At 64.9% G+C, this 113598-nt stretch carries 113 protein-coding genes and 3 tRNA genes (2 of these 116 only partly in view); 52 read left to right on the top strand and 64 right to left on the bottom strand.

Annotated features, from left to right (window positions below; translation table 11 throughout):
• A protein-coding gene (locus CVO77_RS03945; RefSeq protein WP_158257991.1) for a TonB-dependent receptor crosses the window boundary here: on the top strand, positions 1–1713 show its 3' portion. It extends 690 nt beyond the left edge of the window; 1713 of the gene's 2403 nt are visible here — the last part of the coding sequence; its start codon lies beyond the left edge, outside the window; its stop codon occupies positions 1711–1713.
• A 308-nt stretch (positions 1714–2021) separates the two neighbouring features.
• Here CVO77_RS03945 and CVO77_RS03940 read toward each other — a convergent pair whose 3' ends face one another.
• Both CVO77_RS03940 and CVO77_RS03935 read right to left on the bottom strand, forming a co-directional pair.
• Positions 2022–2810 carry a thioesterase family protein gene (locus CVO77_RS03940; protein WP_158257990.1) on the bottom strand — a complete coding sequence of 263 codons (789 nt, stop codon included), beginning with the start codon at positions 2808–2810 and terminating at the stop codon, positions 2022–2024.
• 11 nt (positions 2811–2821) lie between these two features.
• Positions 2822–3592: an SDR family NAD(P)-dependent oxidoreductase gene (locus CVO77_RS03935; protein ID WP_105997987.1), complete on the bottom strand. Its 771-nt coding sequence runs from the start codon at positions 3590–3592 to the stop codon at positions 2822–2824.
• 363 nt (positions 3593–3955) lie between these two features.
• Between CVO77_RS03935 and CVO77_RS03930 the strand changes: the two genes are divergently transcribed.
• On the top strand, positions 3956–5071 hold the full coding sequence (locus CVO77_RS03930) for an acyl-CoA dehydrogenase family protein (protein WP_105997986.1): 1116 nt from the start codon (positions 3956–3958) through the stop codon (positions 5069–5071).
• Positions 5072–5100: 29 nt separating this feature from the next.
• Complete coding sequence (locus CVO77_RS03925; RefSeq protein WP_105997985.1) at positions 5101–6315, top strand: acyl-CoA dehydrogenase family protein; 1215 nt, start codon at positions 5101–5103, stop codon at positions 6313–6315.
• Positions 6316–6338: 23 nt separating this feature from the next.
• Here the strand turns inward: CVO77_RS03925 and CVO77_RS03920 are convergent, their stop codons facing one another.
• The 3 genes from CVO77_RS03920 to CVO77_RS03910 form a co-directional block, all read right to left on the bottom strand.
• A complete protein-coding gene (locus tag CVO77_RS03920) occupies positions 6339–6662 on the bottom strand; it encodes a 2Fe-2S iron-sulfur cluster-binding protein (protein ID WP_105997984.1) in 324 nt (107 codons plus the stop codon).
• A gap of 7 nt (positions 6663–6669) precedes the next feature.
• Complete coding sequence (locus CVO77_RS03915; protein ID WP_105997983.1) at positions 6670–6882, bottom strand: ferredoxin; 213 nt, start codon at positions 6880–6882, stop codon at positions 6670–6672.
• 127 nt (positions 6883–7009) lie between these two features.
• Positions 7010–7609, bottom strand: a complete 600-nt coding sequence (locus tag CVO77_RS03910) for a TetR/AcrR family transcriptional regulator (protein WP_158257989.1) — start codon at positions 7607–7609, stop codon at positions 7010–7012.
• Between the two features lie 143 nt (positions 7610–7752).
• Here CVO77_RS03910 and CVO77_RS03905 point away from each other — a divergent pair, with 143 nt between their 5' ends.
• Entirely contained in the window at positions 7753–8982 is a 1230-nt protein-coding gene (locus tag CVO77_RS03905; protein WP_105997981.1) for a cytochrome P450, read from the top strand.
• 146 nt (positions 8983–9128) lie between these two features.
• Here CVO77_RS03905 and CVO77_RS03900 read toward each other — a convergent pair whose 3' ends face one another.
• Both CVO77_RS03900 and CVO77_RS03895 read right to left on the bottom strand, forming a co-directional pair.
• Entirely contained in the window at positions 9129–9617 is a 489-nt protein-coding gene (locus CVO77_RS03900) for a hypothetical protein (protein ID WP_105997980.1), read from the bottom strand.
• Positions 9614–10906 carry a lysozyme inhibitor LprI family protein gene (locus CVO77_RS03895; RefSeq protein WP_105997979.1) on the bottom strand — a complete coding sequence of 431 codons (1293 nt, stop codon included), beginning with the start codon at positions 10904–10906 and terminating at the stop codon, positions 9614–9616. The genes CVO77_RS03900 and CVO77_RS03895 overlap by 4 nt, the downstream gene beginning before the upstream one ends.
• Before the next feature lie 328 nt (positions 10907–11234).
• Between CVO77_RS03895 and CVO77_RS03890 the strand changes: the two genes are divergently transcribed.
• Positions 11235–12191 (top strand): AraC family transcriptional regulator, encoded by a 957-nt coding sequence (locus CVO77_RS03890; RefSeq protein ID WP_105997978.1) that lies wholly within the window; start codon positions 11235–11237, stop codon positions 12189–12191.
• A gap of 114 nt (positions 12192–12305) precedes the next feature.
• Positions 12306–12752 (top strand): hypothetical protein, encoded by a 447-nt coding sequence (locus CVO77_RS03885; RefSeq protein ID WP_146130818.1) that lies wholly within the window; start codon positions 12306–12308, stop codon positions 12750–12752.
• A 2-nt stretch (positions 12753–12754) separates the two neighbouring features.
• Here CVO77_RS03885 and CVO77_RS03880 read toward each other — a convergent pair whose 3' ends face one another.
• The 9 genes from CVO77_RS03880 to CVO77_RS03835 all read right to left on the bottom strand — a co-directional run bounded on the left by CVO77_RS03880 (position 12755) and on the right by CVO77_RS03835 (position 21650).
• The gene (locus tag CVO77_RS03880; protein ID WP_105997976.1) at positions 12755–13648 is read right to left on the bottom strand and encodes a hypothetical protein; all 894 of its coding nucleotides are present in this window, start codon (positions 13646–13648) and stop codon (positions 12755–12757) included.
• A complete protein-coding gene (locus CVO77_RS03875) occupies positions 13645–14610 on the bottom strand; it encodes a TPM domain-containing protein (RefSeq protein ID WP_105997975.1) in 966 nt (321 codons plus the stop codon). Before CVO77_RS03875 ends, CVO77_RS03880 begins: the two co-directional genes overlap by 4 nt.
• Before the next feature lie 28 nt (positions 14611–14638).
• A complete protein-coding gene (locus tag CVO77_RS03870; protein ID WP_105997974.1) occupies positions 14639–15319 on the bottom strand; it encodes a hypothetical protein in 681 nt (226 codons plus the stop codon).
• A 267-nt stretch (positions 15320–15586) separates the two neighbouring features.
• Positions 15587–15662 (bottom strand) — tRNA-Lys (locus CVO77_RS03865).
• 214 nt (positions 15663–15876) lie between these two features.
• Positions 15877–16983 (bottom strand): rod shape-determining protein RodA, encoded by a 1107-nt coding sequence (gene rodA, locus CVO77_RS03860; protein WP_105997973.1) that lies wholly within the window; start codon positions 16981–16983, stop codon positions 15877–15879.
• Positions 16980–18893, bottom strand: coding sequence for a penicillin-binding protein 2 (gene mrdA, locus CVO77_RS03855; RefSeq protein WP_105997972.1), 1914 nt, complete (start codon positions 18891–18893; stop codon positions 16980–16982). The genes rodA and mrdA overlap by 4 nt, the downstream gene beginning before the upstream one ends.
• 272 nt (positions 18894–19165) lie before the next feature.
• Positions 19166–19687: a rod shape-determining protein MreD gene (locus CVO77_RS03845; protein WP_105997971.1), complete on the bottom strand. Its 522-nt coding sequence runs from the start codon at positions 19685–19687 to the stop codon at positions 19166–19168.
• Positions 19684–20586, bottom strand: coding sequence for a rod shape-determining protein MreC (gene mreC / locus CVO77_RS03840; protein ID WP_105997970.1), 903 nt, complete (start codon positions 20584–20586; stop codon positions 19684–19686). The genes CVO77_RS03845 and mreC overlap by 4 nt, the downstream gene beginning before the upstream one ends.
• Positions 20587–20603: 17 nt before the next feature.
• A complete protein-coding gene (locus CVO77_RS03835) occupies positions 20604–21650 on the bottom strand; it encodes a rod shape-determining protein (protein ID WP_105997969.1) in 1047 nt (348 codons plus the stop codon).
• 195 nt (positions 21651–21845) lie between these two features.
• Between CVO77_RS03835 and mutL the strand changes: the two genes are divergently transcribed.
• The 3 genes from mutL (at position 21846) to CVO77_RS03820 (ending at position 24787) form a co-directional block, all read left to right on the top strand.
• Entirely contained in the window at positions 21846–23660 is a 1815-nt protein-coding gene (gene mutL / locus CVO77_RS03830) for a DNA mismatch repair endonuclease MutL (protein ID WP_105997968.1), read from the top strand.
• A 99-nt stretch (positions 23661–23759) separates the two neighbouring features.
• The gene (locus tag CVO77_RS03825) at positions 23760–24137 is read left to right on the top strand and encodes a hypothetical protein (RefSeq protein WP_242446088.1); all 378 of its coding nucleotides are present in this window, start codon (positions 23760–23762) and stop codon (positions 24135–24137) included.
• A gap of 116 nt (positions 24138–24253) precedes the next feature.
• Positions 24254–24787 carry a hypothetical protein gene (locus tag CVO77_RS03820; protein WP_242446087.1) on the top strand — a complete coding sequence of 178 codons (534 nt, stop codon included), beginning with the start codon at positions 24254–24256 and terminating at the stop codon, positions 24785–24787.
• Positions 24788–24950: 163 nt separating this feature from the next.
• Here the strand turns inward: CVO77_RS03820 and CVO77_RS03815 are convergent, their stop codons facing one another.
• Positions 24951–26522, bottom strand: coding sequence for an alkaline phosphatase D family protein (locus CVO77_RS03815; RefSeq protein ID WP_105997967.1), 1572 nt, complete (start codon positions 26520–26522; stop codon positions 24951–24953).
• A gap of 55 nt (positions 26523–26577) precedes the next feature.
• On the bottom strand, positions 26578–27315 hold the full coding sequence (locus tag CVO77_RS03810; protein WP_105997966.1) for a glutaredoxin family protein: 738 nt from the start codon (positions 27313–27315) through the stop codon (positions 26578–26580).
• A gap of 41 nt (positions 27316–27356) precedes the next feature.
• On the opposite strand from CVO77_RS03810, the gene CVO77_RS03805 reads away from it, so the two are divergent.
• A complete protein-coding gene (locus tag CVO77_RS03805) occupies positions 27357–27758 on the top strand; it encodes a MerR family transcriptional regulator (RefSeq protein ID WP_105997965.1) in 402 nt (133 codons plus the stop codon).
• Positions 27759–27884: 126 nt separating this feature from the next.
• Here the strand turns inward: CVO77_RS03805 and ychF are convergent, their stop codons facing one another.
• The 7 genes from ychF to CVO77_RS03770 form a co-directional block, all read right to left on the bottom strand.
• Positions 27885–28982, bottom strand: coding sequence for a redox-regulated ATPase YchF (gene ychF, locus CVO77_RS03800; RefSeq protein ID WP_105997964.1), 1098 nt, complete (start codon positions 28980–28982; stop codon positions 27885–27887).
• A 95-nt stretch (positions 28983–29077) separates the two neighbouring features.
• Positions 29078–29647 (bottom strand): aminoacyl-tRNA hydrolase, encoded by a 570-nt coding sequence (gene pth / locus CVO77_RS03795; protein ID WP_105997963.1) that lies wholly within the window; start codon positions 29645–29647, stop codon positions 29078–29080.
• Positions 29648–29814: 167 nt separating this feature from the next.
• On the bottom strand, positions 29815–30447 hold the full coding sequence (locus tag CVO77_RS03790) for a 50S ribosomal protein L25/general stress protein Ctc (protein ID WP_192878863.1): 633 nt from the start codon (positions 30445–30447) through the stop codon (positions 29815–29817).
• A gap of 231 nt (positions 30448–30678) precedes the next feature.
• Positions 30679–31572: a TraB/GumN family protein gene (locus CVO77_RS03785; RefSeq protein WP_105997961.1), complete on the bottom strand. Its 894-nt coding sequence runs from the start codon at positions 31570–31572 to the stop codon at positions 30679–30681.
• Positions 31572–32504 carry a TraB/GumN family protein gene (locus CVO77_RS03780; RefSeq protein ID WP_105997960.1) on the bottom strand — a complete coding sequence of 311 codons (933 nt, stop codon included), beginning with the start codon at positions 32502–32504 and terminating at the stop codon, positions 31572–31574. Before CVO77_RS03780 ends, CVO77_RS03785 begins: the two co-directional genes overlap by 1 nt.
• A gap of 67 nt (positions 32505–32571) precedes the next feature.
• A complete protein-coding gene (locus CVO77_RS03775) occupies positions 32572–33219 on the bottom strand; it encodes a hypothetical protein (protein ID WP_242446086.1) in 648 nt (215 codons plus the stop codon).
• The gene (locus CVO77_RS03770) at positions 33185–33400 is read right to left on the bottom strand and encodes a helix-turn-helix transcriptional regulator (protein ID WP_105997959.1); all 216 of its coding nucleotides are present in this window, start codon (positions 33398–33400) and stop codon (positions 33185–33187) included. Before CVO77_RS03770 ends, CVO77_RS03775 begins: the two co-directional genes overlap by 35 nt.
• Positions 33401–33658: 258 nt before the next feature.
• On the opposite strand from CVO77_RS03770, the gene CVO77_RS03765 reads away from it, so the two are divergent.
• The 4 genes from CVO77_RS03765 (at position 33659) to CVO77_RS03750 (ending at position 41117) form a co-directional block, all read left to right on the top strand.
• A complete protein-coding gene (locus CVO77_RS03765) occupies positions 33659–34540 on the top strand; it encodes a glycine--tRNA ligase subunit alpha (protein WP_106000615.1) in 882 nt (293 codons plus the stop codon).
• Positions 34537–36900, top strand: coding sequence for a glycine--tRNA ligase subunit beta (gene glyS, locus CVO77_RS03760; protein WP_106000614.1), 2364 nt, complete (start codon positions 34537–34539; stop codon positions 36898–36900). The genes CVO77_RS03765 and glyS overlap by 4 nt, the downstream gene beginning before the upstream one ends.
• 199 nt (positions 36901–37099) lie before the next feature.
• Positions 37100–39760 carry a pyruvate, phosphate dikinase gene (ppdK, locus tag CVO77_RS03755; RefSeq protein ID WP_105997958.1) on the top strand — a complete coding sequence of 887 codons (2661 nt, stop codon included), beginning with the start codon at positions 37100–37102 and terminating at the stop codon, positions 39758–39760.
• Positions 39761–39980: 220 nt separating this feature from the next.
• Positions 39981–41117: a sensor histidine kinase gene (locus CVO77_RS03750; protein WP_158257988.1), complete on the top strand. Its 1137-nt coding sequence runs from the start codon at positions 39981–39983 to the stop codon at positions 41115–41117.
• A 21-nt stretch (positions 41118–41138) separates the two neighbouring features.
• Here the strand turns inward: CVO77_RS03750 and CVO77_RS03745 are convergent, their stop codons facing one another.
• Both CVO77_RS03745 and CVO77_RS21210 read right to left on the bottom strand, forming a co-directional pair.
• Positions 41139–41945, bottom strand: a complete 807-nt coding sequence (locus CVO77_RS03745; protein ID WP_105997956.1) for a LytR/AlgR family response regulator transcription factor — start codon at positions 41943–41945, stop codon at positions 41139–41141.
• 189 nt (positions 41946–42134) lie between these two features.
• Positions 42135–42401: a hypothetical protein gene (locus CVO77_RS21210; RefSeq protein WP_158257987.1), complete on the bottom strand. Its 267-nt coding sequence runs from the start codon at positions 42399–42401 to the stop codon at positions 42135–42137.
• Here CVO77_RS21210 and CVO77_RS03740 point away from each other — a divergent pair.
• From CVO77_RS03740 to CVO77_RS03700, 8 genes are all read left to right on the top strand, one after another.
• Positions 42388–46374 (top strand): autotransporter outer membrane beta-barrel domain-containing protein, encoded by a 3987-nt coding sequence (locus tag CVO77_RS03740; RefSeq protein WP_158257986.1) that lies wholly within the window; start codon positions 42388–42390, stop codon positions 46372–46374. The two genes, CVO77_RS21210 and CVO77_RS03740, sit on opposite strands and share 14 nt — an antisense overlap.
• A 626-nt stretch (positions 46375–47000) precedes the next feature.
• A complete protein-coding gene (locus CVO77_RS03730) occupies positions 47001–47489 on the top strand; it encodes a MarR family winged helix-turn-helix transcriptional regulator (RefSeq protein ID WP_105997953.1) in 489 nt (162 codons plus the stop codon).
• Between the two features lie 79 nt (positions 47490–47568).
• Positions 47569–48843, top strand: coding sequence for an acyl-CoA dehydrogenase family protein (locus tag CVO77_RS03725; RefSeq protein WP_105997952.1), 1275 nt, complete (start codon positions 47569–47571; stop codon positions 48841–48843).
• 103 nt (positions 48844–48946) lie between these two features.
• On the top strand, positions 48947–50671 hold the full coding sequence (locus CVO77_RS03720) for a sulfatase family protein (RefSeq protein ID WP_105997951.1): 1725 nt from the start codon (positions 48947–48949) through the stop codon (positions 50669–50671).
• A 25-nt stretch (positions 50672–50696) separates the two neighbouring features.
• On the top strand, positions 50697–52940 hold the full coding sequence (locus tag CVO77_RS03715) for a TonB-dependent receptor (RefSeq protein ID WP_105997950.1): 2244 nt from the start codon (positions 50697–50699) through the stop codon (positions 52938–52940).
• Between the two features lie 25 nt (positions 52941–52965).
• Positions 52966–53538 carry an NADPH-dependent FMN reductase gene (locus CVO77_RS03710; protein WP_158257985.1) on the top strand — a complete coding sequence of 191 codons (573 nt, stop codon included), beginning with the start codon at positions 52966–52968 and terminating at the stop codon, positions 53536–53538.
• A 50-nt stretch (positions 53539–53588) separates the two neighbouring features.
• Entirely contained in the window at positions 53589–54065 is a 477-nt protein-coding gene (locus tag CVO77_RS03705) for a MarR family winged helix-turn-helix transcriptional regulator (RefSeq protein ID WP_105997948.1), read from the top strand.
• A gap of 31 nt (positions 54066–54096) precedes the next feature.
• Entirely contained in the window at positions 54097–54387 is a 291-nt protein-coding gene (locus CVO77_RS03700) for a putative quinol monooxygenase (protein ID WP_158257984.1), read from the top strand.
• A 7-nt stretch (positions 54388–54394) separates the two neighbouring features.
• Here the strand turns inward: CVO77_RS03700 and CVO77_RS03695 are convergent, their stop codons facing one another.
• Positions 54395–55792 carry a spinster family MFS transporter gene (locus tag CVO77_RS03695; protein ID WP_158257983.1) on the bottom strand — a complete coding sequence of 466 codons (1398 nt, stop codon included), beginning with the start codon at positions 55790–55792 and terminating at the stop codon, positions 54395–54397.
• 156 nt (positions 55793–55948) lie between these two features.
• On the opposite strand from CVO77_RS03695, the gene CVO77_RS03690 reads away from it, so the two are divergent.
• The 5 genes from CVO77_RS03690 to CVO77_RS03670 all read left to right on the top strand — a co-directional run bounded on the left by CVO77_RS03690 (position 55949) and on the right by CVO77_RS03670 (position 60091).
• The gene (locus CVO77_RS03690; RefSeq protein WP_105997945.1) at positions 55949–58135 is read left to right on the top strand and encodes a TonB-dependent receptor; all 2187 of its coding nucleotides are present in this window, start codon (positions 55949–55951) and stop codon (positions 58133–58135) included.
• Positions 58136–58201: 66 nt separating this feature from the next.
• Positions 58202–58672, top strand: coding sequence for a DUF3237 domain-containing protein (locus tag CVO77_RS03685; RefSeq protein WP_105997944.1), 471 nt, complete (start codon positions 58202–58204; stop codon positions 58670–58672).
• A 193-nt stretch (positions 58673–58865) separates the two neighbouring features.
• A complete protein-coding gene (locus CVO77_RS03680; protein ID WP_105997943.1) occupies positions 58866–59441 on the top strand; it encodes a DUF1214 domain-containing protein in 576 nt (191 codons plus the stop codon).
• A gap of 1 nt (position 59442) precedes the next feature.
• On the top strand, positions 59443–59970 hold the full coding sequence (locus CVO77_RS03675; RefSeq protein ID WP_105997942.1) for a DUF1254 domain-containing protein: 528 nt from the start codon (positions 59443–59445) through the stop codon (positions 59968–59970).
• A gap of 44 nt (positions 59971–60014) precedes the next feature.
• Positions 60015–60091 (top strand) — tRNA-Arg (locus CVO77_RS03670).
• 171 nt (positions 60092–60262) lie between these two features.
• On the opposite strand, the gene CVO77_RS20970 is transcribed toward CVO77_RS03670, so the two are convergent.
• On the bottom strand, positions 60263–60763 hold the full coding sequence (locus CVO77_RS20970) for a hypothetical protein (RefSeq protein ID WP_146130817.1): 501 nt from the start codon (positions 60761–60763) through the stop codon (positions 60263–60265).
• 18 nt (positions 60764–60781) lie between these two features.
• Positions 60782–63229 carry a hypothetical protein gene (locus CVO77_RS03655; protein WP_105997939.1) on the bottom strand — a complete coding sequence of 816 codons (2448 nt, stop codon included), beginning with the start codon at positions 63227–63229 and terminating at the stop codon, positions 60782–60784.
• Between the two features lie 56 nt (positions 63230–63285).
• On the opposite strand from CVO77_RS03655, the gene CVO77_RS03650 reads away from it, so the two are divergent.
• Positions 63286–63675 carry a hypothetical protein gene (locus CVO77_RS03650; protein ID WP_146130816.1) on the top strand — a complete coding sequence of 130 codons (390 nt, stop codon included), beginning with the start codon at positions 63286–63288 and terminating at the stop codon, positions 63673–63675.
• Here CVO77_RS03650 and CVO77_RS03645 read toward each other — a convergent pair.
• The 15 genes from CVO77_RS03645 to CVO77_RS03575 form a co-directional block, all read right to left on the bottom strand.
• Entirely contained in the window at positions 63659–66073 is a 2415-nt protein-coding gene (locus CVO77_RS03645; protein WP_105997937.1) for a GNAT family protein, read from the bottom strand. The genes CVO77_RS03650 and CVO77_RS03645 overlap by 17 nt on opposite strands.
• Entirely contained in the window at positions 66073–68112 is a 2040-nt protein-coding gene (locus CVO77_RS03640) for a hypothetical protein (RefSeq protein ID WP_105997936.1), read from the bottom strand. The genes CVO77_RS03645 and CVO77_RS03640 overlap by 1 nt, the downstream gene beginning before the upstream one ends.
• A gap of 3 nt (positions 68113–68115) precedes the next feature.
• Entirely contained in the window at positions 68116–68793 is a 678-nt protein-coding gene (locus CVO77_RS03635) for a hypothetical protein (RefSeq protein ID WP_105997935.1), read from the bottom strand.
• Positions 68790–69050 carry a hypothetical protein gene (locus CVO77_RS03630; protein ID WP_105997934.1) on the bottom strand — a complete coding sequence of 87 codons (261 nt, stop codon included), beginning with the start codon at positions 69048–69050 and terminating at the stop codon, positions 68790–68792. Before CVO77_RS03630 ends, CVO77_RS03635 begins: the two co-directional genes overlap by 4 nt.
• The gene (locus CVO77_RS03625; RefSeq protein ID WP_192878862.1) at positions 69047–69568 is read right to left on the bottom strand and encodes a terminase small subunit-like protein; all 522 of its coding nucleotides are present in this window, start codon (positions 69566–69568) and stop codon (positions 69047–69049) included. The genes CVO77_RS03630 and CVO77_RS03625 overlap by 4 nt, the downstream gene beginning before the upstream one ends.
• Positions 69569–69588: 20 nt before the next feature.
• Entirely contained in the window at positions 69589–69939 is a 351-nt protein-coding gene (locus CVO77_RS03620; RefSeq protein ID WP_105997933.1) for a hypothetical protein, read from the bottom strand.
• The gene (locus tag CVO77_RS21895; protein WP_420822540.1) at positions 69936–70163 is read right to left on the bottom strand and encodes an HNH endonuclease; all 228 of its coding nucleotides are present in this window, start codon (positions 70161–70163) and stop codon (positions 69936–69938) included. The genes CVO77_RS03620 and CVO77_RS21895 overlap by 4 nt, the downstream gene beginning before the upstream one ends.
• Positions 70164–70258: 95 nt before the next feature.
• Positions 70259–70672, bottom strand: coding sequence for a hypothetical protein (locus tag CVO77_RS03610; RefSeq protein ID WP_146130815.1), 414 nt, complete (start codon positions 70670–70672; stop codon positions 70259–70261).
• Positions 70669–70863 (bottom strand): MerR family transcriptional regulator, encoded by a 195-nt coding sequence (locus CVO77_RS03605; protein WP_197709664.1) that lies wholly within the window; start codon positions 70861–70863, stop codon positions 70669–70671. Before CVO77_RS03605 ends, CVO77_RS03610 begins: the two co-directional genes overlap by 4 nt.
• 79 nt (positions 70864–70942) lie before the next feature.
• A complete protein-coding gene (locus CVO77_RS03600) occupies positions 70943–71140 on the bottom strand; it encodes a hypothetical protein (RefSeq protein WP_105997930.1) in 198 nt (65 codons plus the stop codon).
• Positions 71130–71969, bottom strand: a complete 840-nt coding sequence (locus tag CVO77_RS20965) for a hypothetical protein (RefSeq protein ID WP_146130814.1) — start codon at positions 71967–71969, stop codon at positions 71130–71132. Before CVO77_RS20965 ends, CVO77_RS03600 begins: the two co-directional genes overlap by 11 nt.
• 6 nt (positions 71970–71975) lie before the next feature.
• On the bottom strand, positions 71976–72170 hold the full coding sequence (locus CVO77_RS03590) for a hypothetical protein (RefSeq protein WP_105997928.1): 195 nt from the start codon (positions 72168–72170) through the stop codon (positions 71976–71978).
• 5 nt (positions 72171–72175) lie between these two features.
• Positions 72176–72430 carry a hypothetical protein gene (locus CVO77_RS03585; RefSeq protein ID WP_105997927.1) on the bottom strand — a complete coding sequence of 85 codons (255 nt, stop codon included), beginning with the start codon at positions 72428–72430 and terminating at the stop codon, positions 72176–72178.
• Positions 72427–72858 carry a hypothetical protein gene (locus CVO77_RS03580; protein ID WP_146130813.1) on the bottom strand — a complete coding sequence of 144 codons (432 nt, stop codon included), beginning with the start codon at positions 72856–72858 and terminating at the stop codon, positions 72427–72429. The genes CVO77_RS03585 and CVO77_RS03580 overlap by 4 nt, the downstream gene beginning before the upstream one ends.
• A gap of 2 nt (positions 72859–72860) precedes the next feature.
• Positions 72861–73037, bottom strand: coding sequence for a helix-turn-helix domain-containing protein (locus CVO77_RS03575; protein WP_105997925.1), 177 nt, complete (start codon positions 73035–73037; stop codon positions 72861–72863).
• A gap of 131 nt (positions 73038–73168) precedes the next feature.
• Here CVO77_RS03575 and CVO77_RS03570 point away from each other — a divergent pair, with 131 nt between their 5' ends.
• From CVO77_RS03570 to CVO77_RS03560, 4 genes are all read left to right on the top strand, one after another.
• A complete protein-coding gene (locus tag CVO77_RS03570) occupies positions 73169–73942 on the top strand; it encodes a hypothetical protein (protein WP_105997924.1) in 774 nt (257 codons plus the stop codon).
• Positions 73935–75095 (top strand): tyrosine-type recombinase/integrase, encoded by a 1161-nt coding sequence (locus CVO77_RS03565; RefSeq protein ID WP_105997923.1) that lies wholly within the window; start codon positions 73935–73937, stop codon positions 75093–75095. Before CVO77_RS03570 ends, CVO77_RS03565 begins: the two co-directional genes overlap by 8 nt.
• Before the next feature lie 39 nt (positions 75096–75134).
• Positions 75135–75214, top strand: a tRNA-Ser gene (locus CVO77_RS21205).
• Positions 75215–75339: 125 nt separating this feature from the next.
• Positions 75340–76062 carry an RNA polymerase sigma factor gene (locus CVO77_RS03560; protein ID WP_105997922.1) on the top strand — a complete coding sequence of 241 codons (723 nt, stop codon included), beginning with the start codon at positions 75340–75342 and terminating at the stop codon, positions 76060–76062.
• On the opposite strand, the gene folE is transcribed toward CVO77_RS03560, so the two are convergent.
• Positions 76059–76712, bottom strand: coding sequence for a GTP cyclohydrolase I FolE (gene folE, locus CVO77_RS03555; RefSeq protein WP_105997921.1), 654 nt, complete (start codon positions 76710–76712; stop codon positions 76059–76061). The two genes, CVO77_RS03560 and folE, sit on opposite strands and share 4 nt — an antisense overlap.
• 179 nt (positions 76713–76891) lie before the next feature.
• Here folE and CVO77_RS03550 point away from each other — a divergent pair, with 179 nt between their 5' ends.
• The 6 genes from CVO77_RS03550 (at position 76892) to CVO77_RS03525 (ending at position 82322) form a co-directional block, all read left to right on the top strand.
• On the top strand, positions 76892–77467 hold the full coding sequence (locus tag CVO77_RS03550) for a ferritin-like domain-containing protein (RefSeq protein ID WP_106000612.1): 576 nt from the start codon (positions 76892–76894) through the stop codon (positions 77465–77467).
• Between the two features lie 21 nt (positions 77468–77488).
• Positions 77489–77854, top strand: coding sequence for a c-type cytochrome (locus CVO77_RS03545; RefSeq protein WP_105997920.1), 366 nt, complete (start codon positions 77489–77491; stop codon positions 77852–77854).
• A 209-nt stretch (positions 77855–78063) separates the two neighbouring features.
• On the top strand, positions 78064–79035 hold the full coding sequence (locus CVO77_RS03540) for a glucokinase (RefSeq protein WP_105997919.1): 972 nt from the start codon (positions 78064–78066) through the stop codon (positions 79033–79035).
• 43 nt (positions 79036–79078) lie between these two features.
• Positions 79079–79819: a gamma-glutamyl-gamma-aminobutyrate hydrolase family protein gene (locus tag CVO77_RS03535; RefSeq protein WP_105997918.1), complete on the top strand. Its 741-nt coding sequence runs from the start codon at positions 79079–79081 to the stop codon at positions 79817–79819.
• A 171-nt stretch (positions 79820–79990) separates the two neighbouring features.
• Positions 79991–81364 (top strand): aspartate aminotransferase family protein, encoded by a 1374-nt coding sequence (locus CVO77_RS03530; RefSeq protein WP_197709663.1) that lies wholly within the window; start codon positions 79991–79993, stop codon positions 81362–81364.
• 19 nt (positions 81365–81383) lie between these two features.
• Entirely contained in the window at positions 81384–82322 is a 939-nt protein-coding gene (locus CVO77_RS03525) for a DUF808 domain-containing protein (RefSeq protein WP_105997916.1), read from the top strand.
• Between the two features lie 113 nt (positions 82323–82435).
• Here the strand turns inward: CVO77_RS03525 and CVO77_RS03520 are convergent, their stop codons facing one another.
• The 7 genes from CVO77_RS03520 to CVO77_RS03485 form a co-directional block, all read right to left on the bottom strand.
• Positions 82436–83566, bottom strand: coding sequence for an ABC transporter ATP-binding protein (locus CVO77_RS03520; RefSeq protein WP_105997915.1), 1131 nt, complete (start codon positions 83564–83566; stop codon positions 82436–82438).
• Positions 83567–83693: 127 nt separating this feature from the next.
• Complete coding sequence (locus tag CVO77_RS03510; RefSeq protein ID WP_105997914.1) at positions 83694–84536, bottom strand: ABC transporter permease; 843 nt, start codon at positions 84534–84536, stop codon at positions 83694–83696.
• Positions 84536–85441, bottom strand: coding sequence for an ABC transporter permease (locus tag CVO77_RS03505; protein ID WP_105997913.1), 906 nt, complete (start codon positions 85439–85441; stop codon positions 84536–84538). The genes CVO77_RS03510 and CVO77_RS03505 overlap by 1 nt, the downstream gene beginning before the upstream one ends.
• Before the next feature lie 148 nt (positions 85442–85589).
• Positions 85590–86696, bottom strand: coding sequence for an ABC transporter substrate-binding protein (locus tag CVO77_RS03500; RefSeq protein ID WP_105997912.1), 1107 nt, complete (start codon positions 86694–86696; stop codon positions 85590–85592).
• Between the two features lie 93 nt (positions 86697–86789).
• Positions 86790–88196 (bottom strand): glutamine synthetase family protein, encoded by a 1407-nt coding sequence (locus tag CVO77_RS03495; protein WP_105997911.1) that lies wholly within the window; start codon positions 88194–88196, stop codon positions 86790–86792.
• A gap of 13 nt (positions 88197–88209) precedes the next feature.
• Positions 88210–89433, bottom strand: coding sequence for an NAD(P)/FAD-dependent oxidoreductase (locus tag CVO77_RS03490; protein ID WP_105997910.1), 1224 nt, complete (start codon positions 89431–89433; stop codon positions 88210–88212).
• Between the two features lie 13 nt (positions 89434–89446).
• Positions 89447–90793: a glutamine synthetase family protein gene (locus CVO77_RS03485; protein ID WP_105997909.1), complete on the bottom strand. Its 1347-nt coding sequence runs from the start codon at positions 90791–90793 to the stop codon at positions 89447–89449.
• Positions 90794–91038: 245 nt separating this feature from the next.
• Here CVO77_RS03485 and aptA point away from each other — a divergent pair, with 245 nt between their 5' ends.
• A complete protein-coding gene (aptA, locus tag CVO77_RS03480) occupies positions 91039–92352 on the top strand; it encodes an omega-aminotransferase AptA (protein ID WP_105997908.1) in 1314 nt (437 codons plus the stop codon).
• A 55-nt stretch (positions 92353–92407) separates the two neighbouring features.
• Here the strand turns inward: aptA and CVO77_RS03475 are convergent, their stop codons facing one another.
• Positions 92408–93628 (bottom strand): ATP-binding protein, encoded by a 1221-nt coding sequence (locus tag CVO77_RS03475; RefSeq protein ID WP_106000611.1) that lies wholly within the window; start codon positions 93626–93628, stop codon positions 92408–92410.
• 138 nt (positions 93629–93766) lie between these two features.
• Here CVO77_RS03475 and CVO77_RS03470 point away from each other — a divergent pair, with 138 nt between their 5' ends.
• The gene (locus CVO77_RS03470) at positions 93767–94180 is read left to right on the top strand and encodes a hypothetical protein (protein ID WP_105997907.1); all 414 of its coding nucleotides are present in this window, start codon (positions 93767–93769) and stop codon (positions 94178–94180) included.
• 49 nt (positions 94181–94229) lie between these two features.
• Positions 94230–95231, top strand: coding sequence for a fumarylacetoacetate hydrolase family protein (locus CVO77_RS03465; RefSeq protein ID WP_105997906.1), 1002 nt, complete (start codon positions 94230–94232; stop codon positions 95229–95231).
• Between the two features lie 56 nt (positions 95232–95287).
• Here the strand turns inward: CVO77_RS03465 and CVO77_RS03460 are convergent, their stop codons facing one another.
• From CVO77_RS03460 to CVO77_RS03430, 7 genes are all read right to left on the bottom strand, one after another.
• Entirely contained in the window at positions 95288–96328 is a 1041-nt protein-coding gene (locus CVO77_RS03460) for a type II secretion system F family protein (RefSeq protein WP_420822527.1), read from the bottom strand.
• A 10-nt stretch (positions 96329–96338) separates the two neighbouring features.
• A complete protein-coding gene (locus tag CVO77_RS03455) occupies positions 96339–97310 on the bottom strand; it encodes a type II secretion system F family protein (RefSeq protein WP_105997905.1) in 972 nt (323 codons plus the stop codon).
• Positions 97311–97380: 70 nt separating this feature from the next.
• A complete protein-coding gene (locus CVO77_RS03450; RefSeq protein WP_105997904.1) occupies positions 97381–98658 on the bottom strand; it encodes a CpaE/TadZ family protein in 1278 nt (425 codons plus the stop codon).
• The gene (locus CVO77_RS03445; RefSeq protein ID WP_105997903.1) at positions 98655–99302 is read right to left on the bottom strand and encodes a CpaD family pilus assembly protein; all 648 of its coding nucleotides are present in this window, start codon (positions 99300–99302) and stop codon (positions 98655–98657) included. Before CVO77_RS03445 ends, CVO77_RS03450 begins: the two co-directional genes overlap by 4 nt.
• Before the next feature lie 25 nt (positions 99303–99327).
• Positions 99328–100878 (bottom strand): type II and III secretion system protein family protein, encoded by a 1551-nt coding sequence (locus CVO77_RS03440; protein ID WP_105997902.1) that lies wholly within the window; start codon positions 100876–100878, stop codon positions 99328–99330.
• Position 100879: 1 nt separating this feature from the next.
• Positions 100880–101920 carry a Flp pilus assembly protein CpaB gene (gene cpaB, locus CVO77_RS03435; protein ID WP_105997901.1) on the bottom strand — a complete coding sequence of 347 codons (1041 nt, stop codon included), beginning with the start codon at positions 101918–101920 and terminating at the stop codon, positions 100880–100882.
• 44 nt (positions 101921–101964) lie between these two features.
• On the bottom strand, positions 101965–102453 hold the full coding sequence (locus CVO77_RS03430) for an A24 family peptidase (protein WP_105997900.1): 489 nt from the start codon (positions 102451–102453) through the stop codon (positions 101965–101967).
• Positions 102454–102547: 94 nt separating this feature from the next.
• On the opposite strand from CVO77_RS03430, the gene CVO77_RS03425 reads away from it, so the two are divergent.
• A complete protein-coding gene (locus tag CVO77_RS03425; protein WP_105997899.1) occupies positions 102548–103678 on the top strand; it encodes an NAD(P)/FAD-dependent oxidoreductase in 1131 nt (376 codons plus the stop codon).
• A 513-nt stretch (positions 103679–104191) separates the two neighbouring features.
• The gene (locus CVO77_RS03420; RefSeq protein WP_105997898.1) at positions 104192–104368 is read left to right on the top strand and encodes a YegP family protein; all 177 of its coding nucleotides are present in this window, start codon (positions 104192–104194) and stop codon (positions 104366–104368) included.
• An 18-nt stretch (positions 104369–104386) separates the two neighbouring features.
• Here the strand turns inward: CVO77_RS03420 and rnhA are convergent, their stop codons facing one another.
• Genes rnhA through ispH form a run of 3 tightly spaced genes read right to left on the bottom strand, consistent with a single transcriptional unit; the run spans position 104387 to position 106772 of the window.
• On the bottom strand, positions 104387–104839 hold the full coding sequence (rnhA, locus tag CVO77_RS03415) for a ribonuclease HI (RefSeq protein WP_105997897.1): 453 nt from the start codon (positions 104837–104839) through the stop codon (positions 104387–104389).
• A complete protein-coding gene (thrB, locus tag CVO77_RS03410) occupies positions 104836–105798 on the bottom strand; it encodes a homoserine kinase (RefSeq protein ID WP_105997896.1) in 963 nt (320 codons plus the stop codon). The genes rnhA and thrB overlap by 4 nt, the downstream gene beginning before the upstream one ends.
• Positions 105798–106772 carry a 4-hydroxy-3-methylbut-2-enyl diphosphate reductase gene (gene ispH / locus CVO77_RS03405; protein WP_105997895.1) on the bottom strand — a complete coding sequence of 325 codons (975 nt, stop codon included), beginning with the start codon at positions 106770–106772 and terminating at the stop codon, positions 105798–105800. Before ispH ends, thrB begins: the two co-directional genes overlap by 1 nt.
• A gap of 151 nt (positions 106773–106923) precedes the next feature.
• Between ispH and CVO77_RS03400 the strand changes: the two genes are divergently transcribed.
• The 9 genes from CVO77_RS03400 to tatC form a co-directional block, all read left to right on the top strand.
• Positions 106924–107598, top strand: a complete 675-nt coding sequence (locus CVO77_RS03400; protein WP_192878861.1) for a hypothetical protein — start codon at positions 106924–106926, stop codon at positions 107596–107598.
• Between the two features lie 139 nt (positions 107599–107737).
• Positions 107738–109465, top strand: a complete 1728-nt coding sequence (argS, locus tag CVO77_RS03395; protein ID WP_105997894.1) for an arginine--tRNA ligase — start codon at positions 107738–107740, stop codon at positions 109463–109465.
• A complete protein-coding gene (locus CVO77_RS03390; protein WP_105997893.1) occupies positions 109465–110256 on the top strand; it encodes an SPOR domain-containing protein in 792 nt (263 codons plus the stop codon). Before argS ends, CVO77_RS03390 begins: the two co-directional genes overlap by 1 nt.
• A gap of 94 nt (positions 110257–110350) precedes the next feature.
• Complete coding sequence (gene nagZ / locus CVO77_RS03385) at positions 110351–111358, top strand: beta-N-acetylhexosaminidase (RefSeq protein ID WP_105997892.1); 1008 nt, start codon at positions 110351–110353, stop codon at positions 111356–111358.
• A gap of 18 nt (positions 111359–111376) precedes the next feature.
• The gene (locus CVO77_RS03380) at positions 111377–112159 is read left to right on the top strand and encodes a segregation and condensation protein A (protein ID WP_105997891.1); all 783 of its coding nucleotides are present in this window, start codon (positions 111377–111379) and stop codon (positions 112157–112159) included.
• Positions 112156–112749: an SMC-Scp complex subunit ScpB gene (scpB, locus tag CVO77_RS03375; RefSeq protein ID WP_105997890.1), complete on the top strand. Its 594-nt coding sequence runs from the start codon at positions 112156–112158 to the stop codon at positions 112747–112749. Before CVO77_RS03380 ends, scpB begins: the two co-directional genes overlap by 4 nt.
• 25 nt (positions 112750–112774) lie before the next feature.
• The gene (locus CVO77_RS03370) at positions 112775–113002 is read left to right on the top strand and encodes a twin-arginine translocase TatA/TatE family subunit (RefSeq protein WP_105997889.1); all 228 of its coding nucleotides are present in this window, start codon (positions 112775–112777) and stop codon (positions 113000–113002) included.
• Positions 113003–113083: 81 nt separating this feature from the next.
• Complete coding sequence (gene tatB, locus CVO77_RS03365) at positions 113084–113476, top strand: Sec-independent protein translocase protein TatB (protein WP_105997888.1); 393 nt, start codon at positions 113084–113086, stop codon at positions 113474–113476.
• On the top strand, positions 113473–113598 hold the 5' end (the start) of the coding sequence (tatC, locus tag CVO77_RS03360; protein WP_105997887.1) for a twin-arginine translocase subunit TatC. It continues 681 nt past the right edge of the window; only the first 126 of its 807 coding nucleotides appear in the window; the start codon lies at positions 113473–113475; its stop codon lies beyond the right edge, outside the window. Before tatB ends, tatC begins: the two co-directional genes overlap by 4 nt.

Genomic DNA, 113598 nt, shown 5'->3' with positions numbered 1-113598 from the left:
GTGCGCAACCTGTTCGACGGCAAGAAATATGGCGAACGCGACAGCTGGGTCGGCCGGGCGAAACTGCTCGTCCAGCCGACCGATAATTTCCGCCTCCTGTTTTCGGCCGAACTCTACAAAAGCGACGCCCGGCCGGTTCCCTATTCGCTGGCGCAGATATCGACGGTCGGCTTCACCGGCGCGACGCCGTCGAGCGGGCTGGGCTTTCTATCCTATGCGATCCAGAGCGGATTTGTCGGGGCGGGCGGTTTCGATATCGCCGGCGCCCGCGCGCAGCTCGACCAATATATAGCGACGTCGCAGAACAGCGACGAATTGTCGTTCAACAGCCCGTTCCGCAACTATGCCAAGACGCAGACCTATACCGGCACCGCGTCGCTCGACACCGCGTTCGGCACCGTCAAGTTCATCGGCGGCTATCGCAATGTGAAGGCGGCCGCGCCGCTCGATCTCGACGGGACCGCGGTGACGCTGCTCAACACCGGGACGATCGGCACCAACAGCCTCCAGCAGGATCTGACCCAATATTCGGGCGAGTTCCAGATCACCGGCCAGGCGTTCGGCGATGTCGTCGATTTCGCGGCGGGCATCTTCTACTTCCACGAAAAGGGGAATGACGGGTCGCAGTCGACCTCGCTTGGTTTCGTCAATCCGAACGTTCCCAGCATCTTCGACGGAACGGTCAGCAACGACAGCCAAGGCATCTATGGCCAGGCCAGCGTCCATGTGACGGACAAGCTGACCCTGACGGGCGGCTTGCGCTATTCGATCGAGGACAAGGCGCTGACGCTGCGGAATCGTTCGTTCGTGGCCGCCGCCAATGGCTTCCAGTGCACGCTGACCGGGGCCACGCTGCCCGATTGCCGGGCGTTCCGCCGCGATTCGTTCAACGGCATTTCCTATAATGTCGGCGCCGATTATCAGTTCGGCGACGCCATGATTTATATCAAGGCGGGCAGGGGTTTCCGGTCCGGCGGCGAAAATCTTCGCGCGACCGGGGCGGCGGCATCGTCGTTCGTGCCGTTCAAACCCGAAGTCGCGACGAGCCAGGAAGTCGGGTTCAAATCGGAATTTCTGGACCGGCGGGTGCGCCTGAACGTCGCGGCCTATCACTCGGTCGTCAACGACATCCAGCGCTCGGTGCTCGTCGCCGGGCCGGGCGGGACCGCGGCGACGACGGTCGGCAATGCGGGCAAGCTGCGCGTCAACGGCGCCGAGGCCGAATTGACCGCGCGCCTGTTCGACGGCTTTACGCTCGGCGCCACCGGGGCGATCACCAAGCCGAAATATCTCGAATATTTCGACGGGGTAAAGGATCGCCGCACCGATCGGATCGGCGGCGTTCCCCACCACACTTTCTCGGTTTCGGGCACCTACGAGCATGACTTCGGATCGACCGGGCTGCTGCTTCGCGCCGACTATGTGTGGACCGGAAAGGTCGCGCTGCAAAGCTACAACGAGGTCGGTGATCCCAACAATGCGGCGATCATCGCGGCGACGACGGCTCCGTCGGCCGGGATCATCAACGCCCGTGCCGCGCTGACCTTCGCCGATGGCGGCTTCGAGCTTGCGCTCTTCGGGCGCAACCTGACGAACAACCGCGACGTCCAACTCGGCCTGGTGCTGCCGCAGCCGCTGGGGCTGACGATCAACCAGCGGCGCGAACCGCGGACCTTCGGCATTACCGGAACGATCAGGTTCGGAGGCAAATAAGGCAAGAAACAGCGAAGGGCGCGCCCGCGACGGCGCGCCCTTTTTGCTGCGCGGCTCGGGAGTGCAGAGAGATTCGGTTTTCGCGTGATGTGCGCTTAGAGCATCGAGCCTTCAATCTGGCTCACTATCCCGTTAGTGTCGAGCGAAGTCGAGACACCCATCGGTGTAGCGCCAAGCCGATGGGTGTCTCGACTTCGGCCAAAGGCCGAAGTTTATCCTGAGCGCCTGCCAAGGCAGTCGAAGGGCTCGACACGAACGGATAAAGGGCGGTGCAGATTAAACGCACGCCGCTCTAGGGGCGCCTGACCCTAGCTGGCGCCGACGGCGGCCTGGGGTTGCGGCGCGATGAACAGCGTCTGGTGCCCGCGCGCGAAAGCGCCGCGGCGATCGGCGAACAGCGCGTTGGCATGGGCGACTCCGTTGCCGGCGCTCATCGTGTCGGCATGGATCAACAGCCATTCGCCCTCGGGTTCGCGGGTCAGGTGAAGCGCGATGTCGAGATTGGCGAAACTCCATTCGCGGCCGTCGACATGCGCGCCGACGCCGCCGCCGAAATCGCCGAGGGTCGCCGCGCGGACGAGCGGCGTGAGCGGAACATCCCGCACATGCTGATGGCCAAAGCGCACCCAGAGCGCGAGGGGGCCGGGGGTATGGAGATTGCCGCCCGCGGTCCGGCTTTCGACATATTGGCCGAACGCGCGCCGCGACATGAATTTGACCACCGGGCAATCCTCGGGCGGCGGATAGACGGGGGCGCCGTCGATGACCGGGGTGTCGGCGATGCGCGTGCGCAGGGCGCAGGCCCGCGCGACGAGCCGGTCCGCGATCCATAATTCGCTCTCGCTCACCTGAAAACGCTCGCCGTCGCGAACGATGCGCGTCCGGCCTTCGACCGGCGCCATCGGGGCGGTGCCCAGGATGTCGATCGTCAGCCGCGCTACCGTCATCGGCGCGGACGCCGCCACGCCGTCGATCAGATGGGCGAGCAGCCCCCCCAGCCCGGCGCCATTCTGCTTCCCACCTTCCCATGGGCTGCTGGCGAGCGGGGTCGGCGTAAAGCGACCTTCGTCATCGATATCGTAAAAATAAGGCGGCAAGCGCTTCTCCCTCACAATGTGAGCGGGTGACCGCCCGAAACCTTGAGCGTTTCGCCGGTGATGAAGCTCGCCCGATCGGAGCACAGGAACAGCATCGCCTCGGCAATGTCGTCGACGCGGCCGGTTCGTTGGATTTTCTGGAGATCGTCGGCGAAATGGCGGAACAATTGTTCGGGAAAATCGGCCTTGATCCGGTCGGTCGCGATCAACCCCGGGGCGATCGCATTGACGCGGATCGCATCGTCGGCGAATTCATGCGCGAACGCGGTGGTCAGGCCGCGCACCGCCAGTTTCGACACGCCATAGGGGTTGATGCCCGGATAGGCGGCGATCGACGCGATGTTGACGATCGCGCCGCCGCCGCGCCGGGCCATGATCGCGCGCGCGGCGAGCGAGCAATGGATCACGCCCATGATGTTGACGTCGAACAATCGCCGCACGGCGGCGGTCCCGAGTTCGCCGAACGAGCGATTATATTCGGCGCTGTGCAATCCGGCATTGTTGATCAGGATGTCGATGCCGCCCGAGCGCCGGCCGATCGCTTCCAGCGCCTCGGCGACCGCGCCGGGATCGGCGACGTCGCAGGCATGGGCCGCGGCGTCGCCGCCGCTCGCGCGCACCGAGGCCGCGACCGTTTCGGCCGCGGCCGCATCGATGTCGAGTAGCGCCACCACCGCACCCTGCGCCGCGAGCGCGTGCGCAAAGCCGGCGCCGAACCCCGCGCCGCCGCCGGTGATGACGGCGACCTTGTCGGCAAATTCCCTTGCCTCATATAAGGTCATCAGCAACTTCCTGTCTCGGCCGACTGCCCGAAGGACTCCGTTGGCGAATGTCGTCGGATTGGATATCGGGTGCCGGTTTTTTCTTCAATAACAAATATAACTAGGATAACTATCAAAGCTGATTTCGAAGACCCGGAAATGGGCTCGTCCGTCGTCGCGATCGACCCTGTATTCGCCGTTTTTCTCGGCGTTGCCGATCGATCGGAGCGGAAGGGGCGAGATCATATTTTACACCTATATGGAGTAGACATAGAATACTAGGTCATATAGCAATGCGAGCGATAACGGGCAATGTCCAACCGGCGATCGCGTCTTTCGGCGCGGCATTGGCCGGGGCGGCGCCGGTGGAAGAGGTGGCGGTCTATGAATTTCGATTTTTCTGATGAACAGAAATTCCTGCGGTCCGAGGCGCGCAAATTTCTGGAGAGCGCATGGCCCGCGGCGCGCGCGCGGGGCGTTGTCGACGACGCCGCGCAATCGCATGACGCGGATATGTGGCGGGCGCTGGCCGAGCAGGGCTGGCTGGGCATCGCGATTCCGGAGCCATTCGGCGGGCTCGGCCTGAGCCGGATCGACCTGTGCGTGATCGCCGAGGAACTCGGCCGGGTCCTCGCGCCGGTGCCGTTCGCATCGACTCTCTATTTTCTGGCCGAGGCCGTCATGCTGGCGGGCACCGCCGATCAGCAGGCCGATATCCTGCCGCGGATCGTGGCGGGCGAACTGATCGGGGCGTTCGCTTCGTCCGAAGGGCCGGGGGTGCCGACACCCGCGACCCTGCGCACGACGGTGTCGGGCGGCAAGCTCACCGGCGTCAAATTGCCCGTCACCGACGGCGGCATCGCCGACCTCTGCGTCGTTCTCGCCAGCGAGGACGGAAAGCCCGGCCTGTTCCTCGTCGACCTGAATGGTCCCGGCGTGTCGCGCGAAACGCTGAAGACGCTCGACCCGTCGCGCGGCGCGGCGCGGATCGCCTTCACCGACGCCCCCGCAACGCCGCTAGGCGCGCCGGGCGCCGGGTTCGACCTTGCCGAGCAACTGCTCGATCGCGCGGCGGTGCTGCTGGCGTTCGAGCAGGTCGGACTGAGCGATCGCTGCCTGGAAATGGCGCGCGATTTTGCGCTCGAACGCTATGCCTTCGGCCGCGTGATCGGGTCGTATCAGGCGATCAAGCACAAGCTCGCCGACATGTATATCAACAACACGCTGGCGCGCTCCAACGCCTATTATGGCGCGTGGGCGCTGGGGACGGGGGCGGCCGAACTGCCGGTCGCGGCGGCCGCGGCGCGCGTGTCGGCCTGCCATGCCGCCGCCTATGCCGCGCGCGAGAATATCCAGACCCACGGCGGCATCGGCTATACGTGGGAAAGCGATTGCCACCTTTATTACCGCCGCGCGCGCCAGCTTGGGCTCGTCGCCGGGGCATCGATCGCGTGGAAAGAGCGGCTCGTCGGCCGGCTCGAACAGCGCAACGCCGCCTGAACCATCCAATCGACCGAGGACGCACGATCATGGATTTCTCCGACACCTCCGAAGAGGCTGCCTATCGCGCGCAGGTTTGCGCGTGGCTCGACGCCAACGCGCCCGATCGCCTGCCGCGGACCGCGCCGACCAGCGAACAATTGCGCGCCGCCAAGGACTGGCAGGCAAAGAAAGCCGCCGCCGGTTACGCCCAGATCAGCTGGGCCAAGGAATGGGGCGGCCCCGGCGGCACGACGATGCAGAACGTCATCTATAATCAGGAAGAGGGCCGCCGTGGCCTCGCCACCGGCTTTTTCGGCATCGGCCTCGGCATGTGCATCCCGACGGTGATCGCCTTTGCCGACGAGGTGACCAAGAAGCGCTTCGTCGGCCCGGCGCTGCGTGGCGAGGAGATCTGGTGCCAACTCTTTTCGGAACCCGCGGCCGGATCGGACCTTGCCGCGGTGCGCACGAGCGCGGTTCCGGACGGCGACGACTGGGTCGTCAACGGGCAAAAGATTTGGACCTCGGGCGCGCATTACAGCGACTATGGCATCGTCGTGACGCGCACCAATCGCGACGCGCCGAAGCACAAGGGGCTCACCATGTTCTGGGTCGATATGACATCGCCCGGGATCGAGGTCCGGCCGATCAACCAGATGTCGGGCGAATCGGGGTTCAACGAGGTCTTCTTTACCGACGTTCGCATCCCCGACGGCCAGCGGCTCGGCGCCGTCGACAATGGCTGGAAGGTCTCGCTCGTCACGCTGATGAACGAGCGCCTGTCGATCGGCGGCGGTGGCGGCGGCGCGGACTATGCCCGGTTCATGGAATTGGCGCGGGGACAGACCGTCGGCGACGAACCGGCCCTGGCACACAGCGCCTTCCGCGAGAAGATCGCCGACTGGTATGTCCGCACCGAGGGCATGAAGCATACCCGGATGCGCAGCCTGACCGCGCTGTCGCGCGGCGAAACGCCGGGCCCCGAAAGCTCGATCGGCAAAGTGGTCGCGGCGCTTCAGGCGCTCAATGTCGCTGAATGCGCGATCGACATGCTCGACGCCTATGGGATCATCGACGACCCCGAGATCAGCCCGATGCGCGGCGCGTTCCAGTCGCTCTTCCTCGGCATGCCGGGGCTGCGGATCGCCGGGGGAACCGACGAGATATTGCGCAACATCATTGCCGAACGCGTGCTGGGCCTGCCGGGCGAGATCCGCGTCGACAAGGATGTGGCGTTCAAGGATTTGCCGGCGGGGCGTTAAGAAGGCGACCGTTCGCCGCGCCCCTATTGGGTTTCGGGCAGCCGGATGATCAGGCCGTCGAGTGCATCGCTCACCGCGAGCTGGCACGACAGGCGGCTTCCTTCCGGGTCGACTTCGGCCGTCGCGCATTCGAGCATCGATTCTTCCATCTCGGACTTTTCGCCGGTCAGCGCGCGCCACGCCGGATCGACATAAACATGGCAGGTCGCGCACGAACAGGCGCCACCGCAATCGCCCCATATCCCGCCGATACCGGCGTTGACGGCGCCTTCCATCACGGTCTGGCCGGGGTCGAGATCGACCTCGTGCGCGGTGCCGTTGCTTTCGATATAGGTGACTTTGATCATCGGGGGCTCACACCATGTCCGCGGCCGAATCCTCGACCAGCGTCAGCGCGCGTTCGGGGCATGCGCGCACGCCGCGCCGCGCCAGCGCTTCTTCGGCGGGGGTCACGTCGCGCTCCGCAAAGCCGATATAGCCATCGTCGGTGAGGGTGAAAATGTCGGGGCTGACCGCCGCGCAGCGCGCATGGCCGCTGCACAATCCAGCGTTCGCGATGATTTTCAACGGCCATCTCCTTCCAGAGGCGCAAAACGCCCGGTTCGCCTGTCCCTGCCGAGAGGGTGAGTTAACATACAGGCTGTATGTGAATAAGTCAGCCGCAATGGTCAAGCCCCATCGCTACGGCTCCCGGTCAGCGCAGCCCCGCGATCAGGTTTCGCAAGGCGTCGCTGACCTCGATCCGCGTCGCTTCGGGATCGACCGAATGCGCGATCATCATCGACGCCTCGGTCAGCGCGGCGAGAACCAGGTGGGCGAGGGGGAGCACAGGCTGCGGCCGGATCACGCCGTCGCGGATCAGGTCGCGAAACGCGTCGCCGATGTCGCCCAATATCGAATCGGCCCCCATTTCGCGCCAGCGCCGCCAGCCGAACACCGAGGGGGCGTCGATCAGCAGGATCTGCTGGATGTCGGCGCGCATCGCGACCACGCGCAGAAAGGATTGCACCCCTTCCTGAAGCTGCCGAAAGCGGTCGGACGCAAGATCGCTGACCTCGGCGGCGGACAGCTCCCGCAATTCGCGTTCGAGCTGATGAAACACGGTTTCGAACAATGCCTCCTTGTCGCGGAAATGATGATAGAGCGCGCCGCGCGTCACCCCGGCGCGTGCCACCACCTCGGGGGTGCTGGTGTCGTGATAGCCGCGCTCGGCGAACAGCTCGCGCGCGGCCGAAACCAGCTTTGCGTGAGTCGAGGCCGCGCGTTCGCGCCGGGTTCCGCCATCATTCGCCATATCCATCCCTTGACATATCGGGCCGCTCGCAGCATTTCACATACAGCTTGTATGTCAGAATGCGAGTCCGGCTTTAAACCTCATAGTGCGGCGATCGCGTTGCGAAAGGGGCGGGGCCGAAATCCGCCGCCAGGGAGAGTGATATGGACAATGCGACGACCGATGCAGCGCCGATTATCGGCCTGCCCGATCATGTGCCGATGGCGTTGGTGCGGCGCGCTCCCTCACCGGGCTTTGCGCCCGAAACCTGTCCCTATCAGCAATATGCAGCGATGCACGACGAGCCGCGCGTGCAATTCATGCCGCCCGATTTCATGCGCCCGAACGGGTCGTGGACAATCAGCCGCGGCGAGGACGTCCGCTATGTCCTGCAACATCCCGAACTGTTCTCGAGTCAGGGAATTGCCGGTTTTTCGATGTTCCTGGGACAATCCTGGCCGCTGATCCCGCTCGAACTCGACCCGCCCGAACACACCAAATACCGCACCCTGCTGAACGGCATCTTCTCCCCCGCCAAGATCAAGGCGCTCGAAGAGGGCGTCCGCGCCCGCGCGGTGTCGCTGATCGATGCCGTCGTCGCGCAGGGGGGATGCGAATTCGTCGATGCGTTCGCGAAACCCTTCCCGGTCAGCATTTTCATGCAGATCATGGGACTGCCCGACGGCGATTTCAACCTGCTGGTGAAATATGAACAATTATTGCTGCATTCCGAAACGATGGAACAGCGCGTCGAGGGCGCGCGCGGCTTCTATGACTATCTCCTCGACCTGATCGCGAAACGCCGCGCCGATCCCGGCGACGACCTGGCGGGTTTCGTGATCCAGTCGGAGATCGACGGCCGCCCGCTGAACGACGAAGAGGTGATGGGAATCTATTATCTGCTCGTCGTCGCCGGGCTCGATACCGTCGCGGCGTCGCTCGGATTGCATTTCGCGCATCTGGCGACGCATCCCGAGGATCAGGCGCGGCTGCGCGCGAATCCGGACCTGATCCGCGACGCGGTGGAGGAATTCCTGCGCCGCTATGCGATCGTGTCGACGACGCGCTTCGCGACGCAGGATACCGAACTTGCCGGGGTCGCGATCAAGAAGGGCGACCGCCTGACCATCAGCACGATGGCGCCCAGTCTCGACCCCGCCGAATTCGCCAATCCGCTCGACGTCGATATCGAACGCTCGCCCAACCGGCACGTCGCCTTCTCGTTCGGCCCGCATCGCTGCATCGGATCGCATCTGGCGCGCCGCGAGATGATCGTGGCGATCGAGGAATGGCTGAAGCGCGTGCCGCCTTTCCGCGTCGAGGGCGACGTCGAGGTTCCGGTGAAGGCGGGCGGCCTGATGTGTGTCGAACGCCTGCCGCTCGTCTGGGGATGATCCCCAGCGGACCTGGGGAGGGTTTTCGGCTCTCCTTCGGGGACGGTTCCAATGCCCACCGGTCCTAAGCGACAAAGCTGCCGCAGGAGCTTGGCTCGGGCGACGAATGCTCCTCGACGGTCCGCGGTGGCGGCCCGCAAAGCGAGTTATCGAGGCCGCCCCTCGGCGTCGTTGTCGGATTCCTCCGCGGAACGGCGCACGATATCGGCATCGACGCGCAACCGTTCGGCCAGGTAGCGGCGCGTGGTCCGGGCCTCTTGTTCGTCGACGGCGGTCCGTCGCGGCTTCAACAGGCGCACCACGGCCCACAGCAGCAGCGCGGCAGCGAGAAGGATCAGGCCGTGATAGAGGCTGGCCGCCCCCACCGCCCGCAAGGTGATATCGCGTCGGCTGCCGTCCCGTTCGAGGCAAAAGATATTGCGGGCAACGCCTTGTTGCCCCGGCTTGTAGGAATAATTGCGCGATTGGGTCTCGACCGTCCCGTCGCAGACATAGGGCGCGGCCACCGTCACCAGCGGCGGATGGATGGCGCCGCCGGCGCTCGCCACCATGATCCCGCCAAAGGCGCAGACCGGCACCAGCAGCAGCAAGCCGCAGCCGAAGCGCGCGACCGGTCGGGCGCGGCCGCCGGTCATCGCGCCGCGCCGGTCATCGCGGCAAGGCAAAAGCGCTCGGGCGCGTCGGCTTCGGGTTCGGCCAGAAACGCATCGCCGCAGCGATTGTGGGTTGACCACGCCAGCGTGCCGAGATCGGCCGACACGGCATAGGGCTGGTCGCCGCGCGCCGTGCCGGCGATGCGGCGTTCGCGGCGCGTCGCCATGTCGAACAGCGCGATCCCGGTATCGGCGGAATAGACGAGGCGCGACCGGGCGGCATCGAACAGATATTGCGCCAGGTCCCACCCGCCCCAGCCGACGAGATAGGGCGCGGCCCCCGGCGCGCGGGCGCGTATGTGCAGGTCGATCGTGCCGTGGCCGCGATCCGCCGTCCAGACGAGATATTGGGCGTTGCCGCGCATGGATTCGGTGGCGGCATCGTCGTCGGGAAGTTCATCGTCGCGGATCACGAGGCCGCCATTGATCGATTCGAAATGCCCTTTGACGGCGCCCGGCACGGCGCCGAGGCGCTGGCTGCCGTCGGCCGTCGCGGTATAGACCGCGGTCGACCCGTCCACGGGGTCGCCGCCGTCGCCCCACAGCGAGGCGAGCGCGTAAACCCGGTTTCCCTGCCACGTCAGCGCATCGATCGTCGCCACCGCGTCGGCGGAATGGTGGCCCTGCCGGTCGGGGGACGGGGTCACGGGCGTCAGCTTGCGGTCGGCCACCCGATAAAGCCATAATTGGTCGGAAAGATCGTGATCCTGGCTGGGCAACAGGATGGCGACATGACGGCCATCGGGCGATAGCCGCATGGCCGCGACCCGCACCTGCCCATCCTCGACAAGCTCGGGCCGGGCGCGGGCGATGGCGCGAAGGTCGATTTCGCTCGCCGCCTGCGTCGCGATCGGGTCGGCGATGCGGTCCCCCAGTTCGCGGCGGCGGTCGAGATAGAGTGCGATCAGGCAGCCATAGGCCTGTTCATGCACCTCCGGCGCGGGATCGTTCAGTTCGGCGAAGGTCCGATCGCCGACGCAGCGGCGGTCGCGCTCGCCCAGCCAGTCGCGCTGCTGCGCCACCAGCGCCGCGCGGGCCGGGGTGGTCAGCGCGCCCAGCACCGCGCGATAGCTTCGCGACAGCGCCAGATCCTGCCAGCGCAAGGCGGCCGTGGCGCAGATGAACCGATCGATCGGGCGCGTCGCCTTGGCGCAATCGAACCCCGCCGGGACGGCCGTCGCGCTGGTCGGCGGTGCCGCAAAGCTCGCCGGGCAGGCCGCGACGAGCGCCAGCAGCAGCGCCGTCGCACCCCGCATCGTCGATGATCGCATCCCTGCCTCCCGCTTCGTCGGATCAAGGGCCTGTCCACGCCGCGACGGGCATGGACAGGCCGAACGGGGACGGGCGGACAGAGGTGGAGAGAGGCCGAAACGGCCGCGTTTCCTCTGGAGCCGCCCGCCAGGGGCGCCGATGGGTCGCTATCGGCGCACCCGTTCCCGCGTGGGTCGTTGCTGCCGCCAGCGGATGCCACGCGCGTGCCCTCCTGTCTCGGACCAGACGGAACGCGAGGTGGACCAGGCGGCACTCGGCCTATAGGGTCGGCCATTCGGCGTCCGCCCGTCCTCGTCGGCGGCGCGACGCCAGGGGAGGGGGGATGGCGTGAACTCGGCCTATTCGTCGCAAAAACTGTCGACCGCATCGGTTCCGGTTCGCGAGCGCCTGCCGATGTGGCGCGAAGTCTTCGGACAGGCGATGGCGCGGCTCGACATAGAGGCTGCCGGGGACATGCCGTTTCACGCCGAAGGGACGCTGTGCGCGTTGCCGGGCGCAGCCTATGCGTCGGTGTTCGCCTCGCCGGTGCGGGTCTCGCGCACGCGCAGCCTGATCGCCGCCGATCCGGTGGAGATGCTCTATCTGATCACCGCCGACGCGCCCTTGGACGTCAAGCAAGGCGGGCGGGAGCATGTTCTGGCGTCCGGCGACTCGATCTTCGTGCGCGGCAGCGAGGTCAGCGCCATAAGCTGCCAGAGCCGGACCCGCTTCACCAATATCGCGATCGCGCTCGACGACCTGCGCGCCTTCTATTCGGGAGCGGATGATCTGGCGATGCGCGTCGTGCCGCGACAGAGCGACCTGCTCGGCCTGCTCCACGCCTATGTCGATATGCTGCGGCAGCGCGCCGATGCCGCTGCGGGCGCGGCGGGGCCGCTCGTCGCCGGGCATAGCCGCGACCTGATCGGCGCCATCGCCGCGGCCGGCGCCGACGACCCGCCGCCGCCCGGCGTGAAAGCGGCGCGGCTCAGGGCGATCAAGGCCGAGATCGCCCGCCGCCTGTGCGATCCGCAACTCGACGTGGAAGGGGTGGCGCAGCGCTGCGGGATCAGCCCACGCTATGTCCGCCGCCTGTTTCAGGAGGAAGGCAGCAGCTTTTCCGCCGTCGTCCTCGGCCTGCGGCTCGACCGGGCGCACCGCCTGCTGCTGCATCCGGGGCAGACGCCGGGAACGATCGCGGAGGTGGCCTATGGCTGCGGCTTCGGCGACCTCTCTTATTTCAACCGCACTTTCCGCCGCCGCTTCGGGATGACGCCGTCGGATTTGCGGAGCGTCAATCGCTAGGGTCAGGACCCTGGCGAGCGGTTGGTTTGCGAACCACGGCTGGCTGGGGCAGTCTCGCAGGCATCGGAACGATGCGGAGGCGGGCGAATGGCGATACGGTGGGTGATCGGAGCGATGCTGGCGATCGCGGGATGTTCGGCCAGCGACGGCACGACCGCGCAGGACAAGCCGACCGGAACGGCGGAGCGGGCGCCGAGCGCGGATTGCAGCAGGTTCGACTACGCCCGTTGCATCGCCTTGTCGCCAACGGAGCGGATGCGCGGCGTGTGGCTATCGGGCTTCGAGCGGTCGAGCTTTCTTGCCGGGGCAGAGGCCGTGCCGAACGGACCGGATCGATATGGCAATGCCGTATGGGTCGATTTTGCGCCGGATGTCGCCGTGGACCCAACCCTGCGCGCCGAAATGGACCGGATGGGCGGCACGGTCGCGGTCGCCATCGAGTTCGATGGCAGGCGATCGCGCGATGCGGGCCGTTACGGCCATATGGGGGTGGCCGACCATGTGGTGGTGATCGATCGCATTCGCTCTGCGCATATCCTGGGACGCATTGCTTCGGATTAGCATCAGTTTCTGTTGCAGCGCCCCTGCCAGTCGGCGAAAACGCCCTGCCAGCCCCATCCCGACTGGTGAACCAGTTCGGTCAGCAGATGCGCCAGATTGCCGGGCGCCGCCGCGATGTCCTGGCCCGATGCGATCTCGACGCGATCGTCGGTGATGCGCAGCGTCATCTGGCGCCGGATGGCCTCGCTCGGCGGCGTCACCGTCAGGCTGGCGTCATAGATCAGGTCGGCATCCGGGTGGGTGCCGTCGCGCTGTCGCGGGCCGCTTCGCATCTGCGCCTCGCTGGCATTCATCGGCTTGTCGCCGCGGATCAGCGACACCTCGCGCACCAGCACGCAATGCCCCCCCGATACGAAGGTCAGCCGCACCCCGACCGTCCGCTTGTCGTCGCGAAAGTCGCGGGTGACGAGCATCCGGTCGGGCTGGCCCGTCGGCCGCTCGATCCGCAGCTTCAGCCCCGCGTCGGCCAGCGACTGGACGCGACGTTTCAGCCGATGCTCGGCGATCGGCATGGCGCCGGGCGCGGGCGGCACCCATGCGGTCCAACTCGCCAGCCAGAGCATGAAGACGGGCAGGACGACCACAAAGAACAGCCCGTAACCCACCATGAACCGCCATTGCACGAACCAGTTCGCGGGGCCGCTTTGCAGCACATAATAGGCCGGAATCATCGCCGCGAACATCGTGATCGCCCAGGCGGAAATGCCGATCTGCGTGCGGCTGCTCCCGCCCGCCAGCATGCCAGCCAGCAGCAGGGCAATGGGCAGAAACAGGATGATGATAGCGGTGGGCGCGGCCCGGCCGTCGCGCAGCCAGAGCCAGCCGAGCGACGCGGCGCCGGCCAGCAGCAGCAACAGCGCGGCGACGATCACCGGTGGGTTCAGGACCCGGTTCACGGGGTCTCCGGGCCCGCCACCCTGGCGATGATCCTCTCCACGCCCGCCTCGATCCCGCCGGGGACATCGCCGCGCCGGAACCGCGGCAGGACCGCCCTGTCCAATATCGCCTGCGCGGCGGCGTCGGGCAGGCGGGCCGTAAGGTCGCGCCCGACCGCGATCCGCGCCTGCCGCTCGTTCGGCGCGACCAGCAGCAGGATGCCGTTGCCCTTCATGCCACGGCGATCGGCGATTTCGGCCGCGAAGCGCGCAATGTCGGTCCCGCCGAGCGACGGCGTCGTGACGACGACAAGCCGGTGTCCACTATTCTGCTCGAAGGTATAGATCAGGAGGCCGATCGCCATTTTGCGGTCATCGGGCAGCAATTTGGCTTCGTCGGCGATGTGACCTTGCGCGAGCCGGAAAGCGATACCGGCATCATCCTGTTGCACCTCATCGGCCCAGCCGACCGTGCCTAGATCGATGCGCGTGATGCGCGGCGGCTTGCCGGGGCCGTCGATCGGCAGATACCAGATGCGCGCGGGTATGCCGTTCGCCAGGCGAACCGTCGGCTTCTCCTCGGTGCTGCCGCGGTTGGCGAAGCCCGCTTCCAGCGCCCCCCAATTGACATCGAAATCGACGTCGCCGACCGAAAAACGCTCGTAATGACTATAAAAAGTGGCGCCCGTGCTCCGGCGCTTGCCGCGTGCGCGCGCCATGCGCCAATCGTGGATCGGTCCTTCGACCTGCTTCGCCTCGCCCCTCGCCACCGCCTGCGTGACGCGGCGATAGTCCCACCACGGCACCGCGCCCGACGCGAGGATCGTGAAGACGCCGATCACGATGATGGGATAGCTGCTCCAGCCCGATTTTCCGAACCCCCATTTCATCACCGCGCCGATCAGGATCAGTCCCAGACCGATCAGCGGGAACTGCAAGCCCACGCTGTCGTTCGCGATGTCATAGACCGTCGCATAGGTCATGCGGGCATCCCCGCCACGCGCCGCGTCATCAGCGTTTCAGATAGCGATCGCTGCATGCGTTCAACACCGCGATCGGTGGCCCCAGCCGCACCGCCTTTGCCAGCGCGCGCATCGCGATTTCACCGACATGCTCGTCGTCCTCGGCGGGATAGACTTCGCTGTTCACCAATCGTTCGAGTGCGCCGTTGAGTTTGACATAGGTCGCGGCGCGCGGGTCGGGCGCGATCTCGCTCTGGGCGAATATCTGGAGCAGCACGGTCGACAGCGTATAGCACATGATGCGGGTGTCGCGGACGTCGGGGGGCAGCGCCTTGAACGCGCCCGCTTGCGTCTCGGGAAAGGCCTTGGCGCAGGGGGCGGTATAGCTTGCCGCATTCTTGTCGGCCACGAACTTGTGTTGCAGCGTCGCGCCGCGCGAGGCGATCTGCTCGAACTTCGCCGGATCGCCAAGGCCGTCCGGCGACCCGCCGAGCAGGGCGAAATGCAGCGCCTGGCCGGCATCGTCGACCGGAACCGAGCCCGACCCGATACGCTCCTTGGCGAGCGCCATCGTCGCGCCATAGCACAGCGCGGCGCTCTCGCTCCTGTCGGCGGGAAGCGTAGCGTCGGCCGGCGCGCCCCCGCACCCGCCGAGCGTCAGGCTCAGGGCGATCGCGAGGCTCCGCGCTCGCCCTCGACCGGCTGCTTTTCGATACGGGTCGGCGTGCATCTTAATCTCCCAATCTGTCCGGCGCACCGCTTGCTCGCAGCGCCCCCGCACACCATGGTCTGGTGGCTGCGCCGACCATGAACGCCCGATCGGGCGGTGTCGTGGACCATGCGGAACAGACATGGGACTTTGCGGCACTGGCCGCGACCGGGCGGCCGGCCTTCATCCAAAGGGCAGAACAGCATTCGCACCTCCGGCGCCTTGTCGAAATGGGCATCGCCCGGTGTCGGAACGACATCGGATGATTTCACATAAGTCATTGAAAAATGGTGGACGCACTAGGGCTCGAACCTAGGACCCGCTGATTAAGAGTCAGCTGCTCTACCAACTGAGCTATGCGTCCACTGCCGGTTTGCGGCGGTCTTCTCAGCGGTTCCGGGGAACCTTGTGCTGCGAAGAGAGCGGCCCGCTATCATGCTCATTCCGGCATGGCAATGGTCTTTGCCGATATTTTTGCCGCCGCGGCCAAATTGTCGCGAAGCGAGGTGGGTTATGATGGGGGCTCGGGCGCCCGATCGGTCAGCCGGGCGGGCCTTCGCTCCGGCCCGGATGGCGCCTCAATGAAAGCGACGGGTGCCGGTCTTGCTGTCGTTTTCGACCGCCAGGATGATGCCGATACAGGTCATGATCGTCAGCATCGACGATCCGCCATAGGAAAAGAGCGGCAGCGGGATGCCGACGACCGGCGCCAGGCCCATCACCATCGACAGGTTGATCGCGATATAGAAGAAGATCGTCATCGTCAGGCCCGCGGCGACGAGCTGGCCGAACCGTGTGCGGGCGCGCAGCGCGACGCGGGTGCCCCAGCGCAGCAGCAGGAAGAAGGCGAAGAGCAGCCCAAGCCCGCCGATCAGGCCCCATTCCTCGGCCATCGTCGCAAAGATGAAGTCGGTATGCCCCTCGGGCAGATAGTCGAGGTGGCTTTGCGACCCGTTGAGGAATCCCTTGCCGCCGATCCCGCCCGATCCGATGGCGATCTTGGACTGGCTGATATGATAGCCCGCGCCGAGCGGGTCGCTTTCGGGGTCGAGGAAGATCAGCACACGCTTCTGCTGATAATCGTGGAGCATCGAGAAGAGGATGGGCAGCGCCGCGGCGCCCGCGGCGGCCGCGCTGCCGAACCACCAGAGCGGCAGGCCCGCGACGAACATCACCACCACCCCGCCGATGCAGATCGACAGCGCGGTGCCGAGGTCGGGCTGGAGCATCACCAGCGCGGCGGGAAGCCCGATCATCAGCGCCGCCGGCCACAGCGCGGTCCATGTCCGCGTGCTCGCGGGCGGCAGTTGGGCATAGAAACGCGCCAGCGCGAGGACGATGGCGACCTTCATCAATTCGGACGGCTGAAAATTCATGAAGCCGAGGTCGAGCCAGCGCTGGCTGCCCTTGCCGACGAAACCGAGCAATTCGACCGCGAACAGCAGCAACAGCACCGCGAGATAGCCGAAATAGGCGAAATCCTCGAACAATCGCAGCGGGAACCGGCCGATGACGAGCATGGCGCCCAGAAAGACGAGGAAGCGCACCCCCTGTTGCCACGCCCAGGGCGACCAGCTGCCGCCGGCCGCCGAATAGAGGATCAGCAGCCCGAAGCCCGCGATGGCGGACAGCAGCGCGATCAGTTTCCACGGGACGCGCTGGATCGCGGGCGGGACGGGGATCATGCCGCGTCCTCGGGCGCGGGGCGGGCGGCGCCCGCCTTCCAGATGGCAAAGTCGCGCGCCATGCGCTCCTCGATCGTGCCGCCCCAGCCGGTCTCGAACCCGGTGAGCGCTTCCATCGCCTTGTCGCGGTCGAAGAGGAAGGTCATCACGTCGCGCGCGATCGGATAGGCGGCGCCCGACCCGCCGCCATGCTCGATCACGACCGCGGCGGCATAGCGCGGCGCGTCGAACGGCGCGAAGGCGATGAACAGGCCGTGGTCGCGATGCTTCCACAAACCGCCCTTGCCGCCGCCGACGCTCAGGCTAACGACCTGCGCGGTGCCCGTTTTGCCCGCCATCTTGACGTCCTCGATCGGCAGCCGGGCGCGGCCCGCGGTGCCGGCGCCGTTGACGACCTGGTTCATCGCCTCGCGCACGATACCGATATGATCGGCGGAAAAGCCGAGCGACTGCATCGCGGGGCGGTTCGCGGCCATCGTCAGATGCGGCATCACGACATTGCCCGTCGCCAGCCGCGACGCCATCACCGCAAGCTGGGTCGGGTTGGCGAGCATATAGCCCTGGCCGATGGTCGCGTTCACCGTGTCCGAAATCGCCCAGGGGCGATCATATTTCTTCATCTTCCACTCGGGGCTCGGCACGGTGCCAAAGCTCTGGCTGGGGACGGGAAGGGCGAATTTCTCGCCCATGCCCAGCCGCTTCGCCATCGCTGCGATGACGTCCATCCCCATCTGCTGCGCGAAGTGATAGAAATAGACGTCGCAGCTCTGGTAAATGCCTTTCGACATATTGACCTGGCCGTGACCGCGCCGGTTCCAGCAGTGGAAGACGCGGTTGCCGACGCGCAGGCCCCCGCCGCAAAAGGTGGTCGCCTCGGGCGACAGGCCGGCTTCGAGAAAGCTCATCGCGACCATCGGCTTGACGGTCGATCCGGGCGGATAAAGGCCGCTCAGCGTCTTGTTGCGCAGCGGCACATGGTCGTTCTGGCTGAGCCATTTATATTCGGCGACGCCGATCCCGCTCGAAAAGCTGTTCGGGTCGAAGCTCGGCATCGACGCCATCGCCAACAGGTCGCCGGTCAGGCAATCGATCACCACGACCGAACCCGATTCGGGGCCGATGCGCCGCGCGGCATAATGTTGCAGATCGGCGTCGATGGTCAGGTGAACCGTCTTGCCCTGCACGTCGGGCTGGGTCGACAGGTCGCGCACCACCTTGCCGCGCGCGGTGACCTCGACGCGCTTCGCGCCGGGCTTGCCGCGCAGCACCGGCTCGAAATATTTCTCGATCGCCTGCTTGCCGATCTTGAAGCCGGGGGTGATGTAGATCGGGTCTTTCGCCTCCTGATATTCCTCGGCCGACGGCGCCCCGACATAGCCGACGAGGTGGCCGACCGCCGCGCCGGTGGGATAATAGCGGGCAAAGCCGCGCGCCGGCGCGACGCCGGGCAATTCGGGCAGGTGGACGAGCACCGAGGCATAATCCTGTTCGGTGACGTCCTCCGCGATCGCGACCGGCTGAAATCCCGACGCGGCCTTCAGGTCGCGCTCGATCCGCTGCATCGCATCGCCGTCGAGGCGGAGCATCGTCCGGAGCTGACCGAGCACCAGATCCTTGTTGTGGAGGCGGTCGGGAATGATGTCGACGCGCAAGGACACGCGGTTGTTCGCCAGCGCCTTGCCCTGCCGGTCGACGATCCAGCCGCGGCGCGGCGGGATGAGCGTCAGATTGACGCGATTGCTTTCCGATTCCAGGACATAGCGTTCATTGTCGATGATCGAGATATAGCCCATGCGCACCGCGAGCGCGCCGAACAGCGCCGCCTGCGCGCCGCCGACGACGATCGCCCGGCGGGTGAAGGTGATGCCTCTCCAGGCTTCGGTGATGGGCGGGCTTTTCTTGCCGAACATGGGAGGGTCAGGACCAGTTGGTTATGCGTTCGAGGCGTCGAAATGGCGAAGGGATCGGGCTCGTGCGGCCGCCGCGGATGGTGGTTCCATCTGCAAGGCCGCGCGGGCCCGAGATCGAAGCCATTTCGACGTTCCTGCGGGATTTGACCGATTTTGTCCATGGCTGCGTCAGCGCGCCTTGGAATATTTTCATATGCCTGCGTCCCGCTTTCTTGCCCTGAACAAAATCGCTTCAAACCTCGAGCGCATAACCAGCTGGTCCTGGTCCTCGATTATCTTCGCCTGAGACGGAAATTGTCAAATCGGCCGGTCAGCCGCAGGATCAGCGGCATGAGCAGGACCGAAACGATGATTTGCGGCACCACGAGGCCAAGGACGTGGCCGGACGCGGCGTGGGGGTGGGTGATCAGCGCGGCGATTGCCTGGATGGCGGCGACGAGCAAGGCGCCGATCGCCCAATCGTGCAGAAAGCCGCGCCAATAGATGCGCTGCGAGATATAGGCGATGGCGATGCTCGCGATCGTCCACAGCCCGATCGCGGTGCCGATCGGCGCGCCGCTGAACAGATCGTCCCACAATCCCAGCGGCAGGCCGATCCACACCGGCCACATCTCGGTGCGGAGGAGCTGCCAGCTCAGGAAGAACAGCAGCCCGAGCGGCGGCAGCACCGGCGAACTGGCGACGAGCGGCAGCATCAGCGGCAGCGCCGATGCGAACAATACGGTCGCGACCGGAACGATGCGCATCCGCCACAGCGACGCCGGTTCGCCGAGGCGCGGCCCGCGCGGGTTCATGGCGCCTTCGCGGACGGGACGGGGGCGGGGGCGGGCACCGCCTGCGCTTCGATATTGTCGGGCGTATAGGCGCGCAGCACCGCCACCGCATCGACCTTTGCCGGGTCGGCGAGCGGGCGGGCGAGGGCGCCGTCGTCCTGGCGCCGCGCGACGATCGCGACCGGGATGTTCGGCGGATAGAGGCCGCCGGTTCCCGAGGTGACCAGGATGTCGCCGGGCTTGAAAGGATTGTTCGCGATGTTGAGCGTGCGAATGTCGAGGTCGCCGTTGCCGCGGCCATAGGCGAGCGCGGGCAGGCCGTCGCGCGCGCGGCGGACCGGGACGATATTGTCGACATCGGTGAGCAGCAGCACCTGCGACACCGAAGGCCCCGAACTCAGCACGCGGCCGATCAGTCCGTCGGCGCCGCGCACCGGCTGTCCCGCGGCGATGCCGACGTTGCGGCCGATGCTGAGCAGCGCGATGCGCTTGCTGCTCGTCGAGGTCGAGGTGAGGAGATAGCCGTTGGCGATCGCGCTCTTGTCGGTCTGCTGCAATTTGAGCAGCGCCCTGAGCTGGCGATTCTCCTCCTGGAGCGAGCTGGTCGCGACGAGCTGGCGCCGCGTGATGGCAAGCTCCTTGCGCAGCCGCCGGTTCTGCGACCCCGCGCCGACATAGGCCGACACCGCGTCATCGACGCCCGAGATCGATCCGATCGCCGAGCGGCTGGCGCGCGCGATCGGCGCGGCCACTTCCTGGCTCGCGATGCGAAGCTGGGCGAAACCGATGGGATCGACGACCGACAGCAGCGCCAGCAACAGGCCCGCCACCGCCCCCGTCACCGCGATGACATAGGCAGCGAACAGGCTGTACTGGGCCTTGCGGGATTGCCCCGGACGCCGATGTGCCGGGCGGACCATGGTGCGAGCCTAGCCGATCAGGCTTGCTGCAACACGCCGCGGAAGGCCGGATCCTCCATCGCGCGGCCGGTGCCGATCGCAACGCAGGTCAGCGGATCCTCGGCCACCGTGACCGGCAGGCCGGTCGCGTCGCGCAGCAGTTCGTCGAGTTCGGCGATCAGCGCGCCGCCGCCGGTCAGGACGATGCCCTGGTCGACGATGTCGGCCGCGAGTTCGGGCGCGGTGTTCTCGAGCGCGATCCGCACGCCCTCGACGATCGTGCCGATCGGTTCGGACAGCGCCTCGGCGATCTGCGCCTGGTTGATCGAGATTTCCTTGGGCACGCCGTTGACGAGGTCGCGGCCCTTGATGTGGATGGTCAGGCCGACGCCGTCGGCGGGGATGCGCGCGATCCCGAAATCCTTCTTGATCCGCTCGGCGGTCGCTTCGCCGATCAGGAGATTGTGGTGACGGCGGACATAGGAGACGATCGATTCGTCCATCTTGTCGCCGCCCGCGCGGACCGAGGTGGTGTAGGCAAGGCCTCGGAGCGACAGCACCGCGACTTCGGTGGTGCCGCCGCCGATGTCGACGACCATCGACCCGATCGGTTCGGTGACCGGCATGTCGGCGCCGATCGCGGCCGCCATCGGCTCCTCGATCAGCCACACTTCGCTGGCGCCCGCGTTCGACGCGGCGTCGCGGATCGCGCGGCGCTCGACGCTGGTCGAGCCCGAGGGGACGCAGATCACGATTTCGGGGCTGCGGAACGCATTGGGCTTGCCGCCGTGGACCTTGGTGATGAAATGCTTGATCATCTGCTCGGCGACGTCGATGTCGGCGATGACGCCGTCGCGCAGCGGGCGGATCGCCTCGATGCTGTCGGGGGTCTTGCCCATCATCAGCTTGGCGTCGTCGCCGACCGCCTTGACCCGCTTGATGCCGTTGAGCGTCTCGACCGCGACGACCGAAGGCTCGTTGAGCACGATCCCCTTGCCGCGCACATAGACGACCGTGTTCGCGGTGCCGAGGTCGATTGCCATGTCTTGGGAATTGAATTTGAACCAGCGAGAAAAGAAGGACATCGATACTGCTTCCTGCCATCGAAGCCGCGTCCCTGATGGACACGCCCCTGTCGTGATTTCACCCGTGCGCCCCGGGCCGGCGACAGCTACAATCAGGGGGAGATTCCGGCTCGTCCACGGGGGGCTGGCTGGACAAAACGATCAGGCTGTGCGGGTGGGTCGCGATTTGCGTCCGACTGCGCTACGAGAGGCCCCATGTCAATACGTCGCCTGCCGGAAAAGCTCGTAAATCGGATCGCAGCCGGTGAAGTGGTCGAAAGACCCGCCGCAGCGCTGAAAGAACTGGTTGAAAACGCCATCGATGCGGGTTCGACTCGCATTGCGGTGCGAATCGCCGAAGGCGGGATTTCGCGGCTCGAGGTCGAGGATGACGGCTGCGGCATGACCGCCGCCGACATGGCGCTCGCGCTCGAACGCCATGCGACGTCGAAGCTCCAGGGCGACGCGATCGAGGATGTCACGACGCTCGGCTTTCGCGGCGAAGCCTTGCCCTCGATCGCCAGCGTCGCGCGGCTGACGCTCGAAAGCCGGATGCCGGACGGCGACGGCTGGCGGCGCGTCGTCGACAATGGCGCGCTCGCGGCCGAGGGGCCCGCGGCGCTCGCCAAAGGCACCCGCGTCTGCGTCGAGGATCTGTTCGCGCGCGTCCCCGCCCGCCGCAAATTCCTGCGCAGCGCCCGCAGCGAATATGCCGCGTGCCTCGACGTCGTGAAGCGGCTTGCGATGGCGCGCCCCGATGTCGGCTTCACCGTCGAGCATGATGGGCGCCGCGTCCTCGACGTGCAGGGCGGGCAGGACCGGCTGACGCGCGTCGCGGCGCTCACCAGCCGCGATCTCGCCGCGAACAGCATCGGCGTCGATGTCGACCGCGGCGAGGTGCATCTGGGCGGCGTCGTCAGCCTGCCGACCTACAATCGCGGCATTGCCGATCATCAATATCTCTTCGTCAACGGCCGTCCGGTGAAGGACCGGCTGCTCGTCGGGGCCTTGCGCGGCGCCTATGCCGATCTGCTCGCGCGCGATCGTCACCCGGTCGTCGCGCTGTTCCTCGACGTTCCGACGAGCGAAGTCGACGTCAACGTCCACCCCGCCAAGACCGAAGTGCGCTTTCGCGATCCGCAACTCGTTCGCGGGATGATCGTCGGCGGCCTCCGCCGCGCGCTCGACGAACAGGGTTTTCGCAGCGTCCAGCGCCCCGCCGCCGCGGCGCTGGCGGCGTGGCAGCAGGAACCGGCGCCGCCGCCCGAGCCCGCGACCGGCTTCCTCTTCGGCCGCCGCACCGAACCCGCAATCCACCTGTTCGGCACCGACCTGCCGCCGGCCAACGAAGCGGTCGCGCGCGTCTACGACCGGCTCGTCCCCTTCGCCTCAGCCGCGCCGCTCGCGGGCCGCGCCGAGGTCGCCGAAATCGCGCCGCCCCAGGCCGACGAGCATCCGCTCGGCATCGCGCGCGGGCAGATCGCCAAAACCTATATCGTCGCCGAGGCCGAGGACGGGCTCGTCATCGTCGACCAGCACGCCGCCCACGAACGGCTGGTGCTCGAACAACTCCGCCGCGGCATGGGCGGGCAGGCGGTTCCCTCGCAAGGCCTGCTGCTTCCCGAGATCGTCGAACTCGACGAGCCTGCGTGCGACCGGCTCGAAGCCGCGGCGCCGCAGCTTGCCGCGCTCGGCGTCGAACTCGAACGCTTCGGCCCCGCCGCGGTGATGGTGCGCGCGACCCCGGCGATGCTGGGGGCGATCGACTGCCACAAACTCGTCACCGACATCGCCGACGACCTCGCGGGCTACGACGCCGCGCTCGGCCTCAACGAAAAGCTCGAACTGGTCGCCGCGACGATGGCCTGCCACGGCTCGGTGCGCGCCGGGCGCACGCTCAACGTCGCCGAAATGAACGCGCTGCTCCGCCAGATGGAGGTGACGCCGCATTCGGGCCAGTGCAACCATGGGCGGCCGACGTGGGTGAAGCTGGCGATGGACCAAGTTGAGAAACTTTTTGGCAGAAAATGAATGATTTAGCTTGGTATTTTACAAGTGGGGCGACCGTGCTTAGCAAGCTTCTGCTTTCGACCCGTTGTAGACACTCCACGCGCAAGCTAAGTTAAACTTATGAGCAATTCAAAATATTCAGGAATGACACTGAACGAGCGCTTGTTCTCGGCAGGACTTATAGAGCGCTTTGATAAGGCGCTTGAAGAGCGAGACCGAGCAACGCTTGAAGACCTGCTCGTCCGTGTGGAGACCGAGCCGAACCTCGCTAACGCTTTATTGGGTGATAGTTTTGAGTGCTGGTTTTGCGGATTGGGAATAGATCGGACTGACAGTCTCGCGTTGTCTATTGGCGCTCGGAATTTATGGAACGGGGATGCGGAAGCAGAACCTACTCAGATAATCTACGCCCATTGGCATTGTGCTGAAACGCGAATGAAGGGTGCTACAATGAACTTAGAACGCGATACATTCTTGCCCGATGAAGGCGACAGCTAAAGCCCTCAAACGCCAGCAAATCAAGAGGATGCCCCGCAATTAAGCCAAAAACGCTGTTGCAACTTGGGTGAAGCTGGCGATGGGCGATGTCGAGAGGCTGTTCGGGAGGAAATAGGATGAAGCGTCATGTTGCGGCGGTTTTGCTGACCACGTCCCTGATCGGCGTCACGACGATCGCCGCCAAGCCGGCAAAGCCCGCTCCCGCCTGCGCGGCGGGCGCGGTCCTCCCGCCCGACCTTGCCAACTGGTCGCGCGCGGCGTCGAGCAAGACCATCTATGGCTATGGCGAATCGCGTGCCGCCGACTGGCCGTCGCTCGGCGCCGCGCGCACCACCCTGTCGCTGCACAAGGCCGAAAGCCTGCGTTATTGGCTGCCGCCCGAACGCAAAGCCGACGTCTTCAAATATGGCGGCATGGTGCCGATCGAGGTCAAGGCGCCGGGCCGACTGGTCGTCGCGCTCGGCGCGGGCGCATGGATCGACCTCGTCCGCGACGGCAAGCTCGTAAAATCGGCGGCGCACAGCCACGGCCCCGCCTGCTCGGGCATCCGCAAGATGGTCGAATATGACGTCGCCCCCGGCCGCTACCTGCTCCAGATTTCGAGCGCCCCCGCCGCGTCGATCGACGCGATGGCGATCCTGCGCGACTGATCGGCCTCAAGATTCGCCAAAATTCCGTGTGTCCCCGCGAAGGCGGGGACCCATCTCCGGTGGGCGCCATCTGGAACCGGTCGATGATGGCCCCCCCCGCCTTCGCGGGGGAACATGCCTTTTTCAAAACATCGGTCGTTGCCGCTGTCGTCCCGCTCGCCGTTCAGGCCGACATCTTGATCCCCGCGACACCATTCTCGACGACCCCCGTCGCGCGCTTCGACAGCGTGTTCACCGGCGCCGTCACCTTGTCGACGACCATGAAATGCGTCTGCCACGCCTCGCGGCCGACCTCGCAGACCATATAGCCACGCTGGTCGTTGGCGAATTTGAGTTCGGGATTGAGCTTCAGGAAAACGTCGGTGCCCTTGCGCAGGTCGCTGCCGTCGCCGCCGCTGCTGATCGAGGTGCCGACGAATTCGGCGCCGACGACCTTGTCCTTCAAGATCAGGTCGCCGCAGAAATTCTGATGCTCGTCGCCGGTCAGCACGACCGCGTTCTTGAGCCCCGCGAAGCGCGACAATATGCGCTCGCGCGGCGCTTCATAACCCGCCCAGCCGTCGAGGTTGAGGATCTTCTTCGGCTCGTCCTCGTTCCGGCGGCGGTCGAGCGACATCATCGTCACCTGCTGCGCGATGCCGTTCCACGTCGCGCCGCCCTTCGCCAGATTCCTGGCGAGCCAATCCTCCTGCGCCTTGCCGAGAACCTCGGCGTCCTTTGCGAACACCTCGGGGCAGGCGGGCTTGAAACCGTCGCCGCACGGCTGGTTGTCGCGATATTGGCGGGTGTCGAGCACCTGCATCGCCATCAGGTCGCCATAGCGCAGTTCGCGGTTCGCCGCGATGAAGCCCCCCCTGGGGAGCAGCGCCTTGCGCACCGGCATATGCTCGTACCACGCCTGGAACGCCGCCTGTCGGCGCAGCATGAAGATTTCGGGCGGAGCGGCCTCGGGGTCGTTGCCGTCGAGGCCCATCTTCCAATCGTCATGGTCCGACACCCAGTCGTTGCGGATCTCGTGATCGTCGAAGCTGGAGATGAAGGCATGGACCGACCGCGCCGCCTGCATGTCGATGTCGAGCAGAGTCTGCGTATAGGCGGTGCGAAAATCGCTCAGATCCTGCAATCCGCGCAGCGCATATTTGCGCACCGGGCGCACCGGCAGGCCATCGGGAAACAGATAATCCTGCTGATATTCATAGATGAAATCGCCATAATGATAGACGAAGGCAAGCTCCTCGCGGGCGAGGTGGCGATAGGCGCCATAAAAGCCCGATTCATAATGCTGGCAGCCGCAGACCCCGAATTTCAGCGCGTCGGCGCGCGCGCCGACCATGGGCAGGGTGCGCGCGCGACCGCGCAGGCTGCGCTCGCCGCCCGCGGTGAAGCGGTAATAATAGGGGCGGTCGGGCTTCAGCCCCGCGACCTCGACATGGACGCTATGCCCCAGTTCGGGCCGCGCGAGGTCGGTGCCCTTGGCGGCGATGGTGCGAAAGCCGCTATCCTCGGCGACTTCCCATTCGACCGGGACATTGACCAGCGGCATGCCGCCGTGCGGCGTCATCGCGTCGGGCGCGAGGCGGGTCCAGATCACGAAGCCGTCGCTCGCCGGATCGCCCGCCGCGACCCCCAGGCTGAACGGGAAATCGCGAAAGAAGCCTGCCTCGGCGCGCAGGATCGCGGGGGCGGACAGGCCCGCAAGCGTGGCGGTGGCTAGGAAATGGCGGCGGTTCAGCATGGGCGCTCCACGGGCAAGGACGACTCAACGCCAGCGGCATAGCCCAGCTATCCGGTCAGAACCACATCCGCGCCATCCACAGCGCCATCGCGACCATCATGACATTCTCGGTCAGCGAGACGAAGCCGAGCGGCACCTTGCTGCTGCCGCCGACGCAGGCGCATTTGATGTCGCGCTTGTCGATATAGACCGCCTTGAACACCGACACCGCGCCGATGCCGCCGATGAACAGCGCGACCGGGATCGACAGCCAGTTCGCCGCATGCGCGGTCATCAGCACCCCCGCCAGCCCCTCGGCAAAGGGATAGATGCTCGCATAGGGCACCCAGCGCCGCGCGAGCAGGTCGTAATTCAGGAACATCGTCGCGAATTTGTCGACGTCCTGCAATTTCAGCAGCGCCAGCACGATCATGCTGAACGAGATGAACCATTCGGCGGCGCGCAGCGTGAAGGCGTCGCCGTCGACCGCAAAGCTCGCCGCGAGCGCGGTCAGCGCGGTCATCGCGAACAGCGCGATCACCGGGGTGTAGCTGGTGGCGTCGGGGTCAGCGACCTTCAGCCCGAAATGGCGGCGCAAATCGTCGTAACCGCCGATGCGCACCCCGTCGATGAAGGTCTGCGGCGTCGTCTTGACGTCCTGCTCGGCCTTGAAGGCGTCGGTCTGCTCGCGCGTCGTCAGCCAGCGATCGTCGACCGCGAAACCGCGGCGTTCGAGGAGATGCTTTGCCTTGAGGCCATAGGGGCAGGTGTGCCCGGGCATGACCATGCGATGGAGGATTGCCTGTTTCGTCATGCCCCCCATATAGGGTCCGTACCATAGTACGGAGTCAAGCGATGCAGTTCACAATCGGAAAATTGGCGGTCGCGGGCGGCGTCGGGGTCGAAACGATACGCTATTACCAGCGCCGCGGCCTGATGGGCACACCGATGCGCAGCGGCGGCGACGGCTGGGGCGGCGGCGTGCGCCGCTATGACGGCGACGATCTTCGCCGCCTGAAATTCATCCGCGCGGCGCAGGCGTCGGGCTTCACGCTCGACGAAATATCCGAACTGCTCGCGCTCGAGGAAAGCGACGACCGCGTCCGCGTCCGCGCGCTCGCGCATCAGCGGATCGCGGTGCTCGACGCGAAGATCGCCCAAATGACCGAAACCCGCGCCGCCCTCGCCCGCCTCGCCGACCAATGCGCGGCGAGCGACCGGGGACCGTGTCCGATATTGGCGGCGTTCGAGCCATAACACGTCATTGCGAGGAGCGTAGCGACGAAGCAATCTCCAGCCATCGAACTTGCGCGAGGTCGATGGCTGGAGATTGCTTCGTCGCTACGCTCCTCGCAATGACGAAGTTTAAGGGCGCAACGCGGATCAACTATGCAAAAAGTGCATCACGTCGCCGTCCTGCACGCCATAGGCCTTGCCTTCGGCGCGCAGCTTGCCGGCTTCGCGGGCCTTGGTCTCGCCGCCCAGCGCGACATAATCGTCAAAGGCGATCGTCTCGGCGCGGATGAAGCCCTTCTGGAAATCGCTGTGGATCTCGCCCGCGGCTTCGGGGGCCGTGGCGCCGGTATGGACGGTCCACGCCCGCGCTTCCTGCGGCCCGACGGTGAAGAAGGTGATCAGGTGGAGCAACTCATAGCCGGCGCGGATCACCCGCGCGAGGCCGGTTTCGTGCAGCCCCATCTCCTCGAGGAACTCGAGCCGGTCGGCCATGTCCATCGTCACCAGCTCGCTTTCGATCGCCGCCGACACGACGACCGCCTGCGCACCCTCGGCCGCCGCCTTGGCAAAGACTTTTTCCGAAAAAGCATTGCCGTTCGCGGCGCTGCCTTCGTCGACATTGCACACATAAAGGACGGGCTTCGAGGTCAGGAGCTGCGCGGTGCGCAGCACGCGGGCTTCCTCGTCGTCGCGCGGCGCGGTCAGCCGCGCCGGCTTGCCTTCGCGCAAGAGGTCGAGCGCCTGGCCCAGCACCGATGCGGCGATCTTCGCTTCCTTGTCGCCCTGCGCGGCCTTCTTGGCAAAGGCGGGGACGCGCTTCTCGAGGCTTTCGAGATCGGACAGCAGCAGCTCGGTCTCGACCGTCTCGGCATCCGCCACCGGATCGACGCGGTTTTCGACATGCTGGATGTCGTCATCCTCGAAACAGCGCAGGACGTGGACGATCGCGTCGACTTCGCGGATGTTGCCGAGGAACTGGTTGCCCAGCCCTTCGCCCTTCGACGCCCCGCGCACCAGCCCCGCGATATCGACGAAGGCGAGCTGGGTCGCGATGATCTTCTTGCTGCCCGCGATTCCGGCCAGCGTGTCGAGCCGCGCATCGGGCACCGCGACATTGCCGATATTGGGCTCGATCGTGCAGAAGGGATAATTCGCCGCCTGCGCCGCCGCGGTTTCGGTCAGCGCGTTGAACAGGGTGGACTTGCCGACATTCGGCAATCCGACGATCCCGCATTTGAAACCCATAAATTCTCCATACGGCGCGGCATCGCGCCGGTCTTTGCCCGCGCCCCTAGCGCCAAGTCGCGCCCGGCGCCAGTCTTGAAGCCCGCCGCCGCCGCTCAGTCGTTCAGGCGCAGCGCCAGGTCATTCTGGAACCGCACATCGTCGCCGTCGGCGAGCCAGCCCGCTTCTGCGGCGATCGCGCCGAGCAGGTCGGTCAGCGGCTCGACCTCGCTCTTGTGGTAATTGCCGAGGACATGGCCGGTGACGCGGTCCTTGTGCCCCGGATGGCCGATGCCGATCCGCACGCGACGGAAATCGTCGCCGATGTGGGCGATCATGCTGCGGATGCCATTATGCCCCGCCGCGCCGCCGCCCTGCTTTACCTTCACCTTCATCGGGATGAGGTCGAGTTCGTCATAGAAAGCGGTGACGTCCTGCGGCGTCAGCTTGTAGAAATCCATCGCGGCGCGCACGCTGCGGCCGCTTTCGTTCATGAAGGTGCCGGGTTTCAGGATCAGGACGCGCGTCCGGCCGATGCGGCCGTCCTGGATCCAGCCCTGGAATTTCTTCGCGGGAGCGGGAAAGCCATGCGTGGCGGCGATGACGTCGACGGCCATGAAGCCGACATTATGGCGGTGCATCGCATATTGGGGCCCGGGATTACCGAGGCCGACCCAAAGCTGCATGGCAGAGCCTTTCCTCGTCGGGAGAGCGATGGCAACACATCGTCGAATAAAGCAGCCCGTGTCCCCGCGAAGGCGGGGACCCATCACCGGCCGGTGCTATCTTGCACCCTCCGGTGATGGGCACCCGCTTTCGCGGGCGCACACGGCTCTTTTCCCAATAAGGGCGATCAGGCTTCGCCTTCTTCGGCGGCTTCGCCTTCGTCCTTCGACGTGTCGCCGCCGCTCGACTTGAGCGCCGACGGGGCGACGATGGTCGCGATGGTGAAATCGCGGTCGGTGATCGCGCTTTCGACGCCCTTCGGCAGGGTGACGTGGCTGATGTGGATCGAATCGCCGACGTCAAAGCCGGTGAGGTCGATCGTGATGTCGTCGGGAATCTTGTCCGCTTCGCAGACCAGTTCCAGCTCGTGGCGCACGACGTTCAGCACGCCGCCGCGCTTCAGGCCGGGGGCCAATTCCTCGTTCACGAACAGCACGGGGACGCCGACCTGGACCTTGGTGTCCTTCGACACGCGCAGGAAGTCGGCGTGGATCGGACGATCCTTGACCGGGTGGAACGCGACGTCCTTGGGCAGGGTGCGGATGGTCTTGCCGTCAACCTCGATCATCACGACCGAGTTCAGGAAAATGCCGGTCATCAACTGCTTCATCAGCAGCTTTTCCTCGACGTGAATCATCAGGGGTTCTTCCTTGCCGCCATAGACGACGGCGGGGACACGACCGTTGCGACGCAGTTCGCGTGAGGCTCCCTTGCCTCCACGTTCGCGCGTCTCGGCCGTCAGCGTCAGCTGATCGCTCATATATTTTCTCCGAGTTCGGTTACACAGTTCCGCCACGCCTCCAGGGATGACCATGACGGAAGCGCGGGCGCATAGCGGGGACGCGGCGGAAATGCAAGCGGGCAGGGCAATGGGCGGGCCGACCGAAAGCGGACACCTCTTCATCGTCACCCCGGGCTTGACCCGGGATGACGGAGCAGGAGACGGAGCAGGAAAGGCCTTCCTCCCTCCCTATTGCCGAAGCTCATAAGCCTACTGCACTCGCACCACCTCATACCCCTCGGCCGCCAGCATCGCCGGCACGCCATCCTTGCCCACCAGATGCCCCGCGCCGACCGCCATCAGCACGGTGCCCGGCTGGCCCAGACGCTGCTCCACCCACAGGCTCCAACGCCGGTTGCGGTCGGTGATGATCGCCTTGCGCGCCGCAGGGACCTCGTCGATGTCCTCGTTCACGATCGTCGTCAGCGCCCCGACATCGCCGCGCGACCAGGCCGCCGCCATGGCGCGAATCTCTTCTTTCGCATGGTCCGAATTTTCGGCGGCGCGGACGAGCAGCGCGCGCTGGGCCGCGGGATCGAGCGTTTCGAACAGCATCAATTGCGCTTTCGCGCTCTCCAGCCCGCGGATCGGCTTGCCCGCGCCTCGAAAGGCGGCGGTCAGCCCCGCCTCGACCCCGTCGGCGGGCGACAGGTCGGCGCGCTCGGCGACGCGCTGGCCCATCAGGACCAGCACCGCCCAATCGTCGAGGCCGTCGCCGCCCAACGGTTCGCCATCCTCGATCGCGCGATAGCCGGCGAGCGCCTTCGCCGGCAGCCGCGCGTTCATCGCCAGCGGCGCCGCGCGCGGGGCAAGCGTCTGGAAAATCGCGCCCGCCTTCGCAAGCTCGCGGGGCGACAGTTCGAGCATCAGCTCGTCGGCCTTGTTGATTGCATCGGCGACCTTGCCGCCGTCCCAGTCGGTCCCGGCGGGCAGCGCGTGCATCGTGCCGAGCAGATAGATTTGCGTGTCGTCATCGGCGACCAGCCACATCGCCGGCCGCGCCTCGATCGTCGGCGCGGCGTGGCACGCGGTCAGCAGCAACGGCAAAAGGGCCGCCGCAAGGCGGCGACCCCAGAGCAGGCAAGCGATGCCCCCCGCCGTCATTATTGAACGCGCTTCGCCGTCAGCCCGCGTTCCTTCAGATAGTCCTGAACGCTCTTCTGCCCCGCAAGGTGGCCCGCGCCGACCGCGACGAAGACCGTGCCGGGCTTGTCCATCCGCGCCTTGATCTGGTCGGCCCAGCGCGCGTTGCGGTCCCACAACAGCGTCTTGGTCAGTTCGGGGGTCGCCGCCATGCTTTCGTTCATCGTCGCGGCGAGCTGGTCGGTGTCGCCCTTGCCCCACTGTACGACCATCGTGTCGAGCGTCGGGGCGAGCTTGTCGATATCCTTGACCGTGGCGTTGAGGAACGCGATCTGGCCTTCCTCGGGCAAGGAGTCGAAAAAGCCGAGCTGTTCCTCGAGCGTCTCGAAGCCCGAGATCGGCTTGGCCACCGCCTTGGCCGCCGCGGTCAGCTGCATTTCGGCGCCCTGGGTCGGATCATAGCCGAGCTTGGTCAGCGGCAGCACCGACAAAGTGACCGCCGCGAACCACGGCTTGAACATGTCAAAGGCGTTTGCGGGGACGCCAAGACCAGTGAGCGCGGCCTGATAGGCCGTCAGCGCGTCGGGATCGAGCTTCGTCGACAGGGCCTTGCCGTCCTTGGCCATCGCCAGCGGCATCGTGGCTTTCGCGGCCTCGGCCTGATCCTCGGGCATCACCATTTCGAGCACGAGTTCGTCCGATTTGTCGAACGCCTGCCGGACGGCGCCGTCGAACCAGCCGAGACCGGGCTTCAGCACATGCACCGTGCCGAACAGATAGATGGTGGTGTCGGCATCCTTGACCGCCCACATGCCGGGCTTGACCGCGACTGTCGCCGTCGTGGCGGCGGCGGCGGGTTCCTTGGCAAAGGCGACATTGCCGGGCACCAGCGCGCAATGGGCGAACGGAATGACGGCGCAGCTTGCGGCAAGCGTCTTGAACCAGCTTTTCATCGAAAACACCTTTCAGTCATGGCCTTATGGCCCGATGGGGAGGGAGGGAAAAGGGGGGAGAGTTTAGTCAGCGAAACTTGAACCAGAGATAGACGGCGAGGTTGACCGTCAACGCCAGCACGAACAGCGCCATCGCGTCGATCGGCGGCGCGATATCGGCGCGCCACAGCACCCACCAGACGGGGCAGGGAATGACGAAGGCGTAAAAGCCCGCGACCGCGCCAAGCTGATAGGCATAGCGTTCGTGATCGTCGATCGAACGATGATAAAAGACCATCGCGATCCCCAGCCCGCCGACCCAAAGCGCCGCCAGCAATAGGCCCGTCGTCGGGCTCAGCGCCGCGTTGCTGAAGATTTCGGCGGCGCCGTTCATCTGGCCCGCCTGCATCAGCACCGCGATGACGATACCGAGCGCGAAGGAAAAGGCGAGGCTGACCCAGTAAAGCCGCTTGCGCGGCGACCAGCTGCGCCAGGTGTCGACGTGGCGCCGGAAATAGAGGGTCAGCGCCCCGGCGCCGAACAGAAAGGCGACGAGCGGGCCGACCCACGGCGCCAGCGCGGCGTTGCCGGCCTCGACCGCCGCCTGATTATAGCCCGCAAAGCCGCCCGCCAGCATCGCGGCGGCGAACAGGATCGCGATCGGCGCCAGAACGCCGGGGCCGCGGCGGCGCGGTTGCGGTTCATTCGCCATCGCCGGATCCTTCATGACCGTCATCGAAAATCTCCTCGATCGGCATGGCGAACAGCCGGGCCAGCTTGAAGGCGAGCGGCAGCGACGGGTCATATTTGCCCGTTTCGATCGCGTTCACCGCCTGCCGCGACACGTCGAGCCGGTCGGCCAGTTCGGCCTGGCTCCAACTTCGCATCGCGCGCAACACTTTCAGCTTGTTGTCCACCCGCTGTATCCGTCATGCGTCCCTGACCGAATGTCAGGTCTTATTGACTAAATGACAGGAGTCGCTGACCATGTCAACAAGACCTTACATCGGGACGGGGCAGGGCGATGTGGCGCTATGCGGCACTTTCGCCAACTTCCGCGTCCTTCCCTTGACCCTGCGCCGCCGCTGCGCCAAGGGCAGCGAGAATTGTTGCACCTGCGAAAGAGCGGACTCGTGGCCGACGCGGCGGAAAAGAAACCTCCAAGCTTTCAGGACATGATCCTGACGCTGCACGCCTATTGGAGCGCGCGCGGCTGCGCGATCCTCCAGCCCTATGACATGCGGGTGGGCGCCGGAACCTTTCACCCCGCGACGACGCTGCGCAGCCTCGGCCCCGAACCGTGGAACGTCGCCTATGTCCAGCCGAGCCGCCGCCCGACCGACGGCCGCTATGGCGAGAATCCCAACCGGCTCCAGCATTATTACCAGTATCAAGTGATCCTGAAGCCGTCGCCGGCCGATCTTCAGGACCAATATCTGGGCTCGCTGGCGGCGATCGGCATCGACCCGCTGCTCCACGACATCCGCTTTGTCGAGGATGACTGGGAATCGCCGACGCTCGGCGCGTGGGGGCTGGGCTGGGAAGTCTGGTGCGACGGCATGGAGGTCAGCCAGTTCACTTACTTCCAGCAGATGGGCGGCTATGACTGCAAGCCCGTCGCCGGCGAACTGACCTATGGCCTCGAACGCCTCGCCATGTATATCCAGAATGTCGACAATGTGTACGACCTGCGCTTTTCCGACGCGGTCGGCGACGTCGCGGCGGTCAGCTATGGCGACGTCTTCCTCGAAAATGAAAAGCAGTTCTCGAAATGGAATTTCGAGGTCGCCGACACCGACACGCTCTTCGCGGGCTTCAAGGCGGCCGAGGCCGAATGCCAGCGCGCGATTGCCGCGAATGTGCCCTTGGCTGCCTATGACCAGGCGATCGAGGCGAGCCATTTGTTCAACCTGCTCCAGGCGCGCGGCGTGATCAGCGTCCAGGAACGCGCCAACTATATGGCGCGCGTCCGCGACCTCGCGAAGGGAAGCTGCAAGGCGTGGATCGACAGCCAGTCCGAACGCTGGGCCGCGAACCATCCGGGGTGGACGCTGTGACCGATTTCCTTCTTGAACTGCGCAGCGAGGAGATTCCGGCGCGGATGCAGGCCGGCGCGCGCGCCGAACTCGAAAAGCTGTTCCGCGCACAGCTCGGCGCCGCGGGCCTCGAAGCGGGCGAGCTTACCATCTGGTCGACCCCGCGCCGCCTCGCGCTGATCGCCAAGGGTCTTCCCGAAGCGACCGCCGCGGTAAGCGAAGAACTCAAAGGTCCGCGCAGCAGTGCGCCGCCGCAGGCGCTCGAGGGTTTTCTGCGCAAGACCAGCCTGACTCAGGACCAGCTTCAGGATCGCGACGGCACATGGTTCGCGGTGATCGACAAGCCCGGCCGTGCGACCGCAGAGGTGCTGGCCGAGGCGATCCCCGCGATCGTCCGCGCCTTTGCCTGGCCCAAGGCGATGCGCTGGGGCAAGGCGAGTGCGAGCAGCGAAAGCCTGCGCTGGGTCCGCCCGCTGTCGGGCATCGTCGCGATTTTCGGCGAAAAGCTGATTGCGTGTGAAGTCAGCGGGATTGCCGCCGGTTTCGCGACCCGCGGCCACCGCTTCCACTGTCCCGGCGAGATCACCATCGGCTCGGCGGCCGACTATGCCGAAAAGCTGCGGGCGTGCCACGTCATCGTCGACCAGGAAGAACGCCAGTCGATCATCCGCACCGGCGCCGCCAAGGCCGCCGCCGACGCCGGGCTGACGCTCGTCGCGGACGAAGGTCTGGTAATCGAGAACGCCGGCCTCACCGAATGGCCGGTGCCGCTGCTCGGCCGCTTCGACGAAGCATTTCTGGAGGTGCCGCCCGAGGTCATCCAGTTGACGGCGCGCGTGAACCAGAAATATTTCGTCGTGAACGATGCGAACGGCAAGCTCGCCAACGGCTTCGTCTGCACCGCGAATATCGACGCGGTCGATGGCGGCGCGGAGATCGTTGCGGGCAACCGCAAGGTGCTGGCGGCGCGTTTGTCCGATGCGCGTTTCTTCTGGGATCAGGATCGCAAGACCAAGCTGGAAGATCACGCGAAGAAACTCGACCGCATCACGTTCCACGAGAAGCTGGGCACCGTCGCCGACAAGGTTGAGCGGGTGGCGAAGCTGGCACGGTGGTTGGTTGAAGAGGGCATCGTCACTGAATCCCCCTCCCGCTTGCGGGAGGGGTTAGGGGAGGGCCTGTCTGCGTCGCCCACCCCAACAAGCCCTCCCCCGACCCCTCCCGTAAGCGGGAGGGGAGATTTGGCCGACCAGGCCGAACGCGCCGCGCGGCTGGCGAAGGCCGACCTCGTTACCGAAATGGTCGGAGAATTCCCCGAATTGCAGGGCCTGATGGGCGGCTATTACGCCCGCGCCGAAGGCTTGCCCAATGCTGTCGCCGACGCAATCCGCGACCATTACAAGCCGGTCGGGCAGGGCGACGACGTGCCGACCGCGCCGGCGACGGTGGCTGTGGCGCTGGCGGATAAGCTGGATACGCTTGTTGCCTTCTTTGCTATTGGAGAACCTCCGACGGGATCGAAGGACCCGTTTGCACTTAGGCGTGCCGCGATATCCATCATTCGCATCATCATCGAAAACGATCTTCGGACCTATATCAACACGTTGACGAGTCTCGCAGCGATTGAGTTGGTACCACTGATTTCTGGCACTCGCGTCGCAGCGATAGTTGTGCGCGATCTGGAAGCACTTGGCAGGGCAAATCTAATCGATCAGTTTGATCGCAAAGAGTATCTTGAGCATCTGCGTAGTGAGACGGAAGAACCCGATTACATCGCCACTTTGCATCGTGACATTTACAGCGTGCTGCCGTTTGTTGCCGACCGCCTCAAAGTCCAGCAGCGCGAAGCCGGCGTTCGGCACGACCTGATCGATGCGGTGTTCGCCCTCGGTGGCGAGGACGATCTTGTCCGCCTGCTCGCGCGCGTGAACGCGTTGCAGGCGTTCATGGCGACCGAGGACGGCGCGAACCTGCTCGCGGGCTACAAGCGCGCGGCGAATATCCTGAAGCAGGCGGGCGAGACGTCCCCCTCCCGCTTGCGGGAGGGGCTAGGGGAGGGCATGTCTGATGCCGCTTCCGACGAAACAGGCCCTCCCCCGACCCCTCCCGCAAGCGGGAGGGGGGAATACGAACCGGCGGAAAGCGCGCTGCTCGCCGCGCTCGACGCCGCCGAACCCGCCGCCTCCGCCGCGGTCGCCGACGAACGCTTCACCGACGCGATGGCCGCGCTGGCCAGCCTCCGCGCCCCGATCGACGCCTTTTTCGACGGCGTGATGGTCAACGACCCCGACGAAGCGGTCCGCGCCTACCGGCTCGGCCTGCTCGCGAGATTTACCGGCGCGGTGCATGGCGTCGCGGATTTCTCGAAGATCGAAGGATAGGACCGGCATAGGAAATCCCGTTCGTGTCGAACGAAGTCGAGACACCGTGAAGGCACGAGCGACAGATGGGCATCTCGACTTCGCTCGATGCGAACGGATTTGAGAAGCCTTGAGAATGACAAAGTAAAACTGAATCGACCAACTGGTATTGCATACCTATCCAGCCGCGACCTCCTCCCCGGGGCAGCAGGAGTTAGACATGACGACGATGGTGCATTTGTTCGGCGGCGACGTGACGACAAGCGAACGCTCGAAGGATTTGCTGGGCGGCAAGGGATCGAATCTCGCCGAAATGGCCTCGATCGGCCTGCCGGTGCCGCCGGGCTTTACGATCACCACCGACGTCTGCACCGCCTATTATGCCCATGGCGAGCAATTCCCGGCTGGCTTGGTCGAAGAGGTCGAAAGCGGAATCGCGCATATCGAGGGGATCACCGGCCGGCGCTTCGGCGACGCCGCGAACCCGCTGCTCGTCTCGGTCCGTTCGGGCGCGCGCGTGTCGATGCCGGGGATGATGGACACCGTCCTCAACCTCGGGCTCAATGATCGCACCGTCGTCGGCCTGTCCGATGCGTCGGGCGATCCGCGTTTCGCGTGGGACAGCTATCGCCGCTTCGTCCAGATGTACGCCGACGTCGTCATGGGCCTCGACCATGCCGAGTTCGAGGAAGCGCTCGAAATCGCGAAGGAGGACAAGGGCTTTTACCTCGATACCGAGATGTCCGCCGAGGATTGGCAGGCGCTCGTCCGCGACTATCTGGCGATCGTCGAGCGCGAAACCGGCGCGCCCTTCCCGCAGGAGCCGAAGGATCAGCTCTGGGGCGCGATCGGCGCCGTCTTCGCGAGTTGGGAAAGTGACCGCGCAAAAGTCTATCGCCGCCTGAACAGCATCCCCGGCGAATGGGGCACTGCGGTCAATGTCCAGGCGATGGTGTTCGGCAATATGGGCGACACCTCGGCCACCGGCGTCGCCTTCACCCGCGATCCCGCCACCGGCGAGCGCGCCTGGTACGGCGAATGGCTGATCAACGCGCAGGGCGAGGATGTCGTTGCGGGTATCCGCACCCCGCAATATCTCACGAAAATCGCGCGCGAAAAGGCGGGCGCCAAGCCGCTGTCGATGGAAGAGGCGATGCCCGACACCTTCGGCGAGCTGGGCCGCGTCTTCGACACGCTCGAAACCCATTATCGCGACATGCAGGACATCGAGTTCACCGTCGAACGCGGGACGCTGTGGATGCTGCAGACGCGCAGCGGCAAGCGCACCGCCAAGGCGGCGCTGCGCATCGCGTGCGAGATGGTGGCCGAAGGGCTGATTTCCGAAGAGGAAGCCGTCGGCCGCGTCGATCCCGGCGCGCTCGACCAGTTGCTCCACCCGACGCTCGACCCCAAGGCGCCGCGCGACGTGCTGACCAAGGGGCTCCCCGCGAGCCCCGGCGCCGCGTCGGGCAGGATCATGTTCGACGCCGACAGTGCGGAGAAAGCCGCGGGCATGGGCGAGGCGGTGATCCTCGTCCGCACCGAAACCTCGCCCGAAGATATCCACGGCATGCACGCTGCGAAAGGCATATTGACCGCGCGCGGCGGGATGACCAGCCACGCGGCGGTCGTCGCGCGCGGCATGGGGCGTCCCTGCGTTTCGGGCGCGGGCGGGCTGTCGATCGACGGCAATGCGCGCGTGCTGCGCGTCGCGGGCCGCGAACTGCGCGAAGGCGACATCCTCACCCTCGACGGATCGACCGGCGAAGTGATGGCGGGCGAGGTTCCGACCCTGCTCCCCGAACTGGTCGGCGATTTCGGCACGCTGATGGGCTGGGCCGACAAGGTGCGCCGCATGAAGGTCCGCACCAACGCCGAAACCCCGCAGGACGCCCAGGTCGCGCGCGATTTTGGCGCCGAGGGCATCGGGCTGTGCCGCACCGAACATATGTTCTTCGACGCCGCGCGCATCACCGCGGTCCGCGAGATGATCCTCGCGGACAGCGAAGCCGGTCGCCGCGCCGCGCTCGCCAAATTGCTGCCCGAACAGCGCGGCGACTTTGCCGCGATCTTCGGCGTGATGGTGGGGCTGCCCGTGACCATCCGCCTGCTCGATCCGCCGCTCCACGAATTCCTGCCGACGCGCGAGGAAGATTTCGCCGAGGTCGCGGCGGCGGCGGGCGTCGGCATCGAAGCGCTCAAGGCCCGCGCCAACGAACTGCACGAATTCAATCCGATGCTCGGCCATCGCGGCTGCCGCCTCGGCGTCACTTACCCCGAAATCTATGAGATGCAGGCGCGCGCGATTTTCGAGGCGGCGTGCGATGTCGCCGCCGCGACCGGCGCGGCGCCGATCCCCGAGGTGATGATCCCGCTGGTCGCGACGCGCCGCGAATTCGACCTGATGAAGGCGGTCGTCGATGCCCAGGCGAAGGCGGTGTTCGCCGAAAAGGGGCGCGAGATCGCCTATCTCGTCGGCACGATGATCGAACTGCCGCGCGCCGCGCTAATGGCGGGCGAGATTGCCGAAACGGCGGAATTTTTCAGCTTCGGCACCAATGACCTGACGCAGACGACGCTCGGGGTCAGCCGCGACGATGCCGGGCGCTTCCTGACGCAATATGTCGACAAGGGCATTTTCGTCACCGACCCGTTCGTCAGCCTCGATGTCGAGGGCGTCGGCCAGCTGATCGAGATCGCCGCGACGCGCGGCCGCAAGACGCGCCCGAACGTCAAACTCGGCATCTGCGGCGAGCATGGCGGCGACGCGCCGAGCATCCATTTCTGCGAGCAGACCGGCCTCGACTATGTCAGCGCCTCGCCCTACCGTGTGCCGATCGCCCGGCTCGCTGCCGCGCAGGCTGCGCTGAAGGCGAAATAAGAACCGTCATCCCGGCCTTTGCTGGAACACCGATGTTATAGTTATCTGGAAATGATCAGTTGATTTCATGAAGCGTTGGGTGCGGTTACTCATCTCATCATGATAAAATCCTCATCATTTGTTTGGGCTCGATCAGGCAGAGTTGCGATACACAGCCGATTTATGCGAGCAATGGACCGTTGCCGAGCATAGCATGGCGCGGCAAGGCGGGGAACGAACGATGATGCGATGGAATAGGGACCGATCGCCCGAATTGCGGCTGGCGTTCCAACTTTCGATGATCCTGTGGCTTGCGTCGAGTACCGTTGTTACGCTCGGCGCGATCTTCTTTGGCCAAATGCACACGGTGAGCGCCTATCTGATCGTGCCAATCACCGTTTGCACCGCGGCGGCGATCACGACTTTGCTTTTTGGGCCGGTCCGGCTGCTTCAGAAGCGGCGGGCGATCGTTGCCGTGCCGGCGATCATCGTCACCATCGCTTTGGCTGCGACTTTACAGACGGCGGCCGATTACGGAACCCAGGCGTTGTTCGTTCCGATTTTCCCGGGTCATGTCATGCCCGACACCAATCCCAAATTGCTGTTGATCACCTGGACCATCTATTTCGCGCTCTATACCTGCAATGCGGCGCTGCTCTGGCTTTCGTTCGTCGCGCATCTTTCCAAGACGCGGGAGATCGCGCTGACGCAGACGAAATTGGACCTGGCCATAGCCGACGCGCGCAGCGCGCAAGCTGAACTGAAGATGTTGCGCCTGCAACTCGACCCGCATTTCATGGTCAATTCGCTGAGCGCCATTTCGACGCTGGCCATCACCAACGACGAGCGGGCCGCCGCCGAGATGGCGGATAGCCTGGCCGATTTCCTGCGCTTTTCGCTCGAGCAATCTGATGGCACCGAACAGCCGCTGATCGACGAGATCGCCCTGACGACCGCCTATCTGAGCGTGGAGAAAATCCGCTTTGGCGATCGTATCCGCGTCGAATTGGATTGCCCGGAAGAGCTGGGGCAAGCGCTGATACCCAATTTCATCCTCCAGCCGTTGGTGGAGAATGCGATGAAGCATGGCTTTAATAGCGCGATGGGAGAGATGAGTCTGAGGATCGCGGCCCGTGCAGTCGACGGCCATCTGATCCTGACGGTTGACGATCATGCGCAGGAAAGGCGCGCGGTGCCCGCGGCGCAAGGGCTGGGCATCGGCCTGGCCAACACGCGGGAGCGGCTGGAAACATTATATGGGTCGGACGCGGTACTGATCACCATCGCGTTGAAGGAGGGATTTCGATCCGAAATACGCCTTCCGGTGAAATTTGCGATTCACGACAGCAACGACGCCCGCGCCAAGGAATTGGCATAGCGTCGATAGGGGGCGTCCGCCTTATCCGGCATCGCCCGGGTTCATTCGTTCGCGCAAGGGCTTGAGATAGGTTCGCCCCACTCGCACCTGTGTGCCGGATCGCAGCAGCACATGGACATGGCCATAGCCGCGGTCGCGTATCGATTCGATACGATCGAGGCGCACCAGTGCGGATCTGCGCACGCGGATGAACTGTTCGCTGCCCAGCCGATCGCTCAGCGCCGTCATGGTGGTCCGCAGCAGAAAGGCCCGCTCGTGATTATGGATATGGACATAGTCGCGTTCCGATTCCGCCCATTCGATGTCACGCGGCAGCAGGCGGACATAATTGCCGCCCCGCTGCGCCCATATCTCCTGTTCGTCACCATCGCCGTCGCTTGATGCGGGCGGCATCTGCCGCCGCAGTTCGTGAACCACGCGTTCGAGATGGGCGGCATATTGCGAGGCGCGTTCCTGCTCGATCTGATCGCGGGCCCGATCCAGCGCGACCTTCAGTCGGTCCGCCCGCACCGGTTTCAGCACATAATCGACCGCGCGCGCGTCAAAGGCGCGGACGGCGTGCTGGTTGAACGCGGTCACGAATATGATCTGCGGGACGTAACCGCCGGTCTGGAGCAGATGTTCGGCCAGTTCGATCCCGTCGAGCCCGGCCATATGGATGTCCAGCAGCAGGACGTCGGGCCGCAGACGGTCGATCTGGGCCAGCGCGTCGAGCGGGTCCTGGGTGGTCGCCACAAGCTCTGCGCCTTCGATTTCTCCCATCAACAGCGTGATGCGGCGGAGCGCCAGTTCCTCGTCATCGACCGCCATGACTTTCAGCGATGTCATTCCAATCCGCTTCCATTTCAAACCGTTGCCCCGTTACGGCTGGGCAATCGCAATCCGAGCATAGCCCGTTCGTCGCCCCAGTCGACCATTGGTCGTGCCTTTTTGCGTCCGGCGCTTGCCGTCATGTCGCGTCGGTCGCGACGCTGAGCCATTCGTCGCGGCGGCTATCCAATTCACCGGGCGCACCGGTCATGGAAATCCCAGCAATCGCCGTGCTCGCGGCTCGGCCGCCGATGGCTGGTGCGAAATTTCCATGAAAGGTTCCCAAATGAACGATATCCAGATGAATACCGAATCCATTCCCATGCCGTTGAGGGGCGTTTCCTTCGCTCCGCTGCGGGCGCGGTCCGGCCGCATGGTCGTCGGCACGGGAATTTCGGCCCTGGCCTTGATCCTGGCTTCGGCCAGCGCGGCGTCGGCGCAGGAGGTCATCGACGACGGCGTGAACAGCGGCATCGTGACCGTTCCCGGCGATAAACCCAACCCATGGGATTTGGGGGGCGTGCTCATCGTCGGCGATGGCGGAACGGGGACGCTGACGATCAAGGATGGCGGCGTCGTTTCGAACACCGCCGGGCGTGTTGGCGACGATGCCAGCGGCATCGGCACGGTCATGGTTTCGGGCAATGACGGTGCCGGCAATGCCTCGCATTGGATCAATTCCGCGGCCCTGCAGATCGGGGTGGGCGGCACCGGGACGCTGACGGTTGAAGGCGGCGGCAAGGTCTCCAGTGATTCGGGCTCGATCGGCAAGGATGCCGGCAGCAAGGGGACAGTGACGGTCCGGGGCACCGATGCCGATGGCAATGCGTCGCGCTGGGTGAATGTCGTTCGCGGCCTGGACGTCGGCACTTTTGGCGAAGGCCTGTTGTCGATCGAGGATGGCGGGATCGTCGAGAATTTCAACGGCATCATCGGCGGGGCAGCCGGCGGCCGTGGCGAGGTGATGGCGACGGGCGCCGGATCTCGCTGGATCAACGGCGGCAGCATCACGGTCGGAGCGGGTGGCACGGGGAGGCTGACCGTCACGGGAGGCGCGTCGGTCACGGGAAATTACGGCTATATCGGCGAGCGGTCGACCGGTGAAGGAAGCGTGACCGTATCGGGCGCCGACAGCGCCGGGAATGTTTCGAGCTGGATAAGCCGCTCCGGTATCGAGGTCGCGGGCGATGGCGCCGGGACGCTGACGATCGCGAACGGCGGATTTGTCTCCAGCCCCAATGCCTATATCGGCACCAACGCCGGTAGTAGCGGTGTAGCCACAGTTTCGGGGATCAACGCCGACGGCACGGCCTCGCGCTGGGACAATGACGCGAGTTTTCATATCGGCTTTCGGGGCAATGCGGCCATGACCATCGCCGATGGTGGCGTGGTGTCCGCGCCGATCGCCAGAATCGCGACCCACGGTGGTAGCAGCGCGATCCTGAATATCGGGGCCGCAGCCGGTGCGGCCGCGACAGGCGCCGGGACCCTCGCCGCCGCGACGCTCAGTTTTGGTGATGGTGACGGGACGCTGATCTTCAACCACAGCGATGCCAATTACGAATTCACCGCGCAGTTGAGCAGCAACGGTACCGGTGCCCATATTCTGGAACACCATGCCGGGACGACGATGTTGACGGGTAACAGCGTCGATTTTTCGGGCACAACGACCATCAGCGGCGGTCAGATTGTTGTCAACGGCACGCTTGGCGGAACGACGCATGTTCTGGCCGACGGCACGCTCGCCGGCGCCGGCACTCTGACCGGGGCCATCGATATTGCCGATGGCGGCACCTTGCGGGGCATGCAGGGCCAGACCCTGACCATGGCATCGCTCGCCTTGTCCAGCGGATCGAACATCGACGTGACGCTGGGCGCGCCCGGCAATGCCGCCGGTCTGTTCAGCATCACCAGCGATATCGTGCTCGACGGGCAACTCAACGTCACATCCGATCTCGGCTATGGCCAGGGCGTTTACCGCCTGTTCGATTATGGCGGCACGGTTACCGACAACGGCCTCGATATCGCGGCGATGCCGGTCGGCACGACCGGCGAGGTTCAGACCTCGGTGGACAAGCAGGTCAACCTGGTCGTCAGCGGCCCGCCGGATCCGGGGCCGGTTCCCGATATTCAATTCTGGAACGGCACGACGATAGTGGCGAATGGCGCGATCAATGGCGGTGGCGGCGTGTGGAACGACGTCAATATCAATTGGACTGACGCCAATGGCACCCGCGTCGACGTCTGGGGCAGCAAGCTCGCGGTGTTCCAGAACAACCCTGATGTCGTGACCGTCGATGGCGGCGTCGCGGCCACGGGAATGCAGTTCATCGGTGAGGGCTGGCGCATCGAGGGTGACGCGATCACGCTGGCTGGCGACAATGGCGCCACCACCATCCGCGTTGGTGACGGATCGGGCGCCGGTACGCATGTCGCCACCATCGCCTCGACCCTGTCCGGCGCCAGCACGCTGGTGAAGGACGATCAGGGCCTGCTGATCCTGTCCGGCGAGAATAGCTATTCGGGCGGCACCGCGATCAAGGCCGGGACGTTGCAGATTGGTGATGGCGGCACGACCGGGTCGATTCAGGGCGACGTCGCCAATGATGGCCTGTTCGCCTTCAACCGTTCGGATGCGATCAGCTTTGGCGGCGAGATCAGCGGGACGGGCGACGTCACGCTGCGGGGCGGTGACGTGACCTTCACCGCCGCCAATAATTATGCCGGAACCACCGCACTGCTCGCTGGCGCGACCTTGCGGCTGGGCGATGGCGGCACGGTGGGGTCGATCACCGGCCCGGTCGATAATGCCGGGACGCTGGTCTTCAACCGTTCCGACGATATCGCCTTTGCGGGCGCGATCAGCGGCGACGGCACCATTCGCCATCTGGGCGGCGGCAAGACCGAACTCACCGCAGACTCCAGCGCCTTTGCCGGAACGACCGAGGTCGGGGCGGGCATATTGGCGGTGAACGGATCGCTGGGCGGCGCGATGAATCTGCTGGCGGGTGGCCGTCTGCAAGGCACCGGCACGGTCGGCGATCTGATCGTGTCAGGCACCATCGCGCCGGGCAATTCGATCGGCACGCTTAACGTCGCAGGCAATATCAGCTTTGCAGCCGGGTCAATCTATGAGGTCGAGGCCAATGCCGCGGGTGAGGCCGACAGGATCGCCGCGTCGGGCACCGCCACCATCAACGGCGGTTCGGTGCAGGTTCTGGAGGGCGATGGCGATTATCGGCCCCAGACCGACTACACCATCCTTACCGCCGGTGGCGGGGTGACCGGCACCTTTACGGACGTGACGTCGAACCTCGCTTTCCTCGACCCCTCGCTCGTCTATGGCGCGAACAATGTGACGCTGCGCCTGACGCGCAACAGCATCAGCTTTGCGGGTATCGGCCTGACGCCAAACCAGATCGCGGCCGGTGCCGGGACCGAAAGCCTGGATTGGGGCAGCCCGGTGGTCGATGCGGTCATGCAACTCTCGGCCGAACAGGGTCGCGATGCCTTTGATCAACTGTCGGGCGAGATCCACCCCTCGGCGCGCCACGCGATGATCGAGGACAGCCGGTTGGTTCGTCATGCGGTCTGGGACCGGTTGCGCGGCGCGTCGTCGGACGATCGTGGCGGTGCCTGGGGCCAGGCGATCGGTTCGTGGGGCCATAGTGGCGGCGACGGCAATGCGGCGCGGCTCGACCGCTCGACCGCCGGCTTGCTGATGGGCGTCGATCGGGCCAGCGAGACGATGCGCTTCGGTGTGGTCGGCGGCTATAGCCGCACGAACATTGACCTCGATGCGCGCGGATCGTCGGGAAAGATCGGCAATTTCCACCTTGGCGCCTATGCGGGCGGCCAATGGGGCGATGTCGCGGTGCGGACCGGGCTGACCTATAGCTGGCATGACATCCAGACGACGCGTCGCATCGGCTTTGCCGGGTTCAGCGACACGGCTCGCGCCGAATATGGCGGCGGCACGTTCCAGGCGTTCGGCGAACTGGGCTATGGCTTTGACCTTGGCCGCACCGAGCTCGAACCGTTCGCCAGCCTCGCCTATGTCCGGGCGAAGAACGATGCTTTCGAGGAAGTGGGTGGCGACGCGATCCTGCTCGGCGGGAAAGCCACGACCGATGTCACTTTCTCGACCCTGGGGCTGCGCACCGCGACGATGTTCGACCTCGGCAAGGCCGACGCCAGCTTCCGCGCCGCAGCGGGATGGCGCCACGCGTTCGGGGACAATCTGCCGATCACGGCGATGGGCTATCAGGCAGGCGGCAACGCCTTCGCGATCGCCGGCCTACCGGTGACGCGCGACGCCGCCACCGTCGAGGCGGGGCTGGATGTCGCGGTTTCCAGCCGGGCCCGGATCGGCATCGGCTATAGCGGCCAGATCGGTAGCCGCCTTGCCGACCATAGCGCCAAGGCCAGCATCAACTTCCGTTTCTGATCCGGGAACTGGTCCCAAGCCTCTGTAACGTGGAGGCCGGCCTCCAACCTCTTGCTCTGATAGACCCCCGTGCTTCTCCATATCGAGGAGCACGGGGTGAAGTTTCGCTCAGCGCTGATCGCGCCTCAATGCTTCACATCGAGTCTATGATTTGGGTCCACGCCCCAGGCTCCCAAGCGCAAGACGATCGCGATTGATGGGCCCTATCTGCATGGCTTACGGCTAAGAAGACGCTCCGGGACGGCCGTCCGATCAGCTTATGACGGCAGGCGAGGCCCGTGGCTATATCGGCGCGGCCGCGTCTATTCCGCCGGCCTTGTTGGATAGTGACGCTGTCAGCCTCGCGGGCCTTCTGCGCCGCTGCCGCCGTGCGCGCGCCCATTCTTCACTTCGCAGCTAACCACCCGCACCCCGTCACAGGCCGAGTATAATAAAGGTGGCCCCGCCTTCGCGGGAACACCGATATTGTAACTTGCTGGAACTGACCATTTGAACTCTCATGTCAAAGTGGTAGCAGATGACGTATATGGATTCATGCCGAGCGGCAGCGTTGCCACCCGCAGGTTGCACCGTCACCATGATGCGGTTTATGGCGGACGTCTCGAAGCGCATCTCGAAGGTGATCGATGCACAGCCCCTATCTGATGATGAATCTGTTGAGCGCCGTCTATTGGTTCGACGAGGCGCTGCAGGCGGCGCTCAAGGAGGCGGGGATTCCCAACGTCAGCCGGGCGCAGTCGATGCTGATCGCCAATATCTCGGCGGGCGAGCATCGCGCGACGCGCATCGCCCGCAATCTCGGCGTTACACGCCAGGCGATCAGCCTGATGCTGAGCGAACTCGAAGCGCGCGGCATCGTCGAGCTCGTCCCCGATCCCGACGACCGCCGCGCGCGGATCGTCCGCTTTGCCGAACAGGCGAACAACACCCGTCGCGCCGCCGCGAAGGCGTTGCACTTTCTTGAACTTGAGCTCGTCGAACGGATCGGGCTCCCGGCCTATCACGGGCTTCGCGACGCGATGCGGATGAACTGGGGCGAGCCGCCGCGGGTGCCGCCCGACGTGCTCGATGAACCCGAGCGCGAAAACGTCGCGGCGCCAGTGACCCCAATTTAGTTAAGTTTCTTGACATTATTTCCGCCCGGCCTATTCTGGCCGCAGCAGCCGATTCGGGCTCGCTGGGAGGAAGGATGCCATGAATATCGCCGTTCAGACGCGCAAAACAGACGCAGAACCCTTCGCCGACCGGCGCATCCCGAAGGGAGGCGATTGGCTCTCGAGCGAGGAACTCAACGCGCTGACCCCCGAGGAGTTGGTCCGCCGCACAACGGCGCTCAAGCCGCTCGTCGCCGCGCACGCGCTCGAATGCGAGCGGCTGCGCCGTCCGGTCGATGCGGTGTGGGACGCGATCCGCCAGACCGGCGTCTTCTATCATTTCGTCCCCAAGCGGTACGGCGGGCTCGAATTCGACATCGACAGCTTCATCGACGCGATGCTGCCGATCGCCGAAGGCTGCGGATCGACCGGCTGGGTCACCGCGTTCTGCGTCGAGCATAACTGGATGCTCGCGCAATTCCCCGAAGGGCTTCAGGACGAAACCTTCGGCGGCGATTTCCCCTATATCATCGCGCCGGGCGCGACCAATCCGCCGGGAGTCGCGCAGCCGGTCGAGGGCGGTTACCGCCTGTCGGGCCGCTGGAAATGGGGTACCGGGGTCATGCACGCTGACTGGGTGATGGTTACCGGGATGATCCCCGGCGAAACTCCGTCGCGCCAGCTTTTCCTCGCGCTGCCCGCGGGTGAAATCGATGTCCTCGACACATGGCACGTCGACGGGATGATCGGGACGGGCAGCAACGACATCCGCTGCGACGACGTCTTCGTCCCCGAACATCGTGTGATGGACATGGGCGAAATGCGCATGGGCTGCGCGCCGGGCGCGAAGATTCACGCGCACAACCCGATCTACCGGATGCCGATGACGCCCTTCCTCGCGATCACCGCGGCAATCGGCGCGGTTGGCGTCGCGCGATCGGCGGTCGATCATTATAAGGAGCGTATCGGCGTGCGCACGATGCTGGGCACGACGATCAAGCAGAATGAGAAGCCTGCGGCACATATGCGGCTGGGCGAAGCAGCGGCGAAGACCGAGACCGCCGAGATGATCCTGCGCGCGGTCGGGCGCCGCAACGTCACGCTGACTGAGGCGGCGGGGACGGGTCTGGTCAGCAACGAGGATCGCATTGCGCTACGCGCGCAGGTCGCGCTCGCGATGGACCTGTGCCGCGACGCGATCCGGTTGCTCGTCGAGGGTGCGGGATCGAGCGCGCATATGACGAGCAGCCCGCTCCAGCGTGCGCTGCGCGACGTCAATGTGATGGCGAGCCATGTCGTCTACGACTTCGACGGGGCCACTGAATTGCTCGGGCGCTCGCTGATCGGTCTGGCGCCGAATACGCCGGTCTTTTGATCACGAGCGATATTTGAGCAAGAAACTTGACTAAAATTTTGAAATGCGTATTATCTTAGAATACTAAGAATAAGGCAGACTGACCGGCTTTGGGAGGTGCGGAATGCGCGACAAGGCAGAGATCGACCGGCGGACATTGCTTGCCGGAAGCGCGGCGGCGCTGGTCGCGGCGAACGGCGCCAAGGCCGCCCGCGCTCAGACTTCGGCGCGGGCGCCCGGGAAGCGACGCGGCGGGCGGCCCAACATCCTCTTCATGGTCAACGACCAGGAAAGGGCGCTCGCCGATATTCCGGGCGAACTGCCGCTTCCCGCACACGACTGGCTGCGCAAGCGGGGCATCTCGTTCGACCGCTTCCATGTCAACACGACGCCCTGCGGGCCGTCGCGCTCGACCATCTATACCGGGCTGCACACACAGCACACCGGCGTCTATGCCAACCCCAATTCGCCGCCGCACCCCGAACTCAAGCCCGATATTCCGACGATCGGGACGATGCTGCGCCGCGCCGGCTATCGCACCGTCTACAAGGGCAAATGGCATATATCGAACCTCAACGAGGGGCTGAATTTCCGCGGTGTCGCGGGCGGCATCTTTCCCAATACGACCGACATCCTCGAACCCTTCGGCTTTTCGAGCTATAATTTCGACGGCGAGCGCGTCGGCCTGTCGTGGGAAGGCTTCATCAACGATGGCGTCACCGCGGCCGAGGCGGTGACCCGGCTGCGTGCCTTTGCCGGCGATGACGACGATGCACCCTGGTTCATGGCGGTCAATTTCGTCAATCCGCACGACATCATGTTCTTCGACGCGACCGGCGAGGGCGAACAAACGCGCATCCGGCCCAACCTGGTGTCGCCGTTGCTGCCGGCACCGGGCGATCCCGTTTACGATCGCGACTGGAATTTCCCCCTGCCGCGCAGCTTCCATGCCGACGACTTGTCGCGAAAGCCGCGCGCGCACGCCGCGATCAATGCCAGCGAAGGCGCCTTTTATGGCCGTATGCCGCACGGCGACGAAGCGGTCTGGAAGCGCAACCTCAATTATTATTTCAACTGCATCCGCGACGCCGACCGGCACATGAAGACCGTGCTCGACGCGCTCGACGCTTCGGGGCAACTCGACAACACGATCATCATCTTCACCTCCGATCATGGCGAGCGCGCCGGCGCGCACGGGATGCGGCAAAAGGGCGGCACCATCTATAAGGAGGATGTCGGCGTGCCGCTGATCGTCGTCCACCCTGACCTTCCCGGCGGCCGCACGACCCATGCGCTCGGCAGCGCGGTCGACCTCGTACCCACGATGCTATCGCTCGCCGGGGTCGACGAAGCGGCGCGGCACGCGATGCAGCCGAAGCTGGTGGGCCACGACCTCTCGGCGGCGATCGCATCGGCGCCCGCGCCGACGAGCCGCGACAAGGCGGGTGTCCTGTTCAACTATGCGGTGCGCTATGGGTGGAACGCGCCCGATGTGCCGCCGGGGGCCACCGAGACTAAGCCACTGCCCGAAAACGACCTGATGCTGCGCCGCCTCCACCGCGGCGTCCACGATGGCCGCTACAAGTTCGCGCGCTATTTCGCACCCGCGCAGCATCACATTCCAAAGCATTGGGACGATCTGGTCGCCTACAACGACCTCGAGCTCTACGACACGGCGGCCGACCCAGACGAGATCGACAATCTCGCCTGGCGTCCCGACGCCCACAAATCGCTCATCGAACGCCTGAATGCCCAGACCAACACGCTGATCGCAGCCGAGGTCGGTGAAGACAAGGGCGCCGAATATCCGGGACCGGTCGCGCAGTATAACACGCTGCATCTGGCCTGATCCGTTCACCTTTGGGAGAGGGACTATGAAAATCGACAGCTTGAAGTGGGGGAGTGCGCTCGCGCTTGTCATCGGGGCGCCGGCCTACGCGCAGGATGCGCCGCCGGCCGGGGCGCAGGAACGCGACAACGGCCAGACGATCATCGTCACTGCGACGCGCCGCGAACAGACGCTGCAGGAAGTGCCGATCTCGGTCGCGGTCGTCAGCGGCGACCAGCTCGAAGAGAAAGGGACACTGCTGTTCGACGATGTCGCCGATGGCGTCCCCAATCTCCAGATCGACCGCACCAACGGAAATTTCGCGATCACGATGCGTGGCCTTGGGGCGGGAACGGGAAATTTATCCTTTGAACAATCGGTCGGACTGTTCATCGACGGCGTCTATCTCAGCCGGTCGCGGGCGTTCCAGAACCCGCTGCTCGATATTCAGCGGGTCGAAGTGGTCCGCGGGCCGCAAGGCGCGCTGTTCGGCAAAAACACCAACGCGGGCGCGATCAGCGTCGTCACCCGACGTCCGACGCGCGATTTCGAGGGCTTCGTCCGCGCGAGCGGCGAGGTCGAGCATGGCGGCTGGAACCTCGACAGCGCGGTGTCGGGACCAGTGTCCGATACAGTCAGCGTTCGCCTGACCGGCCGCGTCGGGGCGATCGGCGATTATATGAAGAATAGCCTGACCGGCCGCGACGAGTTCGGGTCGCACTATGAAGCCGTGCGCGGCCAGATTCTTTGGGAACCGGCCGATAATTTCGACGCGCTCGTCAAGGTCGAGCATTCATCGAACCGCGTCGACGGCGGCGCGTTGGTGTTCAATTATATCGGCGACGCCAATTGTTTCCTGTGCAACGCGGTGCGCAATTCGGGTGCCGACGTGCCCGAATATCCGTCCTTCACCCGCGCGTCGGCGGGAACCAGTCCCGAATATGACAATACCAAGACGACGATGGCGCAGCTGACCATGAATCTCGACCTCGGCGACTGGCGCTTCACCTCCGTTACCGCCTGGCAGGATTTGAAGGGCGGGGTGAATATGGATTATGACGGGCCGCTGACCTTTCTCGAATCCGACATCACCGAACAATCCAATTCCTTGTTCCAGGAGGTGCGCGCGCAGCATCCGATCGGCGACGACGGAGCCTTGATCGCCGGATTGACCTATATCGACACCAATTTGCACATCCAGCAGGCGTCGACGTTCAACGCTGCTAGCGCTGGATTTCCCGCCCCGCTCAACGGTCTGTCGCTGCGCCAGTTCAACCAGACTGGCGAATCCTGGTCGCCCTTCGTGTCGGTCGAAGTGCCGGTAAGCGAGCGGATCATGCTGAGCGGCAGCCTGCGCTATTCGCATGAAAGCCGTGTCGGCAATGCGATTTCGAGCAATGTCGGCGCCTTCCCGCCGACTTATCTGCCCTATGATCTCACCGAAACGCGCAAGGAGAGTTTGTGGGATTATTCGGCGCGCGTCCGTTACGAATTCTCGCGCGACGCCTATGTGTATCTGAGCTATGCGACGGGCACGAAGGGCGGCGGCTTCGTGTCGAACGATGCGCTGCTTCTCTATAACATCCAGAACGGCATCGCGACCTTCCAATATGATTCGGAACGCGCACGTTCGTGGGAGATCGGCGGAAAATTCCGTTTCCTTGACGGCAAGGGGCAATTCAACGTCGCCCTGTTCCGTACCAATTTCGCCGACCTTCAGGTGTCGGAATATAATGGCACGGCGTTCATCACCGGCAATGCCGCGTCGGCGATCGCCCAGGGGGTCGAGATGGACGCCAATATCGGGATCGGCGATTATTGGCGCGTCGGCGGCAGCTTTGGCTACCTCGACGCGCATTATAAGGACTACCCCGGCGGCGCGTGCCTGTACGACGCTCCGCCGACCTGTATGCCCCAGACCAACAACCTTGCCGGCGTTCGCCTTGTCCGCGCGCCCGAGTGGACGGGCAATGCGTTCATCGAGGCCAAATATCCGGTGTCCGGCAGCCTCTATGTGCTGGCGAACCTATCGGCGAACTATCAATCACGGTCCTTTTTCCAGCCCGACATGAATCCGCTCAATTCGCAGCCCGCCTTCACCAAATATGATGCGCGGCTGGCGGTAGGCCGCGAGGACGGCCAATGGGAGCTCGCGCTGGTCGGCCGCAACCTCACCAACAAGGTCACCACGAGCCAGGGATTCAACACCCCCGTATTTGGCGGCAACAGTCATATGGCGCTCGTCGGCGCGCCGCGGACGATGACGGTGCAGCTGTCGCTCGATTTCTGATGACGGCCGGATGAGGGAGCACGCGATGGCGCAGCCAGACCTGTTGCTGCTGGCCGGAGGAATCCGCAGTGGCTCACTCAATGAAAAGCTGATCGGCTGCGTGTCGGAAGCGGCGCGCAGTCTGGGGCTCGGCGCGACGCGACTGACGCTCTCCGACTATCGTCTGCCGCTGTTTGGCGCCGATGCCCTGTCGATCGACGAGGTCCCCGAGGCGCTGGCGCTCAAGGCGGTGTTCGGGCGGCACGACGCGGTGATCATCGCCAGCCCTGAGCATAATGGCTCGGTGACCGCGATGTTGAAGAACGCACTTGACTGGATGTCCTGTCCGAACGCGGGGGAGGCGCCGCAGGCCTATATTGCCTTTCGGCGCAAGGCCTTTGGTCTGGTTTCGGCGTCGTCGAGTCCCTTCGGCGGGATGCGCGGCCTGTCGCAGCTCCGGCATATATTGACGACGGTGCAGGCGCTGGTCGTCCCCGAACAGCTCAGCGTCCCGCACGCGCACCGTGCCTTCGACGAAGCTGGCCGGCTGACCGATCCGTTCCTGACCGGGCTGCTGGCCGACCTCGTACGGTCGGTGGCCGGCCTCGGGCGGCGCTAGCTCGACGACCACAACTGCTTGATCATATCAAGGGCAACAGGGAGCGAGAATTGACGAACGCCGGACCGCGATCGTGGAGCGATTATTGGGCGTTCGAGGACAGCCTCGGTTATCTCGCCCGCCTGATCTTCCGATCCTTTTCGCGCCTCCGCGAAACGCGCACCATCGACCACGGGATTTCGGCGGGACAATGGATCTTTCTGCGCCAGCTCTGGCGCGGAGACGGCATCAGCCAGCGTGAATTGAGCCGACAGCTCGCGCTGCGCGACGCGACGACCACGATCGCTCTGCGCGGACTCGAGGAGGCATCGCTGGTGCGGCGGCGCGTCAACCAGCACGACCGGCGCGAGATATTGGTGTTCCTGACGCCCCGCGCCCGGCAACTGCAAACACTGCTGCTTTCGGTGACGGCGGAGGTGCAGTCGCTGGCGACCGGCGGCTTTTCCGACCAAGAGACCGAGATTCTGCGCAGCCTGTTGCTGCGCGTGATCGCGAATCTGGCGCGCGAAGATGTCGATATTCGGTGAAGCGACCCGAAACCGTCAAAGGAGAGAGATGATGATCGCGGTGATTGCAAAGCTGACTGCCAAGCCGGGCCATGAGGACGAATTGGGCGCGGCGCTAACCGATGGCGCCGCAAAGGTGCTCGCGGGCGAGCCGGGCTGCCTGCTCTATCGCGTTGCGCGGTCGCGCAGCGACACGGGCGTCTACACGCTCATGGAAATCTACGCATCGCAGGCGGCGCTCGACGCGCACCCGAACGCACCGCATTTCGAGGAAATCCGTACCGCGCTGTCGGCGCATCTCGGTGCGGCGCCCGAGGTTGAGTTTCTGGATGCGCTGAACTGATCGCGCGTCAGGCCGGGGCGGCCCCCGCCTCGGCCGACATCCGCGCGAGCTCGCGCGCGAACCCCTTGAAGCCCAGTGTCAGGATGATTGCCGCGATCGGCAGCGCGATGGCGGTGACGGTCGCAATCGAATAGCGCAGCGCCGCATCGTCTTGGAACAGATTGTCCGTGAGCAGCGCGATCAGCATCGGTCCGAAACCGAGACCGACCAGATTGACGACGAAGAAATAGAGCGCCGTCATCCGCGCGCGATATTCGTTCGGTGTGATCAATTGCAGTGCGACACCGCCGACGCCGTGCAATGTCATACATGGGTAGGCGAGCGCGAGCATGACGAAGGCGAGGGTCGGATCGGGCATCAGCACGGTCGCGAGCAGGGGTGGGCCGCCGAGCAGGATCGACAGCCGCATGACGCGCAAATGCGCATCGGCGACGCCCTTGGCATAAAGATGGTCGGCGAGCGAGCCGCCGACGAGCAGTCCGATTGTGCCGCCAACGGCCATGATGACCCCGAACCACAGCCCGGCATCGGCGACGTCCATGCCATAGGTGCGTGCGAAGAAGGTCGGGATCCACGCAATCGCGCCGTACATGACGAGCCCGATCAGCGACATGCCGCCGAACAGCGCGCCGAGCGCCGAGCGCTGGGTGCGAAGATGCGCGATCAGTCCGGGCGTCGACGCGGCCGATGCGATCGGGGCGGGCCCCGCGGCCTGGCGACCGCGCCGCAGCGGCTCGCGCACGGTGAACATCAACAGCGCGATGAGCAGTCCGGGCGCGGCGACCCATACGAAGATCAGCCGCCACGCATCCATCGCGCCAAAGAAGGGCATATCGACCATCGGCGCCGCGAGTACCGCCTGGACGACGAAAGAGCCGAGGATCAGCGCAATGCCCGCCCCCAGCGGCACGCCGATCGAATAGACCGCCATCGCCCGTGCCAGCTTGTCGCGTGGAAAATAGTCGCTGAGCATCGAATAGGCGGCGGGCGACAGCGTCGCTTCGCCGACGCCGACCCCCATACGCGCGGCGAACAAGGTCGCATAGCTTCCCGCAAAGCCGCAGCCCGCGGTCATGAAGCTCCACACTGCGATCCCGACGAGGATCAGGTTGCGCCGGTTGTAACGGTCGGCGATCCACGCGAGCGGCAGGCCGAGCAATGTATAGAAGAGCGCGAAGGCGAGTCCGATCAGCAGGCTGACCTGCGTGTCCGAAATATCGAGCGCGGCGCGGATCGGGGCGACCAGCAGGCTGAGGACCATCCGATCGATGAAGGACAGCGTGTAAGCGAGCAAGAGGACGCCGACGACATACCAGCTCTTCGCCGGACACGGCCATGGCGGGGTTACCGCGGGCGGGTGTTCGAGCTGTTCGACAGTCCCGATCCCCGCCCCTTGCGCTGCCATATGCTCTCCCATTCGTCGCTCAAGCCACCACCCTCTTGCAAGGCGGGCAATGCTGCGATATAGCAGCCTATATACTTAGCTTACTAAGTATATAGGCGCCAGCAGTCAAGCAGGATCGGACGCACGCAACGACGACAAATATATGGGAGAGAATCAATGCCCGAACAGAGGAAGAATCCGTCCGCGTGGTTGCTGGCGGGGGTCGCGGTGTTCGCGACGCCGGGCGCCGCCGGCGCGCAGGAAGCGGCGGATGACGCGAGCGGCGACATCATCGTCACCGCGCAACGCCAGGAACAAAAGCTGCAGGATGTCCCCGTTTCGGTAACCGCGTTCGGTTCCGACCAGCTGCGCACCGGTACTATCGAAACGATGGCCGACATCGCGACCCGTACCCCGGGACTCAGCGTCAGCGCGGTCGATCCGACCAACACCAATTTCGCGATGCGCGGCATCGGCAGTCCGCCGGGAATCAGCCAGAATGCCGGCGGTGATCCGTCGGTCGTCGTCTTCGTCGACGGCGTCTATGCAGGGCGCGGCGGCACCCCCGATCTCGACGCGCTCGACCTCGAACGCATCGAAGTGCTGCGTGGGCCGCAGGGAACTTTGTTCGGCAAAAATGCGATCGGCGGGCTCGTCCAGTTCGTCAGCCGCAAACCGTCGGCCGACAACAGCTTTTTCTTCGAGGGCACCTACGGCAATTATGACAAGGTCGGCGTCGTCGCGCGCGGCAATATGGCGCTGACCGACAAGCTTTTCCTGTCGGCGGGCCTCTCGCACAAGCAGCGCAACGGCTATGAATTTAACGAAACGACCGGGCATGACGTCAACGACCAGAATCTGACCACGGGGCGCGTCGCGCTGCGCTTCGTGCCCACCGATACGCTCGACATCATTCTGCGCGCCGACATTTCGCATCAGGACCAGAAGGGCAATCCGCGCCACAATAATTGCGACGCCAGCTTCCAGGGCGGCGTCCATTGCGTGGGGATCAATCCCGATCCGCGCGTCGTCAACGCCTATACCGACGGGCTGATCAAGCGGACGATCAAGGGCTATTCGGCCGAAATCAACCTCGACCTGCCGTTCGGCACGCTCACGTCGCTGACCGCGCTGCGCGAGGTCGATTTCGAGTTCGAGACGGCCTTCTTCAGCAACCCGGTCAATCCGCCGACGCAGATCGAATCGACCGACTTCGGCGAGGAGAACAGCAGCCAGTTCAGCCAGGAGCTGCGGCTGGCGTTCGAAGCGTTCGATGGCCGCCTCAGCGGCCAGACCGGCGTATATTATCTCAAAGAGAATATCGATCGCATACAGGGGCAGATCCAGCAATTCCCGACCCCCGCAATCTCGGGCGTCGGTCTCTATCCGCAATCGGTCAACGCGCGCAGCTTTGCCCTATTCGGGCAGGTCGATTATGAAATCATACCGTCGCTGACCGCGACCGTCGGCGCGCGCATGACGTGGGAACGCAAGAGCGGCCGCTTCGCGGGCTTCAAGATCGACGATGGTCCGGGCCTCCCGCCGCCGTTGGGATCGGTCGTCGGCTATGATGTGACGGGCGCCAAGAGCTGGAAGGCCTTCACACCCCGCTTTGCACTGAACTGGAAGGCAAGCGACGACATTCTCCTCTATGCGTCGGTCGCGCGCGGTTACAAGAGCGGCGGCTTCCAGGGATTGTCGGGAACCGCGGCGGGCGCATCGACCCCCTATGATCCCGAATTCGCCTGGGGTTATGAGATCGGCGCCAAGACCGACTGGTTCGACCGCAAATTGCGGCTGAACGTCGCGGCGTTCCAGACCGACTATTCGGACCTTCAGATCTCGCAGCTTGTTCCGCTGTGCTGCGTCGTCGTCAGCAATGCGGCCAAGGCCCGCATCCGCGGCGCCGAGGTCGAGTTTGCCGTCCGTCCGGCCCAAGGGCTGCAGATCGACGGCAGCTATGCCTATCTCGACGCCAAATTTACCGAATATTCGATCCCGGGGCAGGCTTATACGGGCAACCGTCTGCCGCGCTCGCCGAAGAACAAGTTCAACGTCGGCGGACAATATGAAGCGCCGATCGGCGACCTGACCGCGAAGTTTCGCGTCGATTACAGCTGGGTCGATGACGCCTATTTCGAGGCATCCAACATCCCGCAGCAATTGTGGCCGAGTCACGATAATCTCGACGCGCGGTTGTCGATCGCCGGTCCCGATGAGCAATGGGAATTGTCGGTATGGGGCAAGAATCTGACCGACGAGCTCGTGCCGACCTATGTTACCTATTTTGGCCCGTTCCGGCAGATCCTGACCCCCTATGCACCGCCGCGCACCTATGGCGTGACATTGGCGTTCAAGATCTGACCAGCGGCGCGGCGGGGTGTCCCTTCCCCGCCGCGCTTCCCGCTTTTGACCGACGAAGGAAGACCGATGCTCAAGCCAGATTTCCGCTATCTCTGTTCGTACCGCGCGGCCTTTACCGAACCGCAACAGCAGATTGGCAAGGCACATTTCGGCCGTCGCATGATCGCGGCGCTGACCGGGGGTGAACTCGAGGGAGAGCGGCTGCGCGGCCGGGTGATGCCGAGCGGTGGCGACTGGGCGACGATCGACGACAATGACACGCTGCGCCTTGACGCGCGAGTCACCTTTGAAACCCACGACGGCGCACTGATCTATGTCTCCTATCGCGGCGTGATGCGTCCGCTGTCGACCGCGCATAAACATGCGCGGGCCGGCGGACCGAAAACTGACGAAGAAAAGGCCGAAATCTATTTCCGCACGACGCCGATGTTCGAGACGGGCGATGAACGCTATCTCTGGCTCAACGATATCGTTGCGGTTGGACTGGGTGCCAGCGTCGGCGGCGCGGTGCGCTACGACGTGTTCGAACTCCTATAGGGCCGACCACCGCGACAAGGGCGATCCATTACATCGATCACGTCGGCCATCGGGCCTTACGAACAGACAGGATCGGTCGCCGCGCATTCTTGACTTCGTGAACGACCAACCGCAATCCGAAACGAACCGAGGTATAACGTCGGTGGTCTCGGGTTCGCTGGAATGACGAAAGAGGCTGAGGGGGGAAGGCGCGATGAAGAGCTGGCACCGCTATGCGATCACTCTGGTGGGCGGCATGGCGGTCGGGCTCGGCGCTGTCTGGGCGTTCATGGACGGCGGGCTCGGCGACGGTGCGATCCGGAATGGCCCGTGGACGACCTCGCTCGGCTATGGAACCAGGGCGACGGACGCGGTGACGCGCGCCAGGGTCGCGCGGTCGGGGCTGCTCGCGCTGCCGGCCGGGGAAACCCTCTATTGGCTGGCAAAGACCGACGCGAGCGGCGCGCCGCTCGACGGCCATTGCCGCTACAGCCTGTCGGGAACGCCGCTCGACGCGCGCTGGTGGAGCATCACCGTCTATGACGCCAGGGGCTATCTGGTCGATAATCCGGCGCGCATCTGGTCGGTCAACGGCGCCAATGTTGCGCTCGATGCCAAGGGTGAATGGCGGGTCATCCTGTCGCCCGACAAGCCCCGCGACGCGGCATGGCTGCCCGGCATCAAGGGACAGCCCTTTCAGCTCACGCTGCGCATGTATAATCCCGGCCCGGCCTTTCGCGCCGATCCGGCGCACGCGGTGCTGCCGCGTCTCGTGAAGGAAGGGTGCTGAGATGCGCGCGTGGTTTGGCCCCGTCCTTCTCGGCCTGTTGGCCGCCGCCGCGGCCGCGGGCATCGCGATCTTCTGCCTTCCCTATGCCTTGATGAATGTTGCGATGGACCGGCTGGGGCAGGGCGGCATCAACAGCATGTCTTACGCTCCCCCGGCGACGCCCGAGCGTCAGCCGGTGGTGCGGCCGAGCCCCGACCTCGCCTATTCGACCTGCCCCTATGATCTGTCGAAAGGGCCGCTCGCGATCGACGTCGTGCCGGTTGCGGGTCGCTATAATTCGCTCAGCATCTTCGATGCGGCGACCGACGCGATTTTCATCCGCAACGATGTCGAGGCGCAGGGGCGCCCCTATCGAATCATCGTCGCGCGGGCAGGGCAGGCGGTGCCTGCGGGCGCCGAAACCGTATATGCGAACCATGATCGCGGCATCGCGCTGATCCGCCTTTTGCTTAAGGATCCGGCGGAAATCGGAGCGCTCGATGCGGTGCGGCGCCAGTCGACCTGCCACAGGATCACAAATCGGAAATAGGGGGTTGCGCCCCCCGGCGACTGTCCGTAAAGGCACCGCTCCACGCACCCGTAGCTCAGCTGGATAGAGCACCAGACTACGAATCTGGGGGTCGGGCGTTCGAATCGCTCCGGGTGCACCATAACCTCCTGAAATTGCTAGGTTTTAATTCTCACCCCTTCAAGGGTCCGAGTTTTCATGTTGCACGGGGTTTCAACGGTTTTCGCTGATTTTCAGCGGGTTTCGGCCAGTCCGTGCAACATGGATGCAACATGGCGGGAACCGAATTTCGGTGGAGCCTGAACCTCTGAAATCATCGCGGGTGCCGGAAATCCGTATATTGCTTCGCAGCCCCGAGAAAGGTCGAAGCAACAGCAAAGCCTGTTGCGATCTTCGCTTGCTTGCTCTCAGCCCTGGCTGCGCGTCTTTCGCCTTCGAGATTCCATACGTCCATCTGCCTCGCTCGAATTTCGCGGCGGAAATTTTCCGATGAAGCGGCCGAATCCTCAGCCCCGATCATCTGAGTATCGAGGGTGACTCGCGCCGCCGATCCAGACGTGATGTCGATGTTGCCAGCCGCCATCCGCGCCTCTTGCGCGCCGACGCGCCCCGCCACCTCGCGGCCGAGCTGGCGTTGCTGATCTTGACCTCGATCGATCGCGTCGGACGCGGCCTCTCGCGCGATCTGCTTGTTCTGCTCGGCGACGCGAGCCTTATATCGCGACATTTGGCTCTGATAGATGCCGCCCTGAATCTGACCGGCTGCGGTTACAGCGGTTGACGCAATGGTGAGGGCTAAAACTGGATTGCACACGATTACTTCCTTTCCGGGTTAGTTATTTTCACCACTGAAGGCGTTGGCGAGGTCGGGCGCGCGGGATGGCGTGGAATCGCCCGGCTCCCACCACAGGCCCTGCCCATTCTCCGCTGCCCACTGCATCACGCGGGCTTCGCTCTCGCTATAATCGGGGTCATATGCCTCTGACAGCCGATCAAGGATCATCCGCTCATACGCGGCGCGCAGATACCATATGTTTCCGCCTGGCGCGTATCGCTTGAGAAATCGCACCGCTTCGCGAGCCGGGTTGCCGGGCGTGGTGCCGCCGTCTTTTCGCTCGCGATTGACGGTCCCGGTGACTGCCTTTCGCGTATCCTTCACGAGCCCATAAAACGGCCCCAGCGCGAAACCAGCGAGGCTGTCGATGCGATCGCTTTTGAAGCTGCCAACGATATCGCCGAAAATTCCGAGACCACCACCCTGTAGGGCAGCGTCACCCCAGAACTCGGCGTTGTCCATCGGGCGCGGATCGCGACCCTTGGCGATCTCACGAAGCTGGATCGAAGCCGCGCCGAACAGCGTCATCCCGATGAAGAACTGCGCCCCATAGGCCCCAGCCCGATAGGGGCCAAGCTCGCGAAGAACCTGCGCCTGCGACATGAGCAGCGAGACAGCGAAGCCTTTGAACTGGAAACTGTTGCGCAGGAACTCGCCCGTCAATGTCCCCGGCCGCGTGCCGCCCTGCATCAAGGCGCGCGCACTCGCGGTATTTTCCTGCACGGCCCGCGCCGTTTCGGCGAGGATCATTTCCTGCACCCTGTCGGCAACGCGGCGATCCTCGATGTTTCGGGCGTTGACGAATGCGGCGTTGCCACGACGCTCCGGTTCGGCTTTTCGGATGATATCCCAGTCGCTGGCGTCGATGCCGTAACGGCTCATCGATACACGAAGTGGGTCAGGCAGCGCGTCGAACGCCTTGCCCCGCAAGTCTCCGAGAGTTCCGAGAAAGTCGAGCCCGAACGCCCGCTGCCCGGCTTCGGTCAGCTTGTTGAGCCCAGCCAGGCGCAGCACGTCATCGGCAACCACTTGGGTGAATTGCGGGCCATGGGTCTCCCCATAGTATCGCGACAGTCCCAAGAGCGAATGGCTGGCATCGCGCATCCCCAGCCCGAGCCGGATCGCCAGCATGCGGTCTTCCGAACTCGCCGGGTTGAGTTGCTTGACGTAACTCCACAAGACCTTGGTCTGCGGGAGGCCGTTGAACTTGCGCGCCATCACCTGGGTGTTGATATCGCTGATGGCGGAGATGGGCGACGAACCCAGAAGCGCCGATGTCAGAATATCGCGGGTGCCGGAGATCGCCCTGATGCCGTGGTAGCTCAGCCGCTCCATCCACCCCTCCGCCAGAACCGGCACCGATGTCTCGCCCTTGAGATAGGACCAAAGCCGCTCAGTCAGTGCCCGGCCGCCCGACGCGCCGGTTACAGCACCCGGCGCCAACTTGTCGGATTGCGCCTCCATGCGATCGACAGAATCGAGCAGGAATTTTATCGTGGCGTCCGGATTGGGGCCGAAGCGTTCGAGCGAGGCAATGTCGTGCGACATGCCGCGGATATGGCCCATGATGGTCGTGAAGGCGTCGCCGCTCCCGTATTTCGCCTGATACTCCAGCCAGGCATCGCCATCCTTGAATACCAGCACGCGGGGGTAGGCGCGGGCGTTTGCGAGCTTGGGCTGGCTCATGAAAGGATCGATCGGTTCGGCGCTGAGGCCGTTCGTGCGGATCGACTCATAGGATCCCCGAAGCACCTCCTCCAACCGGGCAGGCGTCATCCGCAGGCCCGTATCGGGATCGCGCATCGCCTCTAAATCCAGCATCTCCCGAAGGTCACCGCGCCATTCCTCGTAGGCGACGCGACGGACCTTGAGCGGATCGTGCCGATGCGTGATCCCCCATCCACGCAGCTTGCCGATATTCCCCCCGGCCGCGTTGAAGCGCAGCCGGAGCGATTCGAGCGTGTTCCCGAGCGCGTCGGCAAAAGCCTTCGCACGCGGATTACCGCTCGCGTCGCCATGCAATTCCTGCATCACATCGCGCAGTCCCGCCTTGTTGCTCGCCGTGCCGAGAAAATTGCGACGGTGCGCCTCGATGAAATCCGAAATCTCGGCCTGCGCCTGAAACTCGATGTTCTCGGCGCGCGTGACGACATTCTCATAGGGCGCCTGGACATCGCGATCCATCATGGCCCGGATGGCGGCATAGGAAGAGCTTCCCCGATAGCGGGCGATGTCGTCGCGTGCCCGGCGCTGCGAGGCGGCTTGGAGCAGCGTCTGGCGCCGTTTCAATGCGGCAGCGTCGGAAAGCTGGCGCAACGTCTGCTCGCTCGCCGTGGCTGACGCCGCCTCAGGCCCCATATTCTGCCGGTAGGACTCTTCCAGCCGATCGAATAGATCAGTCATGCGCTTGGCGCGCTGCGGATCGATTTCGCCGCGCTCAACCATGCCGGGGATGCAATTACGTAGCGACATGAGGAGCCTTTCGTGCGATGAGGCTGCGCATGGGCAAACCGCTTTCGTGGATCGATAGGGACCGCCGCAACGGCCTCTGGACAGCCATAGCGCTAGGATGGTGCTTTCTCGGCTTACCGCTCGCGCTTCTTGTCTCGCGCTTCGACAAGACGGCTGGCCTCGTTGTGCTGGGTGTCGTGGTCGCCCCGCTCGTGGTGATGGCCTTGGCGGCAACCCTTGCCATCACGCTCGCGCCGTTTTTCGTCCGCAAGCCGCAAGACCGACTTTTCATCGCCCCGCTATGCGCCATCATCGGATATGCGCTCGGCGGCTGGCTGGTCGCGATCGGATATCTCGCCGCCGTGCTGATCGTGTGGGCGGGAGTATCGGCGTTCGGGGCGATCAGGAATAGTGGCTCCACGGTTAGGCTCCCCTCATAGGGACCATGCACGCGCGCGCCGCGATCAGCGCGTTGTCGTCCGCATCAAGCTCGTCGAGAACATCGGCAAGGCGAACATCGCCCCCCTCGTCGTTCACACGCATCATCTCGTCGGGATTGGCCGCGACAGCCATCCGCAGATCATGTTCAAGGCTTTGCGTTACGGTGCGCGGGCCTTCGCCATGGATCGCATCGTCATAGTGCTCGATCCCCTGAGCGCGCAGCGGTGCCGACCGCTCCCGCCACGATCGGACGAACTCGGCTCCATCGGGAGTCAGGTCGCCGCGTCCACTCATTGCATCGATCGGCAAACCTGCCTCGCGGGCGATATTATACAGGCGGGTCGCGATGCCCTTGCGGCGAATATCGGGTGAGACATAGGTGATGACACCGCCGAAATTGTCGATCGCTTCGGGGTGCGTGGGGATCAGCAACCCCGCCTTGGCGCGGCCATCGTGGCCTCTCAGCACCACGGTGGCGAAGGAGCCGTCATCCGCCTGTTCGACGCGGTAGCCGGACGGGCCGGTCTCCGGGATCATGTGCCGCGATATGATCCAGTCGTCGACCGCATCGGCCGCCACCGTCGCCCGGGTCGGCGGCTCGACCTTCCGCTCGATCGCGTCGGCGATATCACGCGCGACGCGCCGCTCGCCTGTCTTCGCCACCGGCGCCAGCTCATCCGCGCGCGCGACGGGAACATCGATCTTATAGATTGCGCCGGATTCGCCGGCCGCCGAGCGCGCGGCGGCCTCGTCATCGGTGTAGCCTCGGAATGTAGCGCCCTCGGCGTCGGGGGTGTCCGCCCTATAGAGGCGCAACGTGTCGGCATCATCGCCATCGGGCCATAGATCGAAAGCGCGAGGCTCGGCATCGTCCCATTCGCGGCGCACGGCCAAGGTCGCATCGAGATCGTCAGCATCGCGCGCACGCGAGATCGCAAGCTGCTGCTCGGCCGCGTCAACCTCGCGCTGCGCGGCCATCCATTCTTCGTCTGCGCTGAACTCATCCCGGCGCAGCGTCGGGCCATCCGGGTCGCCGCCAACCTTGCGATGCGCCCATTGAATCAGGTCTTCGGCCGTCATCCCGCGAAGAAACGGGTTTGCATCCACGGCTCGCTTACCAAGGATTCTCGATACAGGCATGTCGGGCGCTGCCCGCAAGACGGCCTTGGCTCCACCGGACCCCGCGAAATGCGCGAGATAGAGATTTCCCGGCGTCGCTCGCGCGCCGGTCGAGGCCAATGCCCGCTCGTTCTCGGCGAGCATGTCGTCCATCAATTGCTCGTTGAGCACTGGATCTCGGCGCTTCGCGGCTATCTCCGCATCGGTCAGTCCGCCCGATCCATAGCGGCGCTTGTAAAACCGGGTCCATGTCGAGGCAAGGAACTGATACGGCCCCATCGCGCCGGAGATCTCGTTGTAATCGTCTGTCGGGCTGCTCTCCGCTCGGCGGATTTTCGCCTTCACAGTCTCACGCGAGGCTTTCGGTGATACGGGGCGGACAGGGCGCGGCGGTTGCTCTCCATCGAGCACGCGCTCGGCTTCCGCCATCCGCTCGCGATGCGCCTCTGTTCCCGATCCCGGCTTGAATGGGCTGGTCGCATCAACCTGAGCCTCGCGCTCGACGACATTGACGGCTGCTCGCTCGGCTGGCGTGAGCCTTCGCTCCCGGTGTCGGCGCAGAAAGGCCGATGCTGGTTCGACGATCCCGCCTTGGATAACGGCACCCGCGACGCCCGCGACGGCTATGTTCGTTGCCGCCTCACCGGCTGTCAGCTTCTCGCCACGCTTCTCCCGCTCGCCAGCTATCATCGGCTGTTCAATGGCCTCGGTTGCGATATTGACCGCCGCCTCACCTATGATGCGCCGTGCCACAGTTGCTCCGGTGCCCCCCAGAGGCAGCGTCATCACGTTGATGGGGTCGGCTGCGGCGCCAGCGAACCCGCCCGCATATCCGGTGACAGTGCTTACCCCTTCGGTTCGCTCGAGGGTTTGCAGGTCTTTGCCGCGACGCTCTTGCGTCCGCTTGGTCACGCTCGCGCGGAAAGCATCGACCGAATCGGGAACGCCGGGCAGGAAATTCGGCTTCTTTGCCCTGATGCGGGCGATGTCGCGAAATACCCGCGCCTCCTGCACCCACGCATTGGAGTGACCGATCGCGATATATTCCGTTTCCGGCTTCCCCGTTTCAGCCTTCACCGCGTCGATCAACGGCGAATAGGCGCTAATGAGCTGGTTGATGGACTCGCCAGGCCAATCGTCTTTTGCCGTGCGCCACCCCGCGGCAAACGCCTCTCCGGGCGGCGCGGCGGGAATATCGTCGACATTCTGCGCAATCGGCAGGCCTGGCGCGTCTTCGGTGTCATAGAAGGACGTAGGATCCTGAGCGGGATTCCTCATTACTTCCTCACCGGCAATTTTGCGATGTCGAGCGCGTAGGGGCGTCCGCTTTTCGTTCCGAGCAGCCGCCCCGCGCGCGTCCGAAACCCGTAGCGTGTGCCGCCGAGTCTCACGGGCGTGAGCTTGCGCAGCTCGCTCACCGTCACGGTCTTGCCATCCGGCCACATGGCCGCATCGCTCACCGCTGCCTTGCCGGTGTCGGGGCCGGTCATGGTGGCGAGGCGGCGGAACACACCATTCCCGGTCCATCCCGGCGGGATCGAAACCCACCTACCGCCGAACTTGGAAAGGCCTCCATGCTGGACGCTGCCTTTGACCTCACCGCCAAGCGCCGCGTTGATTGCGCCGCGCCAGATGCCACTGTCCCACGCCGTCGCGCCGCGCTGACGCGCGCGCTCCGCGTAAACCGACTTCGCTGCGTCGAAAACGTCTCGCGAATAGTCGGGCGGCATTCCCGCGAGCGCTGGCGCTGCCATCCGGTTGAACTCCGATTGAGCGAGCCCGCTGTCGAAAACCTTGGCGGACGTGGCGAGGGCGTCCCTGCCGCGCAGGACTTCCAGTGCGAGCTTTTCACCCCCCGGCGAGGATATGAGGGTCGCCGCGATCCGAAACTCGCCATCGTCCTGACTCGTCAACTGGCGAGCAGCACCCTCGATCGCGCGAGGATCGCCGAAAAGCGCGATCGTGCGGAGGACTTTCAAGCGCTGCGCAGCCTCGCCGTGCAAGTCACCCTCTAGCCGCCGGACATCTTCGGCGAACAGCGGCTCTATCGCTCCGCCCTGTCGGTGCGAGGCAGCAACGGCAAACGACGCGCGGGATTTGAAACTGTCGGGATCGCTGAGATCGAGCGCGGACGCGACCTGGCCCGTCGCATATTGTTCCTGACGCATGGCGCCGCCCGGCTGGCTGAGCCGCGAGGCCGTCTGTTCCCGAACGCTGCGAAGCCCGTTGAGGCGCGACGCCTGATCGGGAGACAGCCTGCCTTGCTTCGCCTCCAATTCGGCGATGTCCTGATCGATCTGAGCGAGTGGCGCGCCGCGATAAACTTCGGACACGCGGGTTTCCCCTGCCTTCGCTCGGGCCGCCGCCGCATTCGAGGTGTCGCCGATACGAGCATAGCCATCGGCAAGTGCGATCCAGTCGGCGGACGAGCCCGCCCCCGTCTCCAATTGCGTCCGCAGCGTCTCTAGCCGCTCGCGTTCCTGCGCCTTGGCCGCCGCCGCCTGCGCGCGGGCCTCCGCCTCGACGCGGCGCTGATCGGCGGCGATGGCCTCCCTGCGGATGCGGATGCCGCTTTGCACCGCGCGGGCGTCATCGGCGGAGAAGGAATCCCTATGCTTTTCAAAATACGCCTCACCGGCATCGGGGCCGATGTTGGCGACACGGGCAAGCCCGATGTCGCGGCGAGTCTCCGACTCCCTCAATTCAATCTCGTTCTGCGCCCATTCCAGAGATCTACCGCGATTGGCTCGCTTTGCGATGATGCTTGCCGCCGTCGCGAGATGGATTTCGCTCTGCTCGTCATTGTCCCAAGCGCGACCGGCGTCTCTCAACTCGTTTTGGGTTAGCGCTATGTCAGTTTCCTCTTCGAAAACCTGGCGCTCCCGAACCACGAAATTGCCCACTTGCTGACGAAGCGATTGCATCCTCGCCGCCGCATTATCGTCAAAAAGACGTTTCGCGACGGGCGACGGCAAGCCCGCTGATATTGTGTTCGCCTCTTTGGAAAGATCCTCAAGCACACCCTCATACGCATCAAGAGCGGCCTTCCCTTGGAGGCGGAACAGCCCTTCCTCGGGGTCGTGAAGCTTCTTCTCGGCAATGCCCCCAAAGGTAAGCGCACCGGTTTTTGCAGAATATTCGGCTTTCCGCAGGTTCAAATCGTGCAGCCCTTCCGCCAGCCCGCCCATGCTCTGGCCCAGACGCTCCACCGCCTCGCCCGTGAAGTTGCGGGCCTCGGTATAGCGAAGCGGTGGAGCGTCGAGCGGCTGGACCTGAACCGACCGACCCGGTGTGGTGGGAACCTGAACTCTCGCCACGTATCATTCCTTGGTGATACGAGCGGCGGCGGCTTCTTTGAATTGGGCGCGCAGGCGCTCGTCCGCTTCCGCAATTACCGCTTCGTCGAGAATCTCGGGCGTGACCGATGCAAGCGCTGAAAGACCGCGATCCATGCCGCCGATCATATAAGGGGCTAAATTGGGAGCTGATCTCAGAAGCTTATCGAGCAAAGGGGGGAAATTCGCCGTCCCGAACGCGCCGAAATGCACAAGAGCATTTCGCACCTTCATGGTGGCTGGCTCATTATGAGCCAGCCCAAAGGCGTAATGATGAAGCATGTCCTGGGCGACACCGGCCTCGCTGACCTTGGTTTGAAGCTCGCCAAGCGTAATGGCGAGGCCAGTCAACAGCCGCATATACTCAGCAACGGCGAGGCGCACCTGCACGGCATTAGCACGGCGAGACGCTGCTGCCGATGCCTCCTTTTCCTCCTGCTCCACCTGTTCAGCTTGCTTGCGGGCAACGGCCAAACCCTGAACCTTGAGTTCAAGGACGTTCACGGCGTCTCGGGCTTTAAGCATAGCCTTCTCGTCGCCGTTCGGGAGCGCGGCGGCATATGCCGATTCGGCGAGATGCTCGCGCGCCGTGGCCAGATTATTCAACGTCTCCGCCCTGAGGACGTCTATCTGCGCGACGTTTAATTTTGCTGCCTTGGTCACTTCACTTGCTCCTCTGTCTCGATTTTAGCCTTGCCGCAGTTGCAGCATCGACCAGCGCGATGGCGAGCCTGCCTCAGCATCTCTGCGTTTCCATTGTCGGGCCGACCCGGAAGAGAGTTGATATACTCCTGCAACCGGACCTCTTCTGCCGCATCGCGTTCATCAGCGCCCTTCATCCCGCTCAGCAGCACCGTCACCTCCCGAATCTCTGCGATCTTCATCGACGCTATGATTCGCACCCATTCTTTTAGGATCATTCTTCTTCCTCCGAGCCTGCGCCGGTGCGCTTTCCGATTCCCGCAATGATCGACGCCAGGCGGGCCGCAGCCGAAGACCCGTCCCAATCGCGAATAGACGCGCCCTCCGCGTCGGCATGACGGAGCCTGATGTCATCGCCATATTTCTTCGGCGCTAGCTTGCTTGCGACCCATTTCCGGGCGTCAACGCGCAACTTCGATCGCTGGACATGCTCTGCGTCAAACACGGTGTCCTTTTCGCCGTCGCTGCGCAGCCGTTCGACATAGTCGTTGCGGCCATCGTCCGCGATCTGCAGAATTTCATCAAAGATCGCATCCGCTTGACCCTCGCGCGCGCGCGCGTATTGCTCCCGAAGCTCGGCGGCCTGGACGGTGTCCTCCGACAGCCACCGAAAGACCGTGCTCACAGACGGCATGTCAACAGCCGCACAGATGGCACGCAGACTGTCGCCCTCGATCATGCGCTCACAGATCGCGCCCATAATCTTCGCCCGATTAAGTGTCTTGGGTCTCGCCATGATGGACGCATGGCACGCATTCAGGCGGCGCTGCGAAACCTTGCACAGGTTTGAACAATCTGCCGACAGAGCGCGCGAAAGCTGGCATCTTCGACAAGCATTTGTATGGCTTCGTTCAGGGAGCGCTGGATGCTGGAATGATCGCGATTGAGAGCGCGGCCAATCTGCGGAAGGGACGCGTAAGCATGGAGCTTCGATACCAAGATTATTGCCCGCCGCAATTTCACCGTCTCTTGGTCGAGCGCTCCGCCGCGGATCAACCGGACTAGGGTCGGATCGTCCTCGGCCGCCGCAAACAAGAAGCGCACGACAGCCAAGGGGGCATCAGCATCGCGGGCGAGCTGGCGCGGATCGAGCGGGGATGCCGTCAAGCATCCCCCGCCTTTAGTTTGGCCCTGGCACGGCGCCGGGCATGGCCTATCATCGCACCCTCACGGCCCGTCTTTGACCGAGAATGGGCGAGGCAGAGGGGCTGATAGTTCGAGCGATCGTCACTGCCGCCAAGGCATTTCGGAACGATATGATCAGCGTGCGATGCCTTAGTCGTTCGGCCCGCCTGAGCGCAGATGCGGCAATTAGGCTCTTGGCGAAGCATAGCCTTGCGGATCCGGTTGTGCTTCGCCCCATATCCTCGTGCGGCGGGCGATCCCATCGGTTGCCAACGATGCGGACGTTTCGTCTCGGTCGTCATCACGCCGCCCCCGGTCCATCGCTGGCGCCTTCGACGCGATACGGCGTGTCCAGAATGCCGGCGAGGTCAACGATCGGCACGTCCAGTAGCATTGCCATCTCGCGGGCATAATAGGCCGCTTCCGCAGGTTCGGTGTGCGGGAATACAGCATGGCGCGCCCAGGGATGGCGACCGCCGCGCACCATGTCCGGCGGATCAATCCAAGGCCCAGCGGTTGCAATCCAGAACTCGTTGAATCCAAGGCCGAACCAGTGGATGATCTCGACGATCTCAACCTCCTCCGGAGGCTTCTTCAAGCTGCCGCGGAGCGACGGGAAGGGGATTACGTTCGATGTTTGCGGAGCGGGAGGAGCGCTAACATTCGCAAGGACGCGACCCCGCACGGCGGTTTCGTCATCAGGCGGCCCGCTCATGCGGCGTCTCCTTGGCCGCGCAACTTGTCGACGTAGGCGCGGATGCTCTCTGACGTGATGCGCGTAGCGCCCCTGTCGCCGCCGAGCTTGACGGCCTCCAGATCGCCGCGAGCGATCAGCTTGAATCCGGTCGTCGATCCAACACCAATGGCGCGGAAAGCGTCCTTCGTCTTGAGCAGTAATGGTTCCATGCCCGGTCCTTTCGATTAGTGGCCGGGAAAGATTGCTCGCGGCCCTATAAATCTCAAAATGGCCCGAATGTTATGGAACTCAAAAAGATGCTGTCTCGCCCCAGCCGATATGATCGCGCACCGCTTGGCGCCGATCGTCGTCGAGTTCGGCCGTGAGCAAGTCAGCGCCGATCCGGTCATGCCCAGGCGGGCGAATCAGATAGCCCCCGGCCCAAGCACCGCCGACAGCGTGCCATCGGGCGAGCCACGCGGCGGGGTCGAAGGGATCATGCTGCATTTCGTGCCTCCATGGGGAAGGATCGAGCGACCGCGAGTTGAAGCGGCATCCGATATTGGTCGGGCAGGTTCTTGCCGCTCAGGAACCTCGACAGCGTGCCGCCGGGCAAGCCAGCCTCGTGCGCGAGGCGCGATTGCGCCCCGCTCCCAGCCCATTTCAGATAGGCGAGCGCGAAGCTCCGAAGCTCGCTCATCTCCATTGCCGCAGAAAGCGACGAAATCGCGCGCGATGATTTCAGGCTACCGGAAGGGCTATCCTGACTGGGATCGGGAATGGGGGGGATATGGCTAACTATATGTGTGTTGAAAGACGGCACAGGGGGGTGACCCTCAAACCCCACTGTTTCCGTCGCGCCTGTGTGGAAACCCGACACGCGATGTTTCCCACGAGTGTGGAAACTCGACACAGGTGAGGCCGTTCGTGTGTGGAAATTCGACACGCTGGATTTTTTTGTTTCCAGTCGGCCGAGGTAGTCATGGGTCGCCGCAACCTCTCCATTTCGGCCAGTTGAAATATGGGTCAGTTCATACTCGGTGGCCCGACGCTGCCCCTTGGGGAACCGAGTTGCGCGAATGAAGCCAGCAGCTTCCAATTCCCTGATCGCGTTCGTATTCGCGGGATTGTCGCGGCTACCAATCGTGTCGGCGAGGTCGCGCATCGACAAGCCAATGCTCCCGTTGTTGAAGCCATTGAAGCGTCGCGCGATCGCTAGCCATGCCGAGATGGCCCGCGGTGTCATCGACGAATGAAGGGCATCCAAAGTGACGAACGGGACGAGCGAATATTGCCCGCCCCGCCCATCGGATTTTTGTTGGCCTTTCTTCGCCATCGACTTTTACCGCCCTCCCGTCTGATCGACGATCGGCAGCCCGGAAGTTGTTGCGAGAAACTTGGCGGACATGCGCGCGAGCGGCGCTGATGAGAAGGTGGAAGGGCCGTGCCAATTCGCGGGCATGGCGCCAGCCGGCAGGACGACGACCCGCACGAACGGGCCGTCTTTCCTGATCTCTATGTGGGGATCGGGCGCCATGGGGGTCAGCGCCCGATCCCGATGCTCTTATGTATCTGGTCCAGCGCCTCGCCGATCGCGGTCAGATATTCATGCGCGACCATGAGAAGGCAGGCGGCATCGGAAAATGCCCTGTCTTGACCCTCTCCCGGTTCCCTCCCGTGCTTCGCGTCAAGGATTGCGTCCGTCGCCGCGTCGAGCAGGATCAATGCCCGCTCGTGCGCGCAGAGGACGTCATCCATTTGAATGAAGGGCGAGTCGGTCTGTTTCAGCTTGATCATGCCGCACCGCCGTTCGCAAAGCGCATCGCGTCATCGGCAAGGGCGTTGACGATCGGGATCATCGTTTCGCCGCCGCAATCCCAATATTCCTGCGCCCTGATGATGGCCAGTTTAGTGGCAACCTCGACGGCATTGGCAGCGGGAACCTTGATGGCCGCCACGCCCGTTTCAAACATCGCCGCGACAAGCTGCTCATAGCTGGCTTCGTAATCCCGCCACAGCGGCGATTCTTTGTCGGCGGGTTCGTGCGCGGCGCAATGGGCTTCATAGGTGGCCACCGTCGCCAGGTAGGCCGCATGGTGCATGCTGAAGGCGGTGGGCGGTTTGCCCGGCGCCGCGATTATGCTATGCGTGTTCATGTCGAAATTCCTCTCGTGGTTTTCGATCAGGCCGGGATGAGGTTGCACGCCTCGTCTCGGCCGCTTCATTTTCAGGCGGCATCGCTGCGGAATGCTGCGTCCAGTTCAGATTTCCGAAAGAACAGCTTCTCGCCCTTGCGGATGGCGGGCAGTTCGCCCTTGGCGACCAGCTGATAAATCTGGTGGCGGGGAAGGCCGGTATATTTCGCGGCATCGGCCGCACCCCTGATCAAATCGTCACTCAGCATGGGAATGCTCCTTTCCATTTTGTTAATCGTCAGTGTCTATGAGGGATATGTATCCCTATCCCTTCTTAGTCAGTTGCGATTAGTCGTCAAGAGGGATACTTGTCCCTTCAAGATTCAAGAGGAGCAGATTTTTGTCGCTGACGTTTGCAGAAGCCCAGTTCCTCGTCAGCTTGGTGGCCGGTATTCAACCGGAGAAGGGTGAAACCTTCAGGTCTCGCCTCAAGCAATGGCAGAAAATGGGCTTCCCCGAAGGCACGAAGGTTGGTCGGGGCGTGAAGGCTCAATACGGTGCGCGACAGATATTGCAGCTCGTTCTGCTAGTGAAATTGTTACGAATCGGGTTGACGCCCGAGCGCGCGCAATCGGTGATCAAAGAGGCCTGGACGCGCTTCATGGGGGGCTTTGTTGAAGCCCTAATCTGTATGTCGAATGGCGAGGACCACCTTCACTATTTCACCATCCAGCTAGATGCCCTTTCGGAACTGACCACTCCGGGTGGGTCCGATCACATGCACGCCTTCGTTGATGTCTTCACCGATACGGAGATGTTGATGGCGTGGGACGAACCGGACGACGATTGGACCGAAGAGGAAAGACAGCAACAGGCATATTCGTCATTTCTCGTGAAAAACAGAATGGCAGTCTCGATCATTGTCGAGATTGACTCGCTGTTGGTTTGGATATGGGCTGGCCTTGAAGTGCTTAAAAAGGGACCTGAAGTGTTCGCGGATGAGTTCGCCGATTGGGAGCGGCTATGCCGCGAGATCGATTTTCAGTCCCAACCATCGCAAGAGCATTTTGATACCGACGCTCACAATCAATCTATTGCGCTCCGTCCAAACGGGATCGATCGGGTAGCCGCAGCGGGCGCCGCTTTGCTCAAGGTTCCGAAGGTCAATGGCTAGCATCCGCAAGCGCACCTGGACCGCCCCCGACGGCACCGAAAAGACCGCGTGGATCGTCGATTATCGCGATGGCGCCGGTGCGCGCAGGTTCAAGCAATTCCCCCGCCGCAAAGATGCGGACAGCTGGTTGACCAGCGCGGCGTGGCAGGTGTCTCAGGGCACGCATACCGCCGATAGCCAATCCGTCACCGTCGCTCAGGCCGCGGAGATATGGATCAAGGGGCGCGAGAATAAAGGGCGCGAGCGGGGGACAATCGCGCAATACCGCCAATTGACGGATTTACACATCGTGCCGCTGATCGGTGCTGAAAAGCTATCCAAGCTGACCCAGCCGAAAGTCGTCGCATTCGTCGAGACGATGCTGGAAACGCGCTCGGAAGACCTGACGCACAAGGCCGTGCGCGCCCTCTCTCGCATCCTGTCCGATGCTGGCCGTCGCGGGCTCGTCGCGCAGAATGTCGCTCGCGACGTGAAGGTCGAGAAGTCGAAGCGGGAAGAGGGCGAGGTCATCATCCCGCCCAAGGAAGATCTGCGGGCCATGCTAGCGGCTGCGGAAGACGACATGAAGCCCTTCATGTTGACCGCCATTTTGACCGGCCTGCGCGTCTCTGAGCTTCGCGGCCTCCGCTGGGAGGATATCGATTTCAAAGGGAAGGCGATCAAGGTCAAGCAGCGGGCTGACAAGCATTGCCAGATTGGCCCACCGAAGTCGAAAGCAGGCTATCGCACGATCCCGATCGGCGCTGCCGTGATCGGTGAGTTGCGGAAGTGGAAGCTGCAATGCCCGAATGGACCGCTGGGCCTCGTGTTCCCGGCCAGCGGCGGACAGGTGCAGGACTATGGCAACTTGCTGCGGCGCAAATTCTATCCGCTGCAAATCAAGGCCGGCGTGTGCGATCCCATCGTCAAGGGCGGCAAGCCGGTGCCGGATGCGAAGGGCAATGCGACCAGCGAACCGCGCTATGGCTTCCATGCCCTGCGTCACGCCGCTGCCAGCGCGTGGATCGCGCAGAAGATAGACCTGAAGCGCCTGACGACCTGGCTGGGGCATTCGAGCGTAGCGACGACGCTGGACCTGTATGGCCATTTGATCGTCGACAAGGACGAGGATGCACGCCTCGCGGCAGAGGCTCAAGCGGCGTTGCTGGCCTGAGTATCGGTATCATATGTGGAACACAGATGTAACACGGATGCAATAATCGGCTGTTTTGCGTGCCTCTTATCAGACTACGAATCTGGGGGTCGGGCGTTCGAATCGCTCCGGGTGCACCATTTCCTTTCCATCGGCTGAATTTCCCGCCAGAACGGGACGGCGACCCGCGAATGGCGGGAACATTTCGTCGCGCCCCGCATCCAATCGCCTTTGGCGGCCAACCGCCTTTTGGCAGGAGGTATCGATGCCCGATTCACCGATGATGGCAGCAAGGGATTTCGAGGGCATGGCCGACGCCGGCCTCGTCGAACAGGTCCGGCGCGGCGAGCCGCTGGCTTTTTGCGCGGTGATGCGGCGCTATAATCAACCGCTGTTCCGGGTCGCGCGGGCGATCATGGCCGACGACGCCGAGGCCGAGGACGTCGTGCAGGAAAGCTATGCCCGCGCCTTTGCGGCGATCGGCGGCTTTCGCGGCGAGGCCGGGCTGGGAACCTGGCTGACCCGCATCGTCATCAACGAAAGCCGTGGCCGCCTGCGCCGCCGCCGACCGCAGGTCGATCTCGATCAGGTCGAGCGGACGCAGGAAGCCGGCGCGCTCATCCTCGGCTTTCCGGGCGGCAAGGTCGTCGACGATCCCGAGGTCGATGCCGCGCGCGCCGAGGTGCGGCGGCTGCTCGAGCGCGCGGTCGACGAACTGCGCGAACCCTTTCGCCTCGTCTTCATCCTGCGCGACATCGAGGATCGCTCGGTCGACGAGGTTGCGGGGCTGCTCGACATCCGGGCCGAGACCGTCCGCACGCGGCTGCACCGGGCGCGCCGCCAGCTTCGCGCGGCGCTCGACGCGACGCTTGCCGATGCGCTGCGCGGCAGCTTTCCCTTCCTCGGCCCGCGCTGCGACCGGCTGGTCGAGACGGTGATGCGGCGGCTGCGCGCGGAGCGCGGCTGGCCCGACCCCGACGTGGCTTAGCGATCGAGCCCGAAGGGGATCGCGGCGAGCAGATCGCGGCGCAATTCGGCATCCTCGCGAAAATCGCCGAGCCAGGCCTTGGTCACCATCGCGACGTGGGGCTGATTGACCCCGCGCGTCGTCATGCAGCCGTGGCGTGCCTCGACGATCACCGCGACGCCGCTGGGTTTCAGGACGGAAAACAATGTGGTGGCGATCTGCTGGGTCAAGCGCTCCTGCAATTGCAGGCGGCGGCCGAAGGCATCCACCAGCCGCGACAGTTTCGATATGCCGACCACCCGGCCGCGCGGGCGATAGGCAACATGCACGCGCCCGGTGATCGGCGCCATATGATGCTCGCAGGTCGAAACGAGCGGAATGTCGCGAAGGAGGACGGTGTCCTCATACCCTTCCGCTTCATCGAAAACCCGGTTGAGATAGGCTTTGGGATCGATCGCATAGCCTGAAAACCATTCGCCATAGGCCCGCGCGACGCGCGCGGGGGTGTCGCGCAACCCTTCGCGCGCGGGATCGTCGCCCGCCGCGGCGATCAGGGTGCGGACCGCCGCCTCCACCGCGGCGCGGCCGGGGCGCGGCGCGGCGGTGTCGATCGGGGCGGTGTCGTCGGTGTTGTCGGCGTCGGGGGGCGTAGGGGTCTGTAATAAATCCATGGCGTCATCCTTGGCCTCGGGTGGGCATTTGGGGGTGGGCATTGGATGGCGCGGTGCCGCGAATGTTCCCCCGCTTTTTTGGGCCCGATATCTTTTTGGGAACGCTGCGCCCGCAGCCGCATCGAATGACGGCAAGCGCGGCGAATTCCCGCTGCGCCGACAGCGAAGGAGTCGTTTCGATGATCCACCAACAAAGCTCGCGGCGCGGATTGTTGCGCTTGACCGGCGCGGCCACGCTTTCCGCCGCCGCCATCGGCATTTTGGGCGATGTGCCGGCGCTCGCGCGTCAGGCGGGGGGTGCGGCCCGCGCGGGCGATGTCGATATATTGAACGTCGCGCTCGGCCTCGAACATGAAGCGATCGAAGCCTATCAGATCGGCGCCGAAAGCGGCCTGCTGCAAAAGCCCGTGCTCGACCTCGCATTGCTCTTTCAGGGGCAGCACAAGGGGCATCGCGATGCGCTGGCCGGGGCGATCGGCCAGCTTGGCGGCAAGGCCGTCGCGCCCAAATCGCGCGCCGATTATATGACCAGCCTCAACATCGCGGCGATCAAGACCCAGGCCGACATATTGCGCCTTGCACAGGCGCACGAACTCGGCGCGGCCAATGCCTATCTCGGCGTCATGCCGTCTCTGGGCGGCCGGGAACTGGCGCAGACCTGCGCCAGGATCGCCGCCGACGAGGCCGCGCACTGGTCGCTCCTGACCTCGGCGCTCGGCGATGCGCTGCCCAAGCCCGCCTTCATGTTTGGTTGAGCCATGCGGTGGAGACTGGAAATGGCCGTGGCCGCCTGGGTGGCGGTCGCAGGACTGGCGAGTGCGGCGGCCGCTTTGGCGCCGGCCGGCGATCCAGCGCGCGGGGCGAAGGTTTACGCCGCCAGTTGCGGAAGCTGCCATTCGCTTGACGCCAACCGCGTCGGCCCGGCGCATCGCGGCGTCTATGGGCGCAAGGCGGGAACCGCGCGCGGCTATGCCTATTCGCCCGCGATGCGCGGCGCGCGCATCGTCTGGAACGGGGCGACGCTCGATCGCTTCCTCCAGAATCCGCAGAAAATGGTGCCGGGGACGCGGATGGGCTTTCGCTTGGCCGATCCCGTCCGCCGCGCCGACGTGATCGCCTATCTGCGCCAACAGAGCAAATAGGCACGACAAGACAAGAGCCGGCCGTCCCAGGGAGCGGGCGAATATCCGCAGGCGACATCATGGCCGGCTCGGGCGGCGAGCCTCGATCCATCCCCCTTCATCGAGGTCTCGCCGCCAAGCCCTGAAGCCCGGCGGCGGTGCATAGCTTTGCCTGTTGCGTCGGCCCGCTCCATGCGACATGCCCTGCCCGATAAGGGCAAGGAAGAGTCATGAGCGACGCCATCGTCACGGTCGATATCGGCGGCACCCACGCGCGGTTTGCGATCGCGAAGGTCGCGGGCGGCAGGGTCGCCACGCTCGGACCGGAAACGACGCTTCATACCAGGGATCACGCCAGCTTTCAGACCGCGTGGCAGGAATTTGGACGTCGGCAGGGCGGGGCGCTGCCGCGCGCGGTCGCGATCGCGATCGCCGGGCCGACGCGGGGTCAGATCATCCGCTTCACCAACAATCCCTGGATCATCCGCCCGGCGCTGATCGCCGAGAAATTGGATGTCGATCGCTATGCGCTGGTCAATGATTTCGAGGCGGTGGGCCACGCCGTAGCGCAGGCGGACGAACTCTATTTCGAGCGATTGACCGGCCCCGACGAGCCGCTGCCGCGGACGGGCACGATCAGCGTTCTCGGCCCCGGCACCGGGCTTGGCGTCGCGCATGTCTGGCGCGACGGCGCCGACTATCGCGTTCAGGCGACCGAGGGCGGACACATCGACTTTGCGCCGCTCGACAGCATCGAGGATGCGATCCTCGCGCGGCTCAGGAAGCGCCACCGGCGCGTTTCGATCGAGCGCATCGTGTCGGGGCCGGGAATCATCGATATCTATGAAACGCTGGCAAGCATGGAAGGGCGCGCGATCCCCTCGCTCGACGACAAGACGATCTGGGCGGCGGCGATGAGCGGCGAGGACGCGCTGGCGGCGGCCGCCGCCGACCGCTTCTGCCTGTCGCTCGGCAGCGTCGCGGGCGATCTGGCGCTGGCGCAAGGGGCGAGCGGCGTGGTGATCGCGGGCGGGCTCGGCCTTCGCATCCGCGACCAACTCGTCCGCTCGGGCTTTCCCGAACGTTTCGTCGCCAAGGGGCGGTTCGAGAATTTCATGGCTGCGCTGCCCGTCAAGCTGATCACCCATCCGCAGCCCGGACTGTTCGGCGCGGCGGCCGCCTTCGCACGCCAGGACGCCTGAAATTCCGCTGGCGCCGCGCGCCGAAAATCGGCAGCAAGGGGGCATGTCCACGCGCCCCGTCCTCGGTATCATCGCCTGCAACCGCGTGGTCGGCACCGAAATCGCGCAGGTGGTGATCAATCGCTATGCCACCGCGGCGATGCGCCACGCCGATTGCGCGGCGCTGATCATCCCCTCGCTTCCCGATGACATGCGCGCAGGCGAGGTCGTGGGGCGCCTCGACGGGGTGCTGCTCACCGGCACGCCGTCGAATGTCGAACCGGCACGCTATGGCGATCCGGCGGCGGGCGAGGGGCCGTTCGACCCCGACCGCGACCGCATGATGATCGACCTGGTCGAAGCTGTCATCGCGGCGCGGCGGCCGCTGTTCGGCATCTGCCGCGGCTTTCAGGAAATCAACGTCGCGCTCGGTGGGACGTTGCGACGCGATACGTCGGCGAGCGAGCAATTGCTGCACCACCACGCGCCCGACGATGTGCCGTTCGAGGCGCTGTTCGACCATCATCACCGGGTCGACCTGGTCGAGGGCGGCTTGCTCGCTGGGGCTTATGAGACGCCGTCGCTCGAGGTGAACTCGGTCCATTATCAGGGCATCGGCACCCTCGCCGACGGTTTGCAGGTCGAGGCGCGCGCGCCGGACGGGCTGGTCGAGGCCTACAGCGCCCGCCCAAACGGCGCGCCATTGCTCGCGGTGCAATGGCATCCCGAATGGGCGACCGACGACAGCGATCAGAGCCAGACCTATTTCCGCCTGCTCGGCCGGGCGCTAAGAGGGGCGCTATGAACCGCCGCGTCACCCGCTACGACCGCTATCTCGCGCGGATATGTTTCTCGCCCTGATTGAAAGCAGAAGCTCTCTTCTCCGCTCGTGTCGAGCGAAGAAGAGACACCCATTGTGGTAGCGCATCTCGACTTCGCGTGATGCGAACGGACTTCTGGATCAGGAACATTGTATATGCCCCGCAATCACGATATCGCCGAACTGCGCCGCCTCGACGTCGCGCACCATCTGCCCGCGCAGGCCGACTGGGCCGAGATCGAAGCGCTTGGCGGCAGCCGCATCATCACCCATGCCGAAGGCTGCTATATCCACGACGGCGACGGCCACCGCATCCTCGACGGCATGGCGGGCCTCTGGTGCGTCAACGTCGGCTATGGCCGCGAGGAGCTGGTCGAGGCGGCGGCGACGCAGATGCGCGAGCTGCCCTTCTACAATACGTTCTTCAAGACCGCGACGCCGCCGACGGTGACGCTCGCGGCGAAGATCGCATCGCTCACCAATAACCGCCTGCCGCATATCTTCTTCAACGCATCGGGCAGCGAAGCCAACGACACCGTCTTTCGCATGGTCCGCCATTATTGGAAGCTGAAGGGCGAGCCCAAGCGCACGATCTTCATCAGCCGCTGGAACGCCTATCATGGTTCGACCGTCGCAGGTGTGTCGCTCGGCGGCATGAAGGCGATGCACGCGCAGGGCGACCTGCCGATCCCCGGCGTCGAGCATGTCCGGCAGCCGTACTATTATGGCGAAGGGCAGGGGACGAGCGAGGAGGCGTTCTGTGACGCCTGTGTCCAGGCGATCGAGGACAAGATTCTCGAGGTCGGCCCCGAAAATTGCGCCGCCTTCATCGGCGAGCCGGTGCAGGGCGCCGGCGGCGTGATCATTCCGCCTAACGGTTACTGGCCGAAGGTCGAGGCGGTGGTGCGCAAATATGGCCTGCTGCTCGTGTCCGACGAAGTGATCTGCGGCTTCGGGCGCACCGGCAGGATGTGGGGGCATGAGGCGATGGGCTTTACCCCGGACCTGATGCCGATGGCGAAGGGGCTGTCGTCGGGCTACCTCCCGATCTCGGCGACCGCGGTCGCCGCGCACGTCGTCGAGGTGCTGAAAACCGGCGGCGATTTTGTCCACGGCTTCACCTATTCGGGCCATCCGGTCTGCGCCGCGGTCGCGCTCCGGAATATCGAGATCATCGAGCGCGAAGGCCTGATCGAGCGCACCGGCAGTGTCACCGGTCCGCATCTGGCGAAGGCGCTCGCGACGCTGAACGACCACCCGCTCGTCGGCGAAACGCGCGCGATCGGCCTGCTCGGAGCGGTCGAGATCGTCGCCGACAAGGAAACGCGCGCGCGCTTCGGCGGCGCCGAGGGAACCGCGGGGCCGATGGCGCGCGACGCCTGCATTGCGAACGGGCTGATGGTGCGCGGTATCCGCGACAGCCTCGTCATGTGTCCGCCGCTGGTCATCTCGACCGAACAGATCGACGACATGGTTGCCATCATCCGCAAATCGCTCGATGAGATCGAGCCGACACTTCGCGCACTCTAAAAGGAAAGACCAAACCCCCATGCCATCCGGCCTATTTGCCCTGCTCGACGACGTCGCCACCATCGCCAAGGTCGCCGCGTCGAGCATCGATGATATCGGCGCCGCGGCGTCGAAGGCCGGGGTGAAGGCGGCGGGGGTGGTGGTCGACGATACCGCGGTCACGCCGCGCTACGTCACGGGCTTCACCCCCGACCGCGAATTGCCGATTATCTGGCGGATCACCAAGGGGTCGCTGTTCAACAAGCTGGTGCTGATTCTGCCGGCGCTGCTCTTGCTGTCGACCTTCCTGCCCTGGGCGATCACGCCGCTGTTGATGCTCGGCGGCGCCTATCTGTGCTTCGAGGGCGCCGAAAAGGTCATCCATTCGCTGCGCGCGGACAAGACGAGCCTCGCCGAGGATGCCGAGACCGTCGCCGACAAAAACCATGAAGAGACGATGGTGAAGGGCGCGGTGCGCACCGACTTCATCCTGTCGGCCGAGATCATGGTCATTGCGCTCAACGAAGTGCTCGACCAACATTTCGCGATGCGCGCGGCGACGCTGGCGCTTGTCGCGGTGCTGATCACGATCGCCGTCTATGGCGTCGTCGGGATGATCGTGAAGATGGACGACATCGGGCTGCATATGGCGAAGCAGGGCAACAGGGCGCGGCGCGCGACCGGGCGCGGGCTCGTCGCTTTCATGCCGAAACTGCTTGCCGCGCTGGCGACGATCGGCACCGCAGCGATGCTGTGGGTCGGCGGGCAGATCGTGCTGCACGGGCTCCACGAATATCACGTCGGCGGCATTGCCGAGGCGCTGGAATCGCTCGCGCATGCGGTCGCCGGCGGCCTGCCGCTCGAAGGGGTGTGGACGTGGCTGATCAAGGCGACCGGCGATGGAATTTTCGGCCTGCTGCTCGGCGGCGCGATCGTCGGCTTGCTGCACGTCGTGCCGGGTAAGAAGGCAGCGCATTAAATCACTTCGTCGTTGCGAGGAGCGTAGCGACGAAGCAATCTCCAGCTTTCGGCCTTGCACAAGACCGAGAGCTGGAGATTGCTTCGCTCCGCTCGCAATGACGATTGGGCGAATTACCCCAGCAACACCACCGGACTATCCGCCCGCCAGTGCATGCTGACCTTGTCGTCCCAGGTGAAATCCTCCTGGTCGTGGCGCGACAGATTAGGGCGTGACACGCGAAGCCTCGCACCCGATTCGAGCTCGATCTCGAACAGGGTGATGTCGCCAAGGTAGGACATGCCGCGAATCTTGCCGCGCGCGAAATTATACCCTTCGGGCGCGTCCTGTGCCGCTGCCTTCACGGCTTTGCCCGCGCCGGGGACGTGGAGATAGATTTTCTCGGGCCGCAGCGCGACCCAGATGTCGGCGCCGTGCGACCCGGTGACGCCGTGGTTGAGATAGATTTTGCCGAGCCCCGGACAATCGACCGCCGCCTTGTCGGGCTCGTCGAGGATCAGCTTGCCCTCGAAGATATTCACCGACCCGACGAAGTCGGCGACGAAGCGGTTGGCCGGATATTCGTAGAGGTCGGACGGCGTCGCAAGCTGCGACACCTCGCCCTTGTTGATCACCGCAATGCGGCACGCCATCGACAGCGCCTCGTCCTGGTCGTGGGTGACGGTGACGAAGGTGATGCCGACCTTTTCCTGCAATTCCGACAGCTCGAACTGCATCTGCCCACGCAGCTTGGCGTCGAGCGCCGACAGCGGCTCATCGAGCAGCAGCACTTTCGGCCGCATCACCAGGCTGCGCGCGAGCGCGACGCGCTGGCGCTGGCCGCCCGACATCTGGTCGGGCATGCGGGCCTCGAACCCGCCGAGCTTGACGAGATCGAGCGCTTCCGCGACCCGGTCGCGGGCCTCGCCGCCCTTCACCCCGGCGATCTTCAGGCCATAGGCGACATTGTCGGCGACGCTCATGTGCGGAAACACCGCATAGCTCTGGAACACCATGTTCACCGGCCGCTTGTTCGGCGGGATGCCCGCCATATCCTGCCCGTCGATCAGGATGCGGCCCGCGGTCGGCAGCTCGAACCCCGCGATCATGCGCAGCAAGGTCGTCTTGCCGCAGCCCGACGGGCCAAGCAGCACGAAGAATTCGCCGGCCTGGATATCGAGGCTGACATTGTCGACCGCCGCCACCTTGCCGAAGCATTTGGTGATATTGCGGATCTGGATGATCGGCTGGGCGGTTTCGGTCATGAGAAAATCCTGGGTCCGTTCGTGTCGAGCGAAGTCGAGACACCGCGAGGGTGCGCGCGGCCGACGGGCATCTCGACTTCGCTCGATGCGAACGGGGAAAGAGAGCGAACGGGAAAGGGGAGGTACATCAATGCGTCTCCGCAATCGCCTTCAAGCCCTGAAGCTTCAGCGCGATGGCGGTCAGGGCGACGGTCAGGATGATCAGGATGGTCGAGGCCGCGTTGACCTCCGGCGTCACCGAGAAGCGGAGCATCGAATAGACCTTCACCGGAAAGGTGACGGTGTCGGGGCCGCTGGTGAAATAGGTGATGACGAAATCGTCGAGGCTGAGCGTGAACGAAAGCAGCGCGCCCGCGACGAGCGCGGGCCGCATGTGCGGGATCAGCACGTCGCGGAACATCTGCCATTCGCCGGCGCCGAGATCTTTCGCCGCTTCCTCCTGCTCGCGGTTGAAGCTCGCGAGGCGCGAGCGCACGACCATGGTGACGAAGGGAAAGCAGAAGGTGATATGCGCGATGGTGATGGCGCTAAGGTTGAGCGGCCAGATCAGGTCGGTCGACCACTGGAGCTTTGCGAAGAACATCAGGAAGGCGACGCCCATGCAGATTTCGGGAACGATGATCGGCAGCGAGATCGTCCCGTCGACCGCGCCCTTGAAGGGAAAGCGGAAGCGCCACAGCATCACCGCCGCGACCGCGCCGAGGATCAGGCTGACGATCGTCGCGAGCGCGGCGATGGTCAGCGAATTGACCAGCGCCTCGATCAGCGCGTCGTCGTGCAGCGCCTTGTCGTAATATTTGAGCGTGAAGCCGCGCCACACGACGTTGCGCTTGCTGTCGTTGAAGCTGAAGATCATCAGCACGACCAGCGGCGCATAGAGGAAGGCCATCACCGCACCGACCCACAGGCGCATCCACAGGGTGCGGCTATATTCAAGCGGCGCGATCGGGGTTCGGGAGAAAAACGCCATCAGCCCGCCTCAGGCACTTTGCGGCGTAGCGATTGCAGCGCGATCAGGATGAACATCGCATAGATGAGCAGGAACGACAGCGCCGACCCGAAGGGCCAGTCGTTCGCCTTCTTGAACTGGCGCTCGATGACGTTGGCGATCATCTGGCTGTCGGTCCCGCCCATCAGATCGGGGGTCAGATAGGCGCCGAGCGCGGGGATCAGCGTGATCATCACCCCCGCGACGATCCCCGGCGCGGCGAGCGGGACGACGATGCGCAGGATCGTGCGGAAATGCCCCGCGCCGAGGTCGAGGCTCGCCTCGATCAAACTGCGGTCGAGCCGGTCGAGCGCGGCATAGAGTGGCAGCACCATGAAGGGCAGGTGGACATAGACGAGCCCGAAGACGACCGCGAAATTGTTGAAGAGTAATTGCACCGGCTCCCATGTCGGCAACGGCTGCAATCCGATCAGCGTCTTCGTCCAGCTCGCGCCGCCCCACAGCATGCCGAGCCCCTTGTTCGCATAGCCCTGCTGACCGAGCAGGATCATCAGCGCATAGGTGCGGACGAGCAAATTGGTCCAGAAGGGCAGCATGATGCCGAGCAGCAACCACGGCCGCCATTTCTCGCTCGCGAAGGTGATCGCCATCGCGACCGGAAAGCCGACGATCAGGCAGGTCAACGTGACGAGCGCGGCGACCGCGAAGCTCTTGCCGAAGATGCCGAGATAGAGATATTCGGTCGCGCGCTTGTAATTGTCGAGCGTGCCCGAGATATGAATTTCATTCAGCCCCGCGTTCTCGCCAAAGCTGTAGAACCAGACGATCGCCATCGGGACGACAAAAAAGGCGATCGTCCACAGCAGGGTCGGCAGCGACACCGCCGCAAAGACCCGCTTATTGGCTTTCCAGTCCTGCTCGGCCATCCCCCCGGCGCCTCCAATAGGACTTAGCTATGAAAAACCATGTTCCCCCGCGCAGGCGGGGGTCCATCTTCCGGCATCGCCATTTCGAGCCGGCCGGAGATGGGTCCCCGCCTGCGCGGGGATACACATGGTTTTCCGATACCCGACATCAGGCCGCCCGCACCTTGGTGAAGGCTTCCTCATAAAGCGGCTGGAGCTTTTCGTTGAACTTCGCATATTCGCACCGCGCGAGGACGTCGGCGGGCGGATAGATGACGGGATTATTCCTGAAGCTGTCGGGCATCAGCGCCTTTGCCGCGGCATTGGGAGTCGGGAAGAGGATCGTCTCGGTGATCTTCTTGTCGACCTCGGCATCGAGAATATAGTTGATGAAGGCGTGGGCGTTCTTCGGATGCGGCGCGCCCTTGGGGATGGCGAGCGTGTCCGAATTGAACTGGCTGCCTTCCTTCGGCACCAGGAAATCGAGATCGTCATCCTCGGTCATCACCTGCGCGATGTCGCCATTATATTCGAGGACGATGTCGCAATCGCCCTTCATCAGCAGATCCTGCCCATCGTCCTCGTGGAATTTCTTCACATAGGGCTTTTGCTTGATCATCATCGCCGAGATGGTTTCGATATCGGCGGGGGTCAGCGCATTGACAGATTTGCCCAGATATTTGCCATAGAGGCGGTACATGTCGCCGGCTTCGGACAGCCACGCGATACGGTCCTTATATTCGTCGCTGTCGAACAGCACTTTCCAGCTGTCGGGCCGCGTCTTCACCTTCGACTTGCGATAGCCGATGCCGAGCACGAGCCAGGTATAGGGCATCGAGAATTTGCGGCCCGGGTCATAATCGACGTTGATGAACGCGGGGTCGATATTCTTGATATTCGGAATCTGGGCATGGTCGAGCGGCTGGAGCATGTCGGCGCGGATCATGCGTTCGACGAAGTCGTTCGACGGCACGATCACGTCATAGCCGGGATTGCCCGCCTTGAATTTCGCGAACAACGTATCGTTGCTGTCGAACAGGTCCATCGTGACCTCGACCCCGGTCGCGGCCTTGAAATCGTCGAGCGTCGTCTCGCCGATATAGGTGTCCCAATTATAGAAGTTGAGCCGGCCTTCCTCGCCGTTCGCAAGCTTCTTGCCTTCGCCCTTGCCGCACGCCGCGAGGCCGCCGAAGCTGATCCCGACCGCCGCGACCCCCAGCGCCTGAAGCATCGAGCGACGACCGCGGCTTTGCCCCAATAATTGTTTCAGATCCATGGCCGGCCTCCCTGTTCCAAGGCGTCAAGCTGACCCAATAATCGCAGGTTGGAAAGAGGCTATTTCACCGCATGGCGCGAAATTTTGAAATGATCATGCGTTGCGCAGATACCAGTCATAATCGAGCGTCGGGACGACACTGAAATAACGGTCCTGCTCGACGCGCTTCACGATGCTGAACATATCGACGAAGCGTGTCCCCAGATAGGCCCGCATCAGCGTCGAGGCGTGGAAGCGGTCGATCGCGGCGAACCAGTTCGACGGCGGCCAAAACTTCTTAAAAGCTCCGCTGCCGCGATTGTCGCGGTCATAGCCGTTGCCGACGACGGCGGGGCCGGGATCGGCCTTGGTCGCCATGCCATGATGCATGCCGGCGAGGACGGCGGCGGCCGCGAGATAGGGGTTGGCGTCGGCGCCGCAGGCGCGATGCTCGACATGGCGGCTCGGCGCCGGACCCGCGGGGATGCGAAAGGATACGGTGCGGTTGTTGACCCCCCAGGTCGGCGCAACCGGGGCATAGCTGTTCGCCTTGAACCGGCGATAGCTGTTGGCGTGCGGCGCGAAGAGCGCGAAGCCCTCGCCGATGCTGCCGATCAATCCGCCGATCGCATGGCGCAGCGCAGGCGTGCCTTCGGGATCGTCGCTTGCGAAGATATTGGCGCCCGCCGCGTCGTCGACCGAAACATGGATGTGCATCCCGCTACCCGCCTGATCGGCGAAGGGCTTTGCCATGAACGTCGCCTCCAGCCCGTGCGCCTGCGCGATCGCCTTGACGAGGCGCTTGTAGAGGATCGCGTCGTCGCAGGCGCGTAAGCCGTCGGGCTTGTGGCGCAGCGTCAGTTCGAACTGCCCCGGCGCAAACTCCGAAATCGCGCTTTCGAGCGGCAGGTCCTGGATGTCGGTCGCGGCGTAGAGCGCATCGAAGAACGGCCGGAAATCGTCGAGCTCGCGCAGCCCGTAAACCTCGACATTGCGCGGGGCGCTGCGATTGTAACCGGGCCGCGCCGGGCGGATGCGGCCGTCGCGGGCGCGGCGCGGGTCGACAAGGTAAAATTCCAGCTCGATCGCCAGCACGGGGGTCAGGCCATCGTCGGCAAAGCGGTCGATCACGCGGCCAAGCACATGGCGCGGGTCGAGGTCGTGCGGCGTGCCGTCGAGTTCATAGAAGCTGGTCAGGAATTGCGCCGCATGGTCGCCGCCCCACGGCGTGCGGACGAGGGTGCCGGGAACCGGCTTCATCGAGCGGTCGGCGTCGCCATCTTCCCAGACCAGGCCGGTTTCGATGGTGTCCTGGCCGGTAATGTCGACGACGGTGATCGACCCCGGCATCATCCGGCCGCTGTCATAGACCGCGAGCACCTCGTGCTGGCGCAGCCGCTTGCCGCGCGGCACGCCGCCCATGTCGGTATAGATCAGCTCGATCGAATCGACGTCGGGATGGGCCTTGAAAAAGGCCTCGGCCTCCGCTCGGCCCCCGATCCGCGCCGATGACTTCGCCATGTGCAACACTCCTTCAGCCGACCCGATCGCGAAGCGCATACCAGAGCAGGCCGAGCGTAGCGAGAGGGCGCCGGAGCCATTGGCCGCCGGGAAACGGCCGCGACGGCAGGCCCGCCAGCACGTCGAACCGCTCGGCCGTCCCCGCCATCGCTTCGGCGATCAATTCGCCCGCCAGCGTCGTCACCAGCGCGCCATGCCCCGAAAAGCCGTGCGCGAAAAAGGCATTCCCACGCCGGCCGATATGCGGCAGCCGGCTGCGCGTCACCGCGACCGCGCCGCCCCAGCCATAATCGATCGCCGCATCGGCAATCTGCGGGAAAACCCGCGCCATGAACGGTCGCACAAACCCCGCGATGTCGCGCGGCGGCGTCTGCGAATAGCGCTCGCCGCCGCCGAAGATCAGGCGCTTGTCGGCCGACAGGCGGAAATAGTTGAGCACGAACCGGCTGTCGGCGACCGCGGCATCGCTGGGGAGCAGGTCGTCGGCGTTCGCGAGCGGCGCGGTCGCGATATTATAATTCATGATCGGCACGGTATAGCGGCCGAGGTCGGGCTCAACGTCGCCGATCCAGTGATCGGTCGCGTCGATGACGAAGCGCGCCTTTGCCGTGTCGAGCGCCGCGCGATACCCCTCGGCGATCCGCACCCCCGCTGCCTCGGCGGCTTTCGCCAGTCCGATCGCATAGTTCAGCGGGTGGAAATGCCCGCCTTGGCCGTCATGGATGCCGCCATGATAGAGCGGACTCGCGATATGTGCGCCCATGTCGGCCTTGGCGATCATGTCGCTTTCATAGCCGAAGCGTTTCGCGAGAAACTCCGCCTCGCGCTGCATCGCGCCGAAATCCCTTGGCGTCCATGCGGCCTCCAGATGCCCCGCCTTCAGGTCGCAGGCGATCGCGTGCTTCGCGATCCGCGCCTTCACGCGATTGTCGCGCCAGCAAAGCTCGAATAGCGCATCGGCCCGTTCGCGGCCGAACGCGCCTTCCAATTCGGATGCCGACCAGCGCAGGCCGGGGATCAACTGCCCGCCATTGCGCCCCGACGCACCGAAGCCGATATGCTCGGCTTCGAACAACAGCACCGAAAAGCCGCGCTCGGCGCAGGCGAGCGCGGCGCTAAGACCGGTAAAACCGCCACCGATCACCGCGACATCGCACGCCAGATCGCCGTCAAAGGCGCGCGGCCGCCAGTCATCCGCAGTCGCCGCATAGTAACTGTGGTTCAGCGGGTCGGTCATGGCCGGACGGCGTTCAAACCCGCATCAGCAGATGCTCGCGCTCCCAGCTCGACACCACCGATTGATAGTTGAACAGCTCATAATCCTTCACCGCGAAGAAGATTTCGAAGAAATCGTCGCCGAGCAGACCTCGCACCTTCTTGCACGACGCGAAGCGGTCGAGCGCCGCCTCCAGCGTACGCGGTAGGGTGCGCGCGCGATTATAGGCGCTGCCGCTGATCGGCTTGGGCGGCACCATGCGATCGACCATGCCGATATAACCGCAGACGAGCGACGCGGCGATCGCCAGATAGGGATTGCTGTCGGCGCCGGGCAGGCGGTTCTCGACGCGGCGGTTGTTCTTGTCGGCGATCGGCACGCGAAAGCCGCACGAGCGGTTATCTTCGCCCCATTGCACATTGATCGGCGCCGCGCTGTCGGGGCGCATGCGGCGAAAACTGTTCACATTGGGCGCCCACATCGGCGAGATTTGCGGCATGAAGCGGATCAGACCGGCGATATAGCTGCGGAACAACGCGCTATCGCGGCCGTTGGCGGTCGCGAACAAATTACGCCCCGTATCGGCATCGACGACCGACTGGTGGATATGCATCGCGCTGCCCGGCTGGCCCGCCATCGGGTTCGCCATGAAGGTCGCATAGACATCATGCTGCTTCGCGACGCCCCGCACCGCGCGCTTGAACAGGAACACCTCGTCGGCGAGCCGCAGCGGATCGCCGTGGATGAAATTCACCTCGAGCTGCGCCGCGCCCATTTCGTGGATCATCGTGTCGATATCGAGCCCCATCAGCTCGCAATCGTCATAGATATGATCGATGATATCCTCATATTCGTTCATCGCTTCCAGCCCATAGGGCTGGCTCGCGCTCTCGCTGCGCCCGGATTCGCCGGTCGGCGGGGTCAGCGGGAAATCGGGATCGGTGTTCTGCGAGACGAGGTAGAATTCGACCTCGGGCGCGATGATCGGACGCCAGCCCCTGTCGGCATAGAGCGCGAGCACCTTTTTCAGGATCGTCCGCGGCGCGATATCGACCTCGCTGCCGTCGCGGTTGAGCGCGTCGGCGATGACGAAGGCGGTGGGGGACTTGAACCCCGGCGCGACGCAGATGGTGTCGGGGTCGGCGAGCAATATCTTGTCGGGATCCTTGTCCCAGATGTCGTCGATATCCTCGGGATAATGGCCGTCGATCGTGCAGATGAAGACGCTGCCGGGAATGCGCAGCGACTTGTCCTTGACCGACGCCAGGAACTTCTTCGCGGGCAGTACCTTGCCGCGCTGAACCCCGTTGATGTCGGGGACGATGCATTCGACCTCATCGATCCCATGCTCGCTGATCCATTGTTCCAGATTGACCGACATGCGCCCCCGATGGGGCCGACGAGGCGGCCCTGTTGTGGAAGCAGGCAACCTATCGTGAAGTCGGGCGCAGCGCTAGAGGGGCCGGTTTTCGTCATTGCCAGCGGCGGCGCGGCTTGTCAGATTGGGCATCGTCATTGCGAGCGCAGCGAAGCAATCTCCAGCCTTCGGCCTCGCGCGATTTCGTTGGCTGGAGATTGCTTCGTCGCTGCGCTCCTTGCAATGACGATCGGGGGAGACACGCGGCGATGCAGGGCGATAACGACAGTCTGGCGGCCTTCTGGATGCCCTTTACCGCCAACCGCGCGTGGAAGGCGAACCCCCGCCAGCTCGTCTCGGCGAGCGGGATGCACTATCAGTCTGCAGACGGACGGCGGATTCTCGACGGCACCGCGGGCCTCTGGTGCTGTAACGCCGGCCATTGCCGGCCGGAGATTGCCGACGCGATCGCCAAGGCGGCGGCGACGCTCGATTTCGCGCCGACGTTCCAGCTTGGTCACCCGGCGCCGTTCGAACTGGCGCAGCGGCTCGCGGCGCTGATGCCCGTGGGTCTCGACCGCATCTTCTTCACGAACAGCGGTTCCGAATCGGTCGATACCGCGCTCAAGATCGCGCTCGCGGTGCAGCGCGCGAAGGGGCAGGGGACGCGCACCCGGCTGATCGGGCGCGAGCGCGGCTATCACGGCGTCGGCTTCGGCGGGATCAGCGTCGGCGGCATCGTCAGCAATCGCCGGACCTGGCCGGGGCTTTCCGGCACCGACCATCTGCGCCACACTCACGACCCGGCGCGCAACGCCTTCACCCGCGGCTTTCCGCAGCACGGCGCCGAATTGGCCGACGATCTCCAGCGCCTCGTCGACCTGCACGGCGCCGAAACGATCGCGGCGGTGATCGTCGAGCCGATGGCGGGCTCGACCGGCGTGCTCGTCCCGCCCGTCGGCTATCTCCAGCGGCTGCGCGAAATTTGCGACCGGCACGGCATCCTCCTGATCTTCGACGAAGTGATCACCGCCTTCGGCCGCGTCGGCGGCGCGACCGCCGCGGGGCAATGGGGCGTCACCCCCGATATCATCACCATGGCGAAAGGGCTGACCAACGCCGCGGTGCCGATGGGCGCGGTCGCGGTGAAGCGCGAACTGCACGATGCGGTGATCGAAAGCGCGCCGGGTGGGATCGAGCTGTTCCATGGCTACACCTATTCGGGGCATCCGCTTGCCTGCGCGGCGGGGCTGGCGACGCTCGACCTCTATGCGCGGGACGGCCTGTTCGATCGCGCGAACGATCTTTCCCCCTATTGGGAGGATGCCGCGCACAGCCTCAAGGGACGGCGCCACGTCATCGACATCCGCACCATCGGCCTCGTCGCGGGCATCGAACTGACCCCGCGTCCCGGCGCCCCGACCGCGCGCGCGATGGAGTTGTTCCACGCCGCCTTCGACAACGGCCTCCTCCTCCGCGCAACCGGCGACATCATCGCCCTGTCACCGCCGCTGATCGTCGAGAAGGGGCAGATCGACGAGATGTTCGGAATGATCGGGACGTTGCTGGACCGGATCGACTGACAGCGAGCGATACCAGCCGTCGCCCCCGCGAAGGCGGGGCCGCCAGCCGCCTTGGCTATGCCGCCAGCGGAAAGGTGACCGAAATCCGCGTCCCCTTGCCCAGCTCGCTTTCGATGTCGAGCAATCCCTGGTGCCGCTCGCCGATATGCTTGACGATCGCGAGGCCAAGGCCGGTGCCGCCGACAGAGCGGCTGCGTGCTTCGTCGACGCGGTAGAAACGTTCGGTCAGGCGGGGGAGGTGATCGGGGGCGATGCCGTCGCCTTCGTCGCTGACCGACAGGCGGACACGCGATCCTTCGCGCACCAGTTCGACCGTCACCGGCGTGCCGGCGCGACCATATTTCATCGCGTTCGAGATGATGTTGTGCGCCATCTGGCCGAGCTGCGCCTCGTCGCCGAGCATCGGCTGGGTTTCCGCACCCAGCCGGGCGACGATATCGCGCGGGCGCTCGGCTTCGCTGTCCTGCAACTGCGCGATCGTTTTGCGAATGATCGCCGCCAGGTCGACCGGCGTCGTCGGGCGGCGAAAGCGGTCGGCCTCGACGCGCGAAATCGACAGGAGGTCGATGACGAGCTGTTGCATGCGCCCGGCCTCGCGCTCGATGATCGAGAGGAAGCGGTGGCGCATCGGGCCGTCGGCTTCGCCCTTCATGTCCTGCAATGTTTCGACATAGCCGAGGATGGCGGCGAGCGGCGTGCGCAGTTCGTGGCTGGCGTTGGCGACGAAGTCCGACCGCATGCGGTCGGCGGCGTCGATCGCCGAGCGGTCGGACAGAAAGATCATCCGGTCGCCCCCCGACAAGGCCGCGACCCGCATCGTCCAGCGCTGCCCCGGACGCGGGAAGTCGACGAGGTTCAGCGTTTCGAGCGGTGCGTCGTCGGCGATGCGCGCCAGCCATTCGGTCGCGGCGGGATGCCGGATCGCGGTGCGGACGTCGGCGCCGACGATGTGGCGGCCGAGCAGGCGGACGGCCGCGTCGTTGGCGATCGCCACCACCGTGCCGGCGACTCCGATCAGCGGCTCCTGCTCCTGATCGACCCAAAGCGCGAAATCGGGATGGCGGAGCAGCGAGAGTGGCGGCGCCTCGACCGGCAGCGCTGCCTGCGGTTCGGGAAGCGGCGAGGGGAGCGCGGCATAGACCGTCGCCGCTCCGATGGCGCCCGCCAGCGCGAGAATCGCGGTGGTCAGCGCGCCGCCACCGGCCAGCGCGGCAAAAATGGCCGCGACGGCGATCAATGTCAGGGCGACGACAAGGCTCGAGAGGCGGTCGAACATCGCCTGCGCGCCTCGCATGAAGCGCAAGGTCGCGCAAGGCGTTAACCGCTGTTCGGTAATTGTCCCAATGCGGGAAGCGTGGCGAGCGGGTCGGTCTTTCGCTTTTCCTGGCCGCGCCGTTGGGCTATGCGCTTTGTGATGGAAAACAGCGACATCCCGGCCGATAATCCCGCCCAGGGCGAAGAGGGCGCGCCGTCGCGGCGCCGGATGCTGGCGCTCGGCGCGGTGGGGGTGTCGGCGGCGCTGACGATCCGTCCCGCCTTTGCCCAGACCGCGGTATCGGTGATGAACTGCCAGATTCCGGTGCCCGGCCCGACGGGCGCGGGCCAATATATCGACGCGGGCGGCAAGCTGGTGCCGGCGGGAACGAAGGGCGCTTTTCCGGGCTCACCGCGCCCTTTCACCGGCGAAGAGGTCAAGCGCGCGTTCCGCGGCCAGACGCTGCCGGGCGCAAGCTACAACCAGTCGCAGGCCTATCTTCAATATATCCGGCGCTTGCAGGCGGGGCAGAGCGGCTTTACCTGTTTCGCATCGATCCAGATGCCGCGCTGATCATCCCCGTCTCGGGCGGTGAGTGGCATCGCCAGACAAAGGGATATATGTGAAACTAGCTTCGCTCAAAGCCGGCCGCGACGGGCGACTGGTCGTCGTGTCGGACGATCTCGCCTGGTATGCCGACGCCGGCCAGATCGCGCCGACGATGCAATATGCGCTCGACAATTGGGCCTATGCCGCCCCGCGCCTCGCGGCGCTGGCCGAAGACCTCAATCATGATGCGATCCCCAAGGAGCGGTTTCACGAACGCGACGCCGCCTCGCCGCTGCCGCGCGCCTATCAATGGGCCGACGGCAGCGCCTATGTGAACCATGTCGCGCTGGTCCGCCAGGCGCGCGGGGCGGAGATGCCCGACAGCTTCTGGCACGACCCGCTGATGTATCAGGGTGGCAGCGATGCCTTTCTGGCGCCGCGCGATCCGATCCCGCTCGGCGACCCGGCCTGGGGCTGCGACATGGAGGCCGAGGTCGTCGTCGTGACCGGCGACGTCCCCGCCGGGATCGATCCGGTAGCGGCGCGCGAGCATATCCTGCTCGTCGGCCTGACCAACGACGTGTCGCTGCGCGGCCTCATCCCGGCGGAACTCGCCAAGGGGTTCGGCTTCTTCCAGTCGAAGCCATCTTCCGCGATGTCGCCGGTGTTCGTGACGCCCGCGGCGCTCGGCGAGCGCTGGCGGGACGGCAAGCTGCACGGCGCGCTGTGCGTCGATCTCAACGGCCAGCCGCTCGGCCGCGCCGATGCCGGCGTCGACATGACCTTCGACTTTGGCCAGCTCATCGCGCACGCCGCAAAGACGCGCAACCTGGGCGCGGGGACGATCATCGGGTCGGGCACGGTGTCGAACCGCGATGCGGACGGCGGCCCCGGCAAGCCGATCGGCGAAGGCGGGCTCGGCTATTGCTGCCTTGCCGAGGTGCGGACGGTCGAGACCATCCGGCAGGGCGAGCCGAAGACCCCCTTCATGGCGAAGGGCGACGTCGTGCGAATCTGGATGGACGACGAGCGTCATCACAGCATCTTCGGCGCGATCGAGCAGCAGGTCGGCTGAAACGAGAAGGGGCGGGATTCTCTCCCGCCCCTCCCGATTCTTCAAGCCGCGCGGGCTTAATGCTTGCCGAAACCGCCGCCCGACATCGCATCGCTCAGCGAACAGGCCGCCGGGCCGAGGATGACGATGAACAGCACCGGCAGGATGAACAGGATCAGCGGCACGGTCATGATCGCGGGCAGGCGCGCGGCCTTTTCCTCGGCGCGCATCATGCGTTCGTTGCGGAATTCGGCCGACAACACGCGCAGCGCGCTCGCCAGCGGCGTGCCATATTTCTCGGTCTGGATCATGGTCGTGACCACGCCCTTCACCGATTCCAGATTGACGCGATAGGCCAGATTCTCGAACGCCTGCCGACGCTCGGTCAGAAAGCCGAGTTCGATCGAGGTCAGCGCGAATTCCTCGCCCAGTTCGGGATAGGCGCGGCCAAGCTCCTTGGCGACGCGCGAGAAGGCCGCATCGACGGTCAAGCCCGCTTCGGCGCAGATGACGAGCAGATCGAGCGCATCGGGCAGGCCCTTGCGGATTGCGTCGGTGCGCTTCTGGCGCTTGTTCTGCACGAACAGATCGGGCGCCTTATAGCCCAGGATCAGCGCCGCCATGGTGAATCCGGAGCGCTTGAACGGCGTCATGTCGGGCCACATCTCGACCCAATAGATCAGAAAAGCGGCCAGTCCGCCAAGCACGATCGGCAGCACGAGGCGGCCAAAGATGACGGTGACCGCCAGATCCTTTGACCGGATGCCGGCTTGCGCCAGCTTTTGCTGGACGTCCTGAATCTGCCCTTCCTGCAACACCTGCAACCGGCCGAGGAACGTCCGCATTCTGTCGGCGGTCTGATTCTTGCGAACCAGCTTCGCGCGGCGCTTTGCGGTGGAGGCGGTGATCCCGGCCTTGAGCTGTTCGCGGCGATCGTTGAGCGCCTTGACGCGCTTCGCCATCGGGTTGCGGACGGTCAGCGCGCCATAGATGGCGAAAAGCACCGCGCCGACGCCGACCGCGGCCAGCATCGTCGCCGCCCAGACGACATCGACGCCCATCAGCGTCGGGCCGGGCTGTGCGCCGGAAAATGCGGCAAGGAGGAAATTGCTGTTCATCTGCCGCCCTTCAGACCTCGAAGCTGATCATTTTTTTCATGATGAGGGCACCGATGGTCATCCAGATCAGCCCCCCGATGCCCGCGATGATCAAACGCTGTTCGGAGAAAAAGCCCGCGAGATACTCGGGATTCATCGACCAGACGACGCCGAACACGAAAAAGGGAAGCGCGCCGACGATATAGGCCGAGGCCTTGGCTTCCGACGACATGGCGCGGATTTTCAGCTTCATCTGCGCGCGCTTGCGCAGCACTTCGGACAGGTTGGCGAGCGTTTCGGCCAGATTGCCGCCCGTTTCGCGCTGGATCGAGATGGTGATGCAGAAAAATTGAAATTCGGGTGTGCCGATCATCTCGGCGGTTTCCTGAAGCGCGGCCTCCATCGTGTTGCCGATGCGGATACGCTCGATCACGCCCTTGAATTCCTCGCCAACCGGGCCGGGCAGTTCCTGGCTCACGACCTGGAAGGTTTCGGTGACGGGAAGGCCCGATTTCAGACCGCGAACAAGCAGGTCGATCGCGTCGGGAAAGCGGGTGTTGAACTTCTGGACCCGCTTGGCGACAAGCTTGCCGATATAGGCGTGGGGCAGACCGATGCCGACCATCAACCCCGCCAGCACCGCGAGCAGGAAGGGGGTGCGCAGAACGAGCAGCCCGCCGGTCGCGACGACGAACAGCCCCATGCACCAGAAGATATATTGGGTGAGGTTCCAGCCCTTGCCCGTACGGCGCAGCCGCTTTTCCATCAGTTCGCGGCGCGGCACCAGGTTGGAGATATTGGTCCCGCCCCGTCCGCCGACCGCCTGGATCGTCTTGCGCATCTGCGCCGCGACAACCGCTTCGGTCGACGCGGCATGCCGATCGCGCACCGAGGCGAGCCGGCGGCTTTTCGCCTTGCCGGCCGACGGCCCCGCGAAAGCGAGAATCAGCATGGCAAGCGCCACGAACGTGGCGGTGACGATCAGGATCATTGGCAGGTTCATGATGGGCCTTTGTCCGCTTCCTGCTGGGAAAGCCGCGGCGGCCGGGGGAGTCCCGGCCGCCGCTGCGTCCTTATTTCGCGTTCTTTTTCGCGACCAGCGTGCCAAGGCCGCCGAGCTTGCCGAGCAGCGATCCGCCGCCTGATTTCGCCTTGCGGGCCGCGGCCGCCTCTTCGACGCTTTCGTCGGCGCCGTCGATGATCACGCTCATCAGGCTGGTCCATGCCTGCGCGGCCTTGGTGCCCTTGCAGATTTCGGCATAGGATTTGCCGAGTTTCGCTGCCTGGCTGACCAGCTTGGGATCGAACGGAATCGTGACATCGATCGCGCGTTCGATCGACGATTCAAATTCCTTGCGCGACAACTCGCCGATGGCGTTCTGGAACTTGTTTGCGACCAGGATTACCCGCGCCCCCGGGACATGCTGCTTGAACCACGAGAGCAGGCGGATGGTGTCGCGCGCCGCGGCGAGCGTCACGTCGCTGACGAGCAGGATCGTGCCCGCTTCCTGCACGAGGTGCGGAAAGGGGATCAGGACGTGGCGCGGGATGTCGACGATCGTCATCTCGAACGCACCCCGCAACTCTTCTTCGAGCTGGAAGAAGGCCGAGCCGTCGGTCATCACCGGCTGATGGATCGGCGCTTCCGCCGACAGCAGGCTGAGCTTGTCGGAGGCGCGCACCATCGCGCGCTCGATGAACAGGCCGTCGATGCGGCTGGGATTGTCGATCGCGTCGATCAGCCCGCGGCCGGGCTCGAGGTCGAGCGTCAGCGCGCCGGTTCCGAAATGCACGTCGAGGTCGAGCAGCGCCGTCTGGCGGCCGCCCTGTTCGCTCATCACCCAGGCGAGCGACGTCGATACCAGCGACGCGCCGACGCCGCCGCGCACGCCGACCACGGCCGTCATATGGTGCGGCTTGTCGTCGTGCATGTCGGCATGTTTCGGCGCCGACAGCATCGTTTGCGCCATGGTGAAGCTTTCGCGCACCTGGTCGAGCGACAGCGGCTTGAGCAGATAATCCTGAATCCCGCTCGACAACAGGTCGCGGTACAGGCGGACGTCGTTGACCTGGCCCGCCGCGATCACCACCGTGCCGGGCTCGCAGACTTCGGCGAGCGCGTTGATGTCGTTGATCGGGTCGCCCGATTCGGACATGTCGACGAACAGGATGTTCGGGCTCGCCGATACCGAAAGCGACTGGACCGCGTTGCGCAGCCCACCCTTGTTGCACTTCTCGATCGGCCAGCCCAGGTCGGCGGCGGCGACGCGGATCAGCTCCAGCGTATCGTCGTCGCAGACGAAGGCGTTGAACGGATCACGCAGTCCGGCTGCTTTGAAAGGAGCGTTCACTGGCCGCCTCCGCTGTTGCTTGTTGCCGTTGCCTTAAGCTCCCCGGCGCCGGTCTGGGGCTTTTCGCGATAGGTCCTGATCGCGCGCGTCGCCGCGTTGGGGTCGTTGACGGTGGCCCGATTGCCCTTGATCAGGTCATTGGGGTCGGCGACCATCGACGCGAGGTTGCTGTTCGTCGCGCAGCCATAGTTGGATGACGTCGCATTGGTCGGATTGAGCGACGACTTGCTCGACCAATCGGGGCAGCCCGGAACATGCGCCGACGCGCGCGTCACGATGACGCGAACATAGCCCGGCGGCACCGCCCCGGTCGTGACCGGGACATCGGCGTTCAGCAAAAGCCCGCGGCGTTCGACCATCGCGCGGATCGTCGCTTGCGCTTCCCCCGCGCCGTAAACCGTGGGATCCTCGATCGAAACGCGGTCGCCATAGCGAACGCCCATCGCGTCGAGCCATCCCTGGAGGCGGCCCTGCTCGCTGGGCGCAAGATCGCCGCCGCCAACGGCGACGTCGAACTGATGGATGGTGTTGCGAACCACCGGCTGATGAACCGATTCCAGGCTGTGGTTGCTGTTGGCGGCCCCAGTGCATCCCGTCAGCGACGTTGCCAGTGCCAGGGCGGTCCAAGTTGCGATTTTCTTCATCACTCTGCTCCCCAAAACCACCGTGTCACTTCTTGTTCAGGCTAAAGCCGGGCGCGACATCCGCGCCGCCGCGCGGGCGATCCGCGTCGCCGACATTCGTGTCGAGCGACGGCTTCGGCCGGTCGCCGCCGGTCACCCCGTCGCTCGTCTGATTGAGCAGCAGGCGGGCGAGGTCGTTGGAGTCCTGATAGGCGTCGGTCGGCAGCTTGATCTCGTTCGCCGACACCGGCTGCACCAGATAGGGCGTCACGACGATGACCAGTTCGGTCTCCCCGCGCTTGAAGCTGTCCGATTTGAACAGCGTGCCGAGGATCGGCACGTCGCCGAGCCCGGGGATCTTGTCGATCGCACCGATCGAGCGGTTGTTCATCAGGCCGGCGATCATGAAGCTTTCGCCCGAACCCAGTTCGACCGTCGTTTCCGCACGGCGGATGGTGAGCGCCGGGATCTGGAACCCCTGCATCTCGATCGCGCCTTCGGTCGACAGTTCCGATACTTCGGGACGGACGCGCAGGCTGATGCGGCCGTTCGACAGCACCGTCGGCGTATAGGCCAGGCTCACACCATATTTGCGATATTCGATCGTCGTGCCGGCGAAATTGCCGGGGATCGGGATCGGGAATTCGCCGCCCGCCAGAAAGTCGGCCGTTTCGCCCGAAATCGCGGTCAGGTTGGGCTGTGCCAGCGTTGCGACCAGGCCCGACCGTTCGCCAAGATCGAGCGACGCCATCAGGTCGAGCCCGAACAGGCGGCCCGCGCCGGCAAGGCTGCTGGTGCCGGCGGGCGTGGTGAACTGATATTGCGTGCCCAACGTGGTGCTCGTGATCGGCAGGCCGGTCCGTGGATCATAGGGCCGCGGCACGGGGCTGCCGGGAAAGACCGCCGTCGGGGCAGGGATATCGGTGATTGTGCCCGGCGACCGGCCACGGAAAATGCCGCCCAGAAAGCCGCCCGTCATGTCCCGCGTCAGCAGATTGCCGCTGATTTCCTTGACCAGCGAGCGGTTCACCTCGGCGATGCGGACCTGCAAATTGACCTGCAGCGGCGTCGCGGTGCGCAGGCGCGAGAGCACTTTGGTCTGGTCGCCGACGAAGGCCTGGACCAGGCGTTCGGCCTCGGCGGCGTCGTCGGGCGACGCGACCGTGCCGGTGAGCAGCACGAAGCCGTTCATCGTGTTCGACACGATCTTCGCCTCGGGCATCGCGAGCGCCAGCATCTGGTCGATCGTCTCGATATTGTTGCCGACCCGGGCGACGGTCGAATAGACGACCCGGCCGCTGGCGTCGGTCGCATAGATGCTCGTTTCGCCCGGCGCCTTGCCAAAGACATAGAGCTGGCGGCTCGAGCGGACCTGCACATCGGCGACCTTGTCGTCGGCAACGAAGATGTCGGTCATCGGCGCCGACAGGCTGACCAGGCGGCCGCGGCCGACCGACAGGTCGATGCTGCTGCTGGCGTTCTGCGTTGCCTGGGCCGATGCCTGCTGCGTCGGGGCGGAGATCAGGGTCGCCGCGATCAGGCCGATGGCCAGGGTGCGGGCGAGCGCCGTCGCCTTGAAATGGGTTTTGCTGGTCATCTTACTTACCCCCAACCGGAACTTCGGTCATCTTGTCGCCGCGCGTCACGCGGACCACCGGACCCCTCGGCGCCGCGGGCGCGCCCATCGTCACGGACGATCCGCCACCGCTGAAGGATGGCTGCTGCGGCGGCTGGCGCGGGGCCGATACGCGGCCGCTCACCGGAACCCAGAAGCGCGAGACGTCGCCGCCTGTGGTGGCCGAGCTCTTGTTGGCGGTCGGCCGTGCGGCGGCTTCGGCGAGCATCTTCTTTTCGGCGGCGGTGCCGCCGCCCGCCGGAACATTGACTTCGCCCGACGCGATCGCAGCTTCCAGATCGCCGCTGTTTTCGGCGAGCGGACGGAGCGCGAGCGACAGCTTGCCCATATTCTGCGCGACGGCGATCTTCTCGGCGATCTCGGGCGTCGCCTCGAGCGTTACCGAGCCGAAGGTGTGCACCGGCGTCTTGCCGGTTTCATCCTCGGCATCATAGCGCTGGTCGGTCGCCAGGACGCGAACGTTGCGGACGATCGTCTCGGCGGTGTAGAGTTCGTCGTCGGGATAGGCGCTGCCTTCCTTGACCTTGAGCTCCTGCGCCAGGACCACGTCGACGCGGTCGCCCGGAAAGACGAAGCCGGCGACGCCCTGTTCCTGCGAAACCTTGACCGTCACCGCGCGCATGCCCGGCCCGAGCGCCGCGGCAAGGAAGCCGCGGTCGTCGGGATGGACGAGCGCGCCCTGCGTCAGCGGCTGGCCGGCGGTGATCGCATAGCGCACGACGGTGCCGACCAGCGTCTGGACATCCGTCTTTTCCTTCAGGAAATACGCCTTCTCGACCAGTTCGTTCGGCCAGGGCTGAAAGCGGAAGCTGTCGGGACCGATGATCGTGCCGACCGGCAGTTGCCGCGTCGCGACCAGGATCATGGGTCCGTTGATTTCCGGCGCAGCCGCCGCGCGTGCTTCTGGCGTCGATGCGCCGCGCATCATCTGGTTGACCCCGAACGCAGCCCCGATCGCAATCACCAGCGCGCCGACGATCAGCATTATCTTTCGTGTATCCACGATTTTCGCCTCCTGCGCCGAACCAGAGATGGTGGCGCTTGCCCTCAACTCGATGCGATAGACTGAAACTGGTTAAGATATTGTTGGTGAAGCGCCCAAAGGCCCGCAATCGCGATCGCCACGCCGTAGGGAACCTCTATCACTTTGTCCGAAGGCCGTATTTTCGACTGGACCAGCATGACGGCCGACAGGATGCCCCCGCCGATCGCCATGATCGTCAGCATCGGAACGAACAAAGGCAGCGGAATCCACAGCATCACCGCGCCGATCATCTTCACGTCGCCGCCGCCCATCGCGCCGATCGCGAACAGCCCGGCAAACAGCAGGAAGACCGCGAAAGCCGCCGCGAACTGAAGCGCAATATCGGGCCAGATCGGCCATCCCGCGGCGATCCAGAACGGAATCGCGAGCAGGGCCATCGCGGCATTGAGGCCGTTGGAGATGGTGCGCGAGCGGACGTCGCTGACCGCCGCGGCGATCATCAGCCCGCCGAGAAGAGCCATCAGGCCAAGGGAAAGGACGCCGCTTTGCATCGGCGTTCCTCTACGCATCATGGCTTACCAAAGCGTAACCATGTTGCCCGCGCGGCGGGTTGCATTCCGCCGTGCAGCCGATATGCGGCGGGCCATGACCGATGCGCTGCCTTCCTCGACCGACGTGCTGATCGTCGGCGCGGGCATCGCCGGCGCCAGCCTGGCGGCCGCGCTGGCGCCGTATCGCCGCGTGTTGATGATCGAGGCCGAGGATGCGCCAGGCTATCATGCGACCGGCCGCTCGGCGGCCTTCTGGCAGGAAACCTATGGCGGACCCGGCGTCCAGCCGCTGTCGATCGCGTCGTTCGGCGCGTTGCAAGATCCGCCGCGCGACTTTTCGGCGCGCGGCTTCCTGTCGCCAAGGACCGCGATCAACCTTGCGCGCCGCGATGACGCGGTCGCGGTCGATGCCTTCGCCGCCGGCTTTTCGGCCAGGGGCGTGCCGATCGAACGCATGTCCGCTGCCGAGATCGAACGCCGCGTCCCCGGAGTCCGGCCCGAGTGGAGCGAGGCGGCCTATGAGGCGTCGTGCAGCGACATCGACGTCGGCGCGCTCCACGCCGCCTATCTGCGCGCGGCGAAGCGCGCGGGCGCGATGCTGGCGACACGCGCGCGCCTGGACGGCGCGCGCCGCACGGGCACGGGGTGGGAGGTCGGGCTGGGGCACGAGACCCTTCGCGCCGACCTGATCGTCAATGCCGCGGGGGCGTGGGCCGACCAGCTTGCCGAAGCGTGCGGCGCCGCGCCGCTGGGCATCCAGCCGTTCCGGCGAACCATCATCCAGCTTCGGCTCGATTATCCAGTGCCCGCCAGCCTGCCGCTGGTGATCGATATCGGCGGCGCCTTCTATTTCAAGGGAGAGAGCGAAGGGCGGATCTGGCTTAGCCCCCACGACGAGACGCCGTCACCGCCGTGCGATGCAGCGCCCGAGGAACTGGACGTCGCGCTGGCGATCGAGCGGTTGCGGCAGGTCGTCGACTGGCCGGTCGCGGCGGTCGAGCGGAAATGGGCCGGGCTCCGCAGCTTTGCGCCTGATCGCCTGCCCGTCTTCGGCGCCGATCCGCGCGTGCCCGGCTTCATCTGGTGCGCGGGACAGGGCGGGTTCGGAATTCAGACTTCGCCGGCGATTTCCGCGCTGCTCGCGGCGCAACTCGGCGCCCCCGCGCCCGAGGGCGCGATCGCGGGCATCGACCCGGCACCCTATACGCCATCGCGCTTCGCCTGATCGCATCTGGTGCAGCGAGCCTTATATCTGATCCACCTTCCCGTTCGTGTCGAGCGAAGTCGAGACACCCATCGGCGTAACGCTACGCCGATGGGTGTCTCGACTACGGCCAAAGGCCGAAGCCTATCCTGAGCGCCTGCCAAGACAGTCGAAGGGCTCGACACGAACGGACTTGAGGTGATGCAGATTTAACTGACGGCGCTCTAGCCGCTTGCGCGGCGAGATAGGTGGATTACCATGGGTTATACCAAGGTGCGGTGATTCTGACCCGTGAGGACGGTTTCTGGCGTTTCTCGGCAAGGAGGCTGCGATGAGGCGATGTGGTTCATCGTCACGAGCAGGCGACGCTGTCCGAGAGCCGCCAGAAACCGCCCTTCGGGTTGCCAGTCCCGCCTGCTGGACAGCGTCGGCGCGTCGCCAGCAAACGGGACTGGCAATCCTCATGGGTCAGGATCGCCGCACCTTGGTATAAGCCGCGTCACCCCCGTCGCGGTTCGACCTGTGGAGGATGGCATGGCCCATTATTTCGAGATCAAGAAGAACAAGAAAGGCGAATTTGTCGCCTATTTCAAATATAATAGCGAATCCATCTTCTGGACCGAAGGCTATAGCAGCAAGGCTTCGGCGAAGAACGCCATCGAGTCGATCCTCAAGAACGGGCCAGGGGCAGAGGTTCGCGAAGCCGAGTGACGATAGGCGCGCGGGCGCTCAGCGCGCCCGCGCGATCTCGATCGCCGCGTCGCTGGCGAGCGTGTCGGCCAGTTCATTGTCGCCATGCCCGGCGTGGCCCTTGACCCACAGCCATTCGATGTCGTGGCGTGCCGCCTCGACGACAAGCCGCTGCCATAGATCGGCATTGGCGACCGGCTTTTTTGCTGCGGTCTTCCAGCCATTGCGCTGCCAGCCATGCACCCATTTGGTGATGCCGTCGCGCACATAGATGCTGTCGGTCGACAGTTCGACCTGGCACCGCCGCTTGAGCGCCGCGAGCGCTTCGATCGCCGCCATCAACTCCATGCGATTGTTCGTCGTGTCGGGCTCGCCCCCCGACAATGTCTTCACCACATCGCCCCAGCGCAGCACCGCGCCCCAGCCGCCGGGGCCGGGATTGCCCTTGCACGCGCCGTCGGTGGCGACGATTACCGTCCGTCCCGCGGTCATGGCGCGGTGAACAGGCTGGCGGCGTCGCCCGCCTGGTAGCGGCGCAGGCGATTGAGAAAGGGCGCCGGGTCCTTGCGCGTGACGAGCGCGTCGGCGGGTGTATGCACCCAGTCGTGCGCGCGCGTGAGCAGGAAGCGCAGCGATGCCCCGCGCGCGAGCAGGGGCAGGGCGGCGATTTCGGCCTCGGTCAGGGCGATCTCGCGCGCATAGCCGCGCATCAGCGCGTGCGCGCGATCGGCGTCGCAGCGACTGCCGTCGTCGGAAAAGGTCCACGACGCATGGGTGACCGCGAGGTCATAAGCGCGAAAGTCGCTCGCCGCGAAATAGAAGTCGATGAGTCCGGTCACCGTCTCACCGAGCATCAGTACATTGTCGGGGAAGAGGTCGGCGTGGATGACATGCGCGGGGAGGCCTTCGGGCCAGTTCGCGTCGAGAAAGGCGAGTTCGGTCTCGACGATATCCTGCAAGCCCGAAATCACCGCGTCGAGGTCGCCCGTCGCGTCGGCGACGGCGCGCCAATGGCGGTGGCCCATGCTGTTCTCGCGCCCGCCCGGAAAACCGGCGGCGGCGCGGTGCATCGCGCCGAGCGCCGCGCCGACCGCCTCGCACTGACCCGGCGTCGGGTGGCTCGGCGATATGCCGGACAGAAACTGGATGACGCAGGCGGCGCGACCCGCGATCTCCTGGATCGCGACGCCGTCCCGGTCGTGGACCATCGCCGGGATCGGACAGTCGCGGCCCGCGAGATGATCGAGCAGGTCGACGAAGAAGGGCAGGTCGCCGACCTGAACCCGCTTTTCGTAAAGCGTCAGGATGAAGCGACCGCCGGTCGTCTCGAGCAGGAAATTGCTGTTTTCGACCCCCTCGGCAATTCCCTTGCACGAAAGAACCGTCCCGATGTCGTAACGGGAAACGAGCGCGGCGAGGTCGTCGGGGTCGACGTGCGTGTAAACCGCCATCAGTCGGCCGCCGGATCGAGCCCGCGCGGCAGTTTGAAGACCATATTTTCCTCGGCGGTCACCACGATATCCTCGATGATCGGACGGTGGGCCGCGACGGCGTCGATGACTTCGCGCACCAGCGTTTCGGGCGCGCTCGCGCCCGCGGTGATGCCGAGCGTGCCGATATCGCACAGCCAGGCCGGGTCGATGTCGGTGCCGCGCTGGACAAGATGCGCCGGGGTGCCCAGCCGCTCGGCAACCTCGACAAGGCGCAGGCTGTTCGAACTGTTGGGGGCGCCGATCACGATCATCCGGTCGCAGCGGCGGGCGATCGCCTTCACCGCATCCTGCCGGTTCGAGGTCGCATAGCAGATATCCTCGCCGCGCGGGCCGGTGATCGCTGGGAAACGGTGCTGGAGCGCGGCGACGATGTCGCGCGTGTCGTCGACCGACAAGGTGGTCTGGGTCAGGAACGACAGCATGGCGGGATCGGGCGGCGTCAGCGCCGCGACGTCGTCGACCGATTCGACCAGCGTCATCGCGCCGTCGGGCAACTGGCCGAGCGTCCCGATCACTTCGGGGTGGCCGGCATGGCCGACGAAGATGATATGGCGGCCCCCGTCATAGGCGCGCTCGGCCTGGCGATGGACTTTCGACACCAGCGGGCAGGTCGCGTCGATATAGTCGAGCCCGCGTGCCTCGGCCTTTGTCGGCACCGCCTTTGGCACGCCGTGCGCGCTGAACACGACCGGGACGCCGTCGGGAACCTGGTCGAGCGATTCGACGAAAATCGCGCCCTTGGCCTTCAGCGATTCCACCACATAGCGATTGTGGACGATTTCATGGCGGACATAGACGGGGGCGCCGAAACGGATGAGCGCCAGTTCGACGATGCGGATGGCGCGGTCCACCCCGGCGCAAAAGCCGCGCGGCGCCGCGATCAGGACCGCCAGTTCCACGCCTTCGCGCGCTATCGGATGGGGAGCGTTCATAATCCGCGCGCTCTAGCGCAGCAGCCCATATGCGGTAAAGCAGGTTCGTCCATGTTGCGCCGCGTTCATCGCGCCGATAAGAAGCGGCGCGCATGGAACGTCGGACAGTCGGTTCGTCGAGCCTGCCCGAGATTTGGAAAGCCCGGTTGCTATGATGTTCATCTCCTCTTCGTCCCGCAAACTCGTCGCCATGCTGTGCGGGAGCGCAGCTCTGGTGACGGCGGCCGGCTGCGCGAAGGATAATGAAATCGACGTGTCGGGCGCCGGTGCCGGTATCACCGCGTCGCGCAGCACCTGTCCGGCGGTCGCCGTCCCCGCCTATACCGGCGATATCACCCTGTTCGACCCGGCGACCAGCCGCGACGCGCGCGCGATCGACGTCGTCGCGACGATCACCCACGTCACCCCGCAATGCAATGACCAGGCCGAGAAAGTCTATCAGCTCGCCGATTTCGACGTGATGGCGACGCGCCGCGACGCGGGACCGGCGCGGACGGTGACGCTGCCCTATTTCTCGACCGTCGTGCAGGGCGGCACCGCCGTCGTCGCCAAGCGCGTCGGGCAGGTTACGGTCAGCTTTGCCGAAGGCCAGCTACGCGGCACCGGGCACGGCCAGGCGGCCGCCTATGTCGATCGCGCGGCGGCGACGCTGCCCGACGACATCCGCGAACGCATCACGCGCAAGCGCAAGGCGGGCGAAGAGGATGCCGCGATCGACCCGTTGAGCATCCCCGAAGTGCGCGCTGCGGTGCAGCGCGCGAGCTTTGAATTGCTCGTCGGTTTCCAGCTGACGCAGGACCAGCTCGAATATAACGTCCGACGATAGACCTCGGCGGCGGCGGTCGGCGCCGTTCGCTTTTCTTTTTGCCCTGCGGCGCCGATAGGGGCGGCGCAGGGCTTTTCGCGTTGCCCAACCTGGGTTAGGGCGCCCGCCAACCCGTTTTGACCGAGAGATAGGATCCCCCGTGACCCTGTTCAGCCGCTTTTCCGACCATATCGACGCCGCGCTCGACGCGCTGGTGGCGCGCGACGCGCTTCCTGCCGGGCTCGACCGCGGCACGATCAGCATCGAGCCGCCGCGCGATCCGTCGCACGGCGATGTCGCGACCAACGCCGCGATGGTCCTCGCCAAGCCCGCGGGCACCAATCCGCGCGCGCTGGCCGAACTCCTCGTCGCCGAACTGGGTGCGCTGGACGAAGTGACCGAGGCGAGCGTCGCCGGCCCCGGCTTCATCAACCTGCGCGTCGCCGACGCAAGCTGGCGCGACGAACTCGCGCTGATCCACGCCGAGGGCGGCGATTACGGCCGTTCGGCGATGGGGGAGGGGCGTAGCGTCAACGTCGAATACGTCTCCGCCAACCCCACCGGCCCAATGCACGTCGGCCATTGCCGCGGCGCGGTCGTCGGCGACGCGCTCGCCGCGTTGCTCGAATATGCGGGGCATCGGGTCACCCGCGAATATTATGTCAACGACGCGGGCGCACAGGTGGATGTCCTCGCGCGGTCGGTCCACATGCGTTACCGCGAGGCGCTGGGTGAGGAGGTCGGCGCGATTCCCGAGGGGCTGTACCCCGGCGACTATCTGAAGCCCGTCGCCGAAAAGCTCGCTGCCGAATATGGCGACCGTTATGTCGGCGCGCCCGAAAGCGCGTGGATCGGCCTGTTCCGCGCCGAGGCGGTCAGCGCGATGATGGACATGATCCGCGACGATCTCGCCAAGCTCGGCATCCATCACGACCTGTTTTCGTCGGAGGCCGAATTGCAGGCCGAGGGCAAGCCCGCCGCCGCCGAAAAATGGCTGCGCGAGCATGACCTCGTCTATGACGGTCAGCTTGAAGCCCCGAAGGGTGAGACGCCCGAGGATTGGGAGCCGGTCGAACTGCCGCTGTTCCGTTCGACGCGGTTTGGCGACGATCAGGACCGCCCGATCAAGAAATCGGACGGCAGCTGGACCTATTTCGGTGCCGATCTCGCCTATCATTTCCAGAAAAGCCAGAATGCCGACGAGCTGATCGACATCTGGGGCGCCGACCATGCCGGCACGGTCAAGCGAATCAAGGCGGCGGTCGCGGCGCTGACCGGCGGCAAGACGCGCTTCGACGTGAAGCTGGTCCAGATGGTCCGGCTGCTCAAAAATGGCGAGCCGTTCAAAATGTCGAAGCGCGCGGGCAATTTCGTCACTCTCGCCGATATCGTCGACGAGGTCGGCAAGGATGCGGTGCGCTTCACCATGCTGACGCGCAAGGCCGACGCACAGATGGATTTCGACTTTGCCAAGGTCGTCGAGGCGTCGCGTGACAACCCGGTCTTCTATGTCCAATATGCCCATGCACGGATCGCGTCGCTGAAGCGCAAGCTCGCCGAAGCGGGTATCGCGGCCGCGGCGCCGAACCCGGCGCGGCTCGACGATCATGAGCTCGGTCTCGTCAAGCTACTCGTGCAATTCCCGCGGATCGTCGAATCGGCGGCCTCGGCGCGCGAGCCGCACCGTGTCGCTTTCTATCTCGGCGACGTCGCCGCCGCTTTTCATGCCTGGTGGAATATGGGCAATGACCGGCCCGACGCACGTGTCATTTTGGCAGATGATCCCGAACTGACCGCGACGCGCCTTTATTTGGCGGACGGAATCGGGCAGGTTGTCCGAAACGGGCTCCACCTGATGGGGGTCGAGGCGCTCGAGGAGATGAGTTGATGGCGGAGGACACGGGGGGAACGGACCACGGCGCGGGATTAGGCCTCGACGACGAGGGCCGTCTTCCCTGGCTGGAGGCTGCCGACGGCTATGAGGAGGATGGCGAGGTATCGCCGGTCCGCCTGCTGGTGATGGTGCTCGGCGGGCTGCTGCTGATCGGCGCCGTGCTCGGCGCGCTGTGGTGGCTCCAGAATGGCGGCGCCCGCGGGCAGGGCGAATTGATCGCGGCGCAGCAGGGCGATTACAAGGTCGCGCCGAAAACCGACGGCGCCAGGACGTTCGAGGGCGAGGGCGCTGCGAGCTTTGCCGCAACCGAGGGTGCGGTGCCGGCGGGCAAGGTCGACCCGACGCGGATGCCCGAAGAACCCGCGGTAACCCCGGCCGAGCGCGAAGCGGCCGCGAAGGCTGAAAAGGCGAAGGCCGACAGCGAAAAGGCGGCCGCGGCGAAGGCCGAGGCGGCGCGCATCGCGGTCGCCGACGGGGGCAAGCCCAAGCCCGCCGCGATGTCGGTCAAGACCGACGATGCCGCGACGAAGGACAAGGCGCAGGCGGGCGGTTCGGCGACGATCCAGCTCGGCGCGTTCAGCAGCGAAGGCGCGGCGACGAAGGCCTGGACCAATCTGTCGAAACGCTTTCCCTATCTCGCCGATCTCGGCAAGTCGGTGTCGCCGGCAAAGGTCGGATCGGGCACCGTCTATCGGCTCCGCGCCTCGGCGGGCAGCGCCGCCAACGCGGCTTCGCTCTGCGCCAAATTGCGCGTCGCGGGTGAAAATTGCGTCGTCGTCCGCTGATTCGGCCCGTTTGGCCGCAGAGGGCATTGGTTCATTCCCCCCGCCATGCCATGTCAGGCATTAGGGGGCGCCGGCCGATGGAGGTTGACGCACGATGATACCCGCGATTTTCGGCCTTTCGGGCCTGACCCTGACCGACGACGAGCGCGCCTTCTTCCGCGACAGCGACCCTGCGGGCTATATTCTGTTCGGCCGCAATATCGAGAACCGCGAGCAGCTTCGGCGCCTGACCGACGATCTGCGCAGCCTCGACGGGCGCGCCGGCCTGCCGATCCTGATCGATCAGGAAGGCGGCCGGGTTGCGCGCATGAAGGCTCCCGAATGGCCCGATTTTCCGAGCGGCGCGGCGTTCGATGCACTGTACGAACGCGCGCCCGCCAGCGCGATCGAGGCGGCGCGGCTCAATGCGATGGCGCTTGCCTTCATGCTCGCCGAGGTCGGGATCAGCGTCGATTGCCTGCCGTTGCTCGACGTGCGCCAGCCGGGCGCGAGCGACGTGATCGGCGACCGCGCTCTCGGTAGCGAACCGATGCGTGTCGCGGCGCTCGGCCGCGCGATTCTGAACGGACTTCAGGACGGTGGCGTCGTCGGTGTCGTCAAACATATTCCCGGCCACGGCCGCGCGATGCTCGACACGCACGAAGCGCTGCCGACGGTCACCGCGTCCGACCATGATCTGCAAAGCGACCTCGCGCCTTTTGCGGCGCTGCGCGATGCGGCGATGGCGATGACTTGCCACGTCGTTTTCGATGCGTGGGACCGGGATCTGCCCGCAACGCTGTCGCCGACCGTCATCGACGGTGTGATCCGCCAGCGCGTCGGGTTCCACGGCCTGCTGATGACCGACGACCTCGACATGAAGGCGTTGTCGGGCAATGTTCCGTCGCGCGCCGCCGATGCGATCGCCGCGGGGTGCGACATCGCGCTCAATTGCTGGGCGAAGATGGACGACATGATCGGCATCGCAAAGGCGCTCGACCCGATCAGCACCCTTTCGCGCGCGCGGCTCGAAGGCGCGATGGACCGGATTTCGGGCGCGCATGACCCGCGTCAGTTCGCGGTACTCATCGACCAGCGCGACGCGCTGCTGGCGCTCGCGTGATCGGGGCCTGATCCGCCGATGGAGGAACTGCCGCTCGACTTTGAATTGGCCCCGGCGGCGACCGAGCGCGACGATGCGCTGCAACTCAATCTGGAGAGCTGGGAAGGCCCACTCGACCTGCTTCTGACACTCGCGCGCGGGCAGAAGGTCGATCTCAGGCAGATTTCGATCCTCCAGCTTGTCGAGCAATATCTGGCTTTCATCGCCGAAATGCGGGCAAAGCTAGAGGTGGCGGCCGATTATCTGGTGATGGCGGCGTGGCTCGCCTATTTGAAATCGGCGCTGCTGCTCCCCAAGGATCCGCTCGAGGAGCCCTCGCCCGACGAACTGGCGCTGCGGCTGCAACTGCGTCTTCAGCGTCTGGCGGCGATGCGCGAGTCGGCGGCGCGGCTGCTCGCCCGCGACCGTATCGGCCGCGACGTCTTTCTGCGTGCGAAGCCGGAGGGGCTGCGCGAGGTTAAGGTGCGGCGCTGGGATGCGAGCCTCTATGACCTGCTGGCCGCTTATGGTCAGGTCAAGCTGCGCACCGAACCTGTCGTCCATATAGTTGCGCGGCGTCCGGTGATCACCCTCGACGCCGCGCTCCAGCATCTCGAACGAATGATTGGGATGAAGGTCGATTGGGCCGAATTGTCCGATTTCCTGCCGTCCGACTATCAAGGGCCGCTGCGCCGCTCGGCGATCGCGTCGAGCTTCGTCGCCGCGCTCGAACTCGCGCGGCAGGGACGGGTCGACCTGAAGCAGGACGGCGCGTTTGAACCGCTTTATCTGAAGGCCGCGTCAATGGGACATCCCGCATGATCGACGATCTCGAACGCGCAATAGAGGCGATGTTGTTCGCGAGCGACGCGCCGCTCGACGCGCGTCAGCTCGCCGGGCGCTTCGGTGGCGAGATGACACCGGGCGCGGTGCGGGCGATCATCCTCGCGATCGCCGAACGCCACCGGGGCAGCGGCATCGAACTGGTCGAGCGCGGCGGTCATTGGCATTTCCAGACCCCTGCCGACCTAGCCCATCTGTTGCGCCGCGAGCGCGATGACCCGCGCAAATTATCGCGCGCGGCGGCTGAGGTGTTGGCGATCGTCGCCTATCACGAACCCGTCAGCCGGGCGGAGATCGAGGCGATCCGCGGCGTGCAGACGTCGAAGGGGACGCTCGACGTCTTGATGGAGGCCGAATGGATCGCCCCCGCGGGGCGGCGCGAGGTGCCGGGGCGGCCGCTGATCTACAAGACCACCGACGCCTTTCTGCAACATTTCGGCCTTGCGAGCCGCAAGGATCTGCCGGGTATTGAAGATTTGCGCGCCGCCGGCTTGCTCGACCCCGTCGACCTCGCTTTCGATGATGCGATGGGCGAGCTGGACCTAGTAAAAGATGGCGAAGAGGCCTAGATAGCGGCCTCAAGGAGAATTTGAGATGGGTAGCTTTAGTCTCGTGCACTGGCTTGTCCTGGGCCTGATCATCCTGTTGCTGTTCGGCAAGGGTCGCTTTTCCGACATGATGGGCGACGTCGCCAAAGGCCTCAAAAGCTTCAAGAAGGGCATGTCGGAAGACGATACGCCGCCCCCCGCGCCGCGCCAGATCGATGGTCAGCGTCCGCCCGAGGTGACTCCGACGCCGACCGCGGAAACCGAGATTCGCTGACCGCGCCCGATTTTGAAAGAAGCTCGCAGCGTGGCGGTTTCGCTTGACGTGTTGAAAACGAAACGGATCGAGCTTTGATCGATGTTTGACGTTGCGCCCACCGAGTTGCTGCTCGTCGTGGTGGTCGCCTTGGTGGTTATCGGCCCCAAGGACCTGCCTAAGGCGATGCGTTTTGTCGGCAAATGGGTCGGCAAGGCGCGCGGGATGGCGCGCCATTTCCGCTCCGGACTCGACACGATGATGCGCGAGGCCGAACTCGAGGAGCTTGAGAAGCAGTGGCGCGCGCAGAATGACGCCATCATGCGCGAATTTCCGCGCGTTGATGGGGCTGGAGGCGCGACTCCGCCGATCCTGCCAGCAGGGCCAGCTGACGAGGCAGTTGATGAAGCGCGGCCAGAAAGCCCCGACCATGCAGATGCCGTGACGAAGCCCGAGACGCACGATGTGCCGCCGCGCGATGGACCGCTGCCATGACGGTTGAAACGCCCGTTACGGCCGATGAGGATGGCGCCGGCGGCAAGATGCCGCTGCTTGACCATCTGATCGAGCTGCGCTCGCGGCTGCTCAAGTCGCTGCTCGCGATTGGCGTCGCATTC

Origin of the sequence: Sphingopyxis lindanitolerans (genome assembly GCF_002993885.1) — a bacterium.
Taxonomy (GTDB): Bacteria; Pseudomonadota; Alphaproteobacteria; order Sphingomonadales; family Sphingomonadaceae; genus Sphingopyxis; species Sphingopyxis lindanitolerans.
Note: the sequence above shows the minus strand (reverse complement) of the source record. Positions and strands in the feature narration are given on the sequence as shown.

Coding starts and splice junctions, on each gene's coding strand:
- CVO77_RS03935 (WP_105997987.1), bottom strand. CDS start 3,592: ATGACCTTATATGAGGCAAGGGAATTTGCCGACAAGGTCGCCGTCATC.
- CVO77_RS03930 (WP_105997986.1), top strand. CDS start 3,956: ATGAATTTCGATTTTTCTGATGAACAGAAATTCCTGCGGTCCGAGGCG.
- CVO77_RS03925 (WP_105997985.1), top strand. CDS start 5,101: ATGGATTTCTCCGACACCTCCGAAGAGGCTGCCTATCGCGCGCAGGTT.
- CVO77_RS03920 (WP_105997984.1), bottom strand. CDS start 6,662: ATGATCAAAGTCACCTATATCGAAAGCAACGGCACCGCGCACGAGGTC.
- CVO77_RS03910 (WP_158257989.1), bottom strand. CDS start 7,609: ATGGCGAATGATGGCGGAACCCGGCGCGAACGCGCGGCCTCGACTCAC.
- CVO77_RS03905 (WP_105997981.1), top strand. CDS start 7,753: ATGGACAATGCGACGACCGATGCAGCGCCGATTATCGGCCTGCCCGAT.
- CVO77_RS03900 (WP_105997980.1), bottom strand. CDS start 9,617: ATGACCGGCGGCCGCGCCCGACCGGTCGCGCGCTTCGGCTGCGGCTTG.
- CVO77_RS03895 (WP_105997979.1), bottom strand. CDS start 10,906: ATGCGATCATCGACGATGCGGGGTGCGACGGCGCTGCTGCTGGCGCTC.
- CVO77_RS03885 (WP_146130818.1), top strand. CDS start 12,306: ATGCTGGCGATCGCGGGATGTTCGGCCAGCGACGGCACGACCGCGCAG.
- CVO77_RS03875 (WP_105997975.1), bottom strand. CDS start 14,610: ATGACCTATGCGACGGTCTATGACATCGCGAACGACAGCGTGGGCTTG.
- CVO77_RS03870 (WP_105997974.1), bottom strand. CDS start 15,319: ATGCACGCCGACCCGTATCGAAAAGCAGCCGGTCGAGGGCGAGCGCGG.
- rodA (WP_105997973.1), bottom strand. CDS start 16,983: ATGATCCCCGTCCCGCCCGCGATCCAGCGCGTCCCGTGGAAACTGATC.
- mrdA (WP_105997972.1), bottom strand. CDS start 18,893: ATGTTCGGCAAGAAAAGCCCGCCCATCACCGAAGCCTGGAGAGGCATC.
- CVO77_RS03845 (WP_105997971.1), bottom strand. CDS start 19,687: ATGAACCCGCGCGGGCCGCGCCTCGGCGAACCGGCGTCGCTGTGGCGG.
- mreC (WP_105997970.1), bottom strand. CDS start 20,586: ATGGTCCGCCCGGCACATCGGCGTCCGGGGCAATCCCGCAAGGCCCAG.
- CVO77_RS03835 (WP_105997969.1), bottom strand. CDS start 21,650: ATGTCCTTCTTTTCTCGCTGGTTCAAATTCAATTCCCAAGACATGGCA.
- mutL (WP_105997968.1), top strand. CDS start 21,846: ATGTCAATACGTCGCCTGCCGGAAAAGCTCGTAAATCGGATCGCAGCC.
- CVO77_RS03825 (WP_242446088.1), top strand. CDS start 23,760: ATGAGCAATTCAAAATATTCAGGAATGACACTGAACGAGCGCTTGTTC.
- CVO77_RS03820 (WP_242446087.1), top strand. CDS start 24,254: ATGAAGCGTCATGTTGCGGCGGTTTTGCTGACCACGTCCCTGATCGGC.
- CVO77_RS03815 (WP_105997967.1), bottom strand. CDS start 26,522: ATGCTGAACCGCCGCCATTTCCTAGCCACCGCCACGCTTGCGGGCCTG.
- CVO77_RS03810 (WP_105997966.1), bottom strand. CDS start 27,315: ATGACGAAACAGGCAATCCTCCATCGCATGGTCATGCCCGGGCACACC.
- CVO77_RS03805 (WP_105997965.1), top strand. CDS start 27,357: ATGCAGTTCACAATCGGAAAATTGGCGGTCGCGGGCGGCGTCGGGGTC.
- ychF (WP_105997964.1), bottom strand. CDS start 28,982: ATGGGTTTCAAATGCGGGATCGTCGGATTGCCGAATGTCGGCAAGTCC.
- pth (WP_105997963.1), bottom strand. CDS start 29,647: ATGCAGCTTTGGGTCGGCCTCGGTAATCCCGGGCCCCAATATGCGATG.
- CVO77_RS03790 (WP_192878863.1), bottom strand. CDS start 30,447: ATGAGCGATCAGCTGACGCTGACGGCCGAGACGCGCGAACGTGGAGGC.
- CVO77_RS03785 (WP_105997961.1), bottom strand. CDS start 31,572: ATGACGGCGGGGGGCATCGCTTGCCTGCTCTGGGGTCGCCGCCTTGCG.
- CVO77_RS03780 (WP_105997960.1), bottom strand. CDS start 32,504: ATGAAAAGCTGGTTCAAGACGCTTGCCGCAAGCTGCGCCGTCATTCCG.
- CVO77_RS03775 (WP_242446086.1), bottom strand. CDS start 33,219: ATGACGGTCATGAAGGATCCGGCGATGGCGAATGAACCGCAACCGCGC.
- CVO77_RS03765 (WP_106000615.1), top strand. CDS start 33,659: ATGATCCTGACGCTGCACGCCTATTGGAGCGCGCGCGGCTGCGCGATC.
- ppdK (WP_105997958.1), top strand. CDS start 37,100: ATGACGACGATGGTGCATTTGTTCGGCGGCGACGTGACGACAAGCGAA.
- CVO77_RS03750 (WP_158257988.1), top strand. CDS start 39,981: ATGATGCGATGGAATAGGGACCGATCGCCCGAATTGCGGCTGGCGTTC.
- CVO77_RS03745 (WP_105997956.1), bottom strand. CDS start 41,945: ATGACATCGCTGAAAGTCATGGCGGTCGATGACGAGGAACTGGCGCTC.
- CVO77_RS21210 (WP_158257987.1), bottom strand. CDS start 42,401: ATGCCGCTGTTCACGCCGTCGTCGATGACCTCCTGCGCCGACGCCGCG.
- CVO77_RS03730 (WP_105997953.1), top strand. CDS start 47,001: ATGCACAGCCCCTATCTGATGATGAATCTGTTGAGCGCCGTCTATTGG.
- CVO77_RS03725 (WP_105997952.1), top strand. CDS start 47,569: ATGAATATCGCCGTTCAGACGCGCAAAACAGACGCAGAACCCTTCGCC.
- CVO77_RS03720 (WP_105997951.1), top strand. CDS start 48,947: ATGCGCGACAAGGCAGAGATCGACCGGCGGACATTGCTTGCCGGAAGC.
- CVO77_RS03715 (WP_105997950.1), top strand. CDS start 50,697: ATGAAAATCGACAGCTTGAAGTGGGGGAGTGCGCTCGCGCTTGTCATC.
- CVO77_RS03710 (WP_158257985.1), top strand. CDS start 52,966: ATGGCGCAGCCAGACCTGTTGCTGCTGGCCGGAGGAATCCGCAGTGGC.
- CVO77_RS03700 (WP_158257984.1), top strand. CDS start 54,097: ATGATCGCGGTGATTGCAAAGCTGACTGCCAAGCCGGGCCATGAGGAC.
- CVO77_RS03695 (WP_158257983.1), bottom strand. CDS start 55,792: ATGGCAGCGCAAGGGGCGGGGATCGGGACTGTCGAACAGCTCGAACAC.
- CVO77_RS03690 (WP_105997945.1), top strand. CDS start 55,949: ATGCCCGAACAGAGGAAGAATCCGTCCGCGTGGTTGCTGGCGGGGGTC.
- CVO77_RS03685 (WP_105997944.1), top strand. CDS start 58,202: ATGCTCAAGCCAGATTTCCGCTATCTCTGTTCGTACCGCGCGGCCTTT.
- CVO77_RS03680 (WP_105997943.1), top strand. CDS start 58,866: ATGAAGAGCTGGCACCGCTATGCGATCACTCTGGTGGGCGGCATGGCG.
- CVO77_RS03675 (WP_105997942.1), top strand. CDS start 59,443: ATGCGCGCGTGGTTTGGCCCCGTCCTTCTCGGCCTGTTGGCCGCCGCC.
- CVO77_RS03655 (WP_105997939.1), bottom strand. CDS start 63,229: ATGGTTGAGCGCGGCGAAATCGATCCGCAGCGCGCCAAGCGCATGACT.
- CVO77_RS03650 (WP_146130816.1), top strand. CDS start 63,286: ATGGGCAAACCGCTTTCGTGGATCGATAGGGACCGCCGCAACGGCCTC.
- CVO77_RS03645 (WP_105997937.1), bottom strand. CDS start 66,073: ATGAGGAATCCCGCTCAGGATCCTACGTCCTTCTATGACACCGAAGAC.
- CVO77_RS03630 (WP_105997934.1), bottom strand. CDS start 69,050: ATGATCCTAAAAGAATGGGTGCGAATCATAGCGTCGATGAAGATCGCA.
- CVO77_RS03625 (WP_192878862.1), bottom strand. CDS start 69,568: ATGGCGAGACCCAAGACACTTAATCGGGCGAAGATTATGGGCGCGATC.
- CVO77_RS21895 (WP_420822540.1), bottom strand. CDS start 70,163: ATGCTTCGCCAAGAGCCTAATTGCCGCATCTGCGCTCAGGCGGGCCGA.
- CVO77_RS03610 (WP_146130815.1), bottom strand. CDS start 70,672: ATGAGCGGGCCGCCTGATGACGAAACCGCCGTGCGGGGTCGCGTCCTT.
- CVO77_RS03605 (WP_197709664.1), bottom strand. CDS start 70,863: ATGGAACCATTACTGCTCAAGACGAAGGACGCTTTCCGCGCCATTGGT.
- CVO77_RS03600 (WP_105997930.1), bottom strand. CDS start 71,140: ATGCAGCATGATCCCTTCGACCCCGCCGCGTGGCTCGCCCGATGGCAC.
- CVO77_RS20965 (WP_146130814.1), bottom strand. CDS start 71,969: ATGGCGAAGAAAGGCCAACAAAAATCCGATGGGCGGGGCGGGCAATAT.
- CVO77_RS03590 (WP_105997928.1), bottom strand. CDS start 72,170: ATGGCGCCCGATCCCCACATAGAGATCAGGAAAGACGGCCCGTTCGTG.
- CVO77_RS03585 (WP_105997927.1), bottom strand. CDS start 72,430: ATGATCAAGCTGAAACAGACCGACTCGCCCTTCATTCAAATGGATGAC.
- CVO77_RS03580 (WP_146130813.1), bottom strand. CDS start 72,858: ATGAAGCGGCCGAGACGAGGCGTGCAACCTCATCCCGGCCTGATCGAA.
- CVO77_RS03575 (WP_105997925.1), bottom strand. CDS start 73,037: ATGCTGAGTGACGATTTGATCAGGGGTGCGGCCGATGCCGCGAAATAT.
- CVO77_RS03565 (WP_105997923.1), top strand. CDS start 73,935: ATGGCTAGCATCCGCAAGCGCACCTGGACCGCCCCCGACGGCACCGAA.
- CVO77_RS03560 (WP_105997922.1), top strand. CDS start 75,340: ATGCCCGATTCACCGATGATGGCAGCAAGGGATTTCGAGGGCATGGCC.
- folE (WP_105997921.1), bottom strand. CDS start 76,712: ATGGATTTATTACAGACCCCTACGCCCCCCGACGCCGACAACACCGAC.
- CVO77_RS03550 (WP_106000612.1), top strand. CDS start 76,892: ATGATCCACCAACAAAGCTCGCGGCGCGGATTGTTGCGCTTGACCGGC.
- CVO77_RS03545 (WP_105997920.1), top strand. CDS start 77,489: ATGGCCGTGGCCGCCTGGGTGGCGGTCGCAGGACTGGCGAGTGCGGCG.
- CVO77_RS03540 (WP_105997919.1), top strand. CDS start 78,064: ATGAGCGACGCCATCGTCACGGTCGATATCGGCGGCACCCACGCGCGG.
- CVO77_RS03535 (WP_105997918.1), top strand. CDS start 79,079: ATGTCCACGCGCCCCGTCCTCGGTATCATCGCCTGCAACCGCGTGGTC.
- CVO77_RS03530 (WP_197709663.1), top strand. CDS start 79,991: ATGCCCCGCAATCACGATATCGCCGAACTGCGCCGCCTCGACGTCGCG.
- CVO77_RS03525 (WP_105997916.1), top strand. CDS start 81,384: ATGCCATCCGGCCTATTTGCCCTGCTCGACGACGTCGCCACCATCGCC.
- CVO77_RS03520 (WP_105997915.1), bottom strand. CDS start 83,566: ATGACCGAAACCGCCCAGCCGATCATCCAGATCCGCAATATCACCAAA.
- CVO77_RS03510 (WP_105997914.1), bottom strand. CDS start 84,536: ATGGCGTTTTTCTCCCGAACCCCGATCGCGCCGCTTGAATATAGCCGC.
- CVO77_RS03505 (WP_105997913.1), bottom strand. CDS start 85,441: ATGGCCGAGCAGGACTGGAAAGCCAATAAGCGGGTCTTTGCGGCGGTG.
- CVO77_RS03500 (WP_105997912.1), bottom strand. CDS start 86,696: ATGGATCTGAAACAATTATTGGGGCAAAGCCGCGGTCGTCGCTCGATG.
- CVO77_RS03495 (WP_105997911.1), bottom strand. CDS start 88,196: ATGGCGAAGTCATCGGCGCGGATCGGGGGCCGAGCGGAGGCCGAGGCC.
- CVO77_RS03490 (WP_105997910.1), bottom strand. CDS start 89,433: ATGACCGACCCGCTGAACCACAGTTACTATGCGGCGACTGCGGATGAC.
- CVO77_RS03485 (WP_105997909.1), bottom strand. CDS start 90,793: ATGTCGGTCAATCTGGAACAATGGATCAGCGAGCATGGGATCGATGAG.
- aptA (WP_105997908.1), top strand. CDS start 91,039: ATGCAGGGCGATAACGACAGTCTGGCGGCCTTCTGGATGCCCTTTACC.
- CVO77_RS03475 (WP_106000611.1), bottom strand. CDS start 93,628: ATGTTCGACCGCCTCTCGAGCCTTGTCGTCGCCCTGACATTGATCGCC.
- CVO77_RS03470 (WP_105997907.1), top strand. CDS start 93,767: ATGGAAAACAGCGACATCCCGGCCGATAATCCCGCCCAGGGCGAAGAG.
- CVO77_RS03460 (WP_420822527.1), bottom strand. CDS start 96,328: ATGAACAGCAATTTCCTCCTTGCCGCATTTTCCGGCGCACAGCCCGGC.
- CVO77_RS03455 (WP_105997905.1), bottom strand. CDS start 97,310: ATGAACCTGCCAATGATCCTGATCGTCACCGCCACGTTCGTGGCGCTT.
- CVO77_RS03445 (WP_105997903.1), bottom strand. CDS start 99,302: ATGAAGAAAATCGCAACTTGGACCGCCCTGGCACTGGCAACGTCGCTG.
- CVO77_RS03440 (WP_105997902.1), bottom strand. CDS start 100,878: ATGACCAGCAAAACCCATTTCAAGGCGACGGCGCTCGCCCGCACCCTG.
- CVO77_RS03430 (WP_105997900.1), bottom strand. CDS start 102,453: ATGCAAAGCGGCGTCCTTTCCCTTGGCCTGATGGCTCTTCTCGGCGGG.
- CVO77_RS03425 (WP_105997899.1), top strand. CDS start 102,548: ATGACCGATGCGCTGCCTTCCTCGACCGACGTGCTGATCGTCGGCGCG.
- CVO77_RS03420 (WP_105997898.1), top strand. CDS start 104,192: ATGGCCCATTATTTCGAGATCAAGAAGAACAAGAAAGGCGAATTTGTC.
- rnhA (WP_105997897.1), bottom strand. CDS start 104,839: ATGACCGCGGGACGGACGGTAATCGTCGCCACCGACGGCGCGTGCAAG.
- thrB (WP_105997896.1), bottom strand. CDS start 105,798: ATGGCGGTTTACACGCACGTCGACCCCGACGACCTCGCCGCGCTCGTT.
- ispH (WP_105997895.1), bottom strand. CDS start 106,772: ATGAACGCTCCCCATCCGATAGCGCGCGAAGGCGTGGAACTGGCGGTC.
- CVO77_RS03400 (WP_192878861.1), top strand. CDS start 106,924: ATGATGTTCATCTCCTCTTCGTCCCGCAAACTCGTCGCCATGCTGTGC.
- CVO77_RS03390 (WP_105997893.1), top strand. CDS start 109,465: ATGGCGGAGGACACGGGGGGAACGGACCACGGCGCGGGATTAGGCCTC.
- nagZ (WP_105997892.1), top strand. CDS start 110,351: ATGATACCCGCGATTTTCGGCCTTTCGGGCCTGACCCTGACCGACGAC.
- CVO77_RS03380 (WP_105997891.1), top strand. CDS start 111,377: ATGGAGGAACTGCCGCTCGACTTTGAATTGGCCCCGGCGGCGACCGAG.
- scpB (WP_105997890.1), top strand. CDS start 112,156: ATGATCGACGATCTCGAACGCGCAATAGAGGCGATGTTGTTCGCGAGC.
- CVO77_RS03370 (WP_105997889.1), top strand. CDS start 112,775: ATGGGTAGCTTTAGTCTCGTGCACTGGCTTGTCCTGGGCCTGATCATC.
- tatB (WP_105997888.1), top strand. CDS start 113,084: ATGTTTGACGTTGCGCCCACCGAGTTGCTGCTCGTCGTGGTGGTCGCC.